General features: G+C 45.4%; 88 protein-coding genes, 1 tRNA gene and 1 other annotated feature (2 of these 90 cut by a window edge). Of the genes, 69 read left to right on the top strand and 20 right to left on the bottom strand.

Annotation, left to right across the window (positions count from 1 at the left end; all coding sequences use genetic code 11):
• From ACDZ28_RS02075 to ACDZ28_RS02050, 6 genes are all read left to right on the top strand, one after another.
• Positions 1 to 684: the 3' portion of a carbohydrate ABC transporter permease gene (locus ACDZ28_RS02075; RefSeq protein WP_042130793.1), read on the top strand. 231 nt of this gene lie to the left of the window's left edge; only the last 684 of its 915 coding nucleotides appear in the window; the start codon falls outside the window, past its left edge; its stop codon occupies positions 682 to 684.
• A gap of 70 nt (positions 685 to 754) precedes the next feature.
• Positions 755 to 2,350: an ABC transporter substrate-binding protein gene (locus tag ACDZ28_RS02070; protein ID WP_339287930.1), complete on the top strand. Its 1,596-nt coding sequence runs from the start codon at positions 755 to 757 to the stop codon at positions 2,348 to 2,350.
• 60 nt (positions 2,351 to 2,410) lie between these two features.
• Positions 2,411 to 2,641, top strand: coding sequence for a hypothetical protein (locus ACDZ28_RS02065; RefSeq protein WP_375103915.1), 231 nt, complete (start codon positions 2,411 to 2,413; stop codon positions 2,639 to 2,641).
• Positions 2,601 to 4,169 (top strand): sensor histidine kinase, encoded by a 1,569-nt coding sequence (locus ACDZ28_RS02060; protein WP_375103914.1) that lies wholly within the window; start codon positions 2,601 to 2,603, stop codon positions 4,167 to 4,169. The genes ACDZ28_RS02065 and ACDZ28_RS02060 overlap by 41 nt, the downstream gene beginning before the upstream one ends.
• Positions 4,170 to 4,176: 7 nt before the next feature.
• Positions 4,177 to 5,796, top strand: coding sequence for a response regulator (locus ACDZ28_RS02055; RefSeq protein ID WP_042130787.1), 1,620 nt, complete (start codon positions 4,177 to 4,179; stop codon positions 5,794 to 5,796).
• Between the two features lie 324 nt (positions 5,797 to 6,120).
• Entirely contained in the window at positions 6,121 to 6,444 is a 324-nt protein-coding gene (locus ACDZ28_RS02050) for a hypothetical protein (RefSeq protein WP_375103913.1), read from the top strand.
• Between the two features lie 88 nt (positions 6,445 to 6,532).
• On the opposite strand, the gene ACDZ28_RS02045 is transcribed toward ACDZ28_RS02050, so the two are convergent.
• Positions 6,533 to 6,934, bottom strand: coding sequence for a YheC/YheD family protein (locus ACDZ28_RS02045; protein WP_156114863.1), 402 nt, complete (start codon positions 6,932 to 6,934; stop codon positions 6,533 to 6,535).
• A 237-nt stretch (positions 6,935 to 7,171) separates the two neighbouring features.
• Between ACDZ28_RS02045 and ACDZ28_RS02040 the strand changes: the two genes are divergently transcribed.
• Complete coding sequence (locus tag ACDZ28_RS02040; RefSeq protein ID WP_042130783.1) at positions 7,172 to 7,564, top strand: hypothetical protein; 393 nt, start codon at positions 7,172 to 7,174, stop codon at positions 7,562 to 7,564.
• Between the two features lie 181 nt (positions 7,565 to 7,745).
• Here the strand turns inward: ACDZ28_RS02040 and ACDZ28_RS02035 are convergent, their stop codons facing one another.
• A complete protein-coding gene (locus tag ACDZ28_RS02035; RefSeq protein ID WP_375103912.1) occupies positions 7,746 to 8,438 on the bottom strand; it encodes a DUF421 domain-containing protein in 693 nt (230 codons plus the stop codon).
• 634 nt (positions 8,439 to 9,072) lie between these two features.
• On the opposite strand from ACDZ28_RS02035, the gene ACDZ28_RS02030 reads away from it, so the two are divergent.
• Complete coding sequence (locus tag ACDZ28_RS02030; protein ID WP_339287925.1) at positions 9,073 to 9,453, top strand: hypothetical protein; 381 nt, start codon at positions 9,073 to 9,075, stop codon at positions 9,451 to 9,453.
• A 213-nt stretch (positions 9,454 to 9,666) separates the two neighbouring features.
• Here the strand turns inward: ACDZ28_RS02030 and ACDZ28_RS02025 are convergent, their stop codons facing one another.
• From ACDZ28_RS02025 to ACDZ28_RS02000, 6 genes are all read right to left on the bottom strand, one after another.
• Positions 9,667 to 12,291: a family 16 glycosylhydrolase gene (locus ACDZ28_RS02025; protein ID WP_339287924.1), complete on the bottom strand. Its 2,625-nt coding sequence runs from the start codon at positions 12,289 to 12,291 to the stop codon at positions 9,667 to 9,669.
• A gap of 135 nt (positions 12,292 to 12,426) precedes the next feature.
• Positions 12,427 to 13,998, bottom strand: coding sequence for a response regulator (locus tag ACDZ28_RS02020; RefSeq protein WP_339287923.1), 1,572 nt, complete (start codon positions 13,996 to 13,998; stop codon positions 12,427 to 12,429).
• Positions 13,999 to 14,001: 3 nt separating this feature from the next.
• Positions 14,002 to 15,846: a histidine kinase gene (locus tag ACDZ28_RS02015; RefSeq protein ID WP_341114809.1), complete on the bottom strand. Its 1,845-nt coding sequence runs from the start codon at positions 15,844 to 15,846 to the stop codon at positions 14,002 to 14,004.
• Positions 15,847 to 15,994: 148 nt separating this feature from the next.
• Complete coding sequence (locus ACDZ28_RS02010) at positions 15,995 to 17,656, bottom strand: extracellular solute-binding protein (protein ID WP_375103911.1); 1,662 nt, start codon at positions 17,654 to 17,656, stop codon at positions 15,995 to 15,997.
• 63 nt (positions 17,657 to 17,719) lie between these two features.
• Complete coding sequence (locus ACDZ28_RS02005; protein WP_042130773.1) at positions 17,720 to 18,604, bottom strand: carbohydrate ABC transporter permease; 885 nt, start codon at positions 18,602 to 18,604, stop codon at positions 17,720 to 17,722.
• Between the two features lie 18 nt (positions 18,605 to 18,622).
• The gene (locus tag ACDZ28_RS02000; RefSeq protein WP_042130771.1) at positions 18,623 to 19,543 is read right to left on the bottom strand and encodes a sugar ABC transporter permease; all 921 of its coding nucleotides are present in this window, start codon (positions 19,541 to 19,543) and stop codon (positions 18,623 to 18,625) included.
• A gap of 148 nt (positions 19,544 to 19,691) precedes the next feature.
• Between ACDZ28_RS02000 and ACDZ28_RS01995 the strand changes: the two genes are divergently transcribed.
• The 17 genes from ACDZ28_RS01995 to ACDZ28_RS01915 all read left to right on the top strand — a co-directional run bounded on the left by ACDZ28_RS01995 (position 19,692) and on the right by ACDZ28_RS01915 (position 44,092).
• Positions 19,692 to 20,435, top strand: a complete 744-nt coding sequence (locus ACDZ28_RS01995; protein WP_052414719.1) for a family 16 glycosylhydrolase — start codon at positions 19,692 to 19,694, stop codon at positions 20,433 to 20,435.
• Positions 20,436 to 20,539: 104 nt separating this feature from the next.
• A complete protein-coding gene (locus tag ACDZ28_RS01990) occupies positions 20,540 to 21,934 on the top strand; it encodes an SMI1/KNR4 family protein (protein ID WP_375103910.1) in 1,395 nt (464 codons plus the stop codon).
• 232 nt (positions 21,935 to 22,166) lie between these two features.
• Positions 22,167 to 23,573 (top strand): hypothetical protein, encoded by a 1,407-nt coding sequence (locus tag ACDZ28_RS01985; RefSeq protein WP_375103909.1) that lies wholly within the window; start codon positions 22,167 to 22,169, stop codon positions 23,571 to 23,573.
• Between the two features lie 34 nt (positions 23,574 to 23,607).
• On the top strand, positions 23,608 to 24,816 hold the full coding sequence (locus ACDZ28_RS01980; RefSeq protein ID WP_375103908.1) for a hypothetical protein: 1,209 nt from the start codon (positions 23,608 to 23,610) through the stop codon (positions 24,814 to 24,816).
• A 208-nt stretch (positions 24,817 to 25,024) separates the two neighbouring features.
• A complete protein-coding gene (locus ACDZ28_RS01975) occupies positions 25,025 to 25,189 on the top strand; it encodes a GNAT family N-acetyltransferase (RefSeq protein WP_375105295.1) in 165 nt (54 codons plus the stop codon).
• Between the two features lie 431 nt (positions 25,190 to 25,620).
• On the top strand, positions 25,621 to 28,989 hold the full coding sequence (locus tag ACDZ28_RS01970; protein WP_375105294.1) for a cadherin-like beta sandwich domain-containing protein: 3,369 nt from the start codon (positions 25,621 to 25,623) through the stop codon (positions 28,987 to 28,989).
• Between the two features lie 346 nt (positions 28,990 to 29,335).
• Positions 29,336 to 29,884, top strand: a complete 549-nt coding sequence (locus tag ACDZ28_RS01965) for a cupin domain-containing protein (RefSeq protein ID WP_042130764.1) — start codon at positions 29,336 to 29,338, stop codon at positions 29,882 to 29,884.
• A gap of 139 nt (positions 29,885 to 30,023) precedes the next feature.
• A complete protein-coding gene (locus ACDZ28_RS01960) occupies positions 30,024 to 32,453 on the top strand; it encodes an S-layer homology domain-containing protein (RefSeq protein ID WP_375103907.1) in 2,430 nt (809 codons plus the stop codon).
• A gap of 194 nt (positions 32,454 to 32,647) precedes the next feature.
• The gene (locus ACDZ28_RS01955) at positions 32,648 to 33,529 is read left to right on the top strand and encodes an effector binding domain-containing protein (RefSeq protein WP_375103906.1); all 882 of its coding nucleotides are present in this window, start codon (positions 32,648 to 32,650) and stop codon (positions 33,527 to 33,529) included.
• A 201-nt stretch (positions 33,530 to 33,730) separates the two neighbouring features.
• Positions 33,731 to 34,210, top strand: a complete 480-nt coding sequence (locus tag ACDZ28_RS01950) for a hypothetical protein (RefSeq protein ID WP_375103905.1) — start codon at positions 33,731 to 33,733, stop codon at positions 34,208 to 34,210.
• Positions 34,211 to 34,433: 223 nt separating this feature from the next.
• Positions 34,434 to 35,363: a phosphotransferase gene (locus tag ACDZ28_RS01945; protein WP_375105293.1), complete on the top strand. Its 930-nt coding sequence runs from the start codon at positions 34,434 to 34,436 to the stop codon at positions 35,361 to 35,363.
• 299 nt (positions 35,364 to 35,662) lie between these two features.
• The gene (locus tag ACDZ28_RS01940; RefSeq protein WP_375103904.1) at positions 35,663 to 37,327 is read left to right on the top strand and encodes an extracellular solute-binding protein; all 1,665 of its coding nucleotides are present in this window, start codon (positions 35,663 to 35,665) and stop codon (positions 37,325 to 37,327) included.
• Positions 37,328 to 37,416: 89 nt separating this feature from the next.
• Positions 37,417 to 38,322: a sugar ABC transporter permease gene (locus tag ACDZ28_RS01935; protein WP_197069713.1), complete on the top strand. Its 906-nt coding sequence runs from the start codon at positions 37,417 to 37,419 to the stop codon at positions 38,320 to 38,322.
• Between the two features lie 34 nt (positions 38,323 to 38,356).
• Positions 38,357 to 39,241, top strand: coding sequence for a carbohydrate ABC transporter permease (locus tag ACDZ28_RS01930; protein ID WP_042130759.1), 885 nt, complete (start codon positions 38,357 to 38,359; stop codon positions 39,239 to 39,241).
• A 45-nt stretch (positions 39,242 to 39,286) separates the two neighbouring features.
• Positions 39,287 to 41,020, top strand: coding sequence for a sensor histidine kinase (locus ACDZ28_RS01925; RefSeq protein WP_042130758.1), 1,734 nt, complete (start codon positions 39,287 to 39,289; stop codon positions 41,018 to 41,020).
• A gap of 13 nt (positions 41,021 to 41,033) precedes the next feature.
• Positions 41,034 to 42,716, top strand: coding sequence for a response regulator (locus ACDZ28_RS01920; RefSeq protein WP_042130756.1), 1,683 nt, complete (start codon positions 41,034 to 41,036; stop codon positions 42,714 to 42,716).
• Positions 42,717 to 42,808: 92 nt separating this feature from the next.
• Positions 42,809 to 44,092, top strand: coding sequence for a Gfo/Idh/MocA family protein (locus ACDZ28_RS01915; protein WP_042130755.1), 1,284 nt, complete (start codon positions 42,809 to 42,811; stop codon positions 44,090 to 44,092).
• Positions 44,093 to 44,310: 218 nt separating this feature from the next.
• Here ACDZ28_RS01915 and ACDZ28_RS01910 read toward each other — a convergent pair whose 3' ends face one another.
• Positions 44,311 to 44,496 carry a hypothetical protein gene (locus tag ACDZ28_RS01910; RefSeq protein ID WP_042130754.1) on the bottom strand — a complete coding sequence of 62 codons (186 nt, stop codon included), beginning with the start codon at positions 44,494 to 44,496 and terminating at the stop codon, positions 44,311 to 44,313.
• A gap of 530 nt (positions 44,497 to 45,026) precedes the next feature.
• Between ACDZ28_RS01910 and ACDZ28_RS01905 the strand changes: the two genes are divergently transcribed.
• The 18 genes from ACDZ28_RS01905 to ACDZ28_RS01820 all read left to right on the top strand — a co-directional run bounded on the left by ACDZ28_RS01905 (position 45,027) and on the right by ACDZ28_RS01820 (position 62,110).
• On the top strand, positions 45,027 to 45,938 hold the full coding sequence (locus ACDZ28_RS01905; protein WP_375103903.1) for a dihydrodipicolinate synthase family protein: 912 nt from the start codon (positions 45,027 to 45,029) through the stop codon (positions 45,936 to 45,938).
• Between the two features lie 4 nt (positions 45,939 to 45,942).
• A complete protein-coding gene (locus tag ACDZ28_RS01900) occupies positions 45,943 to 46,584 on the top strand; it encodes an SGNH/GDSL hydrolase family protein (RefSeq protein WP_375103902.1) in 642 nt (213 codons plus the stop codon).
• An 81-nt stretch (positions 46,585 to 46,665) separates the two neighbouring features.
• Positions 46,666 to 48,072, top strand: a complete 1,407-nt coding sequence (locus ACDZ28_RS01895; RefSeq protein WP_375103901.1) for an ABC transporter substrate-binding protein — start codon at positions 46,666 to 46,668, stop codon at positions 48,070 to 48,072.
• Between the two features lie 85 nt (positions 48,073 to 48,157).
• Positions 48,158 to 49,033 (top strand): carbohydrate ABC transporter permease, encoded by an 876-nt coding sequence (locus ACDZ28_RS01890; protein ID WP_076120803.1) that lies wholly within the window; start codon positions 48,158 to 48,160, stop codon positions 49,031 to 49,033.
• Between the two features lie 13 nt (positions 49,034 to 49,046).
• Positions 49,047 to 49,889 carry a carbohydrate ABC transporter permease gene (locus tag ACDZ28_RS01885; protein WP_081390001.1) on the top strand — a complete coding sequence of 281 codons (843 nt, stop codon included), beginning with the start codon at positions 49,047 to 49,049 and terminating at the stop codon, positions 49,887 to 49,889.
• A gap of 24 nt (positions 49,890 to 49,913) precedes the next feature.
• A complete protein-coding gene (locus ACDZ28_RS01880; protein WP_042130746.1) occupies positions 49,914 to 50,603 on the top strand; it encodes an N-acetylmannosamine-6-phosphate 2-epimerase in 690 nt (229 codons plus the stop codon).
• A 23-nt stretch (positions 50,604 to 50,626) separates the two neighbouring features.
• Complete coding sequence (locus ACDZ28_RS01875) at positions 50,627 to 51,499, top strand: ROK family protein (protein WP_375103900.1); 873 nt, start codon at positions 50,627 to 50,629, stop codon at positions 51,497 to 51,499.
• 23 nt (positions 51,500 to 51,522) lie between these two features.
• Positions 51,523 to 52,377, top strand: coding sequence for a MurR/RpiR family transcriptional regulator (locus ACDZ28_RS01870; protein ID WP_375103899.1), 855 nt, complete (start codon positions 51,523 to 51,525; stop codon positions 52,375 to 52,377).
• A 221-nt stretch (positions 52,378 to 52,598) separates the two neighbouring features.
• Positions 52,599 to 53,072: a YhcH/YjgK/YiaL family protein gene (locus ACDZ28_RS01865; protein ID WP_375103898.1), complete on the top strand. Its 474-nt coding sequence runs from the start codon at positions 52,599 to 52,601 to the stop codon at positions 53,070 to 53,072.
• A gap of 452 nt (positions 53,073 to 53,524) precedes the next feature.
• Positions 53,525 to 54,637 (top strand): amidohydrolase/deacetylase family metallohydrolase, encoded by a 1,113-nt coding sequence (locus ACDZ28_RS01860; protein WP_375103897.1) that lies wholly within the window; start codon positions 53,525 to 53,527, stop codon positions 54,635 to 54,637.
• A complete protein-coding gene (locus tag ACDZ28_RS01855; protein ID WP_375103896.1) occupies positions 54,603 to 55,706 on the top strand; it encodes a DgaE family pyridoxal phosphate-dependent ammonia lyase in 1,104 nt (367 codons plus the stop codon). Before ACDZ28_RS01860 ends, ACDZ28_RS01855 begins: the two co-directional genes overlap by 35 nt.
• Before the next feature lies 1 nt (position 55,707).
• Positions 55,708 to 56,463 (top strand): KDGP aldolase family protein, encoded by a 756-nt coding sequence (locus tag ACDZ28_RS01850; protein ID WP_375103895.1) that lies wholly within the window; start codon positions 55,708 to 55,710, stop codon positions 56,461 to 56,463.
• Complete coding sequence (locus tag ACDZ28_RS01845) at positions 56,456 to 57,472, top strand: sugar kinase (RefSeq protein WP_375103894.1); 1,017 nt, start codon at positions 56,456 to 56,458, stop codon at positions 57,470 to 57,472. The genes ACDZ28_RS01850 and ACDZ28_RS01845 overlap by 8 nt, the downstream gene beginning before the upstream one ends.
• 8 nt (positions 57,473 to 57,480) lie before the next feature.
• Entirely contained in the window at positions 57,481 to 58,194 is a 714-nt protein-coding gene (locus ACDZ28_RS01840) for a GntR family transcriptional regulator (RefSeq protein WP_375103893.1), read from the top strand.
• A gap of 246 nt (positions 58,195 to 58,440) precedes the next feature.
• Entirely contained in the window at positions 58,441 to 59,433 is a 993-nt protein-coding gene (locus ACDZ28_RS01835) for an ABC transporter substrate-binding protein (protein ID WP_076120796.1), read from the top strand.
• Positions 59,414 to 60,190 carry an ABC transporter ATP-binding protein gene (locus ACDZ28_RS01830; RefSeq protein WP_339287897.1) on the top strand — a complete coding sequence of 259 codons (777 nt, stop codon included), beginning with the start codon at positions 59,414 to 59,416 and terminating at the stop codon, positions 60,188 to 60,190. Before ACDZ28_RS01835 ends, ACDZ28_RS01830 begins: the two co-directional genes overlap by 20 nt.
• A gap of 50 nt (positions 60,191 to 60,240) precedes the next feature.
• Positions 60,241 to 60,936 (top strand): ABC transporter permease, encoded by a 696-nt coding sequence (locus ACDZ28_RS01825; RefSeq protein ID WP_339287896.1) that lies wholly within the window; start codon positions 60,241 to 60,243, stop codon positions 60,934 to 60,936.
• 85 nt (positions 60,937 to 61,021) lie between these two features.
• Positions 61,022 to 62,110, top strand: a complete 1,089-nt coding sequence (locus ACDZ28_RS01820) for a low temperature requirement protein A (RefSeq protein WP_042132430.1) — start codon at positions 61,022 to 61,024, stop codon at positions 62,108 to 62,110.
• Between the two features lie 212 nt (positions 62,111 to 62,322).
• Here the strand turns inward: ACDZ28_RS01820 and ACDZ28_RS01815 are convergent, their stop codons facing one another.
• On the bottom strand, positions 62,323 to 63,270 hold the full coding sequence (locus tag ACDZ28_RS01815) for a serine hydrolase (protein WP_042130728.1): 948 nt from the start codon (positions 63,268 to 63,270) through the stop codon (positions 62,323 to 62,325).
• Positions 63,271 to 63,441: 171 nt separating this feature from the next.
• Here ACDZ28_RS01815 and ACDZ28_RS01810 point away from each other — a divergent pair, with 171 nt between their 5' ends.
• From ACDZ28_RS01810 to ACDZ28_RS01785, 6 genes are all read left to right on the top strand, one after another.
• Positions 63,442 to 65,805 carry a YcdB/YcdC domain-containing protein gene (locus tag ACDZ28_RS01810; protein ID WP_339287895.1) on the top strand — a complete coding sequence of 788 codons (2,364 nt, stop codon included), beginning with the start codon at positions 63,442 to 63,444 and terminating at the stop codon, positions 65,803 to 65,805.
• A 568-nt stretch (positions 65,806 to 66,373) separates the two neighbouring features.
• On the top strand, positions 66,374 to 68,026 hold the full coding sequence (locus ACDZ28_RS01805) for an extracellular solute-binding protein (RefSeq protein WP_375103892.1): 1,653 nt from the start codon (positions 66,374 to 66,376) through the stop codon (positions 68,024 to 68,026).
• 185 nt (positions 68,027 to 68,211) lie between these two features.
• Positions 68,212 to 69,117: a sugar ABC transporter permease gene (locus tag ACDZ28_RS01800; RefSeq protein ID WP_076120793.1), complete on the top strand. Its 906-nt coding sequence runs from the start codon at positions 68,212 to 68,214 to the stop codon at positions 69,115 to 69,117.
• A 21-nt stretch (positions 69,118 to 69,138) separates the two neighbouring features.
• Positions 69,139 to 70,026: a carbohydrate ABC transporter permease gene (locus ACDZ28_RS01795; protein ID WP_375103891.1), complete on the top strand. Its 888-nt coding sequence runs from the start codon at positions 69,139 to 69,141 to the stop codon at positions 70,024 to 70,026.
• Between the two features lie 78 nt (positions 70,027 to 70,104).
• Complete coding sequence (locus ACDZ28_RS01790; RefSeq protein WP_375103890.1) at positions 70,105 to 71,874, top strand: sensor histidine kinase; 1,770 nt, start codon at positions 70,105 to 70,107, stop codon at positions 71,872 to 71,874.
• Positions 71,852 to 73,513, top strand: a complete 1,662-nt coding sequence (locus ACDZ28_RS01785; protein WP_375103889.1) for a response regulator — start codon at positions 71,852 to 71,854, stop codon at positions 73,511 to 73,513. Before ACDZ28_RS01790 ends, ACDZ28_RS01785 begins: the two co-directional genes overlap by 23 nt.
• Positions 73,514 to 73,595: 82 nt before the next feature.
• Here ACDZ28_RS01785 and ACDZ28_RS01780 read toward each other — a convergent pair whose 3' ends face one another.
• The 4 genes from ACDZ28_RS01780 to ACDZ28_RS01765 all read right to left on the bottom strand — a co-directional run bounded on the left by ACDZ28_RS01780 (position 73,596) and on the right by ACDZ28_RS01765 (position 78,202).
• Complete coding sequence (locus ACDZ28_RS01780; protein WP_076120789.1) at positions 73,596 to 74,417, bottom strand: TerC family protein; 822 nt, start codon at positions 74,415 to 74,417, stop codon at positions 73,596 to 73,598.
• A 355-nt stretch (positions 74,418 to 74,772) separates the two neighbouring features.
• Positions 74,773 to 75,663 carry a carbohydrate ABC transporter permease gene (locus ACDZ28_RS01775; RefSeq protein WP_081954172.1) on the bottom strand — a complete coding sequence of 297 codons (891 nt, stop codon included), beginning with the start codon at positions 75,661 to 75,663 and terminating at the stop codon, positions 74,773 to 74,775.
• Between the two features lie 25 nt (positions 75,664 to 75,688).
• Positions 75,689 to 76,573 (bottom strand): carbohydrate ABC transporter permease, encoded by an 885-nt coding sequence (locus ACDZ28_RS01770; RefSeq protein WP_042130723.1) that lies wholly within the window; start codon positions 76,571 to 76,573, stop codon positions 75,689 to 75,691.
• 252 nt (positions 76,574 to 76,825) lie between these two features.
• A complete protein-coding gene (locus tag ACDZ28_RS01765) occupies positions 76,826 to 78,202 on the bottom strand; it encodes an ABC transporter substrate-binding protein (protein ID WP_375103888.1) in 1,377 nt (458 codons plus the stop codon).
• A gap of 338 nt (positions 78,203 to 78,540) precedes the next feature.
• On the opposite strand from ACDZ28_RS01765, the gene ACDZ28_RS01760 reads away from it, so the two are divergent.
• From ACDZ28_RS01760 to ACDZ28_RS01740, 5 genes are all read left to right on the top strand, one after another.
• Positions 78,541 to 80,355: a sensor histidine kinase gene (locus tag ACDZ28_RS01760; protein ID WP_375103887.1), complete on the top strand. Its 1,815-nt coding sequence runs from the start codon at positions 78,541 to 78,543 to the stop codon at positions 80,353 to 80,355.
• Complete coding sequence (locus ACDZ28_RS01755) at positions 80,356 to 82,005, top strand: response regulator (RefSeq protein ID WP_375103886.1); 1,650 nt, start codon at positions 80,356 to 80,358, stop codon at positions 82,003 to 82,005.
• 71 nt (positions 82,006 to 82,076) lie between these two features.
• Positions 82,077 to 83,774: an alpha-glucosidase gene (locus ACDZ28_RS01750; RefSeq protein ID WP_042130716.1), complete on the top strand. Its 1,698-nt coding sequence runs from the start codon at positions 82,077 to 82,079 to the stop codon at positions 83,772 to 83,774.
• A gap of 148 nt (positions 83,775 to 83,922) precedes the next feature.
• A complete protein-coding gene (locus ACDZ28_RS01745) occupies positions 83,923 to 84,657 on the top strand; it encodes a class I SAM-dependent methyltransferase (RefSeq protein WP_076120786.1) in 735 nt (244 codons plus the stop codon).
• A complete protein-coding gene (locus tag ACDZ28_RS01740) occupies positions 84,658 to 85,737 on the top strand; it encodes an MBL fold metallo-hydrolase (RefSeq protein ID WP_375103885.1) in 1,080 nt (359 codons plus the stop codon).
• 273 nt (positions 85,738 to 86,010) lie between these two features.
• On the opposite strand, the gene ACDZ28_RS01735 is transcribed toward ACDZ28_RS01740, so the two are convergent.
• Positions 86,011 to 86,619, bottom strand: a complete 609-nt coding sequence (locus ACDZ28_RS01735; RefSeq protein ID WP_042130715.1) for a phosphatidylglycerophosphatase A — start codon at positions 86,617 to 86,619, stop codon at positions 86,011 to 86,013.
• A gap of 272 nt (positions 86,620 to 86,891) precedes the next feature.
• On the opposite strand from ACDZ28_RS01735, the gene ACDZ28_RS01730 reads away from it, so the two are divergent.
• The 3 genes from ACDZ28_RS01730 (at position 86,892) to ACDZ28_RS01720 (ending at position 89,595) form a co-directional block, all read left to right on the top strand.
• A complete protein-coding gene (locus ACDZ28_RS01730; RefSeq protein ID WP_339291453.1) occupies positions 86,892 to 88,013 on the top strand; it encodes a GerMN domain-containing protein in 1,122 nt (373 codons plus the stop codon).
• Positions 88,014 to 88,178: 165 nt separating this feature from the next.
• Complete coding sequence (rph, locus tag ACDZ28_RS01725) at positions 88,179 to 88,937, top strand: ribonuclease PH (RefSeq protein WP_375103884.1); 759 nt, start codon at positions 88,179 to 88,181, stop codon at positions 88,935 to 88,937.
• 1 nt (position 88,938) lies between these two features.
• On the top strand, positions 88,939 to 89,595 hold the full coding sequence (locus tag ACDZ28_RS01720; RefSeq protein ID WP_042130708.1) for an XTP/dITP diphosphatase: 657 nt from the start codon (positions 88,939 to 88,941) through the stop codon (positions 89,593 to 89,595).
• 214 nt (positions 89,596 to 89,809) lie between these two features.
• Here ACDZ28_RS01720 and ACDZ28_RS01715 read toward each other — a convergent pair whose 3' ends face one another.
• Together ACDZ28_RS01715 and ACDZ28_RS01710 are read right to left on the bottom strand one after the other, a co-directional pair.
• On the bottom strand, positions 89,810 to 92,236 hold the full coding sequence (locus ACDZ28_RS01715; RefSeq protein ID WP_375103883.1) for a glycosyl hydrolase family 18 protein: 2,427 nt from the start codon (positions 92,234 to 92,236) through the stop codon (positions 89,810 to 89,812).
• A gap of 77 nt (positions 92,237 to 92,313) precedes the next feature.
• The gene (locus ACDZ28_RS01710) at positions 92,314 to 94,242 is read right to left on the bottom strand and encodes a glycosyl hydrolase family 18 protein (protein ID WP_375103882.1); all 1,929 of its coding nucleotides are present in this window, start codon (positions 94,240 to 94,242) and stop codon (positions 92,314 to 92,316) included.
• A 601-nt stretch (positions 94,243 to 94,843) separates the two neighbouring features.
• Here ACDZ28_RS01710 and ACDZ28_RS01705 point away from each other — a divergent pair.
• From ACDZ28_RS01705 to ACDZ28_RS01690, 4 genes are all read left to right on the top strand, one after another.
• Positions 94,844 to 95,272, top strand: a complete 429-nt coding sequence (locus ACDZ28_RS01705; RefSeq protein WP_042130705.1) for an NfeD family protein — start codon at positions 94,844 to 94,846, stop codon at positions 95,270 to 95,272.
• Entirely contained in the window at positions 95,272 to 96,207 is a 936-nt protein-coding gene (locus ACDZ28_RS01700; protein ID WP_042130704.1) for an SPFH domain-containing protein, read from the top strand. The genes ACDZ28_RS01705 and ACDZ28_RS01700 overlap by 1 nt, the downstream gene beginning before the upstream one ends.
• Before the next feature lie 102 nt (positions 96,208 to 96,309).
• On the top strand, positions 96,310 to 96,765 hold the full coding sequence (locus ACDZ28_RS01695; protein ID WP_042130702.1) for a cupin domain-containing protein: 456 nt from the start codon (positions 96,310 to 96,312) through the stop codon (positions 96,763 to 96,765).
• A 152-nt stretch (positions 96,766 to 96,917) separates the two neighbouring features.
• On the top strand, positions 96,918 to 97,754 hold the full coding sequence (locus ACDZ28_RS01690; protein ID WP_076120772.1) for an aldo/keto reductase: 837 nt from the start codon (positions 96,918 to 96,920) through the stop codon (positions 97,752 to 97,754).
• A gap of 87 nt (positions 97,755 to 97,841) precedes the next feature.
• Here the strand turns inward: ACDZ28_RS01690 and asnB are convergent, their stop codons facing one another.
• A complete protein-coding gene (gene asnB / locus ACDZ28_RS01685; protein ID WP_042130690.1) occupies positions 97,842 to 99,686 on the bottom strand; it encodes an asparagine synthase (glutamine-hydrolyzing) in 1,845 nt (614 codons plus the stop codon).
• 145 nt (positions 99,687 to 99,831) lie between these two features.
• Between asnB and ACDZ28_RS01680 the strand changes: the two genes are divergently transcribed.
• Complete coding sequence (locus ACDZ28_RS01680) at positions 99,832 to 100,188, top strand: hypothetical protein (RefSeq protein ID WP_042130688.1); 357 nt, start codon at positions 99,832 to 99,834, stop codon at positions 100,186 to 100,188.
• A gap of 165 nt (positions 100,189 to 100,353) precedes the next feature.
• Positions 100,354 to 100,427, top strand: a tRNA-Arg gene (locus ACDZ28_RS01675).
• A 750-nt stretch (positions 100,428 to 101,177) separates the two neighbouring features.
• On the opposite strand, the gene ACDZ28_RS01670 is transcribed toward ACDZ28_RS01675, so the two are convergent.
• Complete coding sequence (locus ACDZ28_RS01670; protein ID WP_042130687.1) at positions 101,178 to 102,086, bottom strand: serine hydrolase; 909 nt, start codon at positions 102,084 to 102,086, stop codon at positions 101,178 to 101,180.
• 405 nt (positions 102,087 to 102,491) lie between these two features.
• On the opposite strand from ACDZ28_RS01670, the gene ACDZ28_RS01665 reads away from it, so the two are divergent.
• From ACDZ28_RS01665 to ACDZ28_RS01650, 4 genes are all read left to right on the top strand, one after another.
• Positions 102,492 to 103,505, top strand: coding sequence for a LacI family DNA-binding transcriptional regulator (locus ACDZ28_RS01665; RefSeq protein WP_076120813.1), 1,014 nt, complete (start codon positions 102,492 to 102,494; stop codon positions 103,503 to 103,505).
• Between the two features lie 124 nt (positions 103,506 to 103,629).
• Positions 103,630 to 104,385 carry an alpha/beta hydrolase gene (locus ACDZ28_RS01660; protein ID WP_375103881.1) on the top strand — a complete coding sequence of 252 codons (756 nt, stop codon included), beginning with the start codon at positions 103,630 to 103,632 and terminating at the stop codon, positions 104,383 to 104,385.
• Positions 104,386 to 104,423: 38 nt separating this feature from the next.
• A complete protein-coding gene (bglX, locus tag ACDZ28_RS01655) occupies positions 104,424 to 106,613 on the top strand; it encodes a beta-glucosidase BglX (protein WP_042130683.1) in 2,190 nt (729 codons plus the stop codon).
• 27 nt (positions 106,614 to 106,640) lie between these two features.
• Positions 106,641 to 109,985 (top strand): GH36-type glycosyl hydrolase domain-containing protein, encoded by a 3,345-nt coding sequence (locus ACDZ28_RS01650; protein WP_375103880.1) that lies wholly within the window; start codon positions 106,641 to 106,643, stop codon positions 109,983 to 109,985.
• A 58-nt stretch (positions 109,986 to 110,043) separates the two neighbouring features.
• Here the strand turns inward: ACDZ28_RS01650 and ACDZ28_RS01645 are convergent, their stop codons facing one another.
• On the bottom strand, positions 110,044 to 111,909 hold the full coding sequence (locus ACDZ28_RS01645; RefSeq protein WP_339287870.1) for an arginine--tRNA ligase: 1,866 nt from the start codon (positions 111,907 to 111,909) through the stop codon (positions 110,044 to 110,046).
• A gap of 40 nt (positions 111,910 to 111,949) precedes the next feature.
• Positions 111,950 to 112,166: a binding site (T-box leader), on the bottom strand.
• A 282-nt stretch (positions 112,167 to 112,448) separates the two neighbouring features.
• Between ACDZ28_RS01645 and ACDZ28_RS01640 the strand changes: the two genes are divergently transcribed.
• Together ACDZ28_RS01640 and ACDZ28_RS01635 are read left to right on the top strand one after the other, a co-directional pair.
• Complete coding sequence (locus ACDZ28_RS01640) at positions 112,449 to 112,808, top strand: hypothetical protein (protein WP_076120765.1); 360 nt, start codon at positions 112,449 to 112,451, stop codon at positions 112,806 to 112,808.
• Between the two features lie 15 nt (positions 112,809 to 112,823).
• Positions 112,824 to 115,343, top strand: the 5' portion of a protein-coding gene (locus tag ACDZ28_RS01635) for a beta strand repeat-containing protein (RefSeq protein WP_375103879.1). 1,185 nt of this gene lie beyond the right edge of the window; the window shows 2,520 of its 3,705 coding nt (coding positions 1-2,520); its start codon is at positions 112,824 to 112,826; its stop codon lies beyond the right edge, outside the window.

Here is a 115,343-nt window from a genome sequence, read left to right as displayed (position 1 = left end):
ATCAAAGCTTATGGAATCAGTCTGACCGTTACGCTGATCGGAACCCTTCTGGCCGTACTGCTGATTGCACTATATGCATACCCCCTTTACCGGAAGGACTTTCCCTTTAAAAAGGTGTTTAACTTCTATCTTCTAATTACGATGCTGTTCTCGGGAGGGCTTGTTCCGTTCTACCTGCTATACGTTAACTATCTGAATCTGAAGGACTCGCTGATCGCGCTCATTCTTCCCGGACTGTCTAACGCATTCTATATTTTTATTACGCGAACCTTCTTCCAACAAACGGTGCCGGAAGAGATGATAGAATCTGGTAAATTGGATGGGGCATCAGAATGGCGGATTTTCTTCCAGCTTGTGCTTCCGATCTCGCTGCCCGTGCTCGCTACCATCGGTTTGTTCACCACGCTGATGTATTGGAATGACTGGTTCAATTCGATGCTCTTTATTAATGACACTGACAAGTACTCTCTGCAGTACGTCATGATTCAAATGATCCGTCAGGCGGAGTTCTTCAAGAACCAGTTGGCGGGAAGCGGTGTGGCCCTGCTTGTACACGAGTCGGTTCCGACCGAAAGCCTGCGGATGGCCATGGTCGTTGTATCGATAGGTCCCATTCTGTTCATCTATCCGTTTTTCCAGAAGTACTTCACCAAAGGCCTTACAATAGGAGCTATCAAAGGTTAAGCTGTCTAACTCTGGCTAAAATGCCGGTTAGAATATATGATCCGAATTATCATTGAGGAGGTTTAAACAAATGAGAACAAAAAGAGGCTCAGGCGCGGTGCTTGCTGCTCTAACCGCCGTTATACTGGGCATTACCGGGTGTAGCGGAGGAAATTCTAACGCTTCCGATCCGTCCGAGGCAGAGTCCAGTGCCGCAGCTACAGCTACCGGGGGCACGGAGAGCGGCAATCTCGATATTTCAACTTACCGGAAGCTAACCGTTTACACGGTCGGAAATTTCCCGCAGAATGATACCAAGGCGGTTGTGGAGGAGATCAATAAATATCTTAAGCAAAAGATCAACGCCGAAGTTGACTTCCAGGGGCTTCCTTGGTCCTCTTGGGCCGAAAAGATGGCTCTGGCGTATCAATCCGGGGAACAGGTCGATTTAACGTTTGCCCCCAACTGGGCCGATTTCGCCAACAACGTTGCCAAGGGTGCGTTCCTACCTCTTGACGATTTGTTGGACAAATATGGACAAGGGATCAAGGAGACGTTGGATCCCCGTTTTCTTGACGGCGGAACGGTGGACGGCAAAATCTATGCCATTCCAACCAATAAGGAAATCGGCGAGAGCCACACCATTATGTTCCGCAAAGACCTTGTGGACAAATACGGATTCGATGTAGACTCAATTCAGACTCTGGAGGATCTGGAGCCATGGCTTCAGACGATCAAGGAGAAGGAGCCCGCTATTGCGCCGATCTGGCTCTCCGGCAGCGGTTCAGACACACTTGGCTACTTCGACAAAACCAGGGAGAGCATCAAAGAAAACTTCCGTTACGAGCTGGTTGCAGGCGCTCCCGCCGGCATCGTCCTGGATACCAAGACCGATAAGATGATTATCAGCTCAATGGAATCCGACACTGCGATCTACCGGATGAAGCTCTACAGCGATTGGTTCAGCAAAGGCTTTATCAATAAGGATGCCGCAACGACCAAGACCAGTACTGAAGATGCTTTCAAAGCGGGCAAGACCTGGATGAAATTCGGCTCGGATAAACCGGACTCCGACAAGGAAGATTCCATCGCCACCGGAATTGAGCTGGTGAAGCTGAAGGGCAATGATCCCGAGATCAGCACAGCCAGCGTCAGCAACTCCATGATGGCCATTGGACGCACCTCCGTTGATCCGGAGCGGACGATGATGCTGCTGAACCTGCTGCATACAGACCCGCATCTGGTCAATCTGATTGATTTCGGTGTGGAAGACCGGCAATACGTCAAGGTGGACGGCAAGGAGAACTTCATCAAGCTTCCCGACGGCGTGGCGACCCGGGCCGATACCGGCTGGGCGCCGGGGATTGAATGGATGTTCGGCAACCAGACCTTAACTTACCTTTGGGAAGGCGAAAGCGCTGACAAGTGGGAGAAGTTCAAGGCTTACAACGATAAGGCCCATAAGGTGAAGTCTTTCGGCTTCAACTTCAATACGGACCCTGTCAAAACGCAGGTATCTGTCGTCAGCAACATCATCAAGGAATTCCGTCCGCTGCTTGAAACGGGCAGCCTGAGTGTAGACAAAGTACTGACAGAATACAATAAAAAGTTGAAAGCCAACGGAATCGAGGACATCCGCGCCGAGGTTCAGAAGCAATACGATGCCTGGAAGGCAAAACAATCCTAAATAAACAGGCTGAGGGGAAGGACGGCTACCGTCCTTCCCTTTCCTGCAGCCGAGGCGCAAATGTACCTAAGGGGTGGGAATGTGAAATTATCCTTGCGATTCAAAGTGAGTGCCCTGGTCTTGCTGCTGGTCACTCCGCTGTTTTTCTTTCTCTATTACACCAACATCTATGCGACCAACATCGTTCGGGAGAAAGTCGCAAAATCTGCTTCCGATACACTGACCCTTCACTTAGGTACGCTCGAACGAGTTGCTGGAGCAGACCAGCCATTATCTACTGCGTACCGCTAATGAGAACATGCTACTGGAGCTCTATTCGGACAGCGGTCCGGATAGTGTCAATTACTATCTGTCCATCCGTAAGCTAATGGACCAGTGGTACAGCGATGTCAGCTATTACACGATTATCCGTAGCGTGTTCGTATACCATCAGGACCGGGATGAGTTATTCCTCAGTAGCCAGAAAGAATATTATCAGGAGAAAGAGATGATTTCTACCGGATTGTCCACGCGCTTGAATGCTTCCAGTCTTCCAGCTTCCCTGAAGTGGGAGACCGTCACCATCGGAGGAGAGCCGCTGCTATTCAAGGTGCTGCCGGACAAGAGCGGGCGGCTCCTGATGGGTGTTCTGATCAGCATTGACGCTTTGGCACAGCCCCTGACCCAACTGGAGTCTACAGGAGGTAGTGAGCAGATCGGCATGATTAGCAATGACGGTAAGCTGTTATGGGGCCAATTCGCCGGGGAGGATCTTACACGTATCCGTAGACAGCTCAATAATCCTGCCCATCCCGTGGATGCATCGATTCGTCTCAGTAACGGCAATAATTATCTGCTGATTGACAAGCCTTCGCAATACTCCAATCTGAATGTCTTTATTCTATTGGACGAGAAATCTATTCTGGATGAGCTGCCGATCTTCCAGAGGATCATCAAGACCATTCCCATAGCCATTATTATCATTATGGCTATCCTTCTGGCTCTGCTGAGTCGGCTTGTGTTCAAGCCGATCCAGCATTTGACCAGCGGGATGCGTATTCTGGGGAAGGGGCATCTGGAGCACCGGCTGAAGGAAGGCAACAGCAGGGAGTTCCAGATCATCACCCGGCAATTCAACCAGATGGCCGAGCATATCGGCAATCTCAAGATTGATGTGTATGAAGAGCAAATGAAGGTGCAGCAAGCGGAGCTCAAGCATCTTCAGGCGCAGATCAACCCGCATTTTTTTATGAATTCCTTGAATATCGTCTTTCATCTGGTGGAGCTGCAGAAGTATTCGCTGATCAAAAAAATGATAAGCCATCTGGTCTCCCATTTCAGATTCATTATGAATACCAATAGTACCTGGATTCCCCTCCTCAGCGAGCTAAAACATATTCAAAACTACATTGAGATTCAGATGGTCATGTATCCGGACAAGCTGTCCTATCAAGTCCATCTGCCGAAGGAGCTTGAATCCAACCTCATTCCGCCGCTGCTGATTCAGCCATTCGTCGAGAACGCGATCAAGCATGGATTCGTCAACAACGCCAAGCCATTCGAGGTTGTGATCACGGTCCGGGAAGAAGCCGGGGAGAACAGCGATGCCTGCATTGCCATTCAGGTCCGGGATTCCGGGCCGGGCTTCTCCGCACTTCAATTGGAGATGCTCAATCTTGGTTTGTATGAGCAGAAGCCTACAGACCACCATCTGGGAATATGGAATGTATACAGACGCATGCTGATGTTTTACAACAACCGGGCAAGGCTTACCTTCCATAATATCCCTGACGGGGGGGCGGTGGTGGAGATAAGACTGCCCGCTCAAAGGGAGCTGTGAAGTTCATATGTACAGAGTTCTAATCGTTGATGACCAATATTTCGCCTTGCTAGGTCTGAAGCAGGGCGTGAATTGGAGCGCGCTGCAGGTAGAGGAGGTCCGGCTGGCGGAGAATGTGGATCAGGCGGTTGCCTGCCTGGAGCAGCAAGCCATAGATTTGCTTATCTGCGATATTGAGATGCCCGGAAGAAGTGGGCTGGAGCTGCTCGCCTGGGTGAAGCAGTATTCTCCCGGCACGCTGACAATTATGCTGACTTGCCATGCCGATTTCGAGTATGCACAGCGCGCTCTTTACCATGGTGCATTCCATTATTTGCTCAAGCCGGTGGACTATGAAGAATTAATGAAGATATCTCATGAGGCGCTCTCAGAAATCAGCAAGCAGAGGGAGCAGCAGCAATTCGAGGCGCTCATCCACGAGTACCGACAAAAGTGGGAGCATCAGCTTCCCCTGCTGGTAGAAAGGTTCTGGCAGGATATTCTCAGCCAGCGGGCCGCGCCCGTCCTGGAATCGCTCACTATTTCGGCGAATACCTACAATCTGGATCTGCAGCCAGGAGACCGCTACTTTCTCGCTCTGCTCGGCCTGGAGCAATGGAAGGAGAATCTGAGCGCACGGGATGAGACCATCATGGAATATGCGCTACGAAATCTGGCGGAAGAACTGCTGCTGAGCGGGCTGGGAGGGGCTGTGCTGCAGGATCAGGTAGGCCATAACCTGGCAATTGTCTACGTGAGGGGCGACATGAATGCGGTTCGACACACACTGGAGCAGAACTGCCAGACCTTCTTGAACACCTGCGAGCAGCTCCTGCATTGCTCCTTGTCTGTCTATATCAGCCCGGGCGTATTGCTGCACGAGATGATGAGCGCCTACACATACGTCACTGAACGGGAACAGCGGAATCTGAAGCATTCCCGTCAGGTGTTCGGCCCGAATGATCCGGCTTATGATCAACCGCTTGGCACCATGCCTCTGGCCGCTCCAATGCATATCTTCGGGGAGTGGGCGACCATCCTGGAACTGGGCGAGTTGGAGGAGCTGGAGCGCCGGGTGAAGCTGTGGTTCGTGAGTATCGGTGCAGACCGCTGGACCCGTGAGCTGCACCGGCAGCTTGTCCACGGCATTCTTTTCATTCTGCATACTGTACTGGCCAAAAAAGGCTTATCCGCCCACGCCTCTTCCGAGTTGAAATCGCTGATGGACAAGGAGAATTACCCGAAGCATTCCTCCACTTTGCAGAACTGGGCAATAGATTGCCTGAAAGCCGCAATGCAGTTATTGCAGAAAAGCCATAATATGTCCTCGGCCGTGGTCACCAAGATCAGACAATATATCCGCTCCCGGCTGAGTGAAGAGATTACTCGTGATGAATTGGCCGCCTATGTTTATCTGAACCCCGCTTATCTGTCCCGGCTGTTCAAGAAAGAGACTGGACTGTCGATATCGGATGTCATTATTCAGGAACGTCTGCAGAAGGCCAAGCAATTACTGGAGGAAACCGAGCTTAAGATTACCGATATTGCAGAGCAGGTGGGATACACCAGTCTGGGCAGCTTCTCCAACCTGTTTAAACGGGTAGTCGGCGTAACGCCGCAGCAATACCGAGCCCGGAAGAAAAAATAAATACTCCTGCTTGCATTTTCATGCCAGGTTGCACTCGGCATTGAGAGCCGTATTCGAGATCACCATGGGCAACCAACCTGATTAAGGGTTCATGAAATCCTTTTCTATGAATGGCTAACCAAGAGCATTTAACCCATATGGTGAGACACACCGCAAGTAGCAGAAATTTGACAGTCCGACATTCGCTTTCACGGCTACTTTTTAGCTGTCGTATCCTTGTGACCATCGGATAAATGTATTTTTTTTCTTGTCCACCTTTATACCTTAATAAAACGATGCAATTGCATTTAATGAATAATATCGATAATAAGGGAGGTTTTGGGGATGGGAAATAGAAAAGCTGGCGGTTATGACCCCGTACAGATCTTTAACTCCACATCGTTTAATGCATTTGGAAAAGTTGAATATGCATCCATCTTATGTAGTGATGACAATTATAATGTTCAGCGTGACGAGACTTGGAAAGCTTCTAGCTGTGGAGTCTGTTTGGTGACTAGAATCACTGCAACGGTTAGAACGCCTAGTGGAAATATTCAAGCGGAACCTTATACGTCTTTCGGCACTTCTTACAGCCAGTTTGCCATTATACAGGTAGGGGTTAATAAGTTCCAAGTGACGCGTGTTGTAAGTAACAAAAGACGCAAGTAAAATTGCAAGCGGGGTATTATCAAGGATAGGCACCAAACATGAAAAAACGACAGGCCAAAGATAAGAGGCTGGTCGTCTTTTTTTCGTTTTAATGTTTCTTATACCATAATATTCTGCGGTGCATTGAAGAATCTTTCAGGAGCCGGAATGGGCGTAAGTCCGGTTGATAATTGCCTTCAATGATCCAAATCCGGCAGTTCCTGTCGATGCCTATATCGAACCCGACTTGTCTAAGCTTTGGGTAACGCTCTCCCAGTCGTGCTTTCTTTTCGTTATGAATACGATAGGCGTTTGCACCGTTTCTTTTAGTGAACAGGATATCCCTTCCGTAATTCCCGTTGTGGGGTTTCAATACGACGCTTTGATAGTGAAGCAGCATATTCGTTAATGCGTTCTTCTTAAGCAACTGTGTCTCTGGCAGCCGTCCGGCGAGAGAGGAACCTTTGCGAAGGATGCGATATTGCAACCATTTGTCTCTTTTGATTAACATTAGAATCACAGCCTTTTTCAATCTTCTACGGTAATTCTAAGTCAAATTAGGAATCAGTATAAGTGGATATTCGTCCATATTTATGAGCCGAAGCAGGTGAAAAAGGCTTTTAGGTGGCTAAATTTCATTACTGTTCAGCTTCGGCTGGGCGTGGATTATTTATTGGCATTCGCCCAAACACTCTTTCCGCGAATGCATATGATGATTGTGCCTACTCATTGAAAGGAGCGATCACATATGGGATTTTTTCCAACGCCGGGAAGCGGCCAATTCCCAGGGTTTCCGGGTGGACCAGGAGGACCAGGAGGACCAGGAGGACCGGGTGGACCAGGTGGATTTCCTGGGACTCCGGGACCTCCAGGAGCTGCACCGGGAGGCGTTCAAGCGCCGACGGCACCTCCACCGCAATTCGTACCGCAAATGTCGGCCACTGCATTTGCCATCGACCCTGGTGCGATCAGAGGCTGTCTGTTCCGCAACACATACATTTGGCTGAACAACGGCGAGCAATTCTGGTTCTTCCCGGTATTCGTGGGGCGTAATTCTGTTGCAGGGTTCAGATGGTTCGGTCTCTTCTGGGGGTACTTCGGTATTGATTTGAATCGGATTCGCTCGTTCACCTGCTTCTAAGGCAGACAGCATCGAGAAGGGGACCCTAAATAAGGGGACGTTTTGCGGCGAGGCATGATATGGTACCTAAAGAAGGAACTTTTACTTGCAGAAGTAAAAGCCCTTCTTTTTTTGGTTGTAGAGGGGCATTTCTAAAGTTGTTGAAGGTCGGACGAACTCAAGTTGTCGCTATCGGGTCTTTTTATGGAATCGAATCCTGGTATTTGTCGATATATAACGATCCGTCCAATTGGAGCTCTGCGTAAAATACTTGATCAAAAGAATGAATGTTGGCTTTCTTTAGTTGCTGGTTGAGCCAGACTTTGGAAACATCTATTTTAGTAAGGTTTTTTTCTACGATTTTACCATCAACGATAAGCTCAGTCGGGATATTGTGAATAGGCATAACGGTTGCTTTTACATCCTTTTTTGTTGCAGGCAGCATTTCTTCTTTTTTTAACACGCTGAGTTGACCGTCAGGTTCCAAAATAGCAACTTCGACATCTGTGGGGGAGAAGACATCCTTGTTCCGAAGCAGCATGCTTAAATCGTCGATGTTGAGGTGCTGCTTAGCCAATGCCTTTTCCAGAATTTTGCCTTGTTTGACGAGAATCGTAGGTTGGCCATCGAGAATCTCACGTGCTCTGACGGAGCGCAATCCGATCCAAGCAACGATGAACGCCAAGAGAGACCATAAGATCAAGCTAGATATTCCTTGCAGCAGCGTGATTTGTCTGTTGACGATAATCTCCGCAGTGGTGGAGCCGAAGGTAATTCCTGTTACATAATTGAAGAACGTTAGATGCCCGACTTGTTTTTTACCGAGCAGACGTGTCAATACGAGTAGAGCAACGAAAGACGTTGCCGTACGAAATAGAATTTCTCCATATGTCATATGCTGAGCCCCTTGCATAACAGATGGTCTTAAATTAGCCCTTATTTCCATCTCTTATACTTGTTAATTGAAAGGAATCTACTGATCATGAACACGTTATATTACATCAATAGAAACTAACAAGAAAGTATCTAAAATTTATTATTGTTTTATATATCCTAAAGAGGCACTGACCGGGAGGACGGAATGCAATTTTAATCAATGTATTATGAGGGGGAATTATTTCTACCGAAGATTGAATTAAATATGACGTTGAAGCAATCGATTGCCATTATAACGGACTTGAAGCGGAAACAGCTATTAATGAGTCAATTAGTGGACCATTCTCATTATTATATATTTCGAGCTGGACCTCATTATCTTGGTATGGACGTTTGTCCTAACAGTAGTGTCTATCATTTTTGTATCAGTGGGGGTTGAAGGACGAGTAAGGGGGCAATAAAGGGACTTTAGCCAGCCTTCGGTGGGTCTTTGGTATGGTCGAAACAAGCGGCCAAATGTGACTATACGACGATTATTTTCCAATTGAGGCTGTGATGTTGTCATGAAGAGGATTGGCGGGTAATAAAGATGATTAGAACTTTCAAATTTGGTTGAATTTGGAGTGGAAGCCAAGGAAACGGAGTGAAGGATCATGGCAGCACTGACAGTAGCAGGCATCCGTCCGTTACAGGCCATTGCGGCCTACGGCGGTACACAGAGTGAGGTCAGTTCCCTGGAAAAACAGCGGAACCGGCTGATGATGGAACTGGATAAAGTGAATGCAGCACAAGGAAGCGAGATGCAGACTCCTTATCGCCGGGAGCAGCTGCAGCGGCAAATCCGGCTGCTGGAGTCCCAACTCGTACAGAAAAGCGGGAGTAGCAGCCCCGTAAATTTTGTACCGGCTTCTCCGCTACAAGATCACCCCTTCCTCTGGCGGAATGAGTGGAAGGGAGGCCTCAAGGGCATCGGTTTGACCGATCCCCGGACGGCGACGGTGAACTCGGAGGGACATTTCGACGCGTTAATTTAGACAAGAGAGCGAAGGTGAGAAAAGCTTCCGGTGATGAACCGGCTTTTTCGCACTTTCTTTTTTGAATAGGCGGCTCATAATCATGAGGCTAGCTAGCCGATCTTCCACCGAGGAGAACAGCATGACAGAAACAACAAAATAGGCGAGAGGGAAGTTCCAACACTTCCTCTTCGCCTATTCGTGTTTATGCATTTTGCCTAGGGTTCATCTAGATTACTCCGGTGTTCCTTGGGTTACCCCATGGATATAGGTGAGTGTCGGAGAATCGACGGCCCCTTGCCCCGGATTATAGGTGAAGGAGTACTCGATAGTATCCCCTTGTTGCAGGTTATTTACAGGGTAGGTATAGTTACCGTTCCCTGCCGGGGTCATGGCTACGTTCAGCTGCCCACCGTTATTTAGCTTATAGTGTAAGTCGGCAAAGGTTGCGCCGTTCACATAGAACAGCAGGTCGTCGCCTATTTTCTTCAAGCCACGCACCTCATCGCCAACAATGATAACACCGGATGATGATGCCGGTACAACAGTGATGGTGGAAGTGGCTGTTTTATTGCCGTTGGCTGTTGTAGCCGTTACGGTTGTCGTGCCCGGAACGATTCCCGTCACGAGACCGTTCGGATTCACGGAAGCGACGTTGGCGTTCGACACGGCCCAAGTGACCTGCTTATTCGTTGCATTAGACGGGGCTACATTGGCGTTCAACTGTACAGTCTGTCCGACTTCCACCTGTGCAGTGGTCTGATTCAGGGTTACACCGGTAACCGGTACGTCGTTACCCGGATTCTGGCTGTTGCCTTCTTTATAGACACGTACATAATCGACCTGCATTGTTGCAGGGATATCGGATGGGTCCGGGGTATGACCGTTGTCAAAATATCCGCCGATCGCCAAATTCATAATGATGTAGAAGGGCTGATCGAATGGGGCATTCGGATTGTTCGGTGCAGCTACGGAATACCATTGATCTCTGCTCACTTTAAAGAAGAACTTTCCATCTACATACCATTTCATATTATCTTCTTCCCAGACCATGGAGTACACATGATAATCATTGGCGAAGGTCTGGCCTTCAGAGAAGTGATACTCACCCGCAATATATCTGTTCACCGGCCATTGACCACCAAAGTGTATGGCGCCGCTGGTCGTGCCAGGCAAGCGTCCTTTGGCTTCCATAATATCAATTTCGCCGGATGCGGCCCATGCACCATAGGCGGAATCTTTCGGAAGCATCCAGAGTGCTGGCCAGACGCCATTACCTGTAGGCAGCTTGGCACGAATGTCTACTCTTCCGTACTGGAAAGACAACTGATCTTTGGTGTTAATTTTACCGGAGGAATATTGTGCATACCGGTTTGGGTCCTGCGGAAAGGATTTGGAATCGTGCAATGCTCGGATGTTTAGCTTTCCGTCCTGTACAAATATATTTTGTGCACTGTCTGTATAGTGCTGAAGTTCCGCGTTGCCCCAACCCCAACTATTGGGATCGTCAGTGATATAATAACCCTGCTCATAGCTCCATTTATTCGTATCGAGCGTGGTTCCGTTAAATTCATCCTGCCAGATGAGATTCATGCCTTCAATGGCTGGGTCGTTTGGTGTTCCGATAGTAATGTCATCATGATCGGATACATCCGGACGCGGGGCATCGGGATTGCCAATAAAGGTGTAGTTGACGTAATTGTTGCCCACATTTCCGCCCGTCTGTCCATTCAATGGATAGCCGATACGAATCTGCACATCCTCTTGTACGGGCTGGAACCAAAGCCCATAGATATAGTCAGCCCAATATCCCCATTGGTTGGCATCGGACATGTTGTTATAGCCGTTACCGGCGTATACAAATCCGCTCTGACTGGAATCACTCATAGCCACCCATTGTCCGTTGATGTTAATCTGGTAAACGTAATTTCCGAGCTCGGTGCCAATAGGTGCTCCCCCATCAATCTTGGGCAGCGGTACACCTATGACGCCTTTCGCATCTGCGGTAAAGGTCGTTCCCTCATAGGGAGTGAGGACGTATGAATTTCTTACAGGTTTATTAAAGGTGAGAGTGTAAATGACGTTAGCTGAAGAGGTCTTCGATTCTAATTTTACATGGATAGACTCCGTTACGGTAAACCAGTAGCCGCCGCCCCCTTCAGTGAATTGTCCGAAGTTGTTATCATAGATCCAGCCGCTGGCTGCGTTATTGTCAATATCAATCCAGGTACTGCTGTTTACAGGTTTTACATATACCTTCAAATCGTCAGCCACTGCTTCATACGTTACCGCCGAATCGTTGTTGAAGGTAGGATAAGTAAAGCCGGCACTACCGGTGAAACCTGCCGTAATCTGTGGCCCTTGTGTAGGCGCCATAGCGGTGATAGTTGTCTTGTTTATGTTCTGAAATACTAGGGTGTAATCCAGTGTTACCCCGTTAGCTTTGGAGTACAGCTGAATTTCAGTGGTTGCGGAGAGCGTGAACCAATAGCCATTCAAGCCGCCGTCACTCCAGTGTCCCCAGTTTTGGTTGTAGGTATAGCCGCCGGCACTGTCTATATCAACCCAACTGCCAGCAACTTTCACTTTTACACCGACATCATCGGAAACATCATTCCAGGTAGCAGAGCCTCCATTGAATGTAGGCATGACGAATCCATAGCTAGCGTGTCCAACCCCTGATTTTGAGATGACAGGTCCGTCTGCCGCTGAAAAGTAAGACATAGAGGTAACTGTGGTTACTGCTGCTTGCACCTTCGAAGTCGGCATTAGACCAACACCAGCCAACAGCACTACCGCTAAGAACAAACTGAATACCTTCTGCTTAAAACCACTCTCCGTATTGTGAATTCGCTTCATACTTGCCCTCCTTTAATAAAATAATAGAAAACGAAACCGCTTTCATTTAGGAACAACTCTATTCTATCGAATATAATAATCAGCTAAAAGGTACAATTATTTTTGTTATAACCCAATTTTTTGGCTCTTGACTATTTATAGCGCTGTGTCCTGGTAATTGTCTTCTCTGTCATGCTTCCGGCGAATCATTTGGCGGTACTCTGTGGGTTGCATGTCCATGACATCCCGGAAGGCACGTGTAAAGCTTTTATAGCTTTCATACCCTACCATGGTGGCTACCTCTACGATTTTATGATCGGTCTCAGCCAGCAGCCGCCGAGCTTTATCCAGGCGCACGTCGCGCAGGTATTCTGCAAAGCCTTTGCCGATATTCTTCTTGAACAGATTAGAAAAATAGGCATAATTAAGCGACACGTGGTTGGATACCATCGCGAGGTCCAGTGGTTTATGATAACTTTCGTGTATAAAACGAATGGCTTCATTCAAATCCTGCGAGTTTCGGTAGCTGCACTTATATTCGTAATAGAATTGGTTCAGCCGAAGCAGCTGTTGTTGCAACGCCTGAATATAATCGCGAATACCCGGATAGTCGAATAGATTACGCAAACATTCGATGTCCAGCGCTTCTTCTCCCATGTATGGGCGGATGACACGTACGTATTCCTCCAGCATTTGCACGATGGCACGGCATAGCTGCTGGGTGTATTGGATGTGATAGCGTTGCAGCGTATCTTTGTGAAATATCATAGAAATACCTTGGGTAATTGCACCGCTATTCTTGCTACCGACTAATTGGAACAGGGCATACAGCTCCTCATAGGGAAGCTCCCACTGCTGTTCCAGCCTTACAATATGCGTAGGTAGAATGCAGCTCTTTTCAGGAAAAAGGTAACTGTGGCGGTAGAGCTCAAGCGCTTGTGTATAGCTGAGGGGCAGTGCCTTCAATCCTTGCTGCGGGCTGGTCATGGCAGTGATGGCATCGATCTGTCCTGTCTTAAGAGCGGACGGAAAGGCGCCCGTATCTACGGACGCATCCACCGCGAGGATCAGATACGGGCGGTGCTGCAGGCATATGCAACCTTGTCTGCCATATACACGATAGGCAATAGATTCCATGCTGTGGCTACTATTAGCCCCCGGTTGGTTAATCCATAGTTCCTCCCGCAGCAGGCATAGGCGGTAATTACTCCATAACTTTAGATTCTGCTGCTGGGTCTGGAGGACCCACGACTCATCGCTCACCGCGCCCTGCATATACATACTCAGTTCTTTGCGGTCGGTCTCTTGAGCACGACGGGAGATATGCTCCATATTGCGCGAGAGCGCCTGCCGAGTTTTTATTTCATGCGCTACATGTTCTACCGCGGTTTGTAAATCTTCACGTTTCACAGGCTTAAGCAGGTAGCCCTTTGCCCCGAGTTCGATGGCTTTTTGAGCATAAGCAAAATCACTGAAGCCGCTAATAATCAGGTATTCCACCTCGATGCGTTCCGCTTTGCTCCGAGCCATCAGTGTTAGCCCATCCATATCAGGCATTCGGATATCGGTAATTACCAGTTGAATGTTGTGCTGACGTAATATTCCCAAGGCCTCGATGCCGTTTACGGCACAGTAAATGTTGTCCAGCTGCAGGGGAAATTGGGGCAGCATGGCCTGAAGTCCATCGCGAATATGCTTTTGATCATCGACAATCAGAATATTGATCATACTCTACCATCCTCCAAGATTCACATTTTCCCAAGGCAAGCGTATGGTCACACAGGTATAGGCACCCTGCACACTGTCAATCCAAAGACCGCAGCCCTTGCCATAATGAAGTTGTATGCGTTTATGCACGTTCTCTAGGCCCAGTCCGTTCTTGCTGGTGACAATCGGCGAATCCATATCGCCTAGTAGCACAGCTTGCAAATTGTACAGCATCTCTGGGTTAACACCTGCACCATCATCTCGTATTTTTATTAGCAGAAGACTTTCATTCTCTACAGATACGGTAATTTGGATATTTACACTGCCGCCTGAAGGCGCCGCGTGATGAACGGCATTTTCGACGATGGGCTGCATGCACATTTTAGGAATTGTATAACGCAGCACCTCCTGGGGGAGATCAGCCATCAATACAATGTTGCCGCCTTCCATAAAATTTATGAAGCGGATATAGCTGTGTATGTTGGCAAGTTCTTCGCTAAGGGCAACCGTATCGCTGCGCCACTGCATGCTGTAACGCAGTTGGGAACCTAGAGACACCAACGCGTCGGCGATCGCAGGCTGTCGCTGAACCTCCGCGAGCATACGAATAGATTCCAATGCGTTATATAAAAAATGCGAATTGATCTGCGAATGCAGCGAATGCAGTTGAGCATTTTTGGCAACCAGTTGCTTATCTACCACCTGAGTCATCAGATGCTTGATCTCGTCTAACATGTTATTGTAGCTGACGGCCACTTCATCAATTTCATCACCGGTTTCGTTCGCACCGAGACCGGTTTCGATTTTTGCATCCAGTTGTCCTTGCCGCACCTTACGCATAGAAGCCAGAACCCTGTCCAGCCGCCTGAATATACGCCGGGTAGTATGTGAAACAAGCAGCAGCATCAGGAGCAGAACACATAGTGTGATCGCTACAACGAGTAGATACCAGCTCCGCGGCCCCTTCATCAGTGCCTGATGAGAGGCAATATCTACGACATAGGCGTTCAAGGGGGCGATGTACCGATACAATGCGTAGTAAGTATGGTTGCCGACCTCAACCTTAATGGGGCTGGGGCTACTTTGCTGAAGCACATCCAGCTGTTGATGAATGCTGCCCAGAATTTTATCCAAATCCTCCCCGGCATTTTGAGAAAAGAGATGATCAGGATTGTAAACAGAGCGGGAAGGGTTGCTTCCGTCCATCACTACAGAAAAGAAATCTCCCCCGCTATCCTCAAGCAGGTCATTGAAAAAGACGCTATGCTGGGCGCGAATTTCCATAATGGTAGGGAGTTTTTGCTGCTGCCCTTGTAGGCGTACCAGTCGGTAATAAGATAGCGTATGCTCGCCATCCTTAAAAGCAAATAGGCGGAATGCCGCACCACCTTCCTCCCGAAGGGTCACCCAGTAGTCCTGCGGCCAAAACTTGTCATAATGGTAGATTTCAGGCCAAATCTCAAATAGATTTGGATTATCGACATAGAAACTGAGCTCACTGATCATCTCGTGGCTCTGAATGATATTATGCATTTGCTCAAATTGATTTTGTCTAAATTTTACGAGACGCAGGCCATCCCCGCGCATATTGGAGTGAATAAAATCTACAAATGCCTTTTGATTCAGCGCAGTAGAGGAAGCGTTCTCAATAACGCCCATTCTGCTGCGCAGCTGTTCGTTAAGCCGTGAGACATGGCTGCTGCCGGTGGCCATAGCGTCCTTGTATAGCTGGCTTTCCTGCATGCGAATAAATAAAAAAGATACTACAATCGCAGGAACGGCAATCATCATGCTAAAGGCCAGAAACAATTTTTTCGAAATGCGTGAATTTCGGTAAAGCCTCTTCATTTTAGTCAGCAGATACTTCATTTAAGCAGCCTCCTACCCTTGTAATATACCATATATTACAAACCGCCTGGTAGGTAACTAGGCTGTTTTTCCAAATGGTTATAACTAGTGAAAAAGGGAATACCGGCCACCATTTCGGTGACCGGCAGCAATCTTTATACGGGGATTATTACTCTGCCATTTTGGATTTTCGCACATCCAGTTCAGCCTGGCGGTATTCCATCACCTTGCCGAAGCTGTAATTCTCGCGGCGGTCAAGGAAGTTTTCAAAGATTTTATCAAAGTCAGCCTCATTCTTGGCCGTAATCAGCTCAGGGAGAACTTCCTCCCAATTTTGAGAAATACGCGACCAGGCTACCGATACATCAGAATCACCCTGTGGATCTAAGCCCTTGTAGATACCGCTATCAATATCAGCCCGTTTATTAGCGAAGTCTTCCATTTGCTTAATGACAGGAGCTTTCTCTGGTCTCCACTGGTTGATGATTACAGGGTTTCGCATCATCCAATAGGTGTCCATGATGCCATATTCTTTCTCCATTTTCTCAATATCAGTTTCGAGCAAATTTACCATTTCAGGCTTCAGCTGCGGCTTGCCGTCCACCATTTCCCATGTTTCGCCTTCTTTGCCAAGGAATATATCACGTTGGCCTTCTTCGCTGGCCAGATAGCTCAAAAAGCGGATGGCCCGTTCAGGATTTTCGGTGGATTTGCTAATCATCGTCACCATCCAGCCGTCCATGTTGCCGGGGAATAGCTTAGGACTGTCGCCCTTGCTGTTCTTTGGCCCATCGACTGCGATGTAATAAGAATCGGGGTTTCCACTTGCAGCCAGCATAGGATTGACAGCCGACATACCAGTCCACTCCCGGACCATCATGAAATAACGTGCGTTGTTCGTTTTTTCCTCTACCTGAGTATCGGAATCCACCAGGAAATCTACATTAATCAGCCCGCGCTCGTAAGCCGTACGGAAGGTTTTCAGCCAGGCGATATAATCGGGATCGGTAATGCGGTCGTATACTTTACCGTCTTTCTCATGCGGAACGGCCAGCAGGTTCTGCAAATATTCAGTCATCCCGTAAGGAACATTCCCTTGTGCAAAGAAGGGGCTGATCGGCTGACCTTTATACTGCGAATATTTATCCTTCAACAATTGCAATGCATTCAGAAAGCCCTCTGGTGTGCTCAGGTCCGGACTGCCCATTTCTTCATACAGATCCTTCCGAACCAGAAAAGTCTGGTTGGCGGCCGTCATGCCGGTTTCATGCATCAGGTTGGGGCTATATGAATCATTCGGAACACCATAGGTATTACCATTTTCTTGGCGATACCATTTCAGTGTGCCGTCTCCAGCCACCTTGAAGAAGTAGGGATCATACTTATCTGCCAATTCATTCAAGGCATAGACATGATCGCCTTCCCATAGCTTTTTAACAGCCGTTTCCCACGAACCCATCGAGATCAAGTCGGGCAGCTTGCCGGAGGTCATCATCAAAGTAATATGCTCGTTCGCTTCGCCGGAGGGTACTTCCAGCTTGATGTTAACACCTGTTTTTTCTGTTACATACTTGGAGGTCAAGCTTTCTCCCCAGGTGTGGGCATACCAGTTAGCACCAACGAACCAGGTCAGATCCACAGGGCTGGTGTCGAGTTTCCATGCCGGTTCATCGGGATTGAGTGTTGCTTCATTCGGCGGCGGTGATGTACTGTCCGTCGGTTGTGGTGTTGCTTTGTTGTTGGCTGAATTGTTGCTACATGCGGCCATGCCTAGCGTCAGAATTATAGCCAGAACGAGGGTCAAACCTGGCTTAATGAGATTGCGTTTCATGACATAATCATCCTTTCTCTGCTGCTTCTGAATTTTTGGATTCCCGTTTCTATACGCGTACACTTATCCCTTAATGGCGCCAATCATCACACCTTTGACCAGATAGCGCTGGATAAAGGGGTAGACAACTAGAATTGGCAGTGTGGCTACCATCATGGATGCAAATTTGATAGAGTTGCCAGGCAACCTAGCGCCGAATTGTGCCATAGCTTGCTGCTGCATGAAAGACATGGAGTTCTCTGCAATAATTTTGTACAACATGGTCTGCAGTGGCAGTAATTCCTGCGAGCGGATGTAGATAACGCCCTGGTAATAATCATTCCAATGATAAACGGCTGAAAAAAGCGATATGGTTGCAATGACAGCCATACTGTTGGGCAATACAATTCTGAACAAGACGCCATAGTCTGAAGCGCCGTCTACCTTCGCAGATTCCTCCAGGCTGTCAGGAATGGTGCGGAAGAAGCTCATAAAAATGACCATATTAAAAAAAGTGTACATGGAAGGAATAATAAATACCCAAAAATTATCATATAAGCCCAGCTTTGTCATCAGAATAAACGTAGGGATTAGACCGCCTGAGAACAGCATTGTAATCAATGCGATTTTGAGATACACTTTGCGGCCGATTAGATTAGACTTGCTCATTCCATAAGCTATAACGGCGGTAAAGAATACATGGATCGCTGTCCCAAGTACCGTGCGCAGGGTGGTGATGTAAAAACCGTTCATCATCGTCTTATCATTGAACACAACACTATAGCTGGCCAGCGATAATTCTTTGGGAAACCAGTTGACGGTGCCCAGTGATGCTTGCTGCGGCGCATTAAGTGAGTTAATAAATACAAACCACATCGGGTACAGTGTTAAAAAACAAACCGCCAGCATCAGCAGGGTATTGCAGACCTCAAATACTCCGATTTGCCGAAACCTCTTGCGTCTTTCCATACCTCTGTCCTCTCCCTTTTAAAAAATGCTGTCACCGGTTAGTTTTTTGGATGTGTGATTGGCCAAAAACAACAAACCTAGCGCCACAATAGAGCGGGCAAACAGGACGGCTGTTGAGAAAGAATGGCGCCCGGAGACCAACCCCATATTATAGATATACAAGTCCAGACTTTCCGCCATCTTCATGTTCATGTTGTTCTTCAACATAAAGATCTGCTCAAAGTTACTGCCGAGTATCCCGCTGACAGCGAGGATGAACAAAATAGCGATGGTGGGGCGTATGCTCTGAATGGTGATATGCCACATTCGCTGCCGCCGATTTGCGCCATCCAGCTCGGCTGCTTCGTACAGTCCCGGATCAATACCGGATATTGCCGCTATGTAGATAATGGCGCTCCAACCCGTTTCCTTCAAAATATCGGTGAAATAGGTAATCCACCAAAAGTACTTAGGGTCGCTGTTAAACAGGATTTCGCGTTCCTGAAACCCGATTGCCATCATCAGCTGATTGATCACACCGCCTTCACCGAGCCAATTGAGTGCAATGCCACCAAAAATCGTCCAGGCAATAAAGTGCGGCAGGTACGAAATGGTTTGTACCGTACGCTTAAATCGAAGACTCCGTATTTCATTAAGCATTAAGGCAAACAAGATAGGAATGGGGAAACCCAAGATCAGCTTAATGCTGCTCATCCCCAGGGTATTGCGGATCGAACGCCAAAAACGCTCATCTGTCATAAAATCGTGAAAATGCTTCAGCCCTATAAACGGTGATTCTAGTAAGGGTTTGGCGATGCTGTAGTCCATAAATGCAATAATGAGCCAAAACATGGGGATATAACAAAAGATAAACATCCAGAGGATTCCCGGGATAACCATGCTTTGCAATTGCCACTGTTTAACAAGCGCTTTCATTTGTTCCGTTCTGTATTGGAACATGTTCCGTGCCCCCTTTCTATTTCATCGTATGAAAAAGCGTATAGGAAAAAAAGCCCAGGATTATTGACCCTATCCCAATTCTTTAGATTTGTTTGACCAGCCGCAAAATTTAAGTATGCTGTGATTAAATGAGGGGAGTGTGCAAAGGATGAACAAGCTTGTATGGGAACAAAATTTCTTAGCTAGTAATACTGATCTGAAGTTATGGAATATTCGCCATGGCAACGACTTGCTAGATAACAATGGTAATCCAATAGACCCAGGTTGGGGCAACGGTGAGCAGCAGTATTACACGGATCATTCCAGCAACCTATATATCGATGAATTTGGCTTAAACTTGTGTGCGCGCAGCGAATCCATTGAAAAGGATGGGCGGCATTTTGGATATACCTCGGCCCGTTTGGATACAAAGGACCGTTTTTCCTTTTGCTATGGTAAGTTAGTCGTGCGTGCAAGGCTGCCGTTAGGGCAAGGGATATGGCCTGCCATTTGGCTGCTTCCGCAGGAACAAGTTTACGGGCATTGGCCAGCTTCCGGCGAGATTGATATCATGGAAGCCAAAGGCCGCTTACCCCAGCAAATATCCGGAACGCTGCACTACGGAAAGGATTGGGAACATCAAATCGTCGAGGAGTTTTCGTACCAGTTTGAAAACGGGACGATTAATGAATTCCGTGATTATGCACTGGAATGGGATGCAAGTTCAATTCGATGGCTGGTAGATGGCCATTGCTTTGCTGAGCGTCGCCAGGAGCCGGGCGTGATGCCCTTTGATGAACCCTTTTATCTAGTGCTTAACCTTGCGGTGGGTGGCTGGTACGACAATGTGGCGGTGGACGAGTCTGCACTGCCAGCAATCATGACGGTTTCAGGGATATGGCTGTACCAATAATTAGGCCTTATTTCAATTTTCAATACCTACTTCCTATCTGGTAGAATAGGGAAAACTATATTTCTATATTCTAGCAACTTGATTATTTGCTTGGGGAGGTAGACATGGATAAAGAGCGAATTGCACAGCTGGCACAGTGGCATGAAGATGATGAACATCAGAAGATAGTTGATACCTTGATGGAGATTTCACCAGAGGACAGAGATTACGAGGCGATCAGCAGTCTGGCAAGAGCGTATAACAATCTGGGTCATTATGAAGAAGCGCTTGAACAGTTTGCGATGATTGCAGAACAGGGGCAGGATGACCCGTTGTGGCATTTTCGTGTAGGGTATTCCTACTATTATCTGAACCGATATGAGGAAGCAGTGAGAGTGCTGGGTATCGCCAATGATCTCGATCCTGACAACGAGAATACGGCCATGTTACTGAACTTTAGCCAGCGCAAGCTACGCAAAGAACAACTCGCCGCAGCCAGACGAGTGATTAAAGATTCGCATAATGATTCGAGGACGGCTGCAACTCCCTTTGAAGGAATGGATTTCACCGAATTTTGGGACGATAGCGATTATGCAATAAGAGAATATGTCTCTGATCCGCCTACGGATGAACTGATTGCTTCCGTAGAAGAAGAGCTTGGTTACAAGCTTCCTGCCTCCTATATCCGTCTGATGAAGCAGCATAATGGGGGAGTTCCTTACAATACTTGTTACCCGACGGAGGACGCGACCTCATGGGCTGAGGATCATATTGCGATAACAGGCATTATGGGCATTGGGCGCGAGAAAAGCTATTCAATCTGCGGCGATCTCGGCAGCCCGTTCATGATTGAGGAGTGGGGGTATCCTGACATCGGGGTGGTGATTTGTGACTGCCCTTCAGCAGGCCATGATGTTGTGATGCTGGATTACCGGAACTGCGGGAGGGACGGTGAACCCGAGGTGATTCATGTGGATCAGGAAGACGATTATGAGATTACATTCCTCGCGCAAGACTTCGAGACGTTTATCCGCGGTCTGGTGAGTGAGGAGGAATATGATACCTCTCAAGAAGATAAAGAAGAGGATCTGCGAAAAGTAGCCGTAGGCAAGTTCTCACCTTTGCTCGCGGAGCTGTGTAGTCGTGTGCCTGAGGTGGACCAGCTTGAGCAGAAGATCCGTAAAGTCTGTACCCGAATCGTTGAAGAGAAAGGACACTTTTCCTTTCATGCGGATGAGCTTTCTACTCTGATGTACGATGTGCAGTTCTGGCTGTACACAAGGGCTTATCCGAATACGGGCCGTCAACAATATCTGGATGTATATGAGACAATAATCGCTTTTGGCGGCGAGTTCGGTCAAGGCGGGTATGCTCCCGGATGGATCAGCGACTGGCTGGATGAGCGGATTCGGGAAGGGATAATCGTACAGGAAAATGAGGTGCTTCGCTTCACGGATCAAGCCCACTTCGAGGTCATTGCAAGGCTCGAGGCGGAATGCGCAGACGCGGAGCTTGATTGATCTAAAAATAATCATAAGCTGGATCGTAGCACATACAGGTAAGATATCTCTTTTCATAAAAGTAAGAGCAACCCATACTTCATGTAAGGGTTGCTCTTTTTGATGTATTTGGTAGTGCCTATGATTTCGCTCCGTAGATTATTTGATGAATCAATCCTAAAGTTAAGATTGACCCTAATTTTTACATATGAGAAAATAATGGAAATTTTAAAGATGAAGGGAAAATAATGTTATGAGCAATCTTTTCCGATTCATTCCTATTAGTCAACTAGCAGATAAATTTCCGGAAGGCTCATGGTGGGCGAAGTTTTACCAGGATTTCAGTGACGAGCAGCTTGCCGCTTATTATGAAGGGGATTTAACACTGCCTTCTCTTAATCTGGATTGGGAGCAGGCTTTTCCGCAACAAAAAGAGGTAATTATCATTTTTATAGATGGGAATTTTACTGTAGACAATCTCTATAACAAAGAAACAGACGGTGCTATTGGACTTATGGTGACCGGTAATATGAGTGCGAAAAATATAGCTGTAGGCGGTCAGGAAATTTATGTTTCGGGCAATCTGATGATTGAGGAAATATTGTGCGGCTCCTACAATCATGGGGAAACGATTGTGAAAGGTGATCTCAGCGCTGCGGCTTTAGTTCAGGATGATGAGTACAGCATCAAAGTTGACGGACAGAAATCGATTCCCTGCTTAGTAAATGTGTGGGAAGGGGACGGCGTATTTCAGGAGCTTCCGGTGGATATTCATGAGGTGTTAATCGATGAAGTTTTTCTGGATGTAGAAGAGGAGGAAGAGGAAGCCGACTTTTCCTTTGGCACACTAGTGAACATAATTAAAGAAGGGCGTTCCGTACTGAAAAAAATAAATGAATCCCCGACTAACAAGAAAGCTGTTCATTTATATTTCACCCACAACACGATCAATGAGGAAAATATATTGAAGTTGACGCAGTGTATTTTAATGCCGAGTGACAAGCCGTCTTTTAGATTTTGGGAGCAAGACGTTTTTTTCAAAGTTCAACTGGAGCATATAGATGCTGACGGAGAAGAGCGGGATCTTAGCGTGTATATGAATGATAACCGGCATCACTATTATATTTGGCTGGAGCAAGATCATTCTGTCGGTTTGTTGAGGAGAACCATAGATGAAGGCTCTGAGTGGGAGGACATTTCAGAAGAGTCTCAGGAACAACTAGCAGAGATTAGCGATTGCTGGACGATGTTGCTGACCTGCGCGAATATGGCTGAGCTTTATTTACGAAACATTGAGGTACAGTATGTGGAAGATATTTTGCAACACCCCGTAATTCAGGAATTATATTCGGAAGAGGAAGAAGAGGTGGATGACGGGTTCTGGGACGGCTCCAAATGCTACAGTTTCCGTCAAGCGCATACGGACGAGGACGGAGACCTCCTGCATGGTCGGATTGAAATCAAGACACCGGATGGAGCATATTATTTTTATACACTGGATAATGGAACTTATGTTTCCCGGTATTATCAGCCGCCCGATCAATATGGCAAGCAGGACATGCCCTATTTGGATCTTAGGCGCTGGGAAGCATCAGAGCGGTATTTTACAAGATTCAAACAATTTATTGCTCAGAAGATAGAGTCAGGCGTGAATAGTTAGGTCTGAATATGCTTCAGAGGAAAGGATGATAGAAATGCCAAATGATAGCCAAGCTAGTCCTTCAGCTGGTTCAATTAGAGAAGTTGGTGGTTATCCTATCGACCTGACAGGTCCACTTAGTCATACTCTTGTCATTAAGCCCGGTGTGGGCAGTCTATCCATTGGACCGTCGCAATTGGGGAAGAAGGCAGACCTTCATGTCTCACCTGATACGCATATTGATTGGACCGTATTTGATGTCTTTGCCACCCCGGCGGGCTCTCCTTGGCCGCGATTTCTGCATTATACAGGCAGTGACCAAGGCTTCTTTGACTGGGCACAGAAACGTCCCATTGAAGAGATGACGTGGACTCCGCTCCTCTCTGCAGACACGGTGGCGGATGCCACTCAGTCCAATTTGTATGGCTTACATATCGAGTTGGATCAGTCCGGGAGCTCTCTGAGCTTGAGACTTCCGAAGCGGCATTTCCGCCTGAGTGTATCCGGCGACCTATCACGCTTCTCGGCCATAGGAGATATGCCATCTTCTCTGACACTAGCGCCGCGCACCGGCCAACGCAAGATTGATACTCCTTTCTTGCTGCCTGACATGGGTGAGCTGCACAAGGTAACGAGCCTGACGCTACAGAATACGCCGTTAGGTCAGCCGATTTCGCTGGAGTTTCTAAACCGGTTCCCAAACCTAACCTCACTGAGTTTGTGGGGAAACTTTTGCGACCTGGACTTAATGGCTCATCATACCCAGTTAACGAATTTGGAGCTGCGCTTCATGCCTGATCTGGGTGGCTTGCCGACCTTGAACGTGTGGCCGTTGCTTACTAGATTTATCGCCTATAATGTGGAAGAAATTGCTGGCAAGCGTCTAAAACAGCAAATGAAAACTCGCGCTGTAACCCGCCCTTGGACCGACCATGCTTCAGTGAGCAAATTACGAAAGGCTGAGTGGTGGACGACTGAGTTCGGCCGCCCGTTTTCGTCGTGGCCTAAACGTCTGGCCAAGCTGGCTAATGAAGCTTACAACATTGCACAGGCAACTTTGTCCGAGGCCCGTAGTTTCGCCGAAGCCGAGGCAGCTATTACCGCTTTCACCGTGCGCTTCAACAACCTCAAAGGCATTGAAACCACTGAACGTGAAGACCTTGGTGAAGCGGTGTGGCAACTCAGTCAGTCTGATCACCTGATTGGTCAGCCAATAGCAGAGGAGATGGCTCAACAGTGGTTCGATGCAGCGCGCGAATACTGAATGAAATAAACGTTCAGTCCAACATTGCTTGCGAGCTGTTCGCTATTGCAAGGGCAACATCATTCGCTACGTTGCAGCACAATATTTAAAATCTATGTTTTGAATAGGAAGGAAGTCAATCGTGCTGTTTCGAAAAGCTATTGCAACGGATATACCGCAGTTAATTGAATTTCGCAAGATACTGCTATCTCATGAGGACAATAGTAGCATGGATGAAACTTTTAGAAACTACTTTGATTCCTCATTATCGGATAAGTCACTCGTTGTATGGGTTGCATATATGACTAATGTTTTCACAATCCCTAATTATCGTCGCCAGGGTATTGTATCCAAACTTGTTAGTGAAGCAATAGACGATTTGAAGGCACAATGAATTAGAAAAATCCTGCTACATTCGTCTGATATGGCTAAACCGATGTATGAAAGTCTAGGTTTTGTTGAAGGAAAGAATTATATGTCAATTAATATTTGATGCTAGGACGTCTTCTAATAAGTATTCTCTACCAAAAAACTGGGACCCGGATCACGGGTTCCAGTTTTTATTTGCGTGGAGGTAAGAATCCATTATGGAAATTTCGCCAGAAAAATATACTTGACTCCATTCGTTTGTAAATTGTAGTCGGGGTTACAGACTGATCACCATATCGGATGTAACAATAGTACAAGATAACATCGAGATAGGATAACGGCTTGATTAAGAATGGATAGGTTGGTGGCATTACGTTAAGGTTTCCAAAAAACAACCGATTCTCTAAGCGAAAGGACGGAAGAACAGTGATAAGGCTACGCAGCAAATTGGCAATTATGGTTTTGATTATTCTTTTTTTAATAGGTGTACTTTCGGGGAAGTATGGGGCAGGTATTGGCGGCATATCGGCCGTTGCAGTGGCTGCAAATATCTCTAATCAGGACGGGTTCGGATATAGTGGCTACATTCCTGAAAACGAAGTGCTGGGGACCGCTTTTACGGGATACCAAGCCTGGCCAAGTGGGTTTTCAAAGGGATTATCTGCCTTTGTCGGCGGCGTTTATGACGGTACAAGTATTTGGATGATACCCTACAATGCCGACCGGTTGATGAAGGTCAATCCGTCCACTGGAGAAATGACAGGGTATAGCAATTGGCCCGCCGGGTTCTCTAAGGGAAGTAATGCTTTTGCCGGCGGGGTTTATGACGGAACTAACATATGGCTAATTCCATATAGTGCAGATCGGGTCATCAAAGTAAACGCGACTACAGGTGTAATGACAGGTTATAGCAGTTGGCCAGACGGATCGAGAGGTAGCGAGCTATATATTGGAGGCACTTTTGACGGTACTAATATATGGCTCACCCCCTATTCCGGTAGTCGTTTAGTAAAGGTTGATACAACGACAGGAGCAATGACCAGTTATAATAGTTGGCCAAGCGGGACAGTTCTTGGCAGTTATCCGTTTCAAGGTTCTGTTTTCGATGGCACAAGTTTATGGTTGATTCCGAGTGGGGTCGATCGTTTAATCAAGGTTGATCCAGCAACCGGAGACATGACTGGATTCAACAATTGGCCTAGCGGGTTCACCAAAAGTGCAAACGCATTTGCTGGAAGTGTCTTCGATGGCATTAATATTTGGTTGATACCGAATAATGCAACTCATCTGGTTAAATTCAATACGACCACTGGAGTCATGACCGGATACAACGGATGGCCTGGCGGCTTTACAAAAGGGAGCGAAAGCTTTGCCGGCGGCGTGTATGATGGTACGAATATATGGCTGGTTCCACAATCCGCTAACATGTTAATGAAGGTCAATGCCGCGACAGGGGATATGACGGGATACAACAGTTGGCCTAGTGGTTTTAAGAAAGATAATAATGCGTTTATGGGCGGCGTATATGACGGGGAAAATGTTTGGATGATTCCGTTTGTAGCTGACCGTCTTATGAAATTCGGGGATAGCACTAACGCAGACATAAGTAGCTTGATGCTGTCGAGTGGGAACTTAACTCCTACGTTTGCATCGGGTACGACCAGCTACACAGCGAGCGTGGCGAATAGTGTGTACAGCATTACAGTAACGCCGACGTTAGCGGACGCAGGAGCGTCGGTTAAGGTAAACGGCACGGCGGTAATAAGCGGGGTAGCTTCGGGTGCGATCCCATTAGCTGAAGGAGCAAACTCAATTACTATAGAGGCTACGGCGGCAGATGGTAAGGCGACGAAGACTTATACGGTAACATTGACACGTGAGGCGCCAGTGCTGAGCACTAACGCAGACATAAGTAGCTTGACGCTGTCGAGTGGGAGCTTAACTCCTACGTTTGTATCGGGTACGACCAGCTACACAGCGAGCGTGGCGAATAGTGTGAGTAGCATTACGGTAACGCCGACGGTAGCGGAAGCCGGAGCGTCGGTTAAGGTAAATGGCACGACGGTAACGAGCGGAGCAGCTTCGGATGCAATTGCATTAATTGAAGGAGCAAACCCAATTACTATAGAGGTAATAGCAGCAGATGGAACGTCAAAGACTTATACGGTAATAATGACACGTGAGGCGGCAGTGCTAAGTACGAACGCAGACATAAGTAGCCTGATGCTGTCGAGTGGGAGCTTAACTCCTACGTTTGCATCGGGTACGACCAGCTACACAGTGAGCGTGGCGAATAGTGTGAGTAGCATTACGGTAACGCCGACGGTAGCGGAAGCCGGAGCGTCGGTTAAGGTAAATGGCACGACGGTAACGAGCGGAGCAGCTTCGGGTGCGATTCCATTAGCTGAAGGAGCAAACCCAATCAGTATAGAGGTTACGGCGGCAGATGGTAAGGCGACGAAGACTTATACGGTAACATTGACACGGGAGGCGCCAGTGCTGAGCACGAACGCTGATATAAGTAGCCTGACGCTGTCGAGTGGGAACTTAACTCCTACGTTTGCATCGGGTACGACCAGCTACACAGCGAGCGTGGCGAATAGTGTGAGTAGTATAACGGCAACGCCAACGTTAGCGGAAGCCGGAGCGTCGGTTAAGGTAAATGGCACGGCGGTAACAAGCGGGGCAGCTTCGGATGCAATTGCATTAGCTGAAGGAGTAAACCCAATTACTATAGAGGTAACGGCGGTAGATGGTAAGGCGACGAAGACTTACACGGTAACATTGACGCGTGAGGCGGCAGTGATCAGTGAAGGTGGCAGTTCAAGTAATACAGGTAATAGTGGTGGAAAAGTGACCTCAACGAATGGCACATTAGTGGTGCCAGTAGGAAGCACAGGCGAATTGAGTCTGCCGGGGGAGGTGACTGTTGTCATTCCGGCAGGTGCTTCAGATAAAGAATTAATAATCACGATAGAGAGATTGACCGACACGAAAGATCTTCTATCTGATCGACAAGTTCTAATCAGTCCGGTTTACGAAATATTGAAAAACGTTACGAATAATTTTACCAAATCAGTAACACTGACCTTTGTTTTCGATGAGGCAGGTTTGAAGAAGGAGCAGCGACCAGTTGTATTCTACTATGACGAAGTGAAGAAAGTGTGGGTGCAAATTGACGGCGGCAAGGCAGACGGCAATAAGATCACTGTGGGAGTCGATCACTTTACAAAGTTTGCTGTGATGGCTGTAAGCAAAGAGAAGGAACAGTCCGGATCGGATCAACTGACATTTAGCGATATTACGGGTCACTGGGCAGCGTCTGAGATTATTAAAGCGGCACAGAGCGGAATCGTGAACGGTTATGTGAATGGCATGTTCAAACCTAATGGCGTCGTAACCCGTGAGGAATTTGTAGTTATGTTAATGAAGGCGTTGAAGCCGCAAATAGATGCTGAGAAGTTGAAGTTTACCGATTCGGTGAAGATTGGCATATGGGCGCAGCAAGCGGTAGAGCAAGCTGTACAATTAGGCATTGTTAAAGGCTATTCGGATGGCAGTTTCCATCCAGATGCAGAAATTACACGCACAGAGATGGCTGTGATGATCGTCAAAGCATTAGCATTGAAGGTGGAAGACAGTGCTGTAACCAGTTTTGTGGATGACGCTCGAATTCCAAATTGGGCGAAGGGGCAGGTAGCGGCATTGAAGAATCTTAGCCTTGTATCCGGGAAAGGCAATAACGAATTCGCTCCTAATGATAAGGCAACAAGAGCAGAGGCGGTAACGATTCTAATGAAGATGATCGCTCAAAAGAGTTACTAAAGCAGCAATATTACTTCAATCTCATTGGAAGACATTGAAGAGAAAAAAGTTCTTTAAAGTTTCATCTACGATTAATAGATAACAGGGCATCCAAGGGGTGCCCTATTAAATTGCAATTCATTGCTGTATGCCCGCGGTTCTGTGTGAAGCGTGCACTATGTCGCTTACTTTGAGTGGTTATTCTTTTTTATTACATAAAAATCCATATTGTCATATGACAAAGTGATGACAGCACTCACTATTCGACAATTTATTTATTCTCTATTATTGAAAGAATTGAGGCTTAAAGTGGCAGCTTGGCCTTTTAGTTCATTTTATAAATGATTAACCCAAGGAGTGAGCGTGTGTGGAACAAACGGTAACTAATCGAGTTACGGGTGAACAAATTACGTTTATAGAAACAGCAAAGGATACGAAGGGTGAATACTTATTAATTGAAGTTGCACTCCCCCCACATGGCAAGGGTCCTCCACTACATATTCATGATCGTTTTGAAGAAGAATTTGAAGTGATTTCTGGCAAGCTCACGGTAACATTAGGCAAAACAAACCACATTCTAGTAGCGGGCGAACGTCGTATTGCCCCGATGAAGACACCACATACTTTTACGAATAATGACGATGATCCGGTTGTATTCCGTGTACGATTAACACCACCAAGTCAGTTCGAGCAGTCTGTTCGTATTCATTACGGGCTAATGGAGGATGGTTTAACTGATGCAAAAGGTAATCCTAAATTGCTTGCACACACCGCTTTAGTGTTATTACTACAAAATACGCTCATCGCTGGCATTCCACTCTGGATACAGCGTAGTATCTTTGGTCTAATCGTTAAACGCGCACATAAAAGGGGGCTATATGAAGCGCTAGAAAAGTATACAGGGGAGACCGTATAATCCCCATGCTCTGTCGCCAGAAACTATGAGGATTATGATTTTCTGCAAGCCAAGCTGTGGTTGCATGAGGGCAGCTCAGCACGGTTTGCTAGAGTAGCATTAATCTATTTTACAACTTGAAAGAGGAGGGATCTCCTTTATGAAACGTTTTTTATCTTTATTAATGACATTGATAATTCTATTTGTAAGCCTTCCCGCAGCCAAGGCTTCGGAGGCTCCCGATTCTCTATCTCCTAGCGAATTTATAAGTGCTTCGATTCAAAATGCAAGAGCACTCGCTTACCATGACGGCTATATTTATGTAGCTCAGCGAGATCCGGGCGGCATCTATCGCATTTCGGTCGAGACGGGAGCGGTCACGAAAGTGCTGGATAGAGGTGTTGTTATGACCGTCGCCTTGAACCAAGCCGGAGATCTGTTCTTCACGACTGACGGATATGATAAAAATATTTATAAAATCAACAAAAGCGCACTCGTCAATTTTCCTCTTCCCGCGAATAGCGGCACCGTATATTACAATACGAGCTTTAATTTTGTATACGGCATGGCTTTTGATGCCACAGACAACCTTTATTTCACGGACTACACAAGTAAAGGCATTTACAAGCTTGCGCCAGGAGCAACGGCTGCGACATCGGTCATTCAAGGACTTCCAACATCTGTGCTAGGTATAACGATAAGTCCTGCCGGCCATCTATATGCACTTGGACAATTTAATTATAATGTCTATCGCATTAACAGTGATCATTTATCGAACGGTACTGTAGCTGCGTCCGAATTCGAGACATTGCTGAATAATATGCAGTACAGTCTCTATGGCATCGCTTATCTTCCGAGCGGCAAAGCTTATACATCCTACGCCTCGCAGGTCTTGCAGAGTCCTGAGCTTGACGAATATTCAAGTCCCGCCATCGATACGGAAAAACCGGTCATTACGCTTAACGGTGCTTCAACCGTGCTGGTTAGGAATGGTACGTCCTTCCATGATCCTGGTGTAATAGTAACTGATAATGTCGACATCGATCTGACAGCCAAAGTCACTTACAGCTTGAACAATGTCCAGCTCCCGGCTATCGATACGTCTGTTGCGGGTCGGTATACCATTCGCTATGATGCCACTGATACCGCAGGCAATGAAGCTGTCGCGGTAAAGAGAACCATCATCGTTAATGAAGACAGCACTAACCTGGCATATGGTGTACCGGTTACAGTCGATAAAGGAACCACCAGCGGTCAGACCGGCCATTTGACTGACGATTTATTGGAGACTGGCTGGATTGGCAGTCAATTCGATGCACCTTGGACAATCACACTAGATATGAATGCAGGCGCGACATATAATGAAATCCTTGTTGTCGATACCGTCTATCTGCAATCCTACGAAGTGAAGGTCAGCGACAGCGTGACTGGACCGTTTGAAACAGTCACAGGCACGACTTACGCTAGCCTTGTCCATACGGATGGACAATATAATGGCTATACGACAGATTCAGTCTCTTTTCCGAAAGAGATCTCCAAGCGCTACATTCAGATTGTGATCCATGCAGTTGGAGAAGATGGCAGCACGGGTCCTGATCTTCAAGAAATTAAAGTGTTTAATCAACCGATAATACCGACGCCAACACCAACAGCGACGCCAACGCCAACGGCGACGCCAACGCCAACGGCGACGCCAATGCCAACAGCGACGCCAACACCAACAGCGGCGCCAACGCCAACGGCGACGCCAATGCCAACAGCGACGCCAACGCCAACAGCGACGCCAACGCCAATAGCGACGCCAACGCCAACAGCGACGCCAACGCCAACAGCGACACCAACACCAACACCAACAGCGACGCCAAAGCCAACAGCGACGCCGACGCCAACAGCGACGCCAACGCCAACAACAGAACCACCAACAACAGCACCAACGACAGCGCCAACAGCAGCGCCAATAACAACACCGACCCCAGCGCCATTCTTCAACGAAAAGGTTGATCTTGAAGTTGTTAAGGCTATTGTAGAAAAGGCAAAATCTACACCTGCGCTAGCATTCAAGGATGTCTCTAAGGACTCACCAAACGCTAAAGCAATCGAAGTAGCAACTAGACTTGGAATTATTACGGGGTACAGCGACGGCTCATTCCATGCGGATGCTACGGTAACAAGAGCAGAATTTGCGACCATGCTATTAAAAGCGCTTGGTTTAGAAGCTAAAGACCCATCCAATTTCAAAGATGTTAAGGATCATTGGGCATCAGATGCAATAGCCGGATTAAAGGCTAGTGGCATTACCAACGGTTACTCGGATGGAACATTTAAACCGAATAATTCTATTAGTAGAGCAGAAATAGCGGCTATGCTTGCTGCAGTCATTAACCCCAATTTAGCAAAAGAGACTAAGTTCAAGGATATTCTCGGTCATTGGTCAGAGGCTGAGATAAATATGTTATCTGATATGGGGATCGTAAAGGGAACTGTTGACGGTTTGTTTAAACCAAATGCTAATGCTACGAGATCTGAGGCATTACTCATGATCTTGCGCATGCTAAACATCAGTCTTGATTTTTCCTTAGACATAGAGTAACGAGTATTTATACTGTAGGAAAAAATCACTCCCATAAACAAAAGGCACCCAAACGGGTGCTTTTTGTTTTGCTCTTTAGATGATAAAGTGAACCTTATCATAGATAACAGGAATTTTTTGGACAAATCAAAGCATTCCGGGTCAGGAATAGATTTATCGGTTTCTCTACAATGAAATGGAAAGGAGATGAGGTCTTGGAGACGATTAGGCTGCTACAGCAAGCGATAGATTACGTGGAACACAATCTGAACTCCGCCATTGAGATCGAAGACATTGCTACGGCTGCAATGACATCGAAATTTCATTTTCAACGTATGTTTCATGCTTTAACCGGATTTACGGTTACTGAATATGTACGAAACAGGCGTCTTACGCTAGCAGCCGAGGAGTTAGCAGGAACAGATAATAAGGTCATCGATATTGCGCTAAATTATGGTTATGAGACCCCAGAAGCATTCGCTAAAGCTTTTCAACGAATGCATGGGGTGACGCCGCACATGGCGAAGAAAAAGAATGTGAAGCTTAAATCTTTTCCTCGAATCTCCTTTCAAATTCAGATTAAAGGAGAAACTGAAATGAACTATCGAATTGTGGAAGAACAGGCTTCAACGATTATCGGAAAGGACGTTATTATTCAAAAGGATGCCTATACAGAAATACCTATTTTTGTAGAGGGGATTTGGAAAGATGGGACACATGATCGGATTAATGATTTGGTTGGGAAACCCTCAGGTTCACTACTGTATGGCTATTATTTCGACTTTAGGGAAGATGGAACCAAACGTTATTTAATGGGGACCGATCTGCCTGATGGTAAAGAAGTAACAGAAGGGCTTGTTACTCTTCATGTCCCGGGTCAAACCTATGCGGTATTTGATAGCCGTGAATCAATTCCAGATGACTCGGAAATTGGATTGGAAATCCAAAATGTTTGGAGGCGAATTTACTCAGAATGGTTCCCCTCGGTAGGATTTGAACAAGTAGAAGGTCCATGTATGGAAAAATACTTCTGGATGGATGATACACAGGAAGAATCGATATGTGAGGTTTGGATTCCTGTTAGAAGAAAGATTTAGATCGTCTAGTGAACTGTATCATAAAGCTATTAAGGGAAACGATTACTCAATAAGAGTTGTAGACAAGAAAGCTACCTGCACACTGGGTAGCTTCTTTTCGTTGATAAAGCCCTCATTAATGGGAATCCTACACGGATAAACGCATGGGAGGTGCTGGTTCTGAAAAAACGGATTTTAATTTTGTTCTTAACAATAATATCGTTGTTAATTCCTAAAATAGCTTTCGCGCATATTGGATTAGATCAATTAAAAAGTGCAACGGATTTCAAGCTGTTTACTCCACACTACTGCTTAACAGATTGGAAGGTTGAAATCAAGGAGCCATTTCCTCTAGATACTGACCAACTAATTAAAAAGGTTAGACTCCATTACTTTGATAAATCAGGAAGTACGTATCTGTTTGGGATTGAACAGCATAAAGCGATAGGGTACCGAAGTAAGCGATCTGAAACAATAATTGATATTCTTAGGAAAACAAGTACGACCACAGTTATAGAAGAGGACTTTAAATTTGATACGAGTGGTGAGGTTGTTTATTTGAACGGAATTGAAGCAAGGTATGATTATGGAACACAAGGAGGATGTTTGCGTTGGGTGCAAGATGGTACTTATATTGAGGTGGATAGCTTTCGATTGTCTAGGAAGCAGATGGTTTTATTAGCAAGATCAATGATTGAATAGGTGATTTTTTCATCAAAAAAAAGCCTTTTGGATTAAAATCCAAAGGCTTTTTGTATGCTTATTTTTTTCAAGACCTTATTCAACATCATAATTGATCATAAAGAAAAAGTCTATACTTTTGGCTGGATTTTATTTACTATTGTGAAGCCGGCAAAACCTAATAAATGGAGTGTTGTAAATGGACGTTACTTGTCATCTCGATCAGGCTGATTTGCAGGATTATATTGGACGGGTTTTTGGAAGCAGTTATTTAGTTACTTCTGTTTCGCGAATGCATGGTGGCGCACAAAAGGTGGTCTACAAGATGGAGTGCAGTAATGGATTTTCCTGCGTTTTGTATGTGTGGGATCTTTCCATGAATTATTTTGAAGAAGAAAAAGCCAATGAAGATATAAATGAACGATCCTATGGAAGTGACTTATTTGAATTAAACAATAAGTTCTTAATACAACATGGAATTCAGACCCCTGCACTTTATGATCTAAATAAGGAAAAAGATCGTTACCCATTTGATTATGCGCTCGTTGAATATATAGATGGACGTAAGGCAGAAGACTATTTTCATCATGCTGATTTACGTGTTCAAGATAAAGTGTTTCAGCGGCTAGGGGACATGCTTACTACTATGCATACCAACGAAAGGCGTATCTTTGGGAAAGCGAATGCTAACGAGATCATCTCAGAACAATGTCATTTCTTACAAATGGCAAATGCGAAAGTACAGCTAGCTTATGCCTCTCAATATATAGCGAAGATCGGGTCTAATCAAAGTAAACTGCTCGACAAGTTGCATGAGTTAGAATCAAGAATTAAGCCCAGACAGCAGTACGGATTTATTCACGGGGAAATGGGTCCTGACCATGTATTGGTTAATGATAAGCTGGAACCCTTTTTGATCGATATCGAAGGAGCAGCGTTCTTTGATATTGAGCACGAGCATAGTTTTTTGGAGATGCGATTTGGAGATTTCTATCGGTATCTTAAGAACGATAAGCTTGATCCGGATAGGCTGTTATTTTATCAATTGCATCACCATATATCATTAACTTCAGCGGGTTTAAAGCTACAGCACAGAGGATTTCCCGATCAACAATTCGCAAAAGGTTTAGCTGATTATCAATCTGAACGTGCGCTTAAGTTTATCGAAAAATGAAGAATTGAAAATGAAGCAAGAAGCGGCGCATCAGCTCTTGTCAAATATCGTGGGAGCTGAATATTCGAGTTGTTACACGGTAACGTTTCAACGAAGCGAAGGGGGAGTCAACCTAACCTAGGGGAGACTCCCCCTCTCTTGTGCGTTCTAGGGGCAAGCCTGACGGTAGTCAAGAGGTGTATACGAAAGTAAAGACTAGTATATAGATGGGGATCACTCCCTTTCCTATACTAGAACTAGGAAGAGAAGCTGCATGAAGTAGATGCACGACCTATTTTGAGACAATGTGGAGGGGTAATATGAAGAAAAAAAGTAGAATACTTCTGATCGTCGCATTGATCCTAAGTTTAACTATCACGGCATGCGGCAAAACCACAAATGAAGGGGAGAAGCAGCCTGAGAAGCAGCCTGAGACACCTGTGGAACAAAAAAATGAAGTGATTGAAGTTTCAACAGTTTCGGCAAGCGATCAGTATCTCAAATTCGATGAGGGCGAAAGCTTCGAGAAGAACTCGGTCTATGATGCGTATGAGAAAGATATCGGTGTGAAGCTCACGAATAAATGGGTGTCCGCCGATGACGTTCAATTCAAGGAAAAAGTGAAGATGTCCATCGCCTCCAATGATCTTCCGGACTTCATGAAGGTTAATGCTACACAGCTGAAAGAGCTGACCGAAGCGGATATGATTATGGATATCACGGACGTATATGACAAGAATGCGACGGATGAGACGAAGAAATTCTTGTCGATGGATGGCGGAATGCAACTGAAGACCGCCACTTTCGACGGTAAACTCATGGGGATTCCAAGTTCTTATAATCCGTACCAGTATCAGTTCCTCTATGTACGCACGGACTGGCTGAAGAAATTGAACCTGCCGGAACCGAAGACGATGGCAGATCTCTTGACGATCGCCGAAGCGTTCAAAACAAAAGATCCAGGCGGCACTGGGAAACCGTATGGAATTGTAATTAGCAAAGATCCATTTAACAACCAGTCCACAGCTGTTACAGGACTAATAGCATTCTTGAATAGTTACCATGCTTATGAAAATCTTTGGATGGAAGACGGAAATGGCAATTTGGTCAACAGTGACATTCAGCCTCAAGTGAAAGACGCACTTAAGGCGCTGCAGGAAATGTTCAAGAAAGGATTAATTGATCCTGAGTTCGTCGTTAAAGATGTGGAGAAAGCAGCAGAGCTCCTCTATAACAACAACGCAGGTATCGTATACGGCCAGTCTTGGGTACCGGCTCAGCTCGCTAAAGGCGCAGTAAAGGATGGTAAAGTCGTACAAGAGTGGGGCGTATTCCCGATTCCATCGGTGGATAGCGAACCTGCACTATCGCAGATAGGTTTGGGTGTTGACGAATATTATGTTATCTCCAAGCAAGCGAAGCATCCGGAAGGCGTTATTAAATTGCTGAACCATTGGATTGTCGTGGATAATCATCCGACGCCAGAACAGAAAGTGTATGAGTATGGTAAAGACCTGAAGGAGAAAGGCAACAACTACTGGCTTCTAAGCCCGCTTCGTGTTGGTAAACAAAAGGATAATAACGGTGAAATATTGCCAAAAGCGATTGAGAATAAAGACGAGAGCATTTTGGAGACGAAAGATCAAAAAACTCGTTACGAGCGTGCCATGAAGTATGTTGACGGTACCGATATCAACATGTGGTGGGAATATCTGATTTCAGGCCCAAAAGGCGCATATTCACTTGTTCCAGAAATTCAGAACAATAAACAGTACTTACAGAACAAATTCTACGGTGCACCGACTCCAACCATGGCAGATCGACAAGAAATCCTGAAGAAGAAGCGGGATGAAGTATACTTCAAGATTATGATGAATCAAGTATCCGTGGATGAATTCGATAAATTCGTGGAAGAGTGGAAAAAGCTTGGCGGCGACGAAATGACCAAAGAAGTCAATGAATGGTACGCGACTAACAAACAATGATAGCAGGAGAATCGAGGGGTTGGACACAAACGACCTCTCTTTTCTTTAACCTAGTTCTTCATTTTTAGTCCTATAGCGAGGTGGATGGCATGAATGTATTAACGCGTATGTGGAAAAGGGAGTGGCCGCTTCACTTGATGTTGGTTCCTGGGATCGTATTGGTCCTCATCTTCAGTTATATCCCGATGGCCGGCATTACGATGGCCTTTCAGAAATACGTACCGAATAAAGGGTTGTTCGGCTCACCATTTATTGGTCTTAAAAACTTTCAGTTACTGATGGATTACCCCGATATCGGCCGGATATTCTTCAATACAGTATACATTGCGGTGATGAAAATTGTAGCAGGCATGGTCGTTCCGGTCACCATAGCGATACTGCTGAATGAGCTGCGGAAAGAATGGGTCAAACGGACCTTCCAGACACTCGTGTACTTGCCGCATTTTCTATCATGGGTCTTGTTAAGCGGTATTCTAATCGATGTATTGTCTCCATCTTCCGGTATTCTCAATCAAGTGCTTGGCTTGTTTGGTATCGACCCTGTTTTTTTCCTGGGAGACAATAAATGGTTCCCTTATGTCATGGTCATATCGGATGTATGGAAAGAGTTCGGATTTGGTACGATTGTCTATCTGGCTGCGCTTACCGGTATTAATCCGTCACTGTACGAGGCAGCGGAGATCGACGGCGCAGGACGCTTTAAGCAGACGTTACATGTGACGCTGCCGGGGATGCTTCCTATTATCGTTCTCATGTTTACGCTTAGTATCGGGAATGTACTGAATGCCGGATTTGATCAAATCTTCAATCTATACAGTCCTCCGGTCTATGAGAGCGCGGATATTATCGATACCTTCGTATATCGTATGGGGATTGAGCAAGCACAGTTCGGTTTCGCTACGGCCGTAGGACTACTGAAATCAGTCATCTCTTTCGTATTCGTATCTATGTCCTATATCTTAGCCTATCGTGTAGCGAATTACCGCATTTTCTAATGCAATCGTCGGTAATCCAGAAGGGAGATACATCGTGCGTACTAACAGATCATTCGGAAGGAAATTGTTTTTGATATGTAATTTCATTTCTCTGGCATCCGTATCTTTGTTATGCCTCATGCCTATTATTCATATTTTGGCGCTCTCGTTCAGCTCCGGGCAGGCAGCATCCGCCGGAAAAGTCATCCTGTGGCCAGTTGAATTCACAACGGCTGCTTATGCTAACGTATTTGGAAAACCTGAATATTTACGTGCATTCTGGGTATCGATTCAGCGGGTCCTTATGGGAACGACAATCAGCATGTTCCTGACGATTATCACGGCCTATCCATTATCCAAAGATTCTCGCCAATTTCGGCTGCGGACCTTCTATTCATGGTTCTTCGTATTCACGATTTTATTCAGTGGCGGGCTTATTCCAAACTATTTAACCGTGAAGAACCTTGGGATGCTCGATACGATCTGGGCTTTGGTCCTGCCAGGAGCGGTCACGGTGTTCAACGTTATTCTGCTGCTGAATTTCTATCGCAGTCTGCCCAAAGAACTTGAGGAATCTTCGCTGCTCGATGGGGCGGGTCAATTTACTACCTTATGGAAAATATATGTGCCGCTATCGTTGCCGGCATTGGCAACGACAGGTCTTTTCACCATGGTGGGGCATTGGAATAGCTGGTTTGACGGTATGATTTACATGAATCATCCCGAGAATTATCCGCTGCAGACCTTCCTGCAGACGATCATTATCAAAATGGATTTCCGCTTTATTAAACCTGAGAGGGCAGAATTAATGCTCAAATTGTCCGATCGTACGAGCAGAGCCGCTCAAATTTTCGTAGCAGCATTTCCGATTCTAATCGTGTATCCGTTCTTGCAGCGGTTCTTCATTAAAGGAATTGTGATGGGGAGTGTCAAAGAATAAAATAGGGCACTCAAACTAAGACATTGCATTGCAGGAGAACAAACGATGAAAATCCGATTCTTGATTAAAGATTCCTCTATATTCCAGAAAATAATGGCTGCCTTTCTGGCAGCCTTGTTTCCGCTCATGGCGATTACCTGGTTGATTAATGAGAAGGGCTCGGACAATATTCGGAGTGAAATTTCCGAGTCAATTCTAAATACGACTCGCTTCTATCTGGATTCACTAGACAAGGAAGCAGACCGGATCAGCCGTTATTTGCCGAACTATGTGATGGACAAAGACTTGATGGAAATAGCAACTACAGGCAATTACATGAGTTATTACGATCGTGCGCAAAAAATATTAGATATCCAAAGACGGCTTGAATTGATGAAGAACTCAAGTCCATTTATTCAAGAAGCAAGGGCGTATATCCCTCTTATCGACCGAACGATTCTTAGCAATAAATTTGAAACCTCGATGAATAAGCAGGAATATGCTTCTATGCAGCAAAACAAGAGATTATACGAAGAACCTTTCATTTACTGGAACGATCGGTTATTTATTTCCATGCAATATCCCATTAATACCGTTAAAAATCCGATTTATATCGTAGCGGTTGAATTATCGACTACCAAAATCAGAGAAACGTTATCTCAAATCGGCAGCTCGCGTGGTGGACAGAGCGTATTGCTCAATCTGGAACGTGGTTGGGAGATCGAGAGTAACATGGATCCGGAACTGCTGGAACAAATGAAATCCTTCGCTGCAGATAAGCGGGAATTGCAAAAAAACGAAGGATACGAAACGATTATGTATAATGGTAAACGGTTTCTTACGGTATATAAATACTCCAGTCTCTGGAATTCCTATTCGATTATGTGCATTCCCGAAGAGACGATTTTGGGTTCTCTTGAGATCTATCGAACATTGTTCTGGTGGGCTTGCGCGCTAGCTGTGGGTATTGTCGTTTTCTTCTCTTACTTTCTATTACGATTTATCTATCGGCCATTAATGAAACTTGTGCATTCCTTTCGGCGCGTTCAGCAGAATAGGCTGGAACCGATCGTGATCGATCGTGGAGCTGATGAGTTCGGGTATTTGTACCAAGCTTTTAATAATACGATCCGATCCTTGAAAACACTAATCGAGGAAAATTACGAGCAGCAAATCAGGAACCAGCGTTCCGAGCTGAAACGATTACAATCGCAAATTAATCCTCATTTTTTATATAATTGTTTTTTTGTATTGTGCCGGTTAATTAAATCTGAGAATCAGAAGGAAAAGGCTTATCAATTCTGCCTGTACATCGGACAATATTTTCAGTTTATTACTCGCGATGACGAGGATGATATTCCGCTGGGGCTGGAGGTCAATCATTCTCGCACGTATGTAGACATGCAAACCATATGTTACGGAGATCGTATTCAAGTCAAGTTCGAAGGTGATGTTCCCGATCTCTTCGTGCCGAGGCTGATTCTGCAGCCGATCATCGAAAATGCTTATAAGCATGCCTTGGGCAATATGATTCAGCAGGGTGAGCTATGGGTTCATTGTGAGCGGGTGGGCGATGTATTCTCCATCTATGTCGAAGATAATGGCCGAAGCATCTCCGATGCGGAGATCGAACAGCTTCAGAAGCGACTGCGTCAATCCACGATTCGGATGGAGGAAACAACCGGAATCATAAATGTGCATCGCAGAATACAACTGCGGTACGGTGAGGAATATGGCATTACCGTGTCACGTTCTGCTCTTGGTGGACTTCAAGTAAAAATCAATCTGAGCACGAACTAGAGGAGGAATCAGCATGTACCGACTGCTAATCGTCGATGATCTTCCCATTATTGTCGATGGTCTTCTGGAGCTATTCAATGAGACCGATCATTTGCAACTCGAGGTTATGAAGGCATATTCAGGTGAAGAAGCACTGGAGGTACTTTCTCATCATCGTATTGATATCGTGATTTCCGACATTAAGATGCCTGGACTGGAAGGGATTGAACTGCTTCGGGAAATCAAATCCCAGTGGCCGGCCTGCAAAGTTATTTTCTTAACAGGATATAATGATTTTCATTATGCAAAGAGCGCAATTACGTACGGTGGGTTCGATTATATTCTGAAGGTCGAAAGTGATGAGAAAATTATTCAGTCCGTAGAACGGGCGATTGAGAAAATTGAAGAAGAAAATAACCAAGAACAGATGATCGCTAGAGCGCAATCCAAAATGAGACTGGCATTGCCCTCCCTGCAAAAAGAGTATGTGTGGGAGCTCTTTCAAGGCAAGCATGTATCGGATAGCCAATTAAAGCAGGCGTTCAAAGAAATCGATATCCGGCTTGATGCGACATTGCCGGTTTACTTGCTCATAGGCAGGGTAGACGCATGGAAAGAAATGTTCACGACGCCGGATAAAGCATTGTTGACTTACGCCGTACAGAACATTTGCGATGAGTATTTGTCCACGCAGGTCAGATGTTATTCCGTTGTATTCGAGTTATCCAAAATCGTCTGGATGATTCAACCGAAAATCCCGGATGGATCGTCTATCGAATATGGGGATCAGGATTGGATCAGAGCTCATCGGTATACGAGCGGTATTCTGGAGACTGTGCAGGGAAATTGCAAGAGGTTGCTGAGTTTATCGGTTTCTTTCCTTCTTGGAAGTGAAGCAACGACATGGGATAACATATCTGATCGGTTCCACTCGATCAAATACGGCCTGGTACAAGGACATGGATTATTTAATGAGGTCATATTGACTGATAAAGACATTCAAAGAGAAGTGAACGGTGATCTGAGTGGGAACTACCACGATGCCTTCTATCACGCCCGTGTTCAATTGCTGATGTCTTGTCTCGAGAATAATCATCGGGAGCAATTCAACAAGCTGTATGCCGAACTAATGTTCATTTGGAATGATAAGGAGTCGCCGAATGAGCGGAAGATCGAACTGTATCATTCGCTTTCAGCTATTTTTCTGTTCTATATCCATAAGAATGGGGAAATTCGGGATTACATCAATACGCTGATGGATTTGGATAAGTTATATCGCTATGGAGATTCCGCATCATGGTCGGAGCTGATTCAATACTTCTCGCAAATGGCGGAGTGCTTCTTCGAATGGAATGCGCTGCGGGGTACGCAATTGCCGACAGAGGTCGTGAATAAGGTACATCGATATATTGAAGAACATATTTCCACTGATATTTCCTTAAATGCGCTGGCTGATTACGTGAGCTTGAATCCATCGTATTTGTCCCGGCTTTATAAGCAAATCACTGGAATAGGGTTATCTAAATATGTGAACGACTATCGTAACCTGATCGCAAAAAATATGCTGCTCAACACATCGATGAAAGTGAATGAAATTGCTGCTGCCCTGGGGTACAACTCAGCGCTTGCATTTATTCGCTTCTTCAAGAAGCAGAACGAAACAACGCCGCAAGATTTCCGTATGACAAGGACCCATATACAGAATCAAGGTCAATAAAAGTATATGAAATGTCAGTAACGATCTCTTTTGCCTCCGTTCCTACCGCCTTACAATGGAAGTACATTAGGTGCGCAAGAGGAGGAATAGTCTTGAGAACATTAACAGCTGTATTACTTGGCGCTGGCAGTCGAGGGAGATATATTTATGGGCCCTACGCGGAGAAGTTTCCGAATGAATTAAAGATTGTTGCCGTAGCTGAGCCGGATGATGAACGTAGAAATCGATTTGCAGAGATTCATAGAATTGCTCCAGAGCATGTCTACAATTCTTGGGAGAAAGTATTTGATCAGGGTCAAATTGCGGACGTGATGATAATTGCTACGCTCGATCGGATGCATTATATACCAGCGATGAAAGCGATGGAGCTAGGCTATCATGTCATGCTAGAGAAGCCGATGTCTCCTTCCATGGAAGAATGCATCGAATTGGAGCAAGCTTCGCTTCGGTATAAGCGACTGCTCGTCGTAACCCATGTCCTGCGATATTCCCCGTTCTGGTCTGGGATCAAAAAATGCATCGAAGACGGTGAACTCGGAACGATAGGTACGATTCAATTAACCGAAAATGTGGGCTACCTGCATATGACACACAGTTATGTCCGCGGGAATTGGCGCAATTCGGAGGAGACGAGTCCCATGATCCTGGCCAAATCATGCCATGATCTGGATCTCATCTCATGGCTTATGAATCAACCGTGTACAAGCGTGAGCTCGTACGGATCATTACTGCATTTCAGGCCGGAGAACGCTCCGGAAGGCTCCGCGGATCGCTGTATCAACGGCTGTGAGGTTGAGAAGGAATGCGCTTTCTCGGCGATGAAAATATATATTCAGCCTCCGGAACACCCTTGGGCACGCTATATGACGAATGATTTGTCGCAAGAGGGAATCTTGAAGGCGCTTAAGGAAGGACCGTGGGGTCGCTGCGTGTATCGCTGCGATAATAATGTCGTGGATCACCAGGTAGTCAACATGGAGTTCGAGAATGGAGCGAATGCATCGTTCATCATGTCAGGGCTGACACAGAGCGGCACGCGTCGGGTTCAAATTATGGGAACACAAGGCGAGATCATCGGGGATATGGACAAAGGATCCTTCACGCTGTACCGCTATGTATCGGGTGAGAAGGTTGAGATTGGCTGCAATGTGGAAGGCGATGGTCATGGAGGCGGCGATGACCGTATGGTGAGCTCATTCCTGCGGATTGTGCGTCAATTTGACAGCAATCCATCGCAAGGCTTGACCTCGGCGACGGCATCCCTGCAGAGCCATTTGATCGCATTCGCGTCGGAACATTCGAGATTGAACGCAGGTCAGACGGTCAAGCTTTCGGACTTGCAGAAAAAAGAAGAAATGTCGTATAAGATAAAATGATACTAGGAAGCCTCTTTCGAAGTGATGGGATGCTGTCATGGAGAGGGAGGTTTTTTGGTATGGATTTGATTCAAGTAATTGAGTCAATATGGAAAAGGTTTTTCGTTACATAATCTCAAGACATAATAAAAGACCGCTCTACTGGAATGACTTCCGGATCTGGCGGCCTTAGGACAAGATTCTATTATAGGGTCAATCTGTATCTAAATGTAGTGAGATTAATGGAATTTAACTGTCTTGATACGAGCTTCTTCTTCATAGGTAAGTGGTTTTGGGGATCTTGGAGTGTGCAAATGACGTTGCACGGAATATTCCATTTTTTGATAATCCTCATTACCTGAATTCATCGTTGGATTCCAATTTTCCGTTACCCAATTTTTAAGTTCCTTAAGACCTGCTAGCATTTCCTCCAGCCTCCTTTGGCGAAGAAACAATATATTTTATATTGTTTTGATTACGCTTTCATTATAACATAGATATTAGTTTTTTAAAGATATGTCCACCGTAAAAACACAGTTTTATTAGTGAACATTGTGTGTTAATTAGGTTTTGTGTGCCGTTGAAAGAGAAGTGTCTCCCGGATAAGGACATTTTTGGCGGGATCAAATAAATAGAACATTATCCATAAAAGCTATACTTATTATCCAATAAGCACCAAATGGGAGAACTGACTTTTAAGCGGTAGATAGTGATACTCTGATAATAACTAGGGCCGCATATATAGTGCGATAATCTATTTATATATAGGGAATAAGATCTTATTTTTGAGAAAATTCACTTAAAAGAAAATGTTTTTCTATTAATGAACCTTTTCTGGTGGAAATAAATTTTATTTTATAAAAAATAGAGAAAATAATTTACAGAATTAAATTTAAGTGATATCTTGAATATGTAGAACAGAAACCGCTCACATCTTAAGGGGGATTAATAAACAATGACACTAACCAAGTTCCACGGAATTATACCTGCCTTCTATGCTTGCTATGACGATCAAGGGAATATTTCGGAATCCCGTACGCATGCCTTATGTGATTATTTATTTGAAAAAGGTGTTCAAGGTGTTTATGTGGGAGGCAGTTCTGGAGAATGTATCTACCAGAGTCTGGACGAACGCAAAGCGGTACTTAGCTACGTAGCTAACAACTTGAAAGGTAAAATGACGCTGATCGCTCATGTAGGTGCGCCTTCTACAAGAGATAGTATCGAATTAGCAAAACATGCGGCGAGCTTAGGATATGATGCACTATCCGCAATCCCCCCTATATATTTTAAATTACCAGATAGCGCAGTAACTAAATATTGGAGCGATATTATGGAGGCAACTCCTCTACCGTTCATCATTTACAACATCCCTCAGACTACGGGATATACACTAACCCCAGCTTTATTCGAGAAACTGCTTGCTAATAAAAAGGTTATCGGTGTTAAGAATTCTTCTATGCCACCTATGGATATTGAACGCTTCAAAAGAGTGGGTGGAAAAGATGTAGTGGTATTTAATGGACCGGATGAACAATATGTTGCGGGAAGAATTATGGGAGCTGATGCAGGTATTGGTGGCACTTATGCTGTTATGCCGGAGCTGTTCTTGCAAGCTAATAAATTTGTTCTTGCCGGCAAGTTTGAAGAAGCAGGACAACTTCAAAGTGATATCAACGATATCATCATCGCGCTTTGTTCCCTCAAGGGTTCTATGTATGCGGAAATTAAAGAGGTTCTGAGATTAAGAGGCGTAAACGTTGGTAGTGTAAGAGCACCACTTGAAGGGATAGCCGCTGAAGATGCTGGTCCAATCGCAGACATTATAAAATTGATTGATCAAGCGATCGAAAAATATTGTGGTTAATGCAATGAAGAGAACGATCGTATGCTTTGGCGATTCCAATACTTGGGGCTACGACGCAGAGACTGACCAAAGGTTTACGGATGAAATCCGTTGGACAGGACTTCTGGATACAGAACTGGGCAACTCTTATCGTGTCATAGAAGAAGGGCTTCCCGGTAGAACCAGTGTCAGTGAGGATCCGTTATTTGAAGGGTTAGCCGGAATTTCTTACCTCTATCCATGCCTCATGTCACATGCACCGCTTGACTTGGTTGTGATCATGCTTGGAACGAATGATACGAAAGAAAGATTTGCACTCACTTCATATAACATCGCTCAAGGTATCGTTAGACTTGCTCTTAAAGCTAAAGGGAGCGGGGCAGGACACGCGGGAAAAGCTCCAGAAGTGCTTGTGATCGCTCCTCCCCCTATTGGGGCAGAGTATATCCATACTCCCATTGGTAAGCCGATGGGAAGTAATTGTAGCGAGAAATCTATGGAGCTATCGCAGCATCTTGCAGCGTTGCTTAAGGGCACAGATATCCACTTTATGGATTCCAGAGAATATGTATCGATGAATGAAATTGACTACATGCATCTTGATATACAAGGACATCGAAACATGGCTGATCTGGTGCAAAATCATGTCAAACGGATTTTAGATTAGGATTTGTTTCTGGACTGGCTTATAAAACACGAAGCGATTCAGAAAAAATAATACTAACAAAACTTTTAGGGAGGATTATTAATGAAGAAGAAACGTTTACTCTCGACAATGGTTGCATTAATGGTAATTATTTCACTAATTTCAGGATGTTCTGGTAACAATGCAGCAAGCTCTAATAAATCCGATAATGCTTCTACATCAGGCAAGGAAAAAGTGGCAATTAAAATATGGCTGACCCCTCAGTGGAAGGGTGTTGTGGATGCAACCGAAAGCGGTGCTGACTATGATAGTTTCCTTAAAGCCGCTGCTGAGAAGTTCAAAGCGCAATACGACAAATATGATGCTGACATTCAAGTCGAAGTCATTGCCGGGGATCAGCGCGACCAACTCCTCAATGTTAACTTGAGCGGAGGTACGCCGCCGAATGTCTTCTTTGAAAGCGTATTCCCTATGGGCGATTATGTTCACCGTGGGGCGTTGGAGCCTTTGACAGACATCATCGATGATAACGCAAAAAGTGATATCGCACAAAATTACTGGGATGCAGTAACGTTCGGAAAAGATGTGTACTTCTATCCATTCCAACATAATCCAGGTACTTTGGTCTATAACGCAGACATGTTTAAAGCGGCTGGTTTAGAAAAGTTCATCGGTGGAGAGTCCGAAATTAAGACTTGGAACTTGGATGAATATCAACAAATCTTGGACGGTCTGAAAAATGATCTTCCGAAGGATAAATATTCTAATGCTTATCCAATGGCACTGTACGCTGTGAATAACCAAGGAGATACTTGGAACCTTGCATACTTAAGAATGTTCGGCAATAAGTTCTTTGACGATCAAGGAAACATTATTCTGAATGATGCGAATGGTGTTAAAGCTGCTACATGGTTGAAAAAACTATATGACGGTGGATATACAAATCCAGGTGCAGAATCTGTATCCTCCAATGACGCCAATGCCATGTTCCAGAATCAGCAGCTAGCGATCAGTTTCACCAATCCAATCTTGTTCAATGGTTCAAAAGCAAATATGGAATCCGGCACTTCTCCTAAGTTTGATATGCGTCTTGCTAATATTCCGTCTGAAAGCGGAGATCCTCTATCCTTTACTTATGTAGTGGGCGCTAGTGTATTTAAGTCCAAAGATGCGAAGAAGACTGAAGTCGCTAAAGATTTCGTGAAGTTCTTTTCAAGTGATCCTGAATTAGTTAAATCCTCTAAGAATGGTATCCCTGTGAGAAGCTCGGTGGCCGAAGAACTGAAGTCGGAGAATCCACTCTTTGCTGCTTATGATGCCAATTCAAAATATTTGTTCAACTTCACGGGTAACGTTCCAGGATATAGCCAATTAAGAGAAGTTTTGTACCCTGATCTGCAGGCGCTTTACATGGGAGCAAAGACACCAGAACAGTTTGTACAAGATTATCAGACCAATGGTAATAAAGTGATTGATACGAATAAAGCTAGCTCTGTCATTTTCCAATAATCTAAGAACAGGTAAACAATAAACGATTAACAGCCTTTAGAGTCTGAAGAGGCTCCAAGGGCTGTTAATTAGAAAGGTAAACGATATGAAACTACGTAGTAATTACCTAAAAGAGAATATTACAGGTTATCTGTTTATTTTACCTCAGATGATAGTATTCTTAGCCTTTCTTGTCTATCCGATCTTAGAAGGGATGCGCCTGAGTTTATACCAAATTAATTATGATAGTGAGAAGTTTGTGGGTCTGGCTAACTACACAACATTGTTTAATGATCCGGTATTCTTTAAAGCTACCTTTAATACGATTATATTCGTAGTCTTTATCGTTCTACTTACCGTGGGCTTTGCACTATTCGTTGCCTCGGCTGTATTTGATAAGAACGCTAAGTACGTCTCCTTTATAAGAGGAAGCTATTATATTCCGGTCATGGTATCCATGGTTGTTATGAGTATGGTGTGGAGCTTCCTGCTGAATCCTGCTAACGGACTTATTTCTTTTATCTATAAAGATATGGGTTTTGGGACGATCAATCTTCTAGGAAATCCAAAGACGGTTTTGCCAGTGGTTATCTTTGTAACCTTCGCAACGAACGTAGGCCAAGCCATTATTCTGTATATAGCTTCAATGATTGGTGTATCTAAAGAGCTTTTTGAAGCAGCAGAAATCGACGGTGCAAGCAGATGGCAAGTGATTACGAAGATCCTCATTCCTTCTGTAGGACCTACAACGACCTATATTACGATTATCAATATTATTGCTGTTCTAAAAATATTTGTAGTCATCCAGCTATTAACCGGCGGCGGACCGAACAACTCATCGGTAACCTTGATGTACTACCTTTACAATAATGCATTTAAGTACAATCAACTCGGTGTAGCTTCTGCGGTAGGCGTTATCATGTTCGTGATTACATTATTATTATCTGTGCCTCAGCTGCGAAGCATGATTAAGGTGAAGTGAGGGGGAATACAACATGTCGAAAATTAGAAACAAGAAGAAGAGAGAGAAGTTTGATGTGATATCGAATGTGATCATTGTCCTCTTCGCGCTCCTTAATCTTTTTCCATTGTATTGGTTATTCACAAGCTCGCTCAAGAACAGTTCAGATGTTGTGAAGATGCCTCCAGACTGGTGGCCTAAATCGATTACATTCTCCAACTATGTAGATGTGTTTCAGAACCAACCGGCTTTGAGATGGACGTTTAATAGTATTTATGTCTCAGGTGTATCTACGATTATCGTTATTATTGTAGGCGCTATGGCTGCTTATGCTTTCTCAAAGATCAATTTTAAAGGTAAAGATATCATCTTCATTATCTTCATATCGAGCTTGATGATCCCAAAAGAAATTATGATTGTGCCTTTATTCCGGATTACACAGCAATTTGGAATGGTGAATTCCTATAACGGTATGATTTGGCCGAACGTCGCGGGTGCATTTGGAGTGTTCCTGTTAAAAGGATTCTTCGATTTAACGCCTAACGCTTTAAGAGAAGCTGGGAGAATAGATGGTGCAAATGAATGGAGAATCTTTACTCGCATCATGGTGCCAATTATTAAACCTGGTATTGGAGCCTTATTTATTCTGAATTTCGTGCAAGTCTGGAATGATTACTTGTGGCAGCTGGTTATAGGCCAAGAGAACAAAATGAAAACATTAATGGTTGGTACTGCGACCTTAATGCAGGATTTGAATCCTAATTTCGCATATAAAATGGCCGGAGCCACCATTGCTGCAATTCCGATGTTGCTAGTGTTCATGTTATTCCAACGGTTCTTCACCAATGGGATTACTGCAGGAGCAGTTAAAGAATAAATAAAAAAGTGGAGTGGGTTACTGATGAATACTGAAAATAATGTACTTAAAAAGATAAAACATAAACTAGTCGTCTCTAGTCAAGCCTTACCCGAAGAACCGCTGCATAGTCCGTTTATTATGGGGAGAATGGCATATGCAGCATACTTGGGCGGTGCCTCCGGCATCCGGGCTAATAGCGTAGCTGATATTCAAGAAATCAAGAAAACAGTGAATCTACCCATCATCGGGATCATCAAGAGGGTATATGAAGGCTCAGAAGTATTTATAACACCAACCCTGAAGGAAGTAGATGAGCTTTACCGCGAAGGCGTAGATATCATTGCTATGGATGCGACGGACCGAATTAGACCAGATGGATCTACCATTTCAGAACTATTTCCTAACATAAGAGAGACCTACAAAGATCAGCTGTTTATGGCAGACTGCTCTACATTTGAAGAAGCGGCTAAAGCTGTCGAGCTGGGATTTGATCTTGTGGGAACGACCTTAAGCGGATATACAGCATACACTAAAGACCGTTCACTCCCAGACTTCGAGCTAGTCAAACAGATCGTAAGCAACTTCTCTGTGCCTGTGATAGCTGAAGGTGGCGTTTCCACGCCCGAGGAACTGAAGACGATGTTTGATTTAGGGGTCTATTCAGCGGTAGTTGGCTCAGCGATTACAAGACCGATGGAGATTACAAAAAGGTTTGTGAGCGCTATTCAGTAGAATGCCAGAGAGGGTAGATGGGAATGAGAATTGTAGCCGTAGATATTGGCGGTACCAATACCAAAATGTGTATTTGCGATGAGCATGGGAATGTTGATAATTTTAAAGAGTATGCAACAGAAAGTGATTTGGGCGGTCCGCATGTAGTCGCAAGATTGCTTGTGAAAATTGCAGAATATGATGATTTTGATGCCATCGCTATAAGCACGGCTGGTCAAGTCAATGCTGAAGAAGGATTTATTGTCTATGCTAACGAAAATATACCTAGATATACAGGGATGAAGATTAAGGAAATTGTAACAAATCATTTTCATAAACCTGTTATGGTAGAGAACGATGTGAATTCAGCAGCATTAGGTGAAGCTCATTATGGTGCTGCCCAGAACTTTAACAATTTCTTATGCTTGACGTTTGGCACGGGCATCGGCGGTGCAATTGTAATGAACCGCCAAATCTATAAAGGAGCAGATGGAGTGGCAGCCGAATTTGGCCATATCCTTACACATCCATTGTCAGATGCGGTGGAGGGACTGCCCTTTTATGAAAAGTATGCTTCAACCACCGCTTTAGTAAAGATGGCTCAGCAGGCAGATCCCGAATGTGTAGACGGGAAGGTTCTTTTTGATAAAATACACAAAGGGGACGAAGCTCTGAAACAGATCTTGGATTCTTGGATAACTGAGGTGTCTACGGGCTTAGCCTCTATTATTCATATTTTTAATCCATCCGCTATAATCATTGGGGGCGGTGTTATGGAGCAAGAAGATTTAGTTCAAAGGGTAGAAGAACGGACAAAGTCTTTAATTATGGAGAGTTTTGCAGGTGTAAGAATTGTTAAGGCCTCACTTGGGAATAAGGCAGGCTTGCTAGGAGCTTCCTCTTTATTCGCATATTAAACCATTGTAAAGGAGGGGCTTATTTGCGAACAATCAGTATTTTTACTTCTATTCATTCCAAGTACAATAATTTGACGAATACGGAGAAGAAGGTAGCGGACTACGTCCTGGAGAACACGAGAAGTGTTGTCTATATGTCCATTACTGATCTTGCAGATGCGTGCGATGTAGGGGAATCAAGTATCTTTCGATTTTGCAAATCTTTAAGTTATAAAGGGTACCAAGAGTTCAAGATTGCACTAGCTCATAGTATTACTGTGGAGAATGAGATCCCGCAGCTTACGGATCAAATTCTAATGGACGACACGACTGAAGCAGTGGCTTCCAAAGTGCTGACCACAAATGTAAGTGCACTGAACGAGACCTATAATTTAATTGATATAAAGAAGATCAATGAAGCCATTGATTATATGATTAACGCGGATCGTGTATTATTCTTCGGCGTTGGCTCTTCTCTAATCACGGCAATGGAAGCCAAAATTAAATTTATGCGCATTACAAACAAAACAGAATGTTTAATGGACTCACATCTTCAGATGATGTCAGCAGCGCTAATGTCTGAGCGAGACGTCGCTGTAATCATTTCTTATTCCGGCTCAACGAAGGATAGTATTGAGGTCGCAAGAAAGGCGAAGGAACGAGGCGCTAAAGTGGTGTCCATTACGAGATTTGAAAAGTCACCTTTAACATCGTATTCGGATCTAACCTTACTATGTGGTGCTAATGAGGGTCCTCTGCAGGGCGGTTCATTATCTGCTAAGATCTCACAGCTTTATCTGCTGGATATTTTATATGTGGAATATTTCAAAAAGACTAGCGAGCAGTCTATTATCAATAAAGAAACAACTGCTGCGGCAGTTAGTGAAAAGCTCCTATAAGTGCGAGTTCAAAAAGTATGGTTTTCAGCACCAAGAAGATTGGATGAAGGTAGAAACTGAGGAGCGGAGCGTAGTGGAAGTGGAAGCTACGTGAGCACCGGAAGATTCACCTGAATTCAATATTCGATGTCGAGTAAGCTTCTTGGGCTACTCCGTGATCAAAAGCGGACTTTTTGAACAACCTCTGTAAGATAATTGAGATGTGGGGAGAATGAGACATTATGATCTTAGGTTCATTGTCGTCTTGGGAAGAGCATAGCAGATATGAGAATTCAGTCATTGTAGAGGCTATTGAGGAATTGAAAGTCATCTTACAACACGAACCTGATCTCGGGCGAATCGAGATCCGCGGGAACGAGATCTATGTTTCGATTATGGCGCTAGAGGCGAAGTCGCTAGAGGAACAGGTTGCTGAAAAGCATGAGGCTTACATTGATGTGCATTATCTGATCGAAGGTGAAGAAACGATCGGTTGGTCCCCCCTGCAAGAGGGGATCGAGGCTACTAAGCCTTACGATGCCGAAGCAGATTATGCGCTTTATCCTCCGTCAACTGAAGAAATTTTGTTGAGTTTGAAGCCGGGGATGTTCGCTGTCTTTTTCCCGCATGATGTACACAGACCTGGGATGGGTCAACCGGGTATGAAGATTAAGAAGGCTGTTATTAAGATACATGTAGGGTTATTAAATTCATAGATTAAGAAAGCAGCGATTCTCCTTTTTATTGGAGGATCGCTGCTCTGCGTTTTCGGTCATTTGCAGCTTGCCTCAGTAGATTGTGGGCAAGAGATGGCCAAACTGATAGATAATTAGGGGAAATCTCCCTGAAATTCTGCGATTTTTGCTTATATGACTAATAATTAGGGAAAATCTCCCTCTAGTTTAACTAATTCGATGGTGAATATAGATATTACCCCGATTTTTAGGGAGGAATTCCCTAATTCTATTCATTTAAAGCAATCATCGGCTATAATTAGGGAGATTTTCCCTAATTACTCTCAAAAAGAATTCTTCACATAAGTAGGCTGCTCTAATTTTGTGACAGTCCCGTCTATTTTTATTCATAAACATTATAACGTTATATTTACTTCCTGTACTATTCGTGGTATTTTAAACATTATAATGTTATATGGAAAAAGGTGAGAACAATGGATGAAAGATACGTGCTCCGTCAGGTGAAACGAGTTAGCGGAGAAGAGATCGACATTGTAATCGAGAATGGAAGAATCGCTGAGATCACTCCGGCAGATGAGGGTCGTGGGGGGCAGATGTGGGAAGGCTCAGGTGCATACGTATCCAGTGGTTGGATTGATATGCATGTGCATGCTTTTCGCGAATTTGATCCGTATGGCGATGAGATTGATGAGATCGGTGTCCGGCAAGGGGTGACAACTCTAGTAGATGCCGGTAGCTGTGGGGCGGATCGGATAGGTGATCTGGTTCAGGACGCATCTCTAGCTAAGACGAATGTGCTGGCGTTCTTGAATATCTCGCGGATTGGACTACTAAGAATTGATGAGTTATCCAACTTGGAATGGATTGATAAGGAGAAGGTTTTGGAGTCTGTCCGAACTTACGGGAAGATGATCGTAGGATTAAAGGCTAGGATCAGCAAGAGCGTTGTCGGGCCTAGCGGAATTGAGCCGCTGCATATTGCACGAAGCCTATCATTGGAGACAGGGCTGCCGTTAATGGTACATATCGGTTCAGCACCGCCAGATATCAGAGAGGTTATGCCTCTTTTGCAGCAAAAAGATATTGTTACCCATTATCTCAACGGAAAAGAGAATAATTTGTTTGCTGCAGACGGTCAGCCGCTTCAGGTACTGACTGAGGCTATCGAACGAGGAGTTCATCTAGATGTGGGGCATGGAACAGCAAGTTTCTCTTTTAAGGTAGCTGAGGCTGCTAAACGTAACGGCATAGGACTGAATACGATTAGCACGGATATCTATCGAGTGAACCGGATGAAGGGACCTGTTTTTAGCATGTCTAATGTACTTTCCAAGTTTCTATGTTTGGGCTATGCTCTGGATGAGATTATGGCAGCGGTTACTTCAAATGCGGCAGAATGGCTGGGCAGACCGGAGCTAGGCCGAATACAGGTAGGTGATCCTGCTAACCTGACCCTGTTCACCTTGCAGCATGAACCTACTGTGCTTATTGATTCTGAAGGGGAAGAAAGAGTGGCGGATAAAGTAATTCACGCAAAAGGAGTGGTTATAGGTGGGGAATTCATTAAATGCGAAATACGGGCTTAAACGCGTAATTAATGCTAGCGGTCGAATGAGCATTCTGGGGGTGTCGGCTCCTACTGATACTGTGATGAATGCGATGAAGCAAGGTGGACAGAATTACGTAGAAATAGCGGATTTGGTAGATAAAGCCGGAGATTACACGGCGCGTATTCTCGGTGCTGAAGCAGCGATTATCGTCAACTCAGCCTCCAGTGGTATTGCGTTGTCCGTTGCGGCGCTAGTGACCCAAGGTAACCGCCGCCGCAGTGAACGTCTGCACCAAGAGGTCATTCCGCGCAATGAAATCATCATTCTAAAGGGTCATAATGTACAGTACGGAGCTCCGGTGGAAACGATGGTCTATCTAGGTGGAGGTAAACTAATTGAGGTAGGCTATGCGAATGAAGGCCGGGCTGAACATATAGAGGACGCTATTGGTGAGCAGACTGCTGCTATTCTGTATGTGAAGTCCCACCATGCGGTGCAGAAAAATATGTTGTCTGTTGAAGAAGCATGGGAGATCGCCAAGCGTAAAGGGGTGCCGCTAATCGTTGATGCTGCAGCGGAAGAAGACCTCTGTAAATATGTGAAATGCTCTGACCTGGCGATTTATAGTGGGTCCAAGGCCATTGAAGGGCCTACTTCCGGAATCATTGCCGGTAAACGTAGTTATGTGGAATGGGTTAAGGTCCAATTGTATGGAATAGGACGCAGTATGAAAGTGGGTAAAGAAACAACCTTTGGTCTGCTGCAAGCTTTGGAGGAATACATGGTGAAGGAAGACAGAAGTGACATCGAGCAAGCGTCTTTGCAGGCACTGATGGTGCTGAATGATCTTCCTGGTATTCGTGTAACCATTGTGCAGGATGAGGCGGGACGTGCCATCTATCGCGGCCGAGTTCAGGTGGATCCACAGCAGGCCGGTATTACGGCGAAGGAATTGGTAGAGGGGTTGCAGCAAGGCGAGGTTGCGATCTATACCCGCGACTATGGAGTGAAGCAGGGATATTTCGATATTGACCCACGGCCGCTTCTGGGGGATGATCTGCTCGTGATTGTAGACAGTATTCGTAAATTAATAGGGGGACAATAAGATGACGACGATTTCACAACGTTTTTATAAGGGCCGCACCGCATTAAATGTACTCGCAAAAGATATCGCTAATGCTAAAGCGATTTATGAAGCGGCGGAAGGATATGTGCTGGTCGGTGTGCTCTCTAAGGATTATAAGACAGCAGAAGAAGCCGTAACAGCCATGAAGCAGTATGGTCAAGAGATTGAAGATGCGGTATCGATTGGCTTAGGTGCAGGAGATAATCGCCAAGCGGCAATTGTTGCCGAGATTGCTAAGCATTATCCGGGGAGTCATATTAACCAGGTGTTCCCGGTGGTTGGAGCTACGCGCGCTAATCTTGGCGGGAAAGACAGCTGGATCAACAGCATGATCGCCCCTTCCGGTCACGCTGGTTATGTGAATATCTCTACAGGACCTTTCAGCGCTGCGCAGAGTGAAGCGGCGATTGTACCTATAGCATCAGCAATTGCGCTAGTTCGGGATATGGGTGGTAATGCACTGAAGTATTTCCCGATGGAGGGTTTAAGCCGTGAAGAGGAATACCGCTCTGTCGCTAAGGCCTGTGCTGAGGCAGGGTTTGCACTCGAACCTACCGGTGGGATTGATATGGACAATTTCGAGGCAATATTGGAAATTGCGCTTGAAGCAGGGGTGCCACATGTGATTCCGCATGTCTACTCATCCATTATCGATAAAGAATCGGGCCAGACCCGGATCCAGGATGTGCGTGATTTGCTTGGAATTATGAAAAGGCTGACAGATAAATATGCCTAAACGAATCGGGGCATTCGGAGAAGTGATGATGCGTCTGCAGGTGCCGGGAGTTCAGCTGCTATCACAAGGAAACAGCTTAAACTATTCATTCTCTGGCACCGGGGTTAATGTCAGCTCTGCACTGGCACGCTTCGGGCATGAAGGTGCTTTGGTTTCCCGTTTGCCGAATACTTCTTTGGGGGAAGCCGCTGCGGCGCATTTGCGTAAGCTGGGGATTTCTTCAAACTTCGTTATGCGAGGAGGAGAATATCTAGGCTTGTACTTCTTGGAGAATGGATTTGGTGCACGTCCAAGCAAGGTGACTTACAGCAATCGTCTGGAGAGCAGCTTCAACACGGCTCCTGAGGAAACATATCATTATGAAGAGATTGCGCGAAGTCTCGATGTGATCCATTTCTGCGGCATTACGCTGGCTATGAACGAAAGTGTGCGTCATCACATGAAATCTTTAGCTAGAGCGGTCAAGCAGCAGGGTGGAACAGTGATCTTTGATTGCAACTATCGTCCGTCCTTGTGGGGAGCGGAAGGATATTCACTAGCGAAGCCGCATTACGAGGAGATGCTGCAGCTGGCCGATATCGTAATGATGAATGAGAAGGACGCGATCCATATCTTAGGGATGAGTACTGCACAAGCTGAACGTGAAGAGCAATTGCTCGAACTTATTCCGGTAGTTGCGAAGCAGTACGATATCTCGGTGATCGCTGGCACCCATCGCAGTATTCATGGTGACAACTCACATTCACTGCGTGGTTTTCTTTATAAGAATCAGAGCTTCTTCTTTTCGGATACGCTGAGATTTCTCGTCTATGATAGAATAGGGGCTGGAGATGCCTATACGAGCGGAATTGTGCATGGCGAGCTAACAGGATTTACACCTGAGCAGACCGTACGGTTTGCCGCTGCCGCTAGTATGCTAGCTCATACTGTCGAGGGCGACACTCCCATGGCTTCAGAAGCGGATGTCCTTCGAGCTATGACTCTATCCGTAGGCGATGTAGAAAGGTAGTGAACCTCTTGAGTTTGTCCCGAAAAGATAAGCCCTTATATTTGCAAATCGCAAATATTATAAAGGATCGGATTCTACACGGAGTCTATCCTATAGGATTAAATATTCCTTCCGAACCTCAGCTAGAGCAGGAATTCAATGTCAGCAAGATCACAGTACGCGGTGCCATTCAGGAGCTTGTCCAAGAAGGATTTCTGGAGAAAGGGAGCGGCAAGGGGACGAAGGTGATCCGTAATACCTCATCCTCCAAGCTGTCCAAATGGAAAAAGTTCACGGAAATTCTGGTGGATGAAGGGCACCAAATTCGGAAGCAATGGCTGAAGGCGGAGCGAGTATTTAATGAGGTCGGAAGTGAACCTTACCGTTTATTCGGCGAACATTGTTTACGCTTGGAACGCATATACACTCTCAATGATATTCCATACGTTCATTACACGCATTATTTAGTAAATGGTATGGATGATTTGGATCTACTTGATTTGAATGCTCAGTCCTTGTATGAGCTGCTTGAAGAGCGGAGTGTTTCCCTTGAGAGGCTACGTGATGAATTTTCTGTTGCTGTCCCTCCGCCTGAGGTAGAAGAGATCCTACTATTGGAAAAGAAGTGTCCTTTGCTGAAGCGAACACGTTATTCTTATGATGAGCTGGGCAAGGTGACGGAGTATAGTATTGGTTTCTATAATACGGAGCTACAGAATTATGTAGTGAACTATGAGGTGTAGTTAGCGAAAATCCGGAGCAATTTGCAGGGGAGATTCCTTGCAGAATGGTTCGGATTTTTTGCATCTTAGTATGTGATAAATATAACTATTTAAATTTATGAATATACAAGATGTGATGACTGATGTAAAATTACAATACCTGAAGCGTCCTGGAACAGCTTAAGGGCTTTTTGCATGCTCTTTTGCAGATTGCAAAGAATAGAGGCATGTCTACTATAGAAAGATTAATGGAGGTAGGAGAGTTTTATGAAGAAAAAATCTTTAAAAAAGATGTTAATGTTGTCGATGATGGTCGTTGTCATTGCTGTACTTGCAGTAGGTTGTGGTTCAAAGAATAACACGAATACAACATCGACAGAGGGAAACGCAGCAGAGGCTTCAAAAGAACCTGTTACTTTGTCGCTTGGCTTACTGCCTTCGATTGATGCTATTCCTTTTGTGATTGCTCATGAGCAAGGCTTTGATAAGAAACATGGAGTGAACCTAGACATTCAAACGTTCAAGAGTGCAAAAGATCGTGATGTCGCTTTTCAAGCTGGTAAGCTAGAGGGGATCAGCGCTGATCTAGTTGCAATTTCTATCTACAATGAAGCTGGGCTGGATGTGAAGATCACTAGTACAACTTTTGGTGAATTCGATTTATTGACTGGGAATGACGCCATCCAAGATGTGAAGGATCTGAAAGGCAAAACCGTGATTTTGTCCAAAAATACTTCCACACAATATACGGTGGCGATGATGCTGAAACAAGCGGGTTTGACAGAAGACGATATTACGGTAACTGAGGTTCCGCAAATCCCTACCCGTTTAGAATTGCTTAAGAACAATAAGGCGGATGCAGCTATTTTGCCTGAACCATTTGTAACTATGGGTAAAACCTCAGGCTTGCGCGTGCTTAGCTCCACGCATACCGCGGGAGTGAATCCATTTGTATTGGCTTTCCCACAAACTGCTATTGATGCTAAGGCAGATGCGATTCGCAATATGTATGCTGCTTATGACGAGGCTGTAGCGTATATGAAATCTCATGATCAATCCGAATATATCGATCTTGTGATCAAAGAAGTTGGTTATCCAGAAACGTTGAAAGATGAGATTAAGGTGCCTGATTATGTTCCTGCCAATCAAGTGGATGTGAAAGAAGTAGAAGCTGCATTTGCATGGGCACGGGAAAAAGGTTTGCTTAGCAAAAATATCTCGGCTGAAGATGTGATTTCTGATGTCCAATTCAAAAAATAAGGGACTCGTCATTAAGGGTCTTAAAGTAGAGTACAAGACGGGTCAACTGGCCTTAGGACAGATGGATTTATCTTTGCCAGAGCATGGGATTTACACGATCATCGGACCCTCTGGCAGCGGGAAATCCACGTTACTACGGGCGATCGCAGGTTTGCTGCCGAGCTATATGGGGCAAATACTTTTTAATGAAAAATCCGTGCATGATAAAGAAACTCTGATCGGTCTGGTACCACAAAACTATGGGCTTCTCCCATGGAAGACTGTACATGATAATATTCAAATCGCAATGAAAATCTCGCATACTGCGAGCACAACCAAGCAAGAACGGGAGAACCAGATTAATCAGTGGCTTTCATCAATGGGAATCTCTGATTTAGCTGATCGTTATCCTCTATCTCTCAGTGGGGGACAGCAGCAAAGAGTGGCAATCGCTAGAGCATTCGCTATTTTGCCCACCATTTTGCTGCTGGACGAGCCATTCTCCGCACTGGATGCGATTACGCGGGAAACGCTGCAGCTTCTCTTTTTGGATAACTGGTTGACGCATCCCGCGACTACCCTATTTGTTACCCATGATGTGGAAGAAGCTATTCTGCTGGGACAGAAAATTATTGTCATGCCATCTAACAAAGAAGAAATGCCGGAAATAATCGATAATCAATTGGTGTTTCATATGAAGCATGAGGATAAGCGGGACAGTGTAGATTTCTTTGAGCAGACTAAGCGAATCAGAAAGGTAATGCAGGAGATATGGTGAGAAAAAGTCGGATTCATCACATAATAAGACTGGTGTTTGTGTTCTTTTGTATGAATGTGGTTTGGTATATTGCCTATTTGCTTATGAATCATTCGATTTTGCCTAGTCCATTCGCAGTGTATAACGCTATGTTTCAATTGGGTGCACAGGATATTGCTTTGAATGTGGGGTATAGCTTGTTCAGAATTTTTGCAGGTGTAGTGCTTGCGTTAATCATTGGGCTGCTCATTGGTCTTCTGATGGGACGTTCGCTGACTTGGAATAAGCTGCTGGACCCTGTGGTCTACTTAACCTATCCTGTTCCAAAAATTGCTCTGCTTCCGGTTGTGATGTTATTCTTCGGGCTTGGTGAAACATCTAAAATTTTAATGATTATGCTGATTCTCTTGTTCCAGATTATCATTTCGGTTAGGGATGGTGTGAAGGCTATTCCTGAGAATACCTATGATGTCTTAACGAGTATAGGGGCAAGTACAGTGCAGAAATTCTGGCATGTGACACTGCCGGGTGCACTGTCAGTCATTCTGAGTACGATTCGTATTTCGCTTGGAACGGCGATATCTGTCCTCTTTTTCACGGAGATTTATGGTACCGAGCATGGTATGGGCTTTTTCATCATGGATGCTTGGTTAAGACTGGATTATCCGGAAATGTATGCGGGAATTATGCTGTTCAGCTTGGTGGGGTTTGTCCTCTTCTTGCTTGTTGATTTTCTGGATTACAAGTTTATGAAGTGGCGGAATTAGCTGTGTCAGGGATCCAACACATCCAAACCAAGGGAGCAAAACGATGAATAATAGCACATCGGGAACTGAACACAGATCAACATCAATGGCTGAGAAGAAAGTGACCTGGCTGGAACTGTTTTATGATCTACTGTTTGTAGCTGCAGTTTCAAAAGCGAGTCATGTCTTATTGCATGTAGAGACGGGTACAATTCCACTTGAATACTTATCCAAGTTTATCTTAATCTTTGTTCCGATCTGGTGGGCTTGGGTGGGGCAATCGGTTTTTGTTAACAGGTTTGGACAAGACATTTTTTCACACCGAATATTTCTGATTCTACAATTATTCTTTGTATTAATCATGACAGCTAGCTTATCGGTTGATTTTGATCAACATTATGTACCATTCTTAGTAGGTTATGTTGGTTTAAGAGCCATGACAGCCATTCAATATCTTACGGTACATAAAAATGAAGAGGACGATAGAAAGAGCACTGCCTGGTATTTGGGAAGTCGATTTTGGATTGGTATAGTAATCTCTTCTTTATCACTTTTCTTCGATTCTTGGGTTCGTTATGCAGTGCTGTATGCAGGAATTACTGTAGACATCTTGCTCCCCTTAATCGGGCGGAAATACTTGGTGAAAAGCCCTATAAACACTCATCATTTATTAGAGCGCTTCTCATTGTTCACGCTCATTCTGCTTGGTGAATCAGTGGTCAGTATACTTGCAGTGCTGCAGTCCAGCCACTGGACCTGGCAATCTATTTTATTTGCATTATTAACTTTCTTATTAATTATTGCGATGTGGTGGCAATATTTTGATAATGTTGAGAAGAAAGTGGACAAGAGTATAGAGACTGCCGGGCAGACCATAATTTATGGACATTTGTTTATTTATATCTCCTTGAGTATGATTGCTGCTTCGATCCAACTGTTATTTCTGGAACAACTGGATTATATATTTATGGTGTTTTTTATTTTTGGGTCGGTGTTGCTCTACTTCTTCTCTACTTCGTTGGTCTTCCATAAATATAGACGTTCACAGCAAAGATTAGGGATGTTCCATTTAGTGTTATTATTAGGTTTACTTGGAGTGTTTTTCGCAGTAGATTTGCTCTTCCTTATACCTAATTACCTGATCATCGGAGAGATGATGTTGTTCTTTGGTGTATATGCCAAAGTAACGACTTGAGCAGCTTTACATCGCAGCTGAATCATAAGAAGAAGGAAGCCGGTCCATGTGATCGGCTTCCTTTTTGTTTTATATCCATGAAATATAATCTATTTAGTTAAGAACGAAATTAGTTCAAAGAAAACAGAGACAGCCTAAGACTTTATCCGTCTAGGGCTGCTGCAGCTCTATAGGTGGTATCCACACATAAAGCTGCATATAATCCCCTGTCCCTATCGCCCAAGAAGAGCAGGTACAATAAATCGGCCGAAGACATTTGCAGGTGAGCGTTTCTTATATTTATCCGCAGTGATGACTGCAACCAGCTCGTAGGCTGGAACCACAATAATGTGCTGACCCATGAAACCAAGCGCAAAATAATAAGGGATCTCATTCGGCTGCTGCTCTGTGCCTGCATTGAATGAGGATACCCACCAGTGCCAGCCGTAGAAGCCCTTCTGTGGAAGTGTGGCTTCAACATATGGGTGAGTGGACTTCTGAACCGTGTCTGAAAGAATAAGCTGCTGAGCCTTCCAGCGCCCCTCTTGCAAATAAAGGAGACCGAATTTCTGCATATCCTCTGGCTTCAGATAAAGGCCAAAACCACCAGTATGTATGCCTTGCGGATCACTATCCCAGCGATAGCTTTCGATGCCAAGCGGCTGAAACAGCTGATCTTCGGCAAAGGCAGCCACGTCTTGTCCAGAACAATCCCGCAGAATCGAGGATAAGAGCTGAGAGCATCCGGAGTTATAAGTCATCACGGTTCCAGGCGTATGCGCAAGCGGCTGCGCGAGCACAAACTTTATCCAGTCTGCGGTTTTGGTCATGGTCGGAAAAGAATTCTGCCCCCCAAACTCCGTCCAGTTAAAGCCAGCTGTCATTGTTAATAAGTGACCGATCGTGATCTCTCTTTTTCGGGGGTCCTGATCCTCTTTTAATAAAGGGAAAAAGAGTGAAATAGGGGTATCCGGTGGTGGAACGATTTGTTTATCTATGGCTATGCTGACTAGAGCGGCGAGCACACTTTTGGTGCATGAGTTAATTTTGCCAAGCTCTACTGCAATTTTAGGCTCGCGATAATGCTCCAGTATGGGTTTTCCATGTTGAACGATTAGACAACTGCGAATATCTAGGCCAGTAATACCGTCTATAAGCGGCTGAAGGTTCCAGTCAGTGATGTGGGTGGCCCCCTTTCATAGATGAGTTGAAGCTGTAGCTGCCTACCATTATAGCTTATATAGCATACATTACATAAATGTTGTAATTTCCTGTCGTTAATTAAATATGGAAAATATAAGAAATTATCTGTATAATGTTATGAATCACGTGTTAGAGGAGGATGAATTCTTTTGAAAAGCAATAACACGCACTTTGTTCATCAGACAGCTAAAACGGTATTGATTACTTCAGTGGCAATCGCATTATTGTTACCACCAAGCTTGGCTGCTGCCGATTCTACATCTGTTAGCAGCAACACTGTGGTAACCCAGGTTAGCGCACAAGCCCCGACTACTACAACGACGTCCGAGGCAGATATTACAAAAGTGAAATTCACGCAGGAGCAAGCGATTGCAAAGCTAAGAGAATTATTCCCATCCCTAAAAAATGCAACGGTAAACAATGTTCAACTGGGATCTAACCAAAGCTACCCCGCTCCAGCAAATCAAATGATCTGGAATATTCAGTGGCAAATGCAAGAAGGGAATATGGGATATGGCTTTAGCAGCGAGATAGATGCGATTAATGGAGATATCATCAGTACGTATATTTCATATCCACGTGAGAATAACGAATCCTATTATCCACCGAAAATATCGCAGACGCAGGCACTGGAGATCGCCAAGGCTTTTGTGGCTAAGGCAGCTTCATCGGTTAAGAGCAGTGATCTGCAATTAAATGAGAATGTTGGTTATAATTATTTTTCGAGCGCTTTATTCGGTCCTGTTCAATATGGCTATTTCTTCAATATCATGAAGAATGGTCTTCCCTCTGGATCGGATAGCATTAACATAGCTGTGGATGGGAACGGAGATGTAATTCAATTCTCTAAGTCTTCTCAAGGGCTTGAGTATCCGTCTGCACAGCCTAAGATTACCTTGGAGCAAGCACAGAAGCAATTTGCGGATCAGCTTGATGTAGGTCTTTTTTACATTCCTATTTATAAGAACGGAAAACCCAACAACTGGATTCTAGGCTGGCGTCCGGTGGATCAATCTCTATATCCTATCGATGCATTGACCGGCAAGAGAATAGATTATGAAGGAAAAGAATCCGTATCCACTCCAGTCGTGTATTCAGATATAGCCAAGAGTAAGGATGTCTTTCAAGCAAGAAGCTCTACTACAGAGCTTTCTGCAAAAGAAGCGGAACAGCTTGTAAAGAAGGTAGCTTACATTCCAGCAGATCGTAAATTGATTTCTCAAAGCTTGAGAAATGACTATCAGGATACGAATCGGAAGATCTGGCAGTTATACTGGGGTGGTAATGGAAATGAACGTTTCATTGGTGCTGGTTTTCCAGAACAATCCTCTGCTGAAATAGATGCAAAGACCGGTGAAATATTGCAGTACCAAGTTCAAACCTATGGTGTTACTCAGGATAAAAAAGAAGAGCCGGCTCCTGTTGGAGGGAAGAAGCTTAGTGAGGCTGAAGCTAAGTCTAAAGCGCTTAGTATAATTAATAGCCTATATCCTCAGGCGAGCGAGAAGCTAAAGCTTGTTGAATATGGAGCTAATTCAAGCGTGACTTCAGACGGATCTGCATTCAGATACCAGTTTATTAGATATCATCAAGGGATTCCTGTGAGTGACAGCAATATTACGGTAAGCTTGGATCTTTACGGCAGACTGATTTCTTACATGGGGAATCGGATAAGCGGTATCGATGAGATCACATTATCGCCAGATGCTAAAATATCCAAGAAGGAAGCACTCGAAAGTTATAAACCCAAATATCAGACTAAGCTAAGATACACTCAGGTTGGCGGATACAATACTTATAGCAGTTATGTCGCGCCAAAGGTGAAGCTGGTATATGATACAACCTTTGATGAATCTAACGGATTGTATCAGGTTTTAGATGCAGCCACTGGAAAATGGACTGCGGTTTATGATTATCTCGGTCAGCAAGATACTCAAATATCTGCGACGGATATCAAAGGCCACGCAGCAGAACAGCCATTGTCAGAATTAGTAAAGTATCATGTGCTTACTCCGGATGCCGATGGTAAAGTGAACCCGGATCAAGAAATAACTGTTGGTGATTGGATAACCTATCTTGTTAAGGCTTCTAATCCGAATTTCAGCAATTATTATAATAATAATGAACGAAAAACTGTGGCTGGCGTGAAGCCTGAAAATTCATATTATGATGCTGTTACTTATGCGGCAGATCGTAAGTGGATCAATAAGGATGAAAGCCTCCAAATTGATAGTAAATTAACCCGGGAACAGCTTGCTGTTCTGCTGGCTAATTTTTTGAAATACAACAAACTCACAACCTATCTTGATAAAGATGTGACTGTAAGTCAATTTAGCGATAGTTCATCTATTAACAAAAAGGGTGCAGTGGCTCTTGTTGTGAAATTGGGAATCTTAAAGGATGACAACGGCAAGTTTAATCCGCAACAGACGGTATCGAAAGCGCTGGCGGCTACGGTGATTATGAAGCTGGTGGAGTTGCAGGGAAAGACCGATCAGATTATAGGTCAATAAGTGTTAAAAAGACTGGCCAGGGAGCAATTCTCCGATTATTGGAGAATCGCTCCCTGGTTTTTTTAGTTTGAGGTGGCTGGCTGAGGACATGCTACTTGATAGAACGTAGCTTTCGGTAACCCTCTCCTTTAACGCCGAATCTTGCTGGAGTAAGCGAGATAACTGCATTCTGTGCAACTAAAAAGTGGAGAATCCACCTCTAGAGGAGAAAATCAAAAAAATAAATGTACGAAATACAACTATATCCATTGGCAGAGTGATTTGAAGAATAATAGATGTACAAAATACAGTTAAACGCTTCAATACTTTGCTTTCATCGGCTAATATCAGGTACTAGTTAGGGTTAGATCCATATTGGATCTAACCCCTTTTTTTAATGGCATTAGTTACCAATACATAGACACTCACAAACTCACAGTATTATGATTATCGGAGTGGCTTAAAGCGGAGCTTAGTTAGGTGTACTTGAATAGGTAAAGAAAAGATACCGAATGTAAACGGTTCACACTCGCTGTGTTAACGCTTTCTTCTTACAATTAGGATATAGAAAACAAGGGAGGCTCAATAGATGACAAGAAAGATAAAAGGATTGCCTTTAATGGCATCTGCCATTGTTCTATCATTAGTTTTTAGTGGTTGCTCCAGTAATAATAGTGGAAACAATACTAGCTCCGCCCAAGGAAACACCGGTGCGAAGGTTGAGGCGGAGGGTGGTCCTTTAACCAAATATGATCCACCGATCAAGCTTCGTTCCACGATGAATGAAACAGGTAAAGAGACATTGGCTCAGGGAGATACGCATTCCAATAACATATGGACGAGAGGTTATGAGGAAGAACTGGGGATTAAAGTGTCCTACGACTGGATTGTGTCTGATGCCAATTATAACGATAAAATGAACGTTACCTTGGCAAGCGGTGACTTGCCTGATTTGTTGAAGGTCTCCATGGTCCAATTTGAGCAGCTGTATGAGGCAGGCATGATACAGGATTTAACCGAGGTGTTTGATAAATACGCTACGGATCTTGTAAAAGAATATTATGCTGAAGAAGACGGAGCTGGACTTAAGCCGGTCACAAAAGACGGAAAACTGATGGCAATGGTAAGCTTCCCAGGCTCTCTGGACTCCTCGGATATGGTCTGGATTAGAAAAGACTGGATGGACAAGCTGGGTCTGCAGGATCCTAAATCCATGCAGGATATTATTAAGATAGCAGAAGACTTTACATTCAAAGATCCTGATGGCAATGGGAAACAGGATACTTACGGGATTTCGCTCAATAAGGATTTGCCGATTAATGCATTTCTGCTCGGATACCACGCGTATTTAGAAACTTGGATCAAAAATGATGCTGGCGAGGTTGTAAATGGTACGATTCAACCAGAGGTAAAGACCGGACTTGCAGAGCTGCAAAGATTGTATAAAGAGGGAGTTATCGATCCTGAGTTTGGTGTGAAAGACTTTGCCAAGGCGATGGAGGATGTCAATGCCGGTAAATCGGGGATATTATTCTTGCCTCAATGGGCACCGTTTCAGGTAAAAGATATGATCAAAAAGGACCCTAATGTAAACTGGGTACCGTATCCAGTACAATCTATTGATGACCAGCCTGCCAAAACCCAAAATCATCTTACCATTGGCGGTGTATTCGCAGTCCGTAAAGGTTATGAACATCCTGAAGCATTGATCAAGCTGCTTAACTTCCAAGCGGAGAAAATGTTTGGAGAATCCGCTGCAACGGAACGGGCTAAGTATTTGAATGGTGACACAGGTCTGGGCTTCCAAAATGCGGTTGTAGCCAACCTGCCACCGAACAAAAATGTGAAGGCACAGGATGAGGTAGAGAAGGCCCTTGAATCAGGGGATACCTCGAATATGGGGCTTGAAGCCAAATTATTCTATGATGATATTCAAAGCTACCGTGGCGGAGATCTCGATAAATGGCATATGGAGCGCATCTTTGGGCCACTAAGCTCACAATCTGTTATCAAGTACTATCGCGATAATGACCTAGTCTTGATGAACGAATTCATTTATGCACCAACCAAAACGATGAACAGCAAAGCAGCTACCTTGGATAAGCTCCGTGCGGAGACCTTTGTGAAAATCATCTACGGAAGTCTACCTATCGATGAGTTCGATAAGTTTGTAGCGAACTGGAAGAAACTTGGTGGAGATCAAATTACGAAAGAAGTAAATGACATCATCAAAGGAAACTAGTTGAACTGATCAAGAATAGGACTGTCCTTAGTCATGGTAATGGCAAAAGGGCAGTTCTTTTTTTTGTACAGAGTAGTCATTTCCTTCAATCATCAGGTCAACAAAAGATACTCAAAGTCAATACGCTACACTATTAAGCCAATTTGGGGGTGCTCTATAATTGAGATACAAGGAGGAGAAAGCATATGCACTTTAATACTAAACAATTCCTACGTAATATTCCGCTTCATCTAATGATTTTACCTGCTTTGATTGTGATCATTATTTTTAGTTATATACCGATGGCAGGCCTTGTGATTGCCTTCCAGAATTTTTCCCCTATATCCGGGTTTAAGAATATGAACTGGACAGGACTCGAGAACTTTCGTTATTTGTTTGAGCTTCCCGGGTTTGGACAAGTCGTATGGAACACTGTTTTTATCTCTGTCATGAAAATAATCGCTGGGCTGACCGTACCGGTTATAGCAGCTCTGCTCCTTAATGAAGTTCGTGTAAACGGCTTCAAGCGCTCCATTCAGACGATTATTTATATGCCGCACTTCTTCTCATGGGTTATATTGGGCGGGATTGTCGTTGATGTTTTGTCTCCTAGCAGCGGTATCGTCAATATGCTCCTGAAAGCACTAGGCATGCAGCCTATTCAATTTCTAGCTGATAATAGCTGGTTCCCTTACATACTAGTGATCACAGATCAATGGAAAGAGTTTGGATTCGGAACCATTATATACTTGGCTGCTTTAACTAGCATTGATACCTCACTGTATGAAGCTTCTGTTATTGATGGTGCGGGTAGATGGAAGCAGACTTGGCATATTACACTCCCGGGCATACGCCCTATCATGATTCTGATGCTGACACTTAGTCTTGGTAACGTCCTGAATGGGGGCTTTGATCAAGTGTTCAACCTGTACAATCCGCTAGTCTATGAATCAGGCGATATTTTGGATACGATGATTTACCGGATTGGTCTCCAGGATGCTCAGTACTCCGTATCCACAGCACTTGGATTAATTAAATCCGTAGTTTCCTTCGTATTTATCGGGCTGGGGTATTATCTGGCGTATCGTTTTGCTAAATATCGGATTTTTTAGAGAGAGAAAGGAGTGGACTAAATGCATCATACTTCAACAGCTTACCGTTGGTTTCTCCGCTGTAATTACGTATTTCTTACATTGCTCGCGGTACTCTGTCTTTTTCCTATCGTGAACATTCTGGCGATTTCCTTCAGTTCAAGTGCAGCTGTAAATGCCGGAAGGGTGACCTTTTGGCCGGTAGATTTCACGCTTTCTTCCTATAAATATATCCTTCAGAATAATCAGTTCATTCAGTCTTTCGGAACTAGCTTGCTCAGGGTTGTGCTTGGCGTATCCGTTAACTTGCTGTTCACTATTCTAGTAGCTTATCCGCTCTCTAAAGAGGCGACGTCGTTCCGTTCACGGACTGTGTATGCCTGGATTTTTGTCTTCACGATGCTATTTAGCGGCGGATTGATTCCTGGTTATTTAATTGTAAAAGAAATGGGTTTGCTAGATAGCATCTGGTCACTTATAATACCGGGGGCTGTGCCGATCTTTAATGTTCTGCTGATGCTCAATTTCTTCAGAGGCTTGCCGAAAGAGCTGGAAGAAGCCTCGTGGATGGATGGAGCTGGACACCTGCGCACATTATGGAGTGTATATCTTCCGGTATCCATGCCAAGTATTGCAACCATTACGTTATTCGCTTTGGTAGGACACTGGAATGCATGGTTCGATGGGATGATCTATATGAGAAGTCCAGAGCACTATCCGCTCGCAACTTATTTACAATCCATACTTCAGCAGGTGTCGATCCAGACGGAGAATATTACCTTTGAGCAGGCGGCGTTGTTGAATCAGATCTCTGATCGTACGACGCAAGCCTCCCAAATCTTTTTATCGATCATACCGATTTTAGCGATTTATCCGTTCCTGCAAAGGTATTTTGTACATGGACTAGTCGTAGGAAGTGTAAAGGGTTAAACTGGATCTGAATACAAGAAGGAGCCCAACCACGGCTCCTTCTTTATTATTATTACGAATAAGAGGGATAAATTTCCAATGAAACCATTTTCATTTCGGTTTAACCCCAATTCCATTGTGATCAAGCTGATCGGAGCCTTTCTACTCGTGATGCTTCCGTTGTGCGCATTAAGCATCTCTATTACCTACTATAGTTCCAACCAAATGCAGGCCGAAGTGGAGAGAGCTAACGAATCGAAGCTTCATTTTTACTATAGTCATCTTGAATTTGAGCTGAAAAGGATAACGGGGCTAGTAACGGAGTACTCTCAGGATGAGACGCTTGCAACCTTTAGCACTCGTATTCCCATTATGAGCCGTTATGAAGTAGATTCCAGCCTGAACAGCATTTACACGAAGCTAAAGCAAATTAAAGAAACCAGCCCTTACATTAGTGATGTAGTGTATTATGTGCCCGAAATTAATAAAAGGGTCAGTACTACAGATGGAATTAGGGATGTCACCAATGAGGAATGGCAAAGTCTGTTGGGTACTATGGGGAATTTAAAAGGCGCTTTATCTAAATATAAGGATGAGCTGTATTTATTGCGCAGTAATCCATATAACTTAGATAGCAATCTTCCGCCTAATTTTTTACTGGGGGTAAAGCTTTCCTCTGCTGAGCTTGAATTGCGATTGAAAGAGTTCTCGGTGTCGGGTGGAAGTGATATTACATTAGCCTTCGGAAATAACAATGAGTATGTGATATCTTCTAATTCGAATCAGACTCCAATATTGTTTCCGGTTGAAAAGTCGCTAAATAGCGAGGAGACGGTGAGTGTTCAGCGGCATCGTTTAGACAACTCATTTTATTACTCGCTCTATGACCACAATAATAACTTCCGGTTAACGGCGATGATTTCCAATAGTGTGTTAATGAAGCCGATACAAATCTATTCGCAGTTGCTATGGCTGCTGAGCGTGGTCTCTGTAGTAATCATTATCTTGTTCTCTTTATGGACGTATAGGATGATTCATAGGCCCATGTCTATATTAATCAGAGGGTTTAAGAAAGCCGAACAAGGACAGACAGGCATATATATCACACATTCACGCAGAGATGAGTTTGGGTATCTGTATTCTCGGTTTAATGAGATGCTTAAGCATTTACACACTTTAATAGATGAGAATTATGTACAGCGTATTCGAACAGGTGAGGCGGAGCTTAAGCATCTACAATCGCAGATTACCCCGCACTTTCTCTATAATAGCTTATTTAGTATTAAACAAATGGCTGAAGTGGAGAATGTAGAGCTAATCAAAGAGTTCTCCGATTATTTGGGGCAATATTTCCGGTATATGACCCGTGATTTCGCTCAAGAGGTCACACTGCAGCAAGAAGTGGAACATGCACTAGTATACTTAGCCATTCAGAGAATACGCTTTGGTGCTAGGATCAGAGCTGAAGTGGATGAGATGGAACCGGATTGCCGGGACATCAGAATCCCGCGAGTGCTACTGCAGCCGATCATCGAAAATGTATTTGAACATGGACTTAAGCAAAAGAGTAGCAACGGTCTACTGAAAATGAGCTACGAGAAAATGAAGAATACGCTGACCATTAGAATTGAGGATAACGGCGATACACTCAGTGAGGATAAGCTACAACTTTTACAGCGCCAATTCTCCGAACAGAATATCAACCAGGGAGAAATCACAGGTATATTAAATGTGAATCAAAGGCTGAGGATCAAATTTGGTTCCCCTTATGGATTGCAGGCGGAGAGAAGCAGTTTAGGCGGGCTTTGTGTAAAAGTTAACATACCGCTTGAAGGGGAGTATAACGATGCAACGAATGATGATAGTTGATGACGAGCCTAATATTCTGGATGGACTATATGAATTTTTTGTAAAGGCAGATTTCAAGGATTTGGAGATCATTAAGGTTCATTCCGCAGATCATGCTATAGACTGGCTTAATACTGTAAAAATAGATATTGTGCTTAGTGACATCTGCATGCCGGGAATGGATGGAATGGCGTTAATTCAGGAAATTGTCGATCGTTGGCCTCGCTGTAAAGTGATTCTGCTGACCGGTCATAATGAATTTGATTATGCACATCAGGCGATTAGAAATCCATGTGTGGTGGACTATTTACTGAAGACAGAGGGGATGGATAAAATCCGTTCTGCTGTAGCCCTAACCTTGGATAAAATATCCTCTGAAGAGGATTATCTGTACAAGAGCCAATGGCTTCGCGATAAGCTTCCTCGCGCTCTGCCTCAATTGCAGCAGCAATTATTGCACGATATTCTAAGACGGACCGAACGGATAGATCGGCAGACCTTGCAGGATGAATTCGATGCTATTCAGCTTCCCTTTAACGCGGAAGGACTCGTACTACCTATTATTCTGCGCATGGAAGAGTGGAGGAATTATGAGACGGCTTCGGACCGGAGCTTAATCCGCTACGCCGTAGCCAATATTTCAGAGGAACTGCTCAGTGATAAAGTGGAAATTAAAGCAGTTGATCTCGATCAGGGAACGATGGCTTGTTTTATTCAGCCGAGCAGCGAGATTGTATCCTCATTAAAGGAAGAAGAGCTATGGTTAAAAACGCTACGCTTCGTACACGGGACAATGGAATCTATCCAGCAAGCTTGCGGCAAATGTCTACAATTATCTGTATCTATTATCGCCAGTGATCAGGCTGTTCAGTGGCATGAGCTAAGCTACGCTTTAAATCGTTTACGGCTGGCTATTTATGATAGCCCTGGACTGGGTATGGAGAAGCTGCTAAAGATTAAAGTCAAGGAAGCAAACCCAAGTCCGGTGTCGATGCAAAATAGAAATGCGACAGCAGATTTGCTGCTCGATTATTTGAAACAACGCCTGCTAGAAGGAGATCCCGAATGGAGCAGTTCTTTTCGCAAATGGGTGGATATTTCGGGTGAAGGTGGACCGGAAGATCCTTTTTTGAAAATGAGATTGTTGTCTGGTGTCAGTAACACCTTATTGCAGGCTTTACAAGAGTTAGGATTAACGGAGGAAGCCCATAGTGGAATGGATTTGTCACGGATATTGTACTTTAATATTAATACACATTGGTCGGAGGTCATTTCTTTCTATCATACCTTCTTTGAATGGATTATTTCGAACAGAAGCGCTACCTATAAACATGATGAATCAAATATCCTGTCCATGATCCACCAATATATTAAAGCTCATCTTGCAGATGATTTGTCTCTAACCCGGATCGCTCAGGAAGTCTCGCTTAATCCGTCCTATTTGTCTCGCTGGTATAAAAGAACTACGGGTAAAGGGATCTCCGATTATATTCTGGAGAAGAAAGTAGAGCTTAGTAAAGAGTTATTGCTTGGAACTGCCTTGAAGATGCACGAGATATCCAGTCAGCTTGGGTTTAGTGATCAGCACTACTTCTTCCGATTCTTCAAAAAAACCGTTGACTGTACACCGCAGGAATATAGGGAGCAAAATAGGGGATAAAAGAAAATAACCCGAAAGACGGACACCTTTACTGAAGGGGCGCATCTTTCGGGTTATTGTTGTTTCTGTGATTCAAATAAGATTAGTTGAGCTGTTTATCTACTTCTTTAACTGGATTTTCTCCAACATTCTCTTCTACCTTGCTGCTCATAAACCAACCAATTGCAGCGATGAGCACGAGTACAACATAGAAGGTAACCTTCCAAATGGTACTATGCGCGAAATCCTCGGAAAGAACACCAAGTGAAGGGTGTGCCAAGGTAATGACTGCGAGCTTAACACCGACCCAGCCTACGATGAAGAAGGCTGCAATTTCAAGACCTGGACGGGTGTGAAGCAGCTTAACGAAGAAGGAAGCTGCAAAACGCATAATGACCAATCCGATAAATCCGCCGGCAAAGATGACGAGGAATTGTCCGCCGTCAAGGCCTCCGATTTTTGGAAGACCACTTGCAGGAAGTGCAACCGCAAGTGCAACTGCGGCTAGGATGGAATCCACCGCGAAGGCGATGTCAGCAACTTCTACTTTAAAGACAGTAAACCAAAAGCTGGATTTCTTTTTGTTGACTGCGCCGTCCGTACCGCTTTCAGCTGCTTCATCCGTAACGGGCTTCTTGATTAATAGTTTTCGGAAGATATGGTTCCCCGCGATAAACAGTAAATAAAGTGCGCCGATGGCTTGTACTTGCCAAATATCAACCAGGTAAGAGATGACAAATAGTGAACCGAAGCGGAACACGAAGGCTCCGGCTAATCCGTAGAATAGTGCTTTTTTTCTTTCCTCATCAGGAAGGTGTTTAACCATAATTGCCAATACCAGTGCGTTATCTGCGGCTAGTAGTCCTTCAAGTGCTACAAGAACTAGTAATACCCAGCCGTACTCTAATAATAATCCCCAATCCATTACTGTTGTCCTCCCTTTTCTTATGCAAATATCTACTAAAAGATACTTACCTTACCATTTTAACCAATTTTATATAAAAAAGACCTTTACCAAACAGATTAGCCTTTGGAATAAAGGTCTAACCTGATTGGTAAAGGTCTCGCTAACAATGTTGAATTGCCAATAAAGCCGGAGAATATCCTCATATTCTCGTATTGACGACTTTATTTAACAGCTACTCCCCTTTACGGGATATATTAAATTTTTGATTTAATTCGTTGTGATTTTGCCTAAGGAGATCATATACGAGTTGAAAGTTAATGTCAATAAAATGTTGGAGAAAGAAGAGAAGCTAGAGTTCTCCGTGTTTTTTGTGTTATCCCTTAACCGCTCCGGCGGTAATTCCCTTGGTCATCTGTTCTGTGAAGAGCAGATAGATCAGGATGGTCGGGATGGCAATGATCGTCATAACCGCGAACTGAGCACCATAGTTGGACGAATATTCTCCGGCGAATTTCATAATGGAGAACGGAATGGTTTTGAGATCCTCTGAGGTGAGGAAGGTGTTCGCCATAATGAATTCATTCCAGGTGCTGATGAAATTGAGTACACAGATGGTAGCGAGTGCGGGTTTCGTAATTGGCAGGATGATGCGGAAGATCACACCGTAAATGCCACAGCCATCGATAACCGCCGATTCTTCAATCGCGCGAGGGATGGTCTCAAGAAAACCGGTCATAATGAGCACGCTCATTGGAATGACAATAGCCGAATAAGGCAGAATCAGCGTGTACATATTGTTCAGCATTCCGAGCTTGTTAAACAGGATAAAGTTAGGCAGCAATGTCGCATGAATAGGAATGATCATGCCCATCATGATGAGTGACAACACAATACCACTTAGCTTCCATTTCATGCGTGTGAACGCATATCCCATCATCAGTGACACTAGTGCGGACAGCGCAACGGTAATTACTGTAATAATAAGACTGTTGGCAAAATAGCGTGGTACACGCCCATAGGTAAAAGCGTTTCTATAATTCTCCCATTGCGGTGGCGATGGCCATTTCAGAAATGAGCTTCCGAAGAAATCACCACTCTTTAGCAGGGAGTAATCGATCAGCCAGATGAGCGGAAATAACTGAATCAAAGCGATGAGACAAAGAAACACCATCATTAGGATTTTGCCAGTTGTAGGTTTACTGCGCTTCTGTTTATGAAGCTTCAGATTGGGGGGTGAAGCGGCAGGTGCTAATGAATTATTCATATGATTTCCTCCGGTTACAGGGATTCTAAAACTCTCCGATATCTTTCTTCAGAACCTTGTTGAGTATTACGGTCAGTACAAGGCAGAACACAATGAATAGGATGGATATGGCATTACCGTAGCCGTATAGCGACGATGAGAAGGCGGTTTTGTAAAGGTAGTTCCCTAAGAATTGCGTGCTGTTCGCCGGGCCGCCGTTAGTCATTAAGAACACGGTTTCCATTTGCTTAAGACAGGTTGTAACCGCTATGATAATGGCAACTCGCATCATAGGCGACAGAAGCGGAATGATGATGCGCGTGTAGAGGGTGTAGTTGTTCGCACCATCGATCTTTGCGGCCTCGCTTAAGTCACTTGGAATGCCTTGCAGACCTGAATAATAAAGCAGCAGTGCGTATCCAAAGCCTTGCCACATAACAACAATGATGATGCACCAGATCGCTGTCTTCGGATCTCCAAGCCAATCATGTGTGAGGGAATCCAGCCCAACACCACTTAGCAACTTATTGAGCAATCCGTAATTGGGATGAAAAATCCCGCTCCACAGCTTGGCTGTAACCACAACAGAAATAACGGCTGGGATAAAGAAGATCGTCCGGAATATTTTTTCGTATTTGCCGGAATTGGTCAGGAAAATCCCTATGAGAATAGCAAAGGGATGCTGTAAGAATACAGTGGCAGCAGTCAGTAACAGGGCATTGCCCAGCGAAGTCCAGAATACTTTGTCATGAAATAGGATTTCACGATAGTTATCAAAGCCGATAAAATTGTACTTCCCGATTCCGCCCCAGTCTGTAGAGCCGTAATAAGCGCTCATGAAGATAGGGATGCAAATCATAAAAGCAAACAGGAATAGCCCGGGTGCGATGAGTAGGAATATCGCTTTTTTGTCGCTTAACACTCTGTGCATGGAAATCTCCGTCCTTTGAAAGAGTAATCTATCTACTACCATCGTAACGGGAAGCCAGACCCTGGAACATGCCGTATATTTCAGATGATTGTACACATTTTTTAAATTATGGAATGATAATTTTCTCTGACGTCGAAGGCGCTTATGCCCGAACAACAAACCCCCGACCTCTGGGGGAAGTCGGGGGTTACGCCACTATTTATGATGTTAAATCAGAAGCGCCGTCATTCATATACTTAGTAGTATTAGCGTTTATTTACCAGCCAATTTATCGGACGCAGCGTCAAGCGCTTTGGCGAATTCCGCTGTATTCATAGCGCCGGAGAGCAGGCTTTGGTGAGCCTCCATTACCTTTTGCTTGAACTCGTCGTTACCAATATCCTGCAGCGGAGTTCCGCTGGAAGAGGTCATTGAGCTGAAGACATCTACTAGTTCTTTTTGGAGTTGAGTTTCATTACCCGTTAAGAATTCATCGAATTTTTGCGCAGGTGTACCCGCGCCAGCTTGCCATAACATCTTGGACCAGTTCTCAGGCGCGAAGAAATATTTCAAGAAATCAACAGCAGCATCAGGATGCTTTGAGTTCTTACTTACTGCATACCCACCACCGTACCAAGCAGCATCATCCGTTGATTTACCTTTATCTGAACCAGGGAAAGCGAATGCGCCTACATTATTACGGAATTCTTCAGAGAAGTTCACATCTGTAGCTAGGCCGGACTCCCAAGCGCCCATAAAGAACATAGCGGCTTGTCCTTGTCCGAACAAGTTACGTGCTGCGCCATAATCAGCGGTTAACCAGCCATCGGCAAAGCCTTTAGCATTTGCGAAATCTTGCATTTCCGTTGCAGCTGCAACAAGGCTAGGATCATTAAAGGATATTTTACGTGCAACAGCTTCATCCATCTTATTGAAATCACCATTTTGACGTTGAGCAACGAACTCATACCAGATTGGCAGCGTCCATGCATCCATACCATTCATAGCAATCGGGTTAATTTTGTTGGCACGCAATGTTTTGACAGCTGCTAGCAGGTCAGCAGTAGTCTTTGGAACCTCGATGCCGTTGTCAGCAAAGATTTTTTTGTTATAGAACATGACCATATAGTCGGCACTGCGTGGCAATCCATACAGTTTGCCATCTTTGCTGAAGCCGTCCATGGAACCGGAAACAAATTGATCGCCTTCGAAGTCAGCGCTGTTCAGCTCAAGCAGCAAGTCATTATCGAGCAGTGGACTCAGGAAAGAAGGCTGACCCCAAGCTTGAATGATATCAGGCATCTGATTGCTGGAAGCATATACTTTGATTTTTGATTTATAAGGTTCATCTTGAAGCGCTTCCACTTCTATCTTGACGTTTGGGTGCTCTTTCATATAAGCGTCGATAATGTCTTGCTCCACCTTGCCTGAACCGTTTGCCCGATCCGCAAGTGCGGTAAAGAACTTCAGTGTAATTTTTTCGGCTGGTGCGTTTTCCGCTGCGTTTGCTGTTGCCTCGGCAGTAGCTTCGGCTTTGTCATTCGCAGGAGCGTTTGTAGCTTTCGCATTGTTATTTCCGCCACCGCAGCCTGCAAGCAGAGCCGGAAGCATTAGACTCATAAGCATTAGCTTGATTCCTTTATTTCTCATCAAAAACCCACCTTTTTAGAATGATGTATTTTGAAGAAACGATTGTTATCTATCGAGGAAGCCGACAACGTCGTTTCTTCTTGAAATATAAGAATGTATAAGTTTCACGCTATACATTATCCTTATACTTCTCGCATAAACGCTGACCGTCTATAAGAGACGTCGAAGGCGTTTTTGCTTGCATCCTCATCTTAAGAGTTTCTAGCTAATAGAAACATGGTCCATATTTAAGAATAATGTAGGCATTTTTTAGCGAATGTAAAAAGCCGGTTCAGGGCTGAATGATTTCAGTTATACTTGGTTTACACATCTTTCTAATATAAATGAAGGTGGTTCTCATGAATCGGAATTTTCGCTTACTCAGCCGTTATCGCCATCTTCCGCTCCAATTTAAGCTGTTGTTATGGTTCGTTCCTCTGCTTCTGGTGACCATATTTGCTATGGGTTGGAACTCTTATCAGATCTCTTCGCAGCAGGTTGTGGAGAAAATGAAGCAGTCACAGGATCATCTTACCAAAAAAACAGCAGAGCAGATCGATGAAATGGTGCGAGGCATGATATCTTTTTCGAATACACTCTTTCTGGATGAAAGTGTGCAGCGGCTTTTAGCATCGTCTGAAGCGCAAAAGGAACGTAATTCTGTATTTAAGACCGTTACCAATCTTATGGTTGCAGGCAATTCTATTCAATCTCTGATCCTATACTCTTTAGAAGATAACAATGGAGCAGAGCCTTTTGCTGCGAATCAGGCAGGATTGACGACAGGTATGAAGTACTCGGATTTTATCAAAACCTCGTATTATCAGGAAGCTATTAAAGCAGCAGGGAGCCCAACCTTTGGTCTCTCCAGACCCACGGACGGCATTTTTGTAGGCGATCATTATCATAAGATTGTCCTTTCCAGAATCATCAAGAATATTTACACCCTAAAGCCGGCAGGACTCGCTGTGATCGGTGTAGATGCAGGGAAGATTGGCAGTCAATATCTCGACAATGCTGAAGATGATGTGGATATGTTCGTGATTGATCGGAACGGGCTGATTATTACGGCTTCGAACCCGAGCTGGATTGGCAAAAGAGATCTGGAACTTCCGTATTTTGCAGACAGCGATCCTAATCTGACTGTGAAGAAAAGGCTGGAATCTACAGCGGATCATAAGCAGTGGATTGTGTCGCATCTTCAGTCGGAGACGACGGGCTGGTATGTGGTGGTGGCTCATTCCAAGCGGCAGCTTGTTAAAGAGCTTGGTCAGATTTTACAGGTCACAATGACGATTGCTGTTCTGTGTTTAGTGGTTAGCCTAATGGTTACCTGGCTGGCAGCTGCCGCTATTACGAAACCGCTGAAGAAGCTTTCCCGTTCGATGCGCAGACTGCAGACAGGTGATTTTACGCAGCGGGTATTTTTTGAAGGAAATGACGAGATCGGCTTACTCGGGCATGGTTATAATCTAATGGTGCAGCGGATTAAATCGCTCATCAATGATGTATACGCCTCAAGAATGAAGCAACAGGAAGCAGAATTGAAAACGCTTCAAGCTCAAATTAGGCCGCACTTTTTATATAACACGTTAAATACAATTTGTTGGGAAGCCGAGAAGAAGGGAGATAAAGAAATTGCCGATATGGTGTATTCTCTCTCTCAAGTGTTCCGCCTGAGCTTAAATGATGGACGCGATACGTTTACCTTGGAGCAGGAAGTGGAGCTGGTGACCAATTACTTGTTCCTGCAGAAAAATCGCTTTAAGGAGCGTTTTGAATTCGAAATTTCTTTGGATGAGAGTATCAAGGATTTTACAGTACCAAAGCTGCTGCTGCAGCCACTAGCCGAGAACGCAGTGATTCACGGGATTGAGCCGTTGTCTGGCAGTGGACTAATATCGGTTCGTGCTTATCGTATAGAGAAAACTATTGTGCTTGAAGTGCAGGATAATGGTGTGGGGATCACAGCAGATAGACTTTTAGAGCTACATCAACGTTTAGCGAGGGGGAACTCTTTAGCTGAAGAAGAGACTATTGGACGTACAGGATTTGCGCTGATGAATGTGCAGGAACGACTGTCCTTATTTTTTGCGGGAGCCTCTTTGCAACTGGAGAGTGTAGAAGGAGCAGGCACACGTATTATTATTCATATCACGGTGGAGGGTCCATAAATGATGAAGCTGCTGATTGCCGAAGACGAAGATACGATCCGTGAGGGCATCGTAAATATGATTGATTGGAAGTCTCATCAGATTGAGGTAATGGGTGAGGCGGGGAACGGAAGTGAAGCGCTGGCTTTGATGGAGAAAGAACAGCCCGATCTTTTGTTAACGGATATCCGTATGCCGCAAATGGATGGTCTGGAGCTGATTGAAGTCGCACGGCGCAGAGGGTACGGCTTCCGGTCGATTATTTTATCCGGCTATAACGAGTTTTCTTATGCGAAGCAAGCGATCTCCCTAGGCGTTGTTGATTATGTGCTGAAGCCCTGCCGCCCTGAGGAAATTTTGAAGACGGTACTGAAGGCCAAGGAACTCATCGAAAGACAACGCAATCAAGAGGATGAGCAGCTTAAACGAGACCGTTCCTGGCATAAAAATGCACCGCTTGTCAAAAGCCAGGTCCTTTCCCAATGGATTTATCATCCACCGGTTCCGCTAGAACGGCGACAGGAGCTGATCGGAGAGTTATCAATGGCGATTGGCTTTGAAGGGCCGCAGATTGGTCTCGTCAGCTTTGATTTTGACCCGCCTTCCGCTACAGGCACAGGGCAGGATTTTGTACTTTTGCGTTACGCAGCATTAAACATTATCAGTGAGACATTGTCACCCATCTATCGAGGAAAGATAGAAACTTTTCATGACGGCAACAATTTGCTCTGGATCGGCAGCGGCTTAGCCGGAACGGATTCTCGCAAGCTTTACCGAGCGCCCCTCCAGTTGAAAGAGCAAATTGAGAAGCTGCAGTGTAATCTGGAGAAATACCTCAAACTATCAATCAGTATTGCCGTTGGCTCCTGTCGTTCGGATATTTCTGAAGCTCATCTGTCGTATAAAGAAGCGCTTCAGGCGATGGAATCGCGATTTTTGAACGGAAAAGGCGGTGTCTATTACTATACAGAAGGAACGGGAGTAATAGGTGGCGCTCCGCAGGAAATCGGGATTTTAGATGATTCTGAATTAAATGAGCTGGAGGATGAAATGCTTGTGGCGGTGGGTGCTGGGAGCAATGAGCTCGCACTTGATCTGCTGGAGAAATGGCTCGATCGTTTTCGCAGCAATCCGGGATGTCTTAAGCAAGAGGTGAATATTCGAGCCACGGCTTTTGTAGTTCGATTAAAGAGACTCGCGCAAGAGAAACAAGTCGCTGGCTTCGAATGGAAGCAGCATTTGGTCAATTGGATGGAGCAGGCACCACAGATAGAAACGCTCGAAGAGTTGTCTACGATTTTGAATAAGGTTATGCAGAATGTGGTAGAGGCTTTTTCCAACCATCGACCGCTGCATCGCACAGTAGTCACTGCAATGGAGATCATTCGTAATAAATATAATACCAATCTGACACTAGAGTATGTCGCGAAGGAAGCCTATGTTTCTAATACTTATTTAAGTTCACTATTCCGCCAGGAGCTTGGTGTGAATTTTCTCGATTACTTGCATCAATACCGGGTAGAAGAAGCGAAAAAGCTGCTCCGCCAAAATCTTAAGATGTACGCTGTTGCCAAATTGGTGGGGTACGGTGAAGAGCGCCACTTCAGTGCTACTTTTAAAAAATGGACTGGACTTACGCCCTCGCAATATCAAAAAGGACTAACCAAGTAGGGGGAATTTGTTATCTACTAGGCTCTGTGTGGTTAAACTCTACATATAGCTAAATAGGAGGTAACCGAGTTATGAACCCCAAATGGTGGAAAGAAAGCGTCGTGTATCAGATTTATCCGATCAGCTTCATGGACAGTAACGGAGATGGAATCGGAGACTTACAAGGGATTATATCCAGACTGGATTATTTACAGGACCTAGGTGTAGATGTGATTTGGGTCTGCCCTATTTATAAATCACCTAACCATGATAACGGGTATGATATCAGTGATTATTGTGACATTATGAAGGAATTCGGCACGATGGATGATTTTGACCGGCTTCTCAGGGAACTGCACGCACGTGGAATGAAGCTGATGATGGATTTGGTGCTGAACCACACGTCACATGAGCATCCTTGGTTTGTAGAATCCAGGTCGTCGAAGGACAATCCTAAACGGGATTATTATATATGGCGAAAAGGTAAAAATGGCGGTCCCCCGAACAACTGGGAGTCTTATTTCAGCGGCTCGGTCTGGGAGCTTGATCCGCATACGGATGAATATTATCTTCACCTCTACTCTAAATACCAGCCCGATCTGAACTGGGAGAATCCGGTGGTTATTGATAAGCTGCATGAGATGGTGGAGTGGTGGCTGAAGAAGGGCGTGGATGGATTTCGCTTTGATGCAATTGCACATATCGTGAAGACGAAAGGCTATCCAGATGCAGACAACCCGAACGGAACACCTACTGTAAGGGCTTATGGTATGTTCTCCAATCTGGAGGATGTACACACCTTGCTGCAAAATCTATACGATAAGGTGCTATATTTCTACGATATTATGACGGTAGGAGAGACTTCAGGACTCGGACCAGAGCAGGCGCTGGATTATGTAGGTGATGGACGTAGGGAGCTGAATATGACTTTTCAGTTTGAGCATATGTTTCTGGATGCCGCTTCGCCGGGTAGTGGGAAATGGGATGTGGTCCCTTGGAATCTACTAGAGCTGAAAAAGATCATGAGCAACTGGCAGACGGTTCTGCATGACAGAGGCTGGAATGCGAATTATCTATGTAACCATGACCAGCCGCGCTCGGTATCCCGGTTTGGGAATGATCTCTTTTACCGGATTCCTTCGGCCAAAATGCTGGCGACCTTTATTCATATGTTGGAGGGCACACCTTATATTTATCAAGGAGAGGAAATCGGCATGACGAATGTCTGTTTCGATTCCATTGATGAATACCGGGATGTGGAGACCCTTAATTATTATGAAGAGAAGCGAAAAAACGGTGTTCCAGAAGAGCAGATTATGTCTGCGATTCATCATAAAAGCCGGGACAATGCCCGTACCCCTATGCAGTGGGATGATGGACATGCAGGCGGTTTTACAACGGGGACGCCCTGGATTGAAGTCAATTCCAACCATATGGAGATCAACGCTGGCAACGCGGTAAAAGATCCGGATTCTATCTACAACTACTATAAACAGCTGATTGCGTTAAGAAAAAAATACAAGGTGATCGTATACGGATCGTATGATCTACTGCTAGCAGAGCACACTGAGATTTATGCGTATACCCGAACTTTAGAGAATCAGCGACTGTTGGTCATTTTGAACTTTTTTGATGGAGAGCCTGAATTCGAATGGCCAGCGGGGTTCGATTCAAATCCAGATCATCTGGAGCTATTAATCAGTAATTACACGCAGTCAAAAGATCAGGATATTCGTTCTTTCAAGCTTCGTCCTTATGAAGCAAGGGTCTATTTACAGCAGCTTGTGTAAAGGAAGTTACAATAAGAGTTGTCATTAAAGGCCGAGAGGTCACGATGATGACTCTTCTTTGAGTTTGTCAGCAAAAGACTGTACAATGGCGTTACATAAGCATACATAAGAGGAGTTGCAGAATGACGCCTGTAGGAGGAGAGACAACATGACTGAATGGTATGAAAAGAGCTTCGGAGAGGATTATCTGATCGTATATAGACATCGGGATTTCGGTGGTGCACGTAAAGAAGTGGATCAAATGATCGCCTGGCTGAGACTACCTCCAGGTTCGAAAGTGCTGGATTTATGTTGTGGGATGGGACGTCATTCTCTGGCACTTGCGGAGGAAGGATACGAGGTTACGGGAGTAGATTTGTCGGAGGTCTTGCTGCGTGAAGCTCGATCTCAAGTCGGGGCGGAGAAAGTAACCTGGATCCGTTCCGACATGCGTGATTTACCACTAGATGGAGGATTCGATGCCGTAGTTAATCTGTTCACTTCTTTTGGTTATTTTGAAAAAGATGAGGAGCAAGTAAAGGTTCTGCGTGAAATCTATCGTCTGCTGAAGCCAGGTGGCAAGTTCGTTATTGATTTTTTGAATCCTGCGCATGTGATTCGTCATCTGGTGCCGCATTCTACGCGTGAGGACGGAGAGAATTTGATAGATGAGTCACGCCGGATTGAGGATGGTTATGTGAAGAAGGACATCATTCTAACCACTAAGAATGACCCTACGCCTCGTCAATATCATGAGCGTGTGAAGCTTTATTCACTGGAGGAGTTCAAGGAAATGATTGAGAAAGCGGGCTTGCAGCTCGAAGCTGTACATGGCAGCTATGAAGATGAGGTTTATGATGCAGAAAGGTCCACGCGGATGATCTTTGGTGGAACACGTCCCTAAATGGTTTCCGGAAAAAGATTTAAAGGTGGTGAACGCTCCATGTCTAAGGCAGAGCTTACTTCATGGGACAAGAACATTCTCCAAGTCTCGGTACCCATGGACTCGCCTCTTCGTCAAGTGAACAGCTATATTCTTTCGGACGAAGATGGGAGAGTGACTATTATCGATCCGGGTCCGCGCAGCCCGGATACAGAGAATTGCTGGCTCGGGATTTTGCAGGAGCTGGACTTGTCGTGGATGAATATACGGGATATCGTCGTTACGCATCACCATCCCGATCATTATGGATTATCCGGCTGGCTGCAGTCGCAGAGTGGCTGTAAGGTGTGGATGACGGAGCGCGCCCATGCGGAGGCTAGATTGATGTGGGGCGATGGCTTTGGTGATGATCGAGGCAATGGCGCTGAGGAAAATGCTGGGAAAGACAATAGCAAAGACATCAATGAGATATTACCGGTTTATTTCATCCGGCATGGGATGACAGATGAGTGGTCGAACGGGATTAAGGCCCACTTAGAAAGCTTTAATTCCCAAGTGGAGCCGCAGCCTGTCGTTTCTTATTTCGATGTGGCGGAGCCCTTCAAGATGGGCGGCCGTAAATGGCAGCTCATTATTACCGGCGGACATGCACCGGGGCATGTGAGCCTGTATCATGCTGACAGCGGGCTTATGATCTGCGGGGACGCTGTGTTGCCGCAGATCTCGCCCAATGTCAGCCTGCTGCCAGGCAGCGATCCCCAGCCGCTGCAGAAGTTCCTTCAGGGGCTGCGGGAACTGGGCAGCTACCCGGTCAGCATGGCATTCCCGGGGCATCGCGAGCCCTTCGCTGGCTTCGAGCACCGGGTGAACAGCCTGCTCGCTCATCATGAGGAGCGGCTGGATACAGCGGCTGCCCTGCTTACAAACGGTCCGCTAAGCGCGTTTGCGGTGTGCGAAGTTCTGTTTCGAAGCCGGGTAACCACCGTTCACCAGATGCGCTTTGCGATGAGTGAGACCCTAGCGCATTTGGCGGAGTTAGTGCGCCGGGAGCGGGCGGTGATGCTGGAGGTAGACGGCGGTTTCTTGTTCGACGGAGCTTAAAGTGTTGAAGAGCATATCAGTTAGAGTATGTTGCAAGATCGACGTGGAATAGATGATGTATAACGCTGTTATAGAGCAGTCTTCCTTTGTGAGGACTGCTCTTTTTGTATTTGAGTAACTAAATGTTGGTAGTGAATAATTATAGGAATTCATAGAACCCATCAAAAAAAAGCGATTGTCCCAGCAGCCCGAAGGGCTTGTGAAACAATCGCTTTCTCCTCAGAGTTACATTTGATGTATTAGAAACTCACCTTCTGGTGTATCTGAAACTCCTCACTCCGGAGTTTCATCATATTCCGCAAGTTTTCTAGCGGCTTCTTCACGATCCTCCGGTGTATGAGGCAGTTCAAGCTCAATTTCTCGCTCCGCTTGCTTGCGGTGTGCGATTCGGCTACTGGCTGCTGCCGCCACGGCTCCGACGATGTCGTCGAGATAGGTGTGGATCTGTCCCGTGCTTTTATCATTTAACCTTTTAAGAACGCCAGGCTTCAGCTTGTCTACATAGCCATAGTTGGTAAATCCGATACTGCCGTATACGTTCACGATAGAGAAGGCAAGAATCTCATCTACGCCGTACAATCCCTCATCATTCTCGATCATATCCTGAAGGGGGGAGAACAGCTTGCCCTCTTCTGCCAGTACATCTAATTGAATACCTGTTAGCACAGCATTCTGCACTTCTCGCTTGCTAAGCACCATCTCTACATTATGGATACATTCATCCATCGTTAAATTCGGATAGTATTTCTGTTGCAGAAACATTACGAGCTCCGCAATTTCCTCCAGAGTTACTCCACGCTTGTTCAGCCAGAATTTGGTCGCATCTGCGACGGCCTTGCTGTTCAGACTGTACGGTATTTTTGCGATTTTTTCATCAGCCATGTTCAGTCACCTCGTTGTTTAGTAAGTCATTTCATTACAGCAAACGTTAGTATGATGTTAAGGACTGTTGTTACCTCAGATTGTACGTTTACCGGAAGTATTTGTCCAGAGAGGGAAGTTTCAGTGACCTGAAATCCAGGTCCTACTTGAGATGAAGAAGTAGTTCACAGGCTTTTCCAACAATTTAGGATAAGCTGTTGTTATTTTTTGGACAAAGGTCTCGTATACATAGCAGTACAAATGATATCTAACCTTGAAAGGGGTAATAAATGATGAAACCTATGCAACAAATCCGCGGAATCTCCGCAGTCTGCTTACTCGCAGTTCCACTGGCACTGTCCGGCTGTGGGCTGTTTGGTTCAGAATCGGCATCGATTGATGCTCCGCCACCAGAGGTTGAAGCGCAAATGTTACAGACTAGTGGAGGTACTACTTTGGATTCAGGTGTATTTGGTCCGGTGACACAGGAGGATACACAGACAGCAACTAAAGGCAGCACCAAAAGCGCTCAAGGTACTGCTTCCGGAGATCGGACAACTGTATTTTTGGAAGATGGTAATGGATTACTCGCTCCCGTATCCCTAAGCTTGCCAAAGAGTAAAGATGCTTCCTCCGCACTCAAAAACTCGTTAATGGCTCTAGTGAGCAAAGGAGAATATGCCTCATCAGTGCCTAAAGGATTCCAAGGCGTTCTTCCAGCAGGAACAGAAGTAAGCGTTACGGTAGACAAATCTAATCTTGCGGTTGTGGAATTTAATTCAGAGTTCAATAACTATGATCCTGCAGATGAGCGTAAAATCCTCGAAGCTATCACTTGGACGCTAACCGGTCAAGATGAGATTAAAGGCGTACAGCTCTGGGTAGATGGTAAAAAGCTCACAGAGATGCCGCTACAAGGAACTCCGCTGGATCGTCCATTATCCCGTACAATGGGCATTAACTTGCCGAAGCAAGGTCCACTTCTGATGAACTCAAGTGCGGTTACTGTTTATTTTTCCACAACATCCCCTGACGGTATCCAATATTATGTTCCTGTAACCCGCTTTGTACCCGCCGGACAAGAACAGCTGACTGCTGCTTTGAACGAATTGATTGCAGGTCCTGAATCCGGTAATGGGCTGGAAATGGTCATGACACAGGGAACGATCCTTGATTCCGTTGATGCTGGGCAGAATGGTGTAGTTACCGTGTCCTTGACTGACGATATGTTCACAGACGGTAAAGGGGTACCCGCTGAGATGCTGGAATCGGTTGTGTTGACGGTTGCGCAAAATTCAGATGATTCTCTGGTGCAAATTCGCTTGAATGGCAAGGAATCGATTACTGACACGGATAATGTGGACTACAGTAAACCTGTTTCCGCACCAGAATATTTGAATGAGATCCCGTTATAGAATGACCCTTTAAGGTTTAAAAGATGCTTTTGTGCCTCCTCTTTGGTAGAATAAAAGTTGCTCAAAAAGACGTTACGTCCCAAGCATTGTGCTACTCAGTATTTATGACAGGGGAAATGGGACTCACGCTAAACTTTTAGCTATACGATGTAGGAGGCAGAAAAGATGAGATCAAACGGGCGAAACGACGACCAATTACGGCCGCTGATAATAACAACCCAAACGAATAAATATGCTGAGGGCTCCGTGATCATTGAAATGGGAGATACCAAGGTCATTTGTACGGCTACTGTGGAGGAAAAAGTACCTCCATTTCTTAAAGGGCAAGGAAAAGGTTGGGTAACCGCTGAATATTCGATGCTTCCTCGGGCAACTCAATCCCGTAATCAGCGTGAAGCTGCACGCGGTAAACTTACCGGACGGACTATGGAGATCCAACGGCTGATCGGACGAGCGCTTCGTTCCGTAGTGAATTTGCAAGCGTTAGGCGAGCGTAGTATTACGCTGGACTGTGATGTGATTCAGGCGGATGGTGGTACGCGGACCGCTTCGATTACGGGTGCTTTTGTTGCTATGGCATTTGCTATTAACAAAATTGCACTTCAGCACAAGCTGCCTGTGTTTCCTATAACAGATTTCTTAGGGGCAATCAGTGTCGGTGTTGTAGGGGATAAAACGCTGCTCGATTTGAATTATGAAGAAGATTCCAAAGCAAAAGTAGATATGAATGTAGTTATGACTGGCGGCGGTGCTTTTGTTGAACTTCAGGGCACTGGCGAAAAAAGACCGTTCACGCGTCAAGAGCTTGATCTTTTGCTAGGTCTAGGTGAGAAGGGAATTTATGAACTGATTGCTGCGCAGAAAGAGGCGCTGGGAGCAATTGCTCTCAAAATCCCTTCCGGCCAGCCGGGCCAAGAGGTGTAACATGAGGTCTGACGGCGGCATTCTCATTGTTGCGACGAAGAATAAGGGGAAAGTGCGCGAATTCGAGCATGCTTTTGCTCCGCTGGGGCTGACAGTGAAAAGTATGTACGATTATCCGGATCTGCCTGATGTGGTAGAAGACGGAGCCACTTTTGCCGAGAACGCCTTTAAAAAATCCAAAGCTGTAGGTGATGCCCTTGGAATCCCGGTCCTCGCTGATGATTCGGGTCTTTGTGTAGACGCTTTGGATGGCAAGCCGGGTGTGTACTCTGCGCGTTATGCAGGGGAAAATGCTACGGATGGAGAGAATAATCTGAAGTTGCTTAGCGAGCTGGAGCGATTGAAGCAGGGGGAAGACACCGACCAGCCTTTGCTGAGCACAGCAAGGTTTGTCTGCACTTTGTCGCTGTATGATCCGGTTTCTAAACAGGAGCTAACCGCAGAAGGCGCGGTGGAGGGCTGGATCACCTCAGAACCTTCCGGTGCTGGTGGATTTGGTTATGACCCACTCTTCTATCTCTCGGAGCATGAAAAAACTATGGCCGAGCTTACGCTGGAAGAGAAGCAGCAGATCAGCCATCGAGGTGCTGCATTGCGAATGCTGACAGCGAAGCTGGAGAAGAAGCTGGCAGCTGAAGGCGAACTAGCTGAGGAATAGAGTATTTTTATACAAAACAGGGTGTCCAAAAGCCATTGGCTGCTGGACACCCTGTTTTTTTGCGTGTTCGTGTCCATTACCGGACACAGCTGATCTTAAAAGTGGCTTCATTTATGATTTTAGAATTTAATGGACTCCAAAGTCGCTATTAGCACTAGACTCAGAGGTTGTAAAATACTCGGAAATATTAATGTAGAGCTTTTTATTGGCTGGATTATAACAGCTTCCAAAGAGCAGGCGTGGAACCTGGTTCCCACCCTTGAAGGGAAGTGTGAGGCTGCAAGCATGAATATGTTTTTCCATTATAGGTGACGACGTCGCCTACTTTGTAGGCAACCCCTGTTACCCAAATTGAGCCTCCCGAAGTAGGTGTAATGGTAGGCAACGGAGTTGACGTCGGTACAACGGTAGCTGTAGATGTTGGTACAACAGTTGATGTTGGTGCCACCGTAGGTGCCAAAGTCGGCGTCACTGTTGGAGCTACAGTTACCGCAGGTGTAGATGTTGCGGTTTCGCATGCGCTGATGAATTTCCAGACACCATTAGCGCCGCTCAGATCTGGACGATCTCCTTGCGTCCACCACTTGGCTTCATAAAGTGAACCGTTGTAGGAAACGCGCTGTCCGCCAGTGTACACGGTTGTCGCACTCCACGTCGCTGCCGAACATTGTCCCGGAGTAGGTGATGGAGTCACGGTTGCAGTCGGTGTTGGAGTAGGAGTCACGGTAGCTGTCGGCGTTGGCGTTGCAGTAGGCAGCGGTGTTGGTGTTGCTGTTGCAGTCGGTGTCGCGGTTGGGGTAGCTGTTGGTGTTGCTGTCGGTGTAGGAGTTGGTGTGATGCCTCCGTACAACTTCTCGTACTCCTGCTGGGACGAGCTTCCGTTCAGCGTAATGCGTTGCGGCCCGCCCGAGAAGTTCAGCTTCATCATACCCGGAACTTCCAGCGTGGCTCCGTTTGCAATCGTTTGGGAAGCCGTCCCGGTTATCCGGTAGCGATTAAAGTCCCAAGCCGTAGAGATTTGCTCTACAGTACCAGCTCCCCATGCAGAAGTCAGGGTGGTGGTTGTCGGTAGATCGAATTCAAGCTTCCAACCACCGGCGATATCTGTACCTGTGTTATTCGTTATTTTGAGGGAGTAGGTATAATTCGGATGATCGTAAGCGCCACTGAAGCTAAGACTGAAGTTCGTAGGTGCAGGTAGTTGTGGCTTCGGAGTTCCACCTGGCAGAGAGGCTGTCTTAAGCTGGTCATAGGCAAAATCGGTCAACGAGTTGCCATACGTATAAGTGCCATCACTCTTTTCAGAGTAATCGCCTGTCAACTCCCAGAACATCATCCCTCCCAATCCTTTTTGCTTGATATAATCCAGTTTGTAGCCGAGTGACTCCTTATCTTCATACGTAAGAAAGACCTTCTTGTCTGCGTTGAACAAGTATGGAGTTTTGGTAACGGGATCGAAATAACGTTTGTTCGCTGGATCTTTGAGCAGGTTCAGCACATGCCAGATAGGATTTGCGCCAGCAGGCTGCTCTGGTGCAGGATCGTTCCAGATTCCGTAAATGCCGTCTGCTCCGCCTCCGGTTGTAGGAGCTGTACCGTAAAGACCGGTGTTGTTGATGCCTCCATTCACATTCTTCCAGCCACGTGAGTAGTAAGGAACTCCGATGACGATTTTTTCCGGAGGAAGCGTACCCAAATAGTATCGAACGGCCCAGTCGGTATTCAGAACCGGAGTGCCTAGTGCAGCTGTTTCGGTATCGCGAGAATCTGGATACAGGGCGGAATGCGGCCCTACATATCCATTCCACGCGCCGTGGAAATCATAGGTCATAAGATTCGCCCAGTCCAAATACTGGTTAGCTTCCCCGAGCTTCATCCCACCTAGAATCCAGGAGGAGGCGGTTGCGGCGACGGTTAGGTCATATTTTTGATTGTCCTGTGCACCTGCCTGATCCAGCTTTTCACGAAGCTTTTTCATGAGGAGAACATAGTTGTTGTAATTCACTGTGCGCAGTGGCTCAGCCACACCGAAGTCATTCGGGTTACCTGATTGGCCGGTACCGGATGGGTACTCCCAATCAATGTCTACACCGTTGAACTGGTAGGTTCTTAGAAAATCTACGACACTATTCGCAAACGTCTCGCGGCCAGCTTCCGAATTGGCCATGTTATAAAAACCACCAGAACCCGACCAACCACCAACCGAAATCAGGGTGCGGACATCGGGATATAACTGCTTATACTTTACGAGTTGATTAAAATGTCCTTTATACGGCAAATTCGTTAGTTGGCCGGGATAATCTTTTTCGATAGCTGCTGTACGGTCCATCAGATCAATCTTGTTCGTTTGAGCGTTTACCTTGGCGAACGCATAGTTAATGTGAGTGATTTTGTCCCAGGGTATTTTGTCGACAGTATAAAATCCTTTATTCTCCTGATCTCCCCACTCCGGGAAGTAAGCAACAATTTTACGCGGATGATCTGCAGCGGGAGCGGGAGCAGTAGGCGTTGTCCCTGCTGCTAAGGCTACTTGCGACGATCCACCTGCACTTGTATATAGCGGAAGCAGAATGATGGCGCTCATTAAGGCCGCAATGTAGCGTGCAGATTTACTTCGCCTATTACGTGTACTTATATTCATTTAACATTCCTCCAAAAGGGATAATATGACTGCGAGAGTAGATAGAAACGGTGATCCTTTCGCGTTAATAATGAGTCTTAATTCAGCTTCCAGAGTGCGGGTGTGGTCGCCGGTTCCCAGCCTTGAAGTGAAGTATGGGGCTGGAGGCAAGTATACGTTTTGGCGTTGTAGCTAACAATATCACCCATTTTGTAAGCGATTCCTGCAATCCAGCTAGAACTCCCAGGGGTCGGTGCTACAGTTGCGGTTGGTGCCGGAGTTGCTGTCGGTGTTACAGTGGCAGTTGGTGTTGGAGCTGCTGTCGGTGTTACAGTGGTCGTTGGTGTGGGAGTTGCGGTTGGTGCCACTGTTGCCGTCGGAGCCGGAGTTGCTGTCCCGCATACGTTGATGAATTTCCAGACTCCGGTAGCACCGCTAAGGTCGGGACGATCGCCTTGAGTCCACCATTTAGCTTCATAGACTGAACCATTGTAAGAAACTTGCTGACCGCCAGTATATACAGCTGTCTGGTTCCATGCCGCTGCACATTGACCCGGAGTAGCCGTCGGCGTTGGGGTTACCGTCGGTGTCGGTGTGGTGGTTGGAGTAGCCGTAGGTGTTGGCGTTGGCGTAGTGGTTGGAGTAGCCGATGGAGTCGGAGTCGGTTGCACTACTCCGCCGCCAAGATCGGCGTTTAGTTTGTTGGTCAGCGTTTTGTTCCTGTCACCGCTTGTCTCCCAGAACATGGCGCCTGCTAGGCCTTTTGATTTGAGATAACTGATTTTATGGCCAAAGGATTCTACGTCGTCATAACTGATATAGGTTTGGTTCGTTGGATTATAGAGATAGGGCACTTTAGAAACATCATTCCAATAACGGGTATAGCCGTTTTTGTTAATATAATTAGCTTCGAGGTCGTAGAAATCATAACTGCCTTTCTCCCATGTACCCGTGGACGAAATGCCAGCAGACAATTGATATTGGCCATTTCCTGCTGCAGGAGCGCCGCCCCAACCACGGCCATAGAATCCCATGCCAAGCACTAACTTGTTCGCGGGTACGCCATTAGCTAAATAGCTGGTTACCGCTTTGTCGATGTTGAAGTTTTGTGGTTCGGTTAGGCCTGATGCAGAAGCGGCAGGGTCATAGTACAATGGAGCATTGTGACCTGTAGTCTTATTCCAGCTTCCGTTGAAGTCATAGGTCATAATATTGATCCAATCGACAACGGAAGCAATACCTGCAAGATTATTGTTATTCACGTATGTCGGGCCTGCGCCGGAAGCAATGGTCAGTAGGTAGGTTTTGCCGTCGGTCTGACCGGCAGCATTTAGCTTCTCGCGGATTTTTTGCAGAAGAAGGACATAGTTCTCCTTGTCTTCGGGACGGTAGCTGTTGCCTGCGAGCCCACCGCTAACTGGGTACTCCCAGTCGAGATCGACACCGTCCATTTTATATTTACGAATGAAGTCTACCGCTGAGTTGGCAAAAACCTCACGGGTTGCAGCCGTAGCCGCCACATCAGAGAATCTGTTCGACCAGGTCCAGCCTCCGACGGAGATCAACGTCTTCAGGTTCGGGTTCTTTTCTTTTAGCTTCCACAGCTGCTTCAGGTTACCTTTGATGGGGTCATCCCATTTGTCATCCCCAAAGCTCTTACCGGTATCAATCCACGGGTCACCGAGCACAATTGTACCGTTCGGAACGTTAATGGGCTGTGCTTGTTCATTTTGACAGCTCCAGGTTACTGGATTTGGGCCAGTTGGGTCGGGGTTGCCGTGAATGCCATTCCAACAAATATCTGCGAAGGCGTAGTTAATGACATTCATTTTGGTAGGATCAATATCGGATACATTGTAAGCCCGCCCATAAGCGGCCCAAGAAGCGTAATAACCAACCAGTTTATAATCCTCTGCAGCGTTGGCCGTTTTAGCACTACTACCTAGGGCTGAAAAAAGGGTCAGAACAAGCGCGGCGATCATCGCGATCGCAAAGGTTTTACGTGAACTTTTTTTCATGAATATCATTGATTTTCTACCTCCGAGGTTTAATGTGTAGTTCGAAATCTTTTCGGCAAGAAATCCCGATGTTCACCTCCCGTAGTTTAAAGTGGACCTGTACCTTCACCTGTGCGTATCTCTCATTCTACCGACATCCAATTCATAGATTTAGCAGCAAAAAAATAGCGTCCTCATGAAGCATCACACAACAAGTAAGCGCTTTCTAAATTGCTGTTCTAAGAATTCCTTTTCTGATAAACTTGTAGATATAACAATGCTGGTAGAGGGTAAGATGGGTAGAAGAGTTGGTTGGGAGTTGAATTATTAGGATTAATTTCATATATATGGGTGGAGGCATTTCTTATTTTCAAGCATAGAGAGCGATTAAGCTAGGGATAAAATTCGGTAATGTAGGGGGACATTTTTATAATTATTGGGTGCTTAATGAGGGGAACTTTGATAGAAAAGGTGCCTGTCCTCTTTTTCAGGAAACTCATGCAGAACACATAACCTCAGATGTAATGAATATAAATTATATACATGCCTGCAATTATTTTACGGAATTACGCAACGCATCGCTGTTTCTTTTCGTTATAGTAGTATCATACGGAAGGTGGTGGGTTCACCGATGGTTGTGTTTTGGTTGATCGCAGCCGGTGTCCTGTTTGTTGTAGAGATGATGACGCTTACTTTTTATCTGCTATGGCTTAGTATTGGTGCGTTGGCTGGAGGCGTGGTGTCGTTATTCGTTCCCGATTCTATTTTGCTTCAGGTGGTGGTCGGCTCACTGGTCGCGCTTGGTTTGACCTTATTCTCGAAACCACTGGTTTCTAAATTTCGTAGTTCTCGTGGATTCAAGGATACAGGTACGGAAATCGTCGGCAGGCAAGGTGTCGTCATTGAGCCGATTGAGCAGGGGCGCTACGGGCAAGTGAAGGTAGGCGGAGATACGTGGAGCGCGAGCTCTGACGAGTCACTGGGTAAGGATGAAGTGGTAAGAGTAGTGAAGAGAGGCACGACGATTATTGAGGTAGAACGATGGGGGGACATGAACTAATGGAATGGGCAATAATTACAATTATTCTGGTGGTAGTCGTAGTGTTTGTGGCATTAACGGTCAAAATCGTACCACAACAGCGGGTAGGCGTAGTGGAACGTCTGGGTAAATTCAATCGACTGCTGACACCGGGTCTGAACATTCTGATTCCCGTAATTGATCAGGTGCGTACGTACCATGACCTGCGGATTCAACAAGCGAACGTACCTCCGCAAACGGTAATCACGAAGGATAACGTGCAGGTGCAGATCGACACAATTATTTTCTATCAGGTCGTCGGACCAGAGGAAGCAACTTATGGAATTTCCGATTATGTATATGGGGTAAGAAACATCTCGACGGCAACGATGCGGCAAATTATCGGTAAGCTTGAATTGGATGAAACGCTGTCAGGGCGTGAAAAAATCTCGACTGATATTCGCTTGGCGCTTGATGAGGCTACTGAGAAGTGGGGCGTGCGGATCGAGCGTGTGGAAGTTATCGATATCAAGCCACCGCTGGATATTCAAGAAGCGATGGATAAGCAAATGAAAGCAGAGCGGAGCAAACGGGCGATTGTTTTGGAAGCGGAAGCTGCCAAGCAGGATATGATCCTGCGTGCTGAAGGGGATAAGCAGAGCAAGATTCTGAAAGCGGAAGGCGACAAGGAAGCACGAATCCGTCAAGCAGAGGGTTCACGGCAAGCTCAGGAGCTGGAAGCTCATGGTGAAGCGAAAGCGATTCAAGCGGTGGCTGAAGCGGAAAAATCACGCATTGAGCTGATTCGCTCAGCAGGTCTGGATGAGCAGGTGCTCGCTTATCGCTCCTTCGAGGCTCTGGCTGAAATCGCCAAAGGTCCTGCGAATAAAGTGTTCTTGCCAACAAGTGCTGTTGAAACGCTGGGAAGTCTTGGCGCGATTGCTGAAGTATTCAAAGCGAGTAAGGACAGTAAATAGATTTTACAATTCGGGCTTCTTCCGTTAAAGTAAAAAGCAAAAACAACCTTATGCATACGAAGCTATTGTTGCTTATGCAAACTTTGAAGGAGAGAAGCTACCGTGACACAAAAAGAAATCTCACCGCTAGTTGAACTGCTCGGACTACAGCCTCACGTTGAGGGCGGTTGGTACAAAAGACTTTGGAACTCCGAATTTGAAATATCGCAAGAAGTGCTCGGCGATAGCTACTCCGGATCGCGTCATTCGGCCTCTTCAATTTATTTTCTGCTTCACGAGGGCGAACAATCTGACTGGCATACTGTATTGTCCGATGAAGTCTGGTTATGGCATTCCGGTAGTCCTATAGTGCTTAGTCTCGGAGGTAGTGGAGATAAGCCTGAGGATGTGCAGGAAGTTATTCTGGGTCTCGATATTGCAGCAGGTCAACAGCCTCAGGTTGTCGTTCCAGCAGGCGTATGGCAGGCAGCTCGCACGTTAGGCAAAGAGCCGACGCTAGTATCCTGTATTGTTTCTCCAGAATTCCATTTCGATGATTTTAAATTAATAGAGAAGTAAAAAGGAGCGGGGGCTTAGGCCTCCGTTTTTTTATTAGAATATTGGGAATGATGAAGCAGTCTGCTATACTCTTGTGGCAGCGCTTGCTTCTGAAGTTTAAAATTAGGTTAAGTAAGATTAACGAAATAATAATATACTTGGAGGGCTAAACGATGAGTGAATTGAACGCACCGTTCTCGGGTGGACCCACTTTAAATGATGGAGTGACCATGCCGTGGTTGGGTCTTGGCGTGTATAAGACTAAGGATGGCGAAGAGGTTATTCATGCGGTCAAAACCGCAATAGAATTAGGATATCGCAGTATTGATACGGCTGCTGGTTATAATAACGAAGATGGCGTTGGACAAGCTATTCGTGAATGTGGAGTGGCCCGTGATGAACTGTTTATTACGACGAAAGTACGCAACCCTGATCAAGGCTATGAATCAACACTGAAAGCATTCGAGGTTAGCCGGCGTAAGCTGGGGCTGGACTATATAGATTTGTATCTTATACACTGGCCGGTGGCAGGGAAGTATCGGGAGACATGGAAAGCTCTGATTCATTTGCAAAAAGAGGGCCTCATCAAGTCCATCGGTGTGAGCAATTTTCAGATTCATCATCTGAAGGATATCATCGAGGATACGGGAATAGTGCCAGTGGTGAATCAGGTGGAATTCCATCCGCTGTTAACTCAGCGCGAGCTGCTGAAGTATGCCAATGAGCAGGGCATTCAGCTTGAGGCTTGGAGTCCGCTAATGCAAGGGAATCTTGATCTCCCCCTCCTCAACGAGCTGGCTGAAAAGTATGGTAAAACCCCCGCACAAATTGTGCTTCGTTGGGATTTACAGCAAGGCGTCATTACGATTCCAAAATCGGTGAATGCCGATCGAATCAAGGAGAATGCAGGATTCTTTGACTTCACGCTAAGCGATGAGGACGTCAAGGCCATCGAAGATCTGAACCAAGATCACCGGTTTGGTCCGGATCCTGATAATTTTAATTTTTAAAAAATGCGAAAATAAACCAAACAGCAAGTCACCGGATAAGGAGACTTGCTGTTTGGTTTGTCGTTTACCTCTTATTTTTCTAAGTGCCTATTGGATGGAGACGTTATATTTTCGCAGCCAGAGATCTACTTGCGCCAGATACGCAAACAGCTGAGGACCGGACATGAGCTGACCGAACCAAGGGAGATTGGTAGAGGATTCTGGGGAAGCGGCGATCTCACGGATTTTGGCAGCATCAATTAAAGGGAGTATAGGGGAAGTGGAGTCATCTAGAATGTTCAATACTTGTGTTCGTACTGCATTTAAATAGGTTGGATTGTGGGTTTTCGGGTAAGGACTTTTTTTACGATATAGCACATCGTCGGGAAGAATGCCTTCAAGTGCCTTGCGCAAAATCCCTTTTTCACGACCATTCAAGTTCTTGATTTCCCAAGGAATATTAAAAACATATTGAACGAGGCGATGATCACAATAAGGAACACGTACCTCTAGTCCGGCGCCCATACTCATTCGGTCCTTACGGTCCAGCAGAGTAGGCATGAATCGGGTGATGTTTAGATAGGACATTACGCGCATTTGTGCTTGTTTACCTGTCTCCCCATCTAATTTTGGGACTTCTGCTACTGCATCGCTGTATCTGTCACCCAAATATTCCAGCGGCCGAATCCATTCATTGACTTCAGGGGATAATAGACTTGCGCGCATTTTAGGGGCAACTGACCAAGGGAAAGTACCTGAGGAGAGCATCTCCTCCCGATGGAACCAAGGATATCCGCCAAAAATCTCATCGGCAGCTTCACCGGAAATGGCTACAGTAGCATTCTTTTTAATCTCGCGGCAAAATAAATATAAAGAAGAGTCCACATCGGTCATCCCCGGTAAATCGCGTGTGTACAGGGCATTATCAAGTGCTTCTACAAGCTCCGGCGTATCAAATGAGATATAGTGATGGTTTGTATTTAATTCATCGACCATTCGCTTAATCCACGGTCCATCTGCTCCGGGCTGAAAAGTATGACTCTTAAAGTGCTTGTCGTTATCGACATAATCGACGGAATACGTATCCACTCGTCCCTGACCGTTTCGGTTGTAGTAATCGACTGCAAGTGCTGTTAGCGCACTGGAATCCAGCCCTCCCGACAAGAGGGAGCAAACAGGAACATCTGAAACCAGCTGACGTTCAAGCGTATCCTGCAGCAGTTCACGCACCTTAGCGGCTGTCTCTGTTTCATTGTCAGTGTGTTTTGCGCTTTCCAGCTTCCAATAAGCATAACTGCGCAGACCTTCGCGACTATAGATCATGGCATGCCCCGGACGAAGTTCCTGCATATCCTTATATACACCGTGTCCGGGAGTACGGGCTGGGCCGACAATAAAGATTTCTGCTAGTCCTTCGGGACCTACGACAGGCTGTACCTTGGGGTGCTGCAGGAGCGCCTTAGGCTCTGAGCCAAAAACTAAGACATCATCCACCTTACTATAGAACAGGGGCTTCACACCTAAGCGGTCACGTGCAAAAAAGACCTGATCTCGAAGACCGTCCCACACCGCAAAGGCAAAGATTCCATTGAGCTTCTCTGCGCAATCCGGCCCCCATTCGATATAGGCATGCAGCAGAACCTCGGTGTCACATTGGGTACGGAATTGATGCCCACGCTGCTTAAGCTCTTGTTTGAGCTCGGGTGCGTTATATAATTCGCCGTTGTACACAATCGCATATACCTGTTCCTCATGGCGGGTGATCATAGGCTGCGCGCCGTTCTCTGGATCGATAACGCTAAGTCTGCGGTGACCGAATGCGCAGGGGCCTGAAATCCAAGTTCCAGCTGCATCGGGTCCGCGGTTTGCTAAAGTTTCAGTCATTTTGACCAGCAACTGCGAGTGCTGCGTGAGATCTCCGCGCCACTGGATAAATCCGGTTATTCCGCACATGATGGTTCATCCTCTCTTATTGTGCGATTGTTGTCCTTACTTTTTTGCCAAGTAATACAGATATATGCCGAAGGAAGGCATAAAATGTATGTCCTTATCCGAACACTAGGGGAGAGAGGAATTTGCCAGGAGGGAAGGATGACAGGTGTATTATATTAAAGATGCCAAGATTCGCAGAATGATGGAGTATGACGGTGCACCTTGTGCAGAAGTAGGGGTGCTGCCAGGTGCTGTTAGTGATCCTGCGCTTTTGGTGTATATCGTAGAAGATCAGCGCGAGGAAGGATACGAGATTGTCCGTATTCTCACTAACGATGCGGATACTTCTACCGATTGGTTTGATAACAATATGCATGACGCTTTTAAAGATGTGACTTCGAGCGCGTTTACAGGCAGTATGATTATGTCGCCAGAAGATGAACGTTCCAAATTTCAGAGAGAATTAATGACATACGGAGATTTAAAAAAGCAGCTGGAGCAGCATTTTCGGAATTTGGAGTAGAGTAGAAACGAGGGTATCCTTGAGCCATGAAAATAGCTTGGTACCCTCGTAATTAATAAAACAGGATGAAGATGACTTATTTTCCAAAATATTTGATCTTGAAAAATCTGCTGAATACGGTATAATAAGTATCGTTGCGTCAATACATATCATTATTTCTTATATGTCCCGGTAGCTCAGCTGGATAGAGCATGCGCCTTCTAAGCGCACGGTCAGGGGTTCGAATCCCTTCCGGGACGTCAAGTAACAGCCTTCCATCGGGAAGGCTGTTTTTGCGTGCAGGGAAAGAGAAGCCCGGGTGGTTCGTCGGAGCATAAGCATCGATAGAAATAGCTTCGCAGTCAGCCCGAAAGGGCTGCATCCCGCTCGGGGCAAGTAACAGCCTTCCATCGGGAAGGCTGTTTTTGCGTGCAGGGAAAGAGAAGCCCGGGTGGTTCGTCGGAGCATAAGCATCGATAGGATCAGCTTCGCAGTCAGCCCGAAAGGGCTGCATCCTGCTCGGGGCGAGTAACAGCCTTCCTTCGGGGAGGCTGTTTTTGCGTGCAGGGAAAGAGAAGCCCGGGTGATTCGCCGGAGCAAAAGCATCGATGGAAATAGCTTCGCAGTCAGCCCGAAAGGGCTGCATCCCGCTCGGGACGAGTAACAGCCTTCCATCGGGGAGGCTGTTTTTGCGTGCAGAGCACCCTGCATCAAAGAAAAGGAAGCTCTAATAGATAATTAGGGAATATCTCCCTATAATCCAGAGATTTCTGCTCAATAAACTAACAATTAGGGAAATTCTCCCTGTAATTTAGCTAATTCATTGGCGAATATAGAAATTCTCTCGATTATTAGGGAGGATTTCCTTCATTTTATTCATTTTTAGAAATTATCGGCTAAATACAGGGAGTTTTTCCCTAATTCCTCTCAAAAAGGCCAACCCAATAATCCTGGTTGGCCTAAATATACGAAAAAAAAATCTGCGTGAAGCCTATCTTACATATACCCACCTAAAGAAGCGGCCAGATTTCCTCCCAGACAGTGTCTAGTATAGCTTGCAAATTATCTTCCATACTGTTAATAGCGATTACTACTTGAGCATCCGGTGCAACAATACAGAATTGACCGTAAGCGCCATCAGCACGATAAGCATCGTGTGTGCACAGCCAGAATTGACAGCCGTACCCTTGGCCCCAATCACCGTCGCCATTATTCTCGATCTGCTTTTGCGTGACAAAATCGATCCAAGCTGCAGGAATAAGCTGTTGCCCTTGCCATACTCCTTTTTGCAAAAGAAGCTGTCCAAATCGGCTTAATTCTTCCGTGTTAATCTGAAGACCGGCACAACCTAGGGTGATCCCTTGAGGGGTCATTTCCCAATCGACATTTTCAATGCCTAGTGGGGCAAAGAGACGGGGAACGAGGTAATCTTTTACGGTTTGTCCGACACTGGCCTGTACCATTGCAGAGATCATAATGGTATCCCCACTGCTGTAGGTAAACTGTTCCCCGGGACTTCTGTCCAATGGCAGAGATAGATAATGTTGTATCCAGTTTACGTCCTTCAATGCTAATCTCTCTTCAACCCAAAATGGAGGGGAATCATGACCTGTGCTCATTCGCAGTAAATCGAACAAGGTCAATTCACCAGGCTGCATTGAGGGAAGGGCTTGCTTATGAGTGAATGCGTAATCCGGAAACACATCTTTTAATGTTGTATCTAGTGTTAGCTTCCCTTCTTCGATGGCCAGTCCCACCGCCATGCATGTAAAAGATTTGCTGACCGAATGCTGCAAGCGCCGAATATCCTCCGCGAGATCCAGTTTGCCCACTAGAGTTCCATTTTGAAGCACGCGAACATTGAACACATTCAATCCACGTTCACGGATCTGAGCTTCGAAGCGAGTCATGTTTAACATAAAATGTAGCCCTCTCTCTCTAAGATTCCAAGCTGAGATTAGATAATTTAGTAGTCGATATGATTGAAAACAATGTGGAAACGTTTCCTCTATACAGATATTAAATAGCTAAATCGATGGTATTCCATTCTTATTTTAAAGTCAATTAAAGCGGGGAAACTAGTAATTAACACCAAATCCCTTGAAAAATTAAAATAAATTCGAAACGCGAGTTGGTTTTTGTCAAAAAAACATAGGTTGACTTCTAAAAAATATCTGTCCATAATGAACATATTAAGCGATTTGAATACGAAAACAGTCAAAATGATGTCGTGGGAAACGTTTCCCATCATTTCAGGGGTTTCCACTAAGCTGATTTTATCAGATGAAGGGGGAGCTCATTATAGGGGTGAAACAGGAGAAATTATGAATATCAAGGATATTGCAAGGCTATCAGGAGTTGGTATCGCCACGGTTTCCAGGGTAATTAATAACTCCGGTGTCGTAAGTGATGCAACCAGAGCTAAAGTAATGGCTGTTGTAAGAGAACATAATTATATTCCAAATGGAAATGCGAGCAATCTGAAAAAAACGCGTTCTAATACGATAGCGCTTATGGTTAAGGGAATTGCAAACCCGTTTTTTGCAGACATGATCAAAGAAGTAGAGCGTCAAGTGAATCTGCGCGGCTGCCCGCTTCTGATCCAGCATGTTGAAGATGGTGTGGATGAGATCAATGCTGCTCTTCAGCTCGTAAAGGAAAAGAATTTGTACGGGGTAATCTTTATGGGTGGTACATATGACCATTCTGAAGAAAAATTCAAACAATTGCCAATCCCATTTGTTTTGACTACCATCACGACTACGAAGGATGTTGATCCTGCCGTATTCTCCAGTGTGATCATTGATGATATGCAAGAGTCTTATAAAGCTGTGAGCTATCTGATCTCACTTGGACACCGGAACATTTGCTTTTTGGCCAGATTTCCTTTGGTTCAGCATACTACCGGTAACCGTCGTCTTATGGGTTATATCAAGGCGCTTGAGGATCATGGGATTGAGTATGATGCTTCCTTGGTAGAGGATTGTGAATACAGTCCAAGTTCTGGCTTTACGGCTACGAAAAGACTGCTCAATAAGAAAAAAGACATCACCGCTGTGTTTGCCGCATCAGATACTATTGCTATCGGAGCTGCCAAAGCTTTATTGTCTTTGGGTCTATCGATTCCAAATGATATTTCGATCATCGGATTTGACGGTATAGAGATGGCAGAATACTATCACCCATCGCTGGATACGATCAGCCAACCTGGGGTGGATATGGCGAAAGCCAGTGTTGAAATTCTGTTTGATCTGATCTCGGGACAATCGGAGAACAAACATGTGGTATTCGAGTCTGTTTTGGTTAAGCGAGGATCTTGTAAGAAGATTAATAAATAAGCATAAACGCCTTTGGCGTCCTTATAAGGACGGTAATCGTTTGAGCTAGAAATAGAAGGATAATTTATAGCGTAAGCATACACTTATTTATTTTTTTAAAAAAGGTTCCGTAAGGAGATGACATATGGCACTTCTAACCGTTGAGACCGGTTCTCCTACCTTAAGAATGACAACGTCCATCAGTATAATCTCCCCTGTCGATTCGGGCAACACCACCGGAGGAACGCTCTATCTGTTGCATGGTGCTGGTGATAATGCTAGCACTTGGTACCGGCTGACTACCATTGAGCAGTATGCTAACAAGTATGGCTGCACAGTCATAATGCCTCAGGTAGGCAGAAGTTATTATACAGATATGGAGTACGGACTAACTTACTTCCACTATGTTACGCATGAGCTTCCTGAGCTTTGTGGCCGAATGATGAGACTGGATGATGATCCGCAAAAGACATACGTTGCCGGTCTGTCGATGGGCGGATATGGGGCCCTAAAATGTGCGCTTACCTATCCCGAAAGATACAGCAAAGTAGTTTCTTTATCGGGTGTTACAGATATTCAGAAAAGATTGAAAGACCCGCAGATGTCTCCGGATATGGCGAGGGAGATGGCAGGCACTTTCGGAAAACGCTTACAAGTTAAGCCGGATCAAGACCTATATGCTTTAGCGGCTAAATTGGTCAACGATAACCGTAAGTTGCCTTCGATTCTGACTTGCTGTGGTTCGGAAGATCCATTTGTGGAGATGAACCGGGAATTTGCTTCTCATATGCAAGCGAGTCCGTATACCTTTCAATATGTTGAGACCCCGGGAACGCATGAATGGGGATTCTGGGAGGAACATCTGAAGACAACTTTTGATTTCTTGTACAACAAAGAATAATGAGCAATTACAGAAAGAGATATTATGGAGGATTTGAGATGAAAGACCAGCAACTGACGTCGCTGCTAAACCAGATGACGCTTGAGGAGAAAATAGCACAATTGCAGCAGCTTGCGGCAAATTTTTATGAAGGAGCGGAAGAAGGAGGCCAAATTACTGGTCCTATGGCATCCATGGGGATTACAGATCACATGATTGAGAACAGTGGTTCAGTACTTGGTCTTTCGGGCGCAGAGCAAGTCATAGCCGTCCAAGAAGCTCATTTACGTAAAAATAGATTGGGTATTCCATTGTTGATGATGGCGGATATCGTGCACGGCTTTAAGACGATTTTTCCGGTGCCCTTGGCGATTGGCTGCTCTTGGGATATGGAGCGAGCAGAGCTAAGCGCCGAGATTGCGGCTAAAGAAGCGGCAGTCTCCGGTGTACACGTCACTTTTGCACCTATGGCGGACCTTGTTCGAGACCCGCGCTGGGGACGAGTGATGGAGTCTACTGGTGAAGATCCTTATTTGAATGGTAGGTTTGCCTGTGCATTTGTACGCGGATTTCAGGGGAATGACTTGACGGATGATGTAAATCGTCTGGCGGCTTGCGTTAAGCACTTTGCGGCCTATGGTCTATCCGAAGGCGGACGGGATTATAATACGGTTGATTTATCAGAACGTCAGCTACGGGAATATTATCTGCCAGCTTATCGTGCAGCACTAGATGAGGGCGCAGAAATGGTTATGACTTCGTTCAACACAATTGACGGTATTCCAATAAGTGGGAATGTTAAGTTACTTCGTCAACTGCTGCGTGAGGAATGGGGCTTTGACGGTGTGTTGATCTCGGATTGGGGCGCGGTGAAGGAACTGATCCCGCATGGTGTCGCCGAGGACGAGGCTGAAGCAGCGCTTAAAGCTATCAAGGCTAGCGTGGATATTGAGATGATGACAGAGTGTTATGTTCACCAATTGCCATCTCTTGTAGCTGATGGGCAAGTGGATGAAAGTATCATTGATGAAGCCGTACTTCGTATTTTGAAATTGAAGCAAAGACTGGGCTTGTTTGAGAATCCGTTACGTGGGGCAGATATAGAGAAAGAGCGCGAGGTAATTTTCTGTGAGGCTCACCGGACAGCAGCGAGGGAATTAGCGGTTAAATCCTGCGTTCTACTAAAGAATGATCAGGTTCTGCCGCTTGCGACAGAGCAGCGGATTGCGCTAATCGGACCGTTTGCTAATAACGGAGATATTCTTGGACCATGGTCCTGGTTGGGTTCAACAGAAGAAGCTAGCCGTCTTGCTCCAGCTCTTGAAGCTCGTGCAGCTGCAGGTAAGGTTACCGTTGCAGAAGGCTCCGGGATTGAGAGCTTTACAGAAGAGCAATGGCTGGAGGCGAAAGCGGCAGCGCTGGAAGCCGATGTGATTGTGCTGGCACTTGGAGAACATTCAGATATGAGCGGAGAAGCTGGAAGTCGTTCAGATATCCGCTTGCCGGAAGCGCAGCGTGAGCTTTTGCAACGTATGAAGACGCTGGGTAAGCCTGTTGTGGTGGTGTTGTTTAACGGACGCCCACTGGATCTTAGCGGTGTGATCGAGAACGCGGATGCTATTCTGGAAGCCTGGTTCCCAGGAAGCGAGGGCGGCGCGGCGATTACCAGTCTACTGTATGGTGACGAGAATCCGTCAGGAAGATTAACGATGTCTTTCCCTGTATCTGTTGGGCAAATTCCGGTCTATTACAATCATTTCAACACTGGACGTCCTCTACATGTACCGGGTGCGGACAAACGTTATGTCTCACAATATCTGGACATTCCTAATGAGCCGTTCCTGCCATTTGGCTTTGGTCTTAGTTATACGACATTTAGCTACAGTGAACCGATCCTTTCTGGAGTAATAATGACGAAGGATCAGCCTATTAAGGTAACTGTTACGGTGACAAATACGGGCAATGTGCATGGAGAAGAGGTAGTGCAACTCTACATTCGAGACATTTCAGGAGAAGTCGTAAGACCGATGAAGGAACTGAAAGACTTCGTCAAGATCAGTCTCTCCCCGGGAGAAAGCAAGGAAGTGAGCTTTACGCTTACGGAAGAACAGCTTCGTTACTATCATAGCGATTTAAGCTTTAGCAGTGATCCTGGACAATTCAAATTGTTTGTGGGTCCAAATAGCCAAGAGGTTAAAGAACGAGATTTTCGCTTAGCATTAGATTATGTAGAATATAAACGGCACTAGCTGTCGAAATGGAGGAAATACAAGAATATGACTACTACTATGAATTCTAACATCCATTTAAACGCCGGGGACTTATCATTCATTTTTACAAACAGCGGGGACCTGTTCCAAGTTCTTCATGAACGGACAATGATCAATCAATTGCTGCCTAATATTGTGGATGGCTCCTTATCCAATCTATATTTACGCATTCATAGTAATGGAAGCATTCAAGCTGTTCCTTTGCTTGGCATTCATTCTTCAAGTACTGTACGTAAGGCTGGGAACCGCTTGGTTTGGGAAGGTACTGCGGAAAAAATTGAGTATCAGGTTATTTTTACTCCGACGGCTCAAGGCGCTTGGTTCTGGGATGTGAAGCTTTCAGGGCAAGACGCAGATGTGGATCTCGTTTACGGACAAGATGTTGGTATTGCCGATATCGGTGCTGTTCGCAGTAATGAAGCCTACCTGTCACAGTATATTGATCATGCCGTATTCGAGGATCAGTCAAAGGGATATGTAGTATGCTCCAGACAGAATCAACCGCAAGGTGGCAAATTTCCATATCTACAACAGGGTGCAATCACTAAAGCAGCAAGCTTCTCAACGGATGGTTTCCAATTCTTTGGATTGTCTTATAAAGAGACCAATCAACCGGAAAGCCTGAGTCATGAGCAATTAAGTAATGAAATCTATCAATATGAATTCGCTTATACTGCGCTGCAATCGGAGCGGGTGAAGCTGAGCGGGGAAGCCCGATTTGTATTTTATGGATTGTTCAAGCAAGATCATCCAGAAGCGATCACCTCGTTAGAATTCGCGAAGGATGTTACTGCGGCTTGGGAAACTGTAAAAGAGTTGCCTTTAGAAGTTGAAGCAACGCTCGAACGTTCTTTCCTAACGAAAGAGCTGGGCGCGCCTCTGGCTGCAAACTCTCTGACGGGCGAAGAGATCGATGCCTTGTTCCCGGTTCGTTTTCAAGAAGAGAAAGAGGGAGACCAGCTTCTGTCTTTCTTCACGGAAAATTATGAGCATGTTGTATTGAAAGAGAAGGAACTTAAGGTAGAGCGCCCTCATGGACATATTCTAATGAGTGGGGATAATGCCCGACTTAACGATAAGGTCATCACTACGACTTCCTATATGTACGGAATATTTAACTCTCAAATCGTTATTGGTAATACTAACTTCAACAAACTCATGACCAATGCAAGAAATGCACTTAACATTCCGAAAGCTTCAGGACAACGTATCTATGTGCAGTGGAATGGTGAATACCGTCTGTTGACCATGCCTTCTCTATTCGAGGTTGGTTTCAACTATGCCCGTTGGTATTACAGAACTGATGGCGAATGCTTCATTATTACGAACTACACTACTGCAGATTCTCCGGAGATATTCCTGAATGTGCGTACCGAAAGCGGAAAAGCTTATCGCTATCTAGTCACTAACCAAATCACAATGAACGTTAACGAATACGAGCTTCCATATCAATTCAAGCAAGAAGAGGGAACCGTAACTTTCTCGGCTGACAGAAGCGCACTAAGTGCAGGAGAATATCCTGATCTGCAATATAAATTCCAGGTACAGGGAGCAGATTTTACTCTTCAAAATGAAGGTAGACTTGTCTCTCATGCTGAGCAGACCGATGCACCGCTAGCAGTTCTGGAACTGTCGGAGAGCAGTGAGTGGACATTGAACATTCAAGGTCTTCTGGATGGTAAGGAGATTCAATCGAGCAGTCGTACAGCTGAAGAAGAGATTTCCGCATACCGCGAGTTCTATAGCGGGGTTATGAATGGCTTCCGTTTGACGTTAGGTGATGGGTCGGAAGGCGAGCTGTTTAAGGTAAATGCTCTGGCTTGGTGGTATACCCATAATATGCTCGTCCATTATTCAGTCCCTCACGGATTGGAACAATATGGCGGTGCTGCTTGGGGAACCCGTGACGTGTGTCAAGGACCAGTAGAATACTTCATGGCTACGCAAAAATACGATCAAGTTCGTGAAATATTGCTTACCCTGTATGCTCATCAATATGAAGATGACGGTAACTGGCCACAATGGTTCATGTTTGATAAATATACGAAGATTCAGCAAGAGGAGAGCCATGGAGATATTATTGTATGGCCACTCAAAGTGCTTGGAGACTATTTGGCAGTAACGCAAGACTACAGCATTTTGCAAGCGACTGTGCCGTACACTCGTAAGCATAGCTTTGATTTTACAGAGGAAAAAGCGACGCTGCTGGATCATGCACGGAAGGAAGTTGCTTATATTAAGAATCACTTCCTGCATGACACGCATTTGTCTTCTTACGGTGATGGAGACTGGGATGATACACTCCAGCCGGCAAATCCACAGCTGAAGCAGTACATGGTGAGTAGCTGGACAGTGGCGCTTACGTATCAGACATTGAATCAGTTCTCTGAAGTGCTTCATAAAGTTGATCCAGCAGGTTCTGAAGAGCTGAAAGCGATGGTAGAGGGAATCCGTGAGGATTTCAACACTCATATGCTCCAATCTGAGGTAATTCCTGGATTCCTGTATATGGAGGACCCTGAGCAGGTGAAGCTTATGGTACATCCAAGCGATACAGAAACCGGAATTCAATACCGTCTGCTGCCAATGACGCGCAGTATGATCAGTGAGCTGCTTACACCGGAACAAGCTGAAGCGCACTATGAAGTGATCCAGGATAAATTGTTCTGCCCAGACGGCGTTCGCCTGATGAACCGTCCAGCACAATACGTTGGCGGCGTTAGCACTCATTTCAAACGTGCGGAGCAAGCTTCTAACTTTGGTCGGGAAATTGGACTTCAATATGTGCATGCACACATCCGTTATGTAGAAGCTATGGCTAAGCTAGGGAAAACCGATCAGGTCTGGAATGGCCTAGCGGCGATCAATCCGATCGGAATCCGTGACGTGGTGCCAAACGCTGAACTACGTCAGGCTAACTCTTATTTCAGCAGCTCGGATGGTAAATTTAACACCCGTTATGAGGCACAGGAGAATTTCGATAAGCTGCGTAATGGTGATGTAGCGGTCAAAGGCGGATGGAGAATCTATTCCAGCGGTCCTGGGATCTACATGAACCAGTTAATCTCCAATGCACTGGGGATCCGTACGGAAGGCGGGGATTTAATCATCGACCCAATTCTGCCGGAGTCACTGGACGGAATGCACTTTAGCTTTGAGTATGCCGGTACTAAGGTAGAATTTATTTATCACCTTACGGGCTCTGACAACAGTCGGATTACTGTTAACGGTACGGAAGTACAAGCGGAAGATACGCTTAATCGTTACCGTAGTGGCGGTATCCGGATCAAGCGCGAAGACTTTGATCGTCTCTGCGTGGAAGCTGGAAATATGATAGACATTTATAAGTAAGATCATATTATTTGAAGGGCAATCTCCGCGATAAGCGTGGAGATTGCCCTTTTTTGTGCTACATACGGCTCGGTGTCGGTAACCCAAGCACTTCAAGTACATCCCCTAAAGTGTCCTTAAATCTCGAAGTGAGCCAGAGACGAAAGGCAATGGTTCCTGCCTCACCTTTTAAAATCGGACATAAAGAATAGAAGTTATTGAAGAGTGTGGCTAAGGTATGCGCGTAGGTACAGAGTATATTCGGCGTCAATTCTACACTGGCAGAATACAATGTCTCCTGCCAGAGGCTAAGCTGTCTCAGGAGAGCAAGTTCTGCTTTTTCCATTTCGATAGGGAATTGAAGTACTGAGGCGTCTGTGCTGAATGGGATTGTAGATTTGCTCAAAACACTGCTAGCACGAGCATAGGTGTACATCAGATAAACCCCGGTATTCCCGGATATTTCTGTAGCTTGTTTGAAATCAAACACGATTTCCGTTCCCAGATTGAACCGCAGCAGATAATAACGAATGGCAGCAGCTGCAATGATGTGGCTGGAAAGCCCCTCTTTATCGGAGCGCGAATGTTCTATGTTCTGTTCCATAAGCTTCACTAAATCGCTCACCTTTACGCCAATTCCTTGGCGTCCGGACATGGCATAAGAAGATTTTCCTTCTGAAATATTTATTCCCAGCTCAGCAGCTGAGGCCGGACTAAGAGAAACAACACCGTAACTTACATGATGGAGCTTTTCTGCCTGATCGTTATAACCTAGTGCGCTTAAAGCCTGCTTAACCATTTGTTGCGGATATTCCTGTCTATAATCAATCACGTTAATGACACGGTCTGCATGTCCATAAGGCTCTTGGGTTCCAGTTAATCCTGTGGTCCATAAGCCGGATGAGAATTCACTATAGGTGAAATCCTTGGTTAGTAGACCGAATTTCCAGAGATGATAAGCAATGTCTTTGGCTGTATACGTCAAAATACCATTCGAACGCACAAGCACCTTATCCATCTGATGATCCTCGGAATCCGTTTCATTGTTTACGTCTGTCCCTTGCTTTAGCACCCAGCATCCCGCAAGCTTACCTTCAGTCTCCTGTACAAAAACTGCCGTTTGCTTCAATCGCTCAGATGCGGCTGTCCAGAATCCCTCTTTTAAAATATTACTCTCCCATACCAGCAGGTCATAATGAATACCAAAACGCTTCATTTCCGCTACATGTTCTCTCACGATACGTTCAGCGACTAGGTTGCCCAGCCACGCCTCATTGCCGTCACCCTGTTCAAGAGCATGCAGCATATCCGTGCGCTTGTGTGTCATCTCTGGATTCCGTGCATATTCTTTGTTCACTTTGGCATAAAGATCCCAGCAATAATCACCGAAGCGTTGATGATCTCCTTCCAAAGGTACATTTAATAAACCTACAACTGTATCAGCCAGCTGGTTGCCCAGATCATCAACGTAGTTATGGACCTCAACATTATATCCGGTTCTTTTCATTATTCTGACTAGTGTATCGCCGATGCAAGCATTTCTCAGGTGACCTACATGAGCAGCTTTATTGGGATTGATGGAAGTGTGCTCGATGATGACCTTTTCCCCTGTGCTGTCAGGTAGATCAAAGGAATGTTTAGCCCACACCTGCCAATCGATATACAAATTAATGAAACCAGGAGCAGCTATTTCGACTTTTTGTAAAAGACCTGTGTAACTCTCTTGTAGTTTAATTTCTGTTTTTACTAATTCGGCTATGACGAGAGGAGATTTGCGCAGGGTTTTAGCTAGCTGCATAGCAATATTGCAGGAATAATCACCATGCTCCAGATTCGCTGGCTGTTCGATTAGAATAGCAACATCCTTAGGGTAGGAAATATCTAAGCTGTGGAACACTTTTTTTACACTTTGTTCAATGCTGTTTTTGATGATTTGCTTTAACATGTTATACCCTCCTTAGAAAATACAAAAAAGCCCTCGTCTCAAAAGAGACGAGGGCTTAAGCGCTCGCGGTACCACTCTCGTTGCTAAACAGACGTTTAGCCACCTTACAGGATAACGGTCTTTAGCCGGGGCTTCCTACTTGGGTTCAGAAGTCCATCTCACGGGTGCGCTTCATTAGGTGATCTGTGCCGGCTTACACTTACCCGGCTCGCTGAGGACTAGAACACGTTAACTACTCTCCCGCTCATCGATGCTTGAATAATTTTTATCAGTATAACGAATATTTCGAAAAAAGCAATAGGGTGTGTTACTCAGTGAAATCTAGAAGATGTTTGAGTATTAGATTGTTCGATTAGTAGATTGCGAATTCAAAGTATAGAAGGTAGTCATTACTCGAATGGCAATTCCTTTGCATAAATGTCCACACATTAATTTTAAATACAGAATATTACTATATAGAGCTATTAATTATGAACCATGTTACTAGTGTTATAGTTTGTAATCTTTCAAACTGCAGTGGGAGAGAGGAGTGAATAAAGATGGCTTTATATTCAACTGGACCTATAGATAATACTTCAATTCTGGGGGTCAGACAGACTCAAATCGTAACAGTAAAAGTAGTTAACCGTGATTCTCTTAATCCATATAATTTTGTCATTCAAGGCTTTTTATTAAATGGATCAAGAACGATGTACGTGAATGAAATGCTAAATCTCGCACCTAACCAAGTTCTTACTAGGAACTATTTTGCTGATTTAGATGTATTTGAATTTGTGTTTGCAACAGTAGACGAGGTTGAAGCAGAGGTAGGGATTTCGGTCTGGGGAAAACAGGCTTCGGGGCAATTAGTAGATCCTCATCGAATAGCAGCGTGGGAAAAATATTCAGCAATAATCTAAAGGAGTGTTGAGAAATTGAGCTATTTATCTACTGGGCCGATTGATAATACCATGGTGGGAGGTATACGACCTACTCAACATGTTACGATCAAAATCGATAACCAAAGCGATGTTGTTTCTTCTACGGTTCTCGTCCAAGGATATTATATAGATGGGACAAGAACTTTATATGTTAGTGAACTTTTTAACGTTATGCCTGAACAAGTAATATCATCAGATTATTATGCAGATTTTGATGGATTTGAATTTATATTTACGACTTTAAGCCTGGTAGATGATCCTATTCAAATTTCAGTATGGGGAAAAAATAGTATAGGTCAAATCGTGACTGCTCACCGACTTGTTCATTCTGAATTACTCGGTGCAACAGTTGGAGTAACTGGAGCGACAGGGGCGGACGGAGCGACTGGAGCAACGGGAGCAGACGGAGTGACTGGAGCAACAGGAGCAGACGGAGTGACTGGAGCAACAGGAGCAGACGGAGTGACTGGAGCAACAGGAGCAGACGGAGCGATTGGAGCAACGGGAGCAGACGGAGTGACTGGAGCAACAGGTGCGACTGGAGCTGATGGAGCAGACGGGGTGACTGGAGCAACGGGAGCAGACGGAGCAACTGGAGCAACGGGAGCAGACGGAGTGACAGGTGCAACAGGAGCAGATGGAGTGACTGGAGCAACGGGAGCAGACGGAGTGACTGGAGCAACGGGAACAGACGGAGCGACTGGAGCGACAGGTGCAGACGGAGTGACAGGAGCGACTGGAGCAGACGGAGTGACTGGAGCAACAGGAGCGACAGGTGTGACAGGTGCGGACGGAGTGACTGGAGCAACAGGAGCGGACGGAGCAACAGGTGCGACTGGAGCAGACGGAGTGACTGGAGCAACGGGAGCAAACGGAGTGACTGGAGCAACAGGAGCAGACGGAGTGACAGGTGCAACGGGAGCAGACGGAGTGACTGGAGCAACGGGAGCAGCCGGAGTGACTGGAGCAACGGGAGCAGACGGAGCGACTGGAGCAACGGGAGCAGACGGAGTAACAGGAGCAACGGGAGCAGCCGGAGCGACTGGAGCAACGGGAGCAGACGGAGTAACAGGAGCGACTGGAGCAGACGGAGTGACTGGTGCAACAGGAGCGACAGGTGTGACAGGTGCGGACGGAGTGACAGGAGCGACTGGAGCAGACGGAGTGACAGGTGCAACGGGAGCAGCCGGAGTGACAGGTGCGACTGGAGCAGATGGGGTGACTGGAGCAACAGGAGCAGACGGAGCGACTGGAGTGACTGGTGCAACAGGAGCAACAGGAGCAGTTGGAGTAACTGGAGCGACTGGAGCAACCGGAGTAGATGGAGCAACCGGAGTAGATGGAGCAACAGGAGCGACTGGAGTTACCGGAGCAACAGGAGCAGCTGGAGTAACTGGAGCGACAGGAGCAGACGGAGTGACTGGAGCAACAGGAGCAACAGGAGCAACAGGAGCGACAGGTGTGACAGGTGTGACAGGTGCGACTGGTGCGGACGGAGTGACTGGAGCAACTGGAGCAGACGGAGTGACAGGTGCAACGGGAGCAGCCGGAGTGACTGGAGCAACGGGAGCAGACGGAGCGACTGGAGCAACGGGAGCAGACGGAGTAACAGGAGCAACGGGAGCAGCCGGAGCGACTGGAGCAACGGGAGCAGACGGAGTAACAGGAGCGACAGGAGCAGACGGAGTGACAGGAGCGACAGGAGCAGACGGAGTGACTGGAGCAACAGGAGCAGACGGAGTGACAGGTGCATCGGGAGCAACGGGAGCAGACGGAGTGACTGGAGCAACGGGAGCAGACGGGGTCACTGGAGCAACGGGAGCAACGGGAGCAGACGGAGTGACAGGTGCAACAGGAGCTGATGGAGCAGACGGGGTCACTGGAGCAACGGGAGCAACGGGAGCAGACGGAGTGACAGGTGCAACGGGAGCAGACGGAGCGACTGGAGCAACAGGAGCAGATGGAGTGACAGGTGCAACGGGAGCAGCGGGAGCAGACGGAGTGACTGGAGCAACAGGAGCAGACGGAGTGACTGGAGTGACAGGTGCAACGGGAGCAGACGGAGTGACTGGAGCAACAGGAGCAACGGGAGCAGACGGAGCAACTGGAGCAACGGGAGCAGACGGAGTGACAGGAGCAACAGGAGCAGACGGAGTGACAGGAGCAACGGGAGCAGACGGAGTGACAGGAGCAACGGGAGCAGACGGAGTGACAGGTGCAACGGGAGCGACAGGTGTGACAGGTGCGGACGGAGTGACAGGAGCGACTGGAGCAGACGGAGTGACAGGTGCAACGGGAGCAGACGGAGTGACAGGTGCGACTGGAGCAGATGGGGTGACTGGAGCAACAGGAGCAGACGGAGCGACTGGAGTGACTGGTGCAACAGGAGCAACAGGAGCAGTTGGAGTAACTGGAGCGACTGGAGCAACCGGAGTAGATGGAGCAACCGGAGTAGATGGAGCAACAGGAGCGACTGGAGTTACCGGAGCAACAGGAGCAGCTGGAGTAACTGGA

The sequence above is a fragment of the Paenibacillus sp. RS8 genome (assembly GCF_041956825.1).
Lineage (GTDB): Bacteria > Bacillota > Bacilli > Paenibacillales > Paenibacillaceae > Paenibacillus_AQ.
This window is presented reverse-complemented; position numbering and strand designations above follow the sequence as displayed.

What these genes read in the sequence shown, in the direction of transcription:
- ACDZ28_RS02070 (WP_339287930.1), top strand. Translation starts at nt 755, where the DNA reads ATGAGAACAAAAAGAGGCTCAGGCGCGGTGCTTGCTGCTCTAACCGCC.
- ACDZ28_RS02065 (WP_375103915.1), top strand. Translation starts at nt 2,411, where the DNA reads ATGTACCTAAGGGGTGGGAATGTGAAATTATCCTTGCGATTCAAAGTG.
- ACDZ28_RS02055 (WP_042130787.1), top strand. Translation starts at nt 4,177, where the DNA reads ATGTACAGAGTTCTAATCGTTGATGACCAATATTTCGCCTTGCTAGGT.
- ACDZ28_RS02050 (WP_375103913.1), top strand. Translation starts at nt 6,121, where the DNA reads ATGGGAAATAGAAAAGCTGGCGGTTATGACCCCGTACAGATCTTTAAC.
- ACDZ28_RS02045 (WP_156114863.1), bottom strand. Translation starts at nt 6,934, where the DNA reads ATGTTAATCAAAAGAGACAAATGGTTGCAATATCGCATCCTTCGCAAA.
- ACDZ28_RS02040 (WP_042130783.1), top strand. Translation starts at nt 7,172, where the DNA reads ATGGGATTTTTTCCAACGCCGGGAAGCGGCCAATTCCCAGGGTTTCCG.
- ACDZ28_RS02035 (WP_375103912.1), bottom strand. Translation starts at nt 8,438, where the DNA reads ATGACATATGGAGAAATTCTATTTCGTACGGCAACGTCTTTCGTTGCT.
- ACDZ28_RS02030 (WP_339287925.1), top strand. Translation starts at nt 9,073, where the DNA reads ATGGCAGCACTGACAGTAGCAGGCATCCGTCCGTTACAGGCCATTGCG.
- ACDZ28_RS02025 (WP_339287924.1), bottom strand. Translation starts at nt 12,291, where the DNA reads ATGAAGCGAATTCACAATACGGAGAGTGGTTTTAAGCAGAAGGTATTC.
- ACDZ28_RS02020 (WP_339287923.1), bottom strand. Translation starts at nt 13,998, where the DNA reads ATGATCAATATTCTGATTGTCGATGATCAAAAGCATATTCGCGATGGA.
- ACDZ28_RS02015 (WP_341114809.1), bottom strand. Translation starts at nt 15,846, where the DNA reads ATGAAGTATCTGCTGACTAAAATGAAGAGGCTTTACCGAAATTCACGC.
- ACDZ28_RS02010 (WP_375103911.1), bottom strand. Translation starts at nt 17,656, where the DNA reads ATGAAACGCAATCTCATTAAGCCAGGTTTGACCCTCGTTCTGGCTATA.
- ACDZ28_RS02005 (WP_042130773.1), bottom strand. Translation starts at nt 18,604, where the DNA reads ATGGAAAGACGCAAGAGGTTTCGGCAAATCGGAGTATTTGAGGTCTGC.
- ACDZ28_RS02000 (WP_042130771.1), bottom strand. Translation starts at nt 19,543, where the DNA reads ATGTTCCAATACAGAACGGAACAAATGAAAGCGCTTGTTAAACAGTGG.
- ACDZ28_RS01995 (WP_052414719.1), top strand. Translation starts at nt 19,692, where the DNA reads ATGAACAAGCTTGTATGGGAACAAAATTTCTTAGCTAGTAATACTGAT.
- ACDZ28_RS01990 (WP_375103910.1), top strand. Translation starts at nt 20,540, where the DNA reads ATGGATAAAGAGCGAATTGCACAGCTGGCACAGTGGCATGAAGATGAT.
- ACDZ28_RS01985 (WP_375103909.1), top strand. Translation starts at nt 22,167, where the DNA reads ATGAGCAATCTTTTCCGATTCATTCCTATTAGTCAACTAGCAGATAAA.
- ACDZ28_RS01980 (WP_375103908.1), top strand. Translation starts at nt 23,608, where the DNA reads ATGCCAAATGATAGCCAAGCTAGTCCTTCAGCTGGTTCAATTAGAGAA.
- ACDZ28_RS01975 (WP_375105295.1), top strand. Translation starts at nt 25,025, where the DNA reads ATGGATGAAACTTTTAGAAACTACTTTGATTCCTCATTATCGGATAAG.
- ACDZ28_RS01970 (WP_375105294.1), top strand. Translation starts at nt 25,621, where the DNA reads ATGGTTTTGATTATTCTTTTTTTAATAGGTGTACTTTCGGGGAAGTAT.
- ACDZ28_RS01960 (WP_375103907.1), top strand. Translation starts at nt 30,024, where the DNA reads ATGAAACGTTTTTTATCTTTATTAATGACATTGATAATTCTATTTGTA.
- ACDZ28_RS01940 (WP_375103904.1), top strand. Translation starts at nt 35,663, where the DNA reads ATGAAGAAAAAAAGTAGAATACTTCTGATCGTCGCATTGATCCTAAGT.
- ACDZ28_RS01935 (WP_197069713.1), top strand. Translation starts at nt 37,417, where the DNA reads ATGAATGTATTAACGCGTATGTGGAAAAGGGAGTGGCCGCTTCACTTG.
- ACDZ28_RS01925 (WP_042130758.1), top strand. Translation starts at nt 39,287, where the DNA reads ATGAAAATCCGATTCTTGATTAAAGATTCCTCTATATTCCAGAAAATA.
- ACDZ28_RS01920 (WP_042130756.1), top strand. Translation starts at nt 41,034, where the DNA reads ATGTACCGACTGCTAATCGTCGATGATCTTCCCATTATTGTCGATGGT.
- ACDZ28_RS01910 (WP_042130754.1), bottom strand. Translation starts at nt 44,496, where the DNA reads ATGCTAGCAGGTCTTAAGGAACTTAAAAATTGGGTAACGGAAAATTGG.
- ACDZ28_RS01905 (WP_375103903.1), top strand. Translation starts at nt 45,027, where the DNA reads ATGACACTAACCAAGTTCCACGGAATTATACCTGCCTTCTATGCTTGC.
- ACDZ28_RS01900 (WP_375103902.1), top strand. Translation starts at nt 45,943, where the DNA reads ATGAAGAGAACGATCGTATGCTTTGGCGATTCCAATACTTGGGGCTAC.
- ACDZ28_RS01895 (WP_375103901.1), top strand. Translation starts at nt 46,666, where the DNA reads ATGAAGAAGAAACGTTTACTCTCGACAATGGTTGCATTAATGGTAATT.
- ACDZ28_RS01890 (WP_076120803.1), top strand. Translation starts at nt 48,158, where the DNA reads ATGAAACTACGTAGTAATTACCTAAAAGAGAATATTACAGGTTATCTG.
- ACDZ28_RS01885 (WP_081390001.1), top strand. Translation starts at nt 49,047, where the DNA reads ATGTCGAAAATTAGAAACAAGAAGAAGAGAGAGAAGTTTGATGTGATA.
- ACDZ28_RS01880 (WP_042130746.1), top strand. Translation starts at nt 49,914, where the DNA reads ATGAATACTGAAAATAATGTACTTAAAAAGATAAAACATAAACTAGTC.
- ACDZ28_RS01875 (WP_375103900.1), top strand. Translation starts at nt 50,627, where the DNA reads ATGAGAATTGTAGCCGTAGATATTGGCGGTACCAATACCAAAATGTGT.
- ACDZ28_RS01865 (WP_375103898.1), top strand. Translation starts at nt 52,599, where the DNA reads ATGATCTTAGGTTCATTGTCGTCTTGGGAAGAGCATAGCAGATATGAG.
- ACDZ28_RS01860 (WP_375103897.1), top strand. Translation starts at nt 53,525, where the DNA reads ATGGATGAAAGATACGTGCTCCGTCAGGTGAAACGAGTTAGCGGAGAA.
- ACDZ28_RS01850 (WP_375103895.1), top strand. Translation starts at nt 55,708, where the DNA reads ATGACGACGATTTCACAACGTTTTTATAAGGGCCGCACCGCATTAAAT.
- ACDZ28_RS01845 (WP_375103894.1), top strand. Translation starts at nt 56,456, where the DNA reads ATGCCTAAACGAATCGGGGCATTCGGAGAAGTGATGATGCGTCTGCAG.
- ACDZ28_RS01835 (WP_076120796.1), top strand. Translation starts at nt 58,441, where the DNA reads ATGAAGAAAAAATCTTTAAAAAAGATGTTAATGTTGTCGATGATGGTC.
- ACDZ28_RS01830 (WP_339287897.1), top strand. Translation starts at nt 59,414, where the DNA reads ATGTCCAATTCAAAAAATAAGGGACTCGTCATTAAGGGTCTTAAAGTA.
- ACDZ28_RS01825 (WP_339287896.1), top strand. Translation starts at nt 60,241, where the DNA reads ATGAATGTGGTTTGGTATATTGCCTATTTGCTTATGAATCATTCGATT.
- ACDZ28_RS01820 (WP_042132430.1), top strand. Translation starts at nt 61,022, where the DNA reads ATGGCTGAGAAGAAAGTGACCTGGCTGGAACTGTTTTATGATCTACTG.
- ACDZ28_RS01805 (WP_375103892.1), top strand. Translation starts at nt 66,374, where the DNA reads ATGACAAGAAAGATAAAAGGATTGCCTTTAATGGCATCTGCCATTGTT.
- ACDZ28_RS01800 (WP_076120793.1), top strand. Translation starts at nt 68,212, where the DNA reads ATGCACTTTAATACTAAACAATTCCTACGTAATATTCCGCTTCATCTA.
- ACDZ28_RS01795 (WP_375103891.1), top strand. Translation starts at nt 69,139, where the DNA reads ATGCATCATACTTCAACAGCTTACCGTTGGTTTCTCCGCTGTAATTAC.
- ACDZ28_RS01790 (WP_375103890.1), top strand. Translation starts at nt 70,105, where the DNA reads ATGAAACCATTTTCATTTCGGTTTAACCCCAATTCCATTGTGATCAAG.
- ACDZ28_RS01785 (WP_375103889.1), top strand. Translation starts at nt 71,852, where the DNA reads ATGCAACGAATGATGATAGTTGATGACGAGCCTAATATTCTGGATGGA.
- ACDZ28_RS01780 (WP_076120789.1), bottom strand. Translation starts at nt 74,417, where the DNA reads ATGGATTGGGGATTATTATTAGAGTACGGCTGGGTATTACTAGTTCTT.
- ACDZ28_RS01775 (WP_081954172.1), bottom strand. Translation starts at nt 75,663, where the DNA reads ATGAATAATTCATTAGCACCTGCCGCTTCACCCCCCAATCTGAAGCTT.
- ACDZ28_RS01770 (WP_042130723.1), bottom strand. Translation starts at nt 76,573, where the DNA reads ATGCACAGAGTGTTAAGCGACAAAAAAGCGATATTCCTACTCATCGCA.
- ACDZ28_RS01765 (WP_375103888.1), bottom strand. Translation starts at nt 78,202, where the DNA reads ATGAGAAATAAAGGAATCAAGCTAATGCTTATGAGTCTAATGCTTCCG.
- ACDZ28_RS01760 (WP_375103887.1), top strand. Translation starts at nt 78,541, where the DNA reads ATGAATCGGAATTTTCGCTTACTCAGCCGTTATCGCCATCTTCCGCTC.
- ACDZ28_RS01755 (WP_375103886.1), top strand. Translation starts at nt 80,356, where the DNA reads ATGATGAAGCTGCTGATTGCCGAAGACGAAGATACGATCCGTGAGGGC.
- ACDZ28_RS01750 (WP_042130716.1), top strand. Translation starts at nt 82,077, where the DNA reads ATGAACCCCAAATGGTGGAAAGAAAGCGTCGTGTATCAGATTTATCCG.
- ACDZ28_RS01745 (WP_076120786.1), top strand. Translation starts at nt 83,923, where the DNA reads ATGACTGAATGGTATGAAAAGAGCTTCGGAGAGGATTATCTGATCGTA.
- ACDZ28_RS01740 (WP_375103885.1), top strand. Translation starts at nt 84,658, where the DNA reads ATGGTTTCCGGAAAAAGATTTAAAGGTGGTGAACGCTCCATGTCTAAG.
- ACDZ28_RS01735 (WP_042130715.1), bottom strand. Translation starts at nt 86,619, where the DNA reads ATGGCTGATGAAAAAATCGCAAAAATACCGTACAGTCTGAACAGCAAG.
- ACDZ28_RS01730 (WP_339291453.1), top strand. Translation starts at nt 86,892, where the DNA reads ATGAAACCTATGCAACAAATCCGCGGAATCTCCGCAGTCTGCTTACTC.
- rph (WP_375103884.1), top strand. Translation starts at nt 88,179, where the DNA reads ATGAGATCAAACGGGCGAAACGACGACCAATTACGGCCGCTGATAATA.
- ACDZ28_RS01720 (WP_042130708.1), top strand. Translation starts at nt 88,939, where the DNA reads ATGAGGTCTGACGGCGGCATTCTCATTGTTGCGACGAAGAATAAGGGG.
- ACDZ28_RS01715 (WP_375103883.1), bottom strand. Translation starts at nt 92,236, where the DNA reads ATGAATATAAGTACACGTAATAGGCGAAGTAAATCTGCACGCTACATT.
- ACDZ28_RS01710 (WP_375103882.1), bottom strand. Translation starts at nt 94,242, where the DNA reads ATGATATTCATGAAAAAAAGTTCACGTAAAACCTTTGCGATCGCGATG.
- ACDZ28_RS01705 (WP_042130705.1), top strand. Translation starts at nt 94,844, where the DNA reads ATGGTTGTGTTTTGGTTGATCGCAGCCGGTGTCCTGTTTGTTGTAGAG.
- ACDZ28_RS01700 (WP_042130704.1), top strand. Translation starts at nt 95,272, where the DNA reads ATGGAATGGGCAATAATTACAATTATTCTGGTGGTAGTCGTAGTGTTT.
- ACDZ28_RS01690 (WP_076120772.1), top strand. Translation starts at nt 96,918, where the DNA reads ATGAGTGAATTGAACGCACCGTTCTCGGGTGGACCCACTTTAAATGAT.
- asnB (WP_042130690.1), bottom strand. Translation starts at nt 99,686, where the DNA reads ATGTGCGGAATAACCGGATTTATCCAGTGGCGCGGAGATCTCACGCAG.
- ACDZ28_RS01670 (WP_042130687.1), bottom strand. Translation starts at nt 102,086, where the DNA reads ATGTTAAACATGACTCGCTTCGAAGCTCAGATCCGTGAACGTGGATTG.
- ACDZ28_RS01665 (WP_076120813.1), top strand. Translation starts at nt 102,492, where the DNA reads ATGAATATCAAGGATATTGCAAGGCTATCAGGAGTTGGTATCGCCACG.
- ACDZ28_RS01660 (WP_375103881.1), top strand. Translation starts at nt 103,630, where the DNA reads ATGGCACTTCTAACCGTTGAGACCGGTTCTCCTACCTTAAGAATGACA.
- bglX (WP_042130683.1), top strand. Translation starts at nt 104,424, where the DNA reads ATGAAAGACCAGCAACTGACGTCGCTGCTAAACCAGATGACGCTTGAG.
- ACDZ28_RS01650 (WP_375103880.1), top strand. Translation starts at nt 106,641, where the DNA reads ATGACTACTACTATGAATTCTAACATCCATTTAAACGCCGGGGACTTA.
- ACDZ28_RS01645 (WP_339287870.1), bottom strand. Translation starts at nt 111,909, where the DNA reads ATGTTAAAGCAAATCATCAAAAACAGCATTGAACAAAGTGTAAAAAAA.
- ACDZ28_RS01640 (WP_076120765.1), top strand. Translation starts at nt 112,449, where the DNA reads ATGGCTTTATATTCAACTGGACCTATAGATAATACTTCAATTCTGGGG.